This is a genomic window from Duganella phyllosphaerae (assembly GCF_001758785.1).
GTDB lineage: Bacteria > Pseudomonadota > Gammaproteobacteria > Burkholderiales > Burkholderiaceae_D > Rugamonas > Rugamonas phyllosphaerae.
In genome coordinates this window covers 1-113418 of the sequence record NZ_LROM01000147.1, presented here as the reverse complement: position 1 = coordinate 113418, position 113418 = coordinate 1, and the positions used below count along the sequence as shown (strand labels likewise).

The window sequence follows — 113418 nt, the reverse complement described above, 5'->3', positions numbered from 1 at the left end:
CGCCACGCCATCGCCATGCCGGCAACGGCCACCGGCGCACGCAAGCGCCGCGCCGGTCCCCAGGCGGTGTGCTCGAGTGCCAGTGCGTAATCGTCGGGCGCAACCGGCGCCAGCTGGACGCCACCGATTTCGCCCTCGGTGGTCATCAGCAAGGCCGCCGTGCGCGCCAGCGACAGCCGTGCCTGCGTGGCGCGCTGCTGCGTCACCCGCGTGATCAAGCCGCGCACCACGGCTGCCGCCATCAAATAGCCGGTGGCATGATCGAGCGCCTGCACCGGCAAGGGCACCGGCTTGCCGGCGCCGCTGGCCTGCATGCCGTGAGCGGCGATGCCGCAACTCATCTGCACCAGGCTGTCGAAGCCACGCCGACCGGTCCATGGTCCGCTCCAGCCGTAGGCGTCGAGGCACACATCGACCAGGCCGGGATTGGCTTGCCGGCGATAGTTTTCATCATAGCCAAGTCGTGCCAGTGCTTCGGGCCGGTAGCCATGCACCAGCACGTCCGCTTCGGCCAGCAGTTGCTCGAACACGGCGCGGTCGGGGGCGTGGTGCAGGTCAAGCCGGGCGCAGCGCTTGCCCGGAGTGACTTCGGGAATCACGCCCGGCTCGTTCCAGTCCGGCGCATCGATGCGCAGCACCTCGGCGCCGTAACCGGCCAGAAAGCGCGTGGCCACGGGACCGGCCAGCACCCGCGTCAAATCGAGCACTTTTACACCAGCCAGCGGCCGCGCTTCGGTGCCGGTCCTTGTACCTGTCCTCGTGCCGGCCCACGCGACCGCCCCGCCGCATGGCCGCGTGTCGAAGGCGATCAGCGGCTCGCTGGCGACCGCCAGTCCTTGTGGATGCGCGTGCCAGTCGCCGGCCGAGCGCATCTGCGCGGCGCAGCCGCGATTGGCCACCATCGCCGCTTCCAGCGCCGCCCCCTGCCACTGCGCCACCGCCTGTTCGACGGCCTGGCGGTCGGGCGTGCAGCCGAGCACGTCGAGTGCAGCGCGGCGGTGGTGCGGCGCGTTGGTGTGCAACCGTATCCAGCCGTCGAGACAGGCATAGTCGCCAGCCACCGCATCCCACAACGCCGGGCGCTCCCAGCCGACCGGCGCCAGCGACCAGCCGAACCACAGCGAGGCAAGGCGGCGGTCCACGCTGACCGGCGCCTCGCTTGCGCCCTGCAGCGCGGCCAGCTCGCGCATCGCCAATGCCGCTGCGCCGATCGAGGCGGCAGCCAGATCGGTCACCGCGTAGTACGATGGCAAGTTGGCGTGGCCGGTAAAGCTGACAGCATCGGTGTCCGGCGCCGGCAGTTCCAGCGCCGACCAGATGGTGGCCAGCAGGTGGTGGGAGAGCGCAGTCATGGGGTTCCTCTCAGCAGTGATCGTGCGCCGAGCTTAGAACTGCGCGCGCCAGCGGTCAATCTTGATTTGAATCGTCAACATGGGAAGAACGATGGCCTAAATACAAGACGTGCAGCATTGATGCAATTACGAGCGGTATGAAAACCAGACCCGGCGCCTCCGGTCGATGGCCTGGAATATCAAAAGGCGATGCGTGCAGAATGACCACCGTCGCGGCACTCCGGCGGATAAGACAGTATCAGCGCAGGAACTTGTTGACAGTCGCCATGGTCGCCAGGTCGGGGCTGACGAAGGTGAAGCCGATCTTGAACTGGTCGCCGCTGAAGATGCAGTAGTTGACCTTGCAGCGGCTGTTCACCAGTTGGCCCTTGCCGTCCATGAACAGCTCGAACGTGACCTGGCCCATGTGGCCAACCGCCAGCTTGTGGTCGTAGGTGAGCGAGACACCGGTGCCGCTGATATCGATGGTCCGACCTGGCTCTGGCGGCAGGCCATCCATTACCACGACTGCCTTGGCGCGCACGATTTTGCGTGCGGCGGAGCGTTGATCGACTAACAATTTCCTGTCCTTTTATTACGTAAAGAGCACTATTGCTCTACCAAACACGTAACAATACAGCTTTATTGGATTTCGCGCAGCTTGTTGAAGGCGTCGTCGATGCGATCCACCGCAATAATCGTCATCCCTTCGATCGGTTGCTTGGGCGCGTTGGCGCTCGGGATCATGGCGATCGAGAAACCGAGCTTGGCCGCTTCGCGCAGGCGCTCCTGGCCACGCGGGGCGGGACGGATTTCGCCGGCCAGCCCCACCTCGCCAAACACCACGAAGCCGCGCGGCAGCGGCTTGTTGCGCATCGACGAATTAATCGCCAGCAGCACGGCCAGGTCGGCCGCCGGTTCGGTGATTTTCACGCCGCCCACCGCGTTGATGAACACGTCCTGGTCGAACGCGGCAATGCCGGCATGGCGGTGCAACACCGCCAGCAGCATGGCCAGGCGATTCTGCTCGAGGCCCACCGACAGCCGCCGTGCGTTGGGCAAATGGCTGGCGTCGACCAGCGCCTGGATTTCCACCAGCAGCGGCCGCGTGCCTTCCTGCGTCACCATCACGCACGAGCCCGGCACCTGGTTATCGTGTTGCGACAAGAACAATGCCGACGGATTCGAAACGCCCTTCAGGCCTTTTTCGGTCATGGCAAATACGCCCAGCTCGTTCACCGCGCCGAAGCGATTCTTGATCGCCCGCACCAGGCGGAAGCTCGAGTGATTGTCACCCTCGAAATACAGCACGGTATCGACGATGTGTTCGAGCACGCGCGGTCCGGCCAGCGCACCTTCCTTGGTGACGTGGCCGACCAGGATGATGGTCACGCCGGTCTGCTTGGCAGCGCGCGTGAGCTGCGCCGCGCATTCGCGCACCTGCGCCACCGAGCCCGGCGCCGAGCTGAGCGCATCGGAATACACGGTCTGGATCGAGTCGATCACCGCCACTTCCGGCTTCAGGTCGGCCAGGGTGCCGAGGATTTTTTCCAGCTGGATCTCGGCCTGCAGTTTCAAATCGCGGGCGTCGATCATCAGGCGCTTGGCGCGCAGCGCGATCTGCGCGCCCGATTCCTCGCCGCTGACATACAGCACCCGCTTCATGTGAGACACATTGGCCAGCGCCTGCAACAGCAAGGTCGATTTGCCGATGCCGGGGTCGCCGCCGATCAGCACCACGCCGCCGCTGACCAGGCCACCGCCGAGCACGCGGTCGAATTCCTCGATGCCGGTACCGAAGCGCGGCACGTCGATGGCGTCGATATCGGCCAGCGACAGCACCGGCGCCGTCTGCGCCAGCGCCAGGTGTTGCGGCTGCGAATAGCGGTTGTTGCCGCCCTGCTCGACCACGCTCTCCACCATGGTGTTCCACTGCTGGCAGGCCGAACACTGGCCGGTCCACTTGTTGGCGACGTTGCCGCACTCGGTGCAAACGAAGTTGGTTTTTGCCTTGGCCACGGTTATCCCTCCACCACGGCCACGCGCTGCGCCAGCGCGCACATCAGCTCGTAGCCGATGGTGCCGGCGGCATTGGCCACCTCGTCGATCGGCAAGCCCTCGCCCCACAGGATCACCTGGCTGCCGACCCGGGCACCAGGAATGTCGGTGAGGTCCACCGTCAGCATGTCCATCGACACCCGGCCCACCAGGCGCGTGCGCACGCCATCGACCACCACCGGCGTGCCCAGCGGCGCGTGGCGCGGGTAGCCGTCGGCGTAACCGCAGGCCACCACGCCCACCCGCATCGGGCCGTCGGCCGTGAAGCGGCTGCCGTAGCCGACCGCGTCGCCGGCGGCGATGTCCTGCACGCCGATGATCTCGCTGCTCAGGGTCATGGCCGGCTTCAAGCCATAGTCGGCCGCCGGTTTGCCGCCCGGCGTGCCGCCGTACAGCATGATGCCGGGACGCACCCAGTCGTTGCGCAACACGCCGTCCAGCTCGCCCTGGCGCAACACGCCGGCCGAATTGGACAGGCTGCGCATGCCGGGCAAGCCAGCCGCGCCGGCCTCGAAGCGGCGAATCTGCTCGGCGATCGGCAACAACGCATGGCCGGCCTCGTCGGCGTTGGCAAAGTGGGTCATCAGGGTGATGTTGCCCACGCAAGCGAGGGCGACCAGTCGTGCGTGGGCGGCAGCGTAGGCCTCGGGCTTGAAGCCAAGCCGGTTCATGCCGGTATTCATCTTGAGGTGCAGGTCGAACTTGATGCCGCGCTCGCCCAGGTTGGCATCGGCCGCCTCCAGCCACTCGAGCTGCTCGGTGCAGTGGACCGCCGACTGCAGGCTGTAGCCGGCCATCGTATGCAGATCTTCAAAACCGAAGAAACCTTCCAATAAGATGATCGGCTTCTTCCAGCCCAGCTCGCGCAGGCGGATGGCGTTGTCGAGTTCGACCAGGGCCAGTCCGTCGGCGTCGGCAAAACCGCGCATGGCGCGTTCGAGTCCGTGGCCGTAGCCATTGGCCTTGAGCACGCCCCAGGCTTTGGCGCCGGGCGCACACGCCCGGACCACGGCCAGATTGTGCTGCATGGATGCGATGTGGATGGTTGCGATAAGCGGCCTGGGCATGGGGTTCTCTGCTCAATCTGTGAAGGCGGTATTCTACCAATTGTCCACACAATGCGGCCGCCGGCACACCGCTCAATTCTTGGGGTTACGAACAAAGCGTGGTATAAAGCAAGCCAATATAAGCTTTCAGGCAGTCCAGAATGAATCGTGGTTTTTATACCATCATGTCGGCGCAGTTCTTTTCTTCGCTGGCTGACAACGCATTGCTCTTCGTCGCGATTGACCTGTTGATCAACATGAATTCGCCCGGCTGGATCACGCCGCTGTTGAAGCTTTCATTCACCCTCTTTTACGTCCTGTTGGCGGCTTTTGTCGGCGCGTTCGCCGATTCGATGCCAAAAGGAAAAGTCATGTTCATCTCCAACCTGATCAAGGTTGGCGGATGCATGCTGATGTTTGCCCACGTTCATCCACTGGTTGCCTACGCCGTCGTCGGCTTTGGCGCGGCCGTGTATTCGCCGGCCAAGTACGGCATCCTGACCGAACTATTGCCAGCTGAAAAGCTCGTCGCTGCCAATGGCTGGGTCGAGGGTCTGACCGTGATGTCGATCATCTTCGGCACCGTGCTCGGCGGCGCACTGGTCGGCGACCGGCTGTCGTCGGTATTGCTTGGTTTCGATATGCCGTTTGTCGATACCGGCATCGAAACGCCGACCGAGGCGGCGCTGTGCGTGGTCGTGGTGATCTATGCGCTGGCGGCCATCTTCAATACCCGCATCCCGGACACCGGCTGCGTGTATGGCCACCAGCAACGCAACCCCATCAAGCTGATCAGCGAATTCGCGACCTGCTGCGGCCTGCTGTGGAAAGACAAGCTGGGTCAAATTTCGCTGGCGGTGACTACCCTGTTCTGGGGCGCCGCGCAAACCCTGCAATTCATCGTGCTCGAGTGGGCCAACCGCACGCTCAAGCTGTCGTACGAGCAGGCGACCAGCCTGGTGGGCGTGGTGGCGATCGGCGTGGCGGTGGGCGCAATCCTGTCGGCGCGCAGCATCACGCTGCGCAAATCGCTGACCGTGATACCGGTCGGTATTGCCATGGGCGTGATCGTGATGGGCATGACCCTGGTGAAATCGGTGGCGCTGGCCTATCCGCTGCTGGTGCTGGTCGGTTTGCTGGGCGGCTTCTTCCTGGTGCCGATGAACGCCCTGCTGCAACACCGCGGCCACGTGCTGATGAGCGCCGGCCATTCGATCGCGGTGCAGAATTTCAATGAAAACCTGTCGATCCTGACCATGCTGGCAGCTTACTCGCTGATGCTGCGCGGCCATATGAACCTGAACGTGATCATCATGATATTCGGCATGTTCCTGGCGGGTACGATGCTGATGATCCTGCGTCGGCATAAGGCCAACCAGCGCGAGTTCGATTCGGTGTCGCTGATTGGCCAAGCCAAGCACTGACATACAGGGCCCTCAGCTTCGCGAGATTGGGTCCCCGCCTTCGCACGGACGACGCGGCGCCAGCGTTACGGCAGTTTGCCGTCGCGGCGTTTTTGCGCGGCGCGGTCGCGCCAGTCGTCCGGGACGATAAAGCCGCGCCGCTGTTCGATCAGCCAGTCCCCTTCCTGCCGCAATACCGCCACCATCACCGGGGCCGACACTTGCGCCATCTGGCTTGCCAGTTCCGCTTGCAATGCTAGCCGGTCCATGCCGGCGTCTGCCGCAACTTTCAGCGGCGCCAGCCATTGCAGGCGCGGCATCACGCAGAACTGCTCATCCGGCAAACCGTCTACCTGCGCCAACGGCATCCAGAACCCCTGGCAATGCTCGCGCGAAATCCCCGGCGTGACGCCATGCGCCGCATCTGCCGGATAAAACAGCCAGCCCTTGACCAGCGCCTGCGCCCGGTCCACCGCCTGCGGCAACAGCGGCTGGGCAGCCGGGTGCTGCGCCAGCGCCAGTTGCTTGTCGAAAATCTTGCGCATCTTGGCGCCGAGAGTGTCGGCCAGGTTGGGGCCGATCAGGCCGTTGAAGTCGTCGCCGGCGGTAGCGGCATCGAGCAGGTAGAACTTGGTGGCGAATTCCAGGTGCACCAGCGCGGCGCCCTCGCGCAGCAGGAAGTCGAATTCGCCCACGGTATCGTTGCGGCTGGCGCGCACTTGCAGGCCGTGCGCCACCAGGGTGTGCTGGCTGGCGAAATAAAAGGCCAGCAACTTTTCAGCATACAGGCCCAGGCGCGAATAATGGCGTTCGCCGAGCGCGGCATCGAGCGGCGCCGGGTCCAGGTCAAGCGCGGCCAGCCAGTCGGCAATCTCAGGCGTTACCGGGCCGAGCGTGGCGATGCGGCCTTGCCAGTGCGGCGCGGCGGGATCGAGCAGGTCGGGCGCATCGAGCAACCACGCCAGCGCCCGCACCCTCGGATGGTGCAAGTGGCCCCAGCGCTGCGCGAACCGCGCCTGATAAGGATCGGCAAAGGCGGCGGCGCTGGTGCCTCTATCGCCCCCGGGCCAGGGAATGGCAACTGCGCTGGCAGAGTCGCCGTTCACGGCAGCGGGCCCGGCCGGAGCGCCAGCGCTGTCGCCAGGGTCAGCCAAGAGCGGTCCTGGCCAGGCACAGGTCGCCCCAGGCCTTGGCCTTGTCCTCGGGGCGCGCCAGCAAATCGTCCGGGTGGTAGGTGGCCACCACTGGCAGATTGGCGTCGCCGTAGCGCATGACCTTGCCGCGTGCCGCCGGGCCCATCATCAGGCCCTTGGCGGCGAACTGGCCGAAGGTCATGGCCATGGTGGCGCCGGTGAGCGCCAGTTCGCGGTCGAGGAAGGGCCGGCAGGCGGTCAGTTCGTCGGCGGTCGGATTGCGCTGGGCGCCATCATCGGCAGCCGGCCGGCATTTGACCAGGTGCGTGACATACACGTCGGCCTCCGGCTTGAGGGCGATGGCCTTGAACATATTGCCCAGCAACTGGCCGGCGTCGCCCGCCAGTGGGCTGATTTCGGTCTCGTCCAGCGCCGAGGGCGCGGCGGCGATCGCCAGCCAGGCTGCCTGCTCCGGGCCACGACCGTTGACGGCGTTGCGGCGGGTGGCAGCGAGCGGACAACGGGTGCAGTTCGATACCGCCGCCTGCAAGGCCGGCCAGTCCATCGTGGCGATGGCTGCGTCGGACACCGGCTGCACCGGGCGCGGACGCACGGGCGGTGGCGGCGTGGCCGCAGGCACGTCGTCGAACCAGGCGGTCGATTCGTCGTCGGAGGCGACCACTGGCGACGTGGCCGGATGCGGCGCCGGCAACGGTGGCCGGGACGAGGCCGGTTCAGGCGCCGGTGTCTGCATGGATGCTGGCGCCGATGCGGGGGCCGCAGGGTGAGCTGGTGCGTCTGTCGCTTGCGCCTGTTCGACTGCCTGTGACCAGGTGACTGGCGCAGGCGTGGCGGGCACCGGCCCAGCTGCCGGCGGCCGGACTGGTGCAGCCGGCATGGCAACCTCAGACGTGGCCATGCCCTCGGCCTGCGCTGCTGCGTCGGCAGCAGCATCGCCACGATCGCCGGGCTCGAACCCCGTGCCGGCAGCGCGCAATTTCCACAGCGCACCCACGCCCATTTCTTCCAGGAACACCGCATTGCGGGGCGAGATAGTCATACGTCGAACCGCATCACGATGGCGTCCTCGCGTAACTGGTTCGCTGCCGGGTAGTAACCCTTGCGGCGACCGATCTGTTTGAATCCGTAGCGTTCGTAAATGGCGAGCGCGCGCGTGTTGGACGGCCGTACTTCCAGCAGCACCGACGCCATGCCGAGCCCGCGCGCGCAGGCTACCGACTGGTTCAGCAACAGGTGGCCGAGCCCCTGGCCCTGCCGGTCCGCCGCCACCGCCACGTTGAGCAGGTGTACCTCATCGACCATCGGCATCACCAGGAAATAGCCGAGCAGCGCCCCGCCCTGGTCGCGCAGCACCCAGGCCTGGTAGCCGCTGTCGAGCGAATCGGCAAAATTGGCCATGCTCCACGGGTACGGATACACGCTCTGTTCGAGCGCCAGCACCTCGCCCAGGTCGGCGCGCTGCATCGGCTCGTAGCGCAGCCGCGCCAGGTCCCACGCCTGCTTCATGCGCCCCCCGCCGCTTTGGCAGCCTTGTCGGCCTTGTCGGCCTTTTCAGCATTGATGTCGCGCCGCTCGGCCTGGGTATAGGCAACCTTGTTACGCAGATACAGCGGCTGTGCTTCGGCCGCCGTCACCGTGCGGCCGGCGGCCAGCGCCAGGCTGGCCAGCTGGGCGATCTGTTCGGCATGGGGCATCACGTCAGCATAAACCTCGGCAACACCGGCAAACGCCTCGGCATACGCCGACAAGCCATTGCCGCAGAACACCGGCGCACCGTGCGCCTGCACCGCATCCGGCGCCGACAGCACAGCTGGCTGCACCAGCTGCGGTGCGCCCACGGCAGCACCATCGAAACGATATTGCGCCCAATACACCTCGCCCATGCGCGCATCGAGCACGGCCACCACGTCGGCAGCGCCATGGCGCTGGTGGCAGGCCAGGGCCATGGCGTCGAGCGTGACCACCGGCACCACCGGCAGGTTGGCGCCGAAGGCCAGGCCCTGGGCCACGCCGCAAGCCGTGCGCACGCCGGTAAACGAGCCGGGGCCGGCGCCGAAGGCAATCGCGCTGCAGTCCTTGAGGCTGATGCCGGCTTCGGCCAGCAATTCCTGGATCATCGGCAGGACCGACTGCGAATGGGTACGCACGCCCGAGGACGCGCGGCTGATCACGGTGTCGCCGCGCAACAGGGCGACCGAGGCCGCCTCGGACGAGGTTTCGATGGCGACAATGGTGGTGGGAGGGGTGGAAATTGTAGGCATCCCGCATTTTAACCCGGCATGCCGGCCGGCGCGACCCTGCGCCCGGATGTAAAATACGTCCTTTGCACCGCCGAGAACGCCGAGAACGTCGCCAACACCATGCACAGCATTACACTCAACTCCGACAACCGCGAACAGGTGGCGGCCGCGCTGGCCGGCGACTGCTGGATCGTCGCCTGCCTGTGCGCGGCCTGGTGCGGCACCTGCGACAGTTACCAGGCCAGTTTCGAGAGCGTGGCCGCGCGCCACCCGGACAAGCTGTTCCTGTGGATCGACATCGAAGACCACGCCGATATCGTCGGCGACCTCGACGTGGAAAACTTCCCCACCCTGCTGATCCAGCACCACGAGCTGGTGGCGTTCTTCGGCACCATGCTGCCCGACCCGGCGCTGGCGCACCGGCTGGTGCAGGCGCAAACCGAGATCTCAGACGCCGACATGACCGAGATGATCGTCAACAGCGAGGAACGCGCGCGCTGGCAGCGCGAATGCAACCTGCGCGCGCTGCTGCGCAACGCCCTGTCATGACGATAAGCTGAGCGGCAGGCTGCGCAAGCGCTTGCCCGTCAGCTTGAACACGGCGTTGGCCACGGCCGGCGCGATCGGCGGCACGGCCGGCTCGCCCATGCCCTCCGGGTGCGCGGCACTCGGCATGATGATGGTCTCCACTTCCGGCGCCTGGTTCAGCCGCGCCACCGGGTAGTCATGGAAGTTGGACTGCTCTACCTTGCCATCCTTGATGGTCACGGCGCCAAACAGCGCCGCCGACAGGCCGAATACCACGCCCGATTCAGCCTGCTGGGCGATGATGTTGGGATTGACCGCCAGTCCGCAGTCGATCGCGCACACCACCCGGTGCACGCGGATCTCCGTACCCGCCACCGACACCTGCGCCACCTGCGCCACGATGGTGCCGAACGACTGGTGCAGCGCCACGCCGTGCGCGCGGCCCGCCGGTGCAGCGCCGGCGCGCGCCACCGCCGCATCGAGCACCGCCAGGTGGCGCGGATGGTGCGCCAGCAGCGCGCGGCGGAACGCCACCTCGTCGCGGCCGGCAGCATGCGCCAGTTCGTCGATGAAGCTCTCCTTGAAAAACGCGTTATGCGAGTGGCCCACCGAGCGCCAGTAACCAAGCGGCACCGCGCTCTCCACGATCACGTGACGGATGCGCTGGTTGGGCAGTTCATACGGCATGTCGAACGCGCCTTCGGCCGTGGTCTTGTCCGGACCCGCCGCCGGCAGGCCGAGGTTACGCTTGAAAAACTGGTGGGAGACGGAACCGCTGGCCGACTTGCAGTCGTAACCGAGCACGTGGCCCGCGGCGTCGAGCGTGGCGGCAAAGCGCGCCAGCGCCGCCGGGCGATACACATCGTGGCCCATATCGTCCTCGCGCGACCAGATGGTTTGCACCGGCACGCCCTCCATGGCGCGGGCAATCGCCACCGCCTGCGCCACCATGTCCACGTCGAGCCGGCGACCGAAACCGCCGCCCAGCATGGTCACTTCCAGGGTCACGGCAGCGGGCGCAACGCCGGCCGCCTGCGCTGCCGCTTTTACCGCAAAGCCCGGCGACTGGGTGGGCGCCCACAGGTGCACCTTGCCGTCCCTGACATTGACCTGGGCAGTGCAGTTGATCGGTTCCATGGCCGCATGCGCCAGGTAAGGCGCGCGGTATTCGGCGCCGATGGCCCTGGCCACGCCGGCGCCCTTGCCTTCGACGCTGTCCATGTCGCCCACCTGGTGGTAGGCGTGGCCGTCCTCCTTATCCAGGGTGGCGGCGAAATGGTCGAATACCTGCTCGCTCGACAGCCCTGCGTTGGCGCCGTCGCGCCAGGTGATCACCAGCGCCAGCGCGGCCTGCCTGGCCTGCCACCAGCTGCGCGCCACCACGGCCACGCCGGCCCCGGCGCCGGCCAGGTGGCCCAGCGCACGGGAAAAATCGACCACCCGCAGCACACCCGGCATCTTCAACGCCACCGAGGTGTCGACCGTGGCCACCGCGCCGCCGATCACGGGCGCCATGCGCACCGCTGCGTACACCATGCCGGGCACACGCACGTCGATGCCGAACACCGCGCTGCCATCGACTTTCGAGGGCGTGTCGCGGCGCGGCTGGGCGCGGCCGATCAGTTTGAATTGCTGCGGCGTTTTCAGGCGCACCTCGCCCGGCTGGGACGTGACGGCGGCAGCGGCCAGCGCGCCGTAGGCCAGCTTGCGGCCATCACGATGCAGCACGTGGCCGTCTTCGGTGCGGCAATCTGCGGCGTCGGCCCGCCACTGGCCGGCGGCGGCCGCCACCAGCATGGCGCGCGCGGCGGCGCCGGCTTCGCGCATCGGCAGCCAGGCATCCTTGACGCTCGACGAGCCGCCGGTAATGCTGATGCCCAGCTCGCGCGCCACCTTGCCCACGATCCAGCGCGCACCGGCCTTGAGTGCGCCGTCGTCGTCGGGGTGGAACGGCAGGCCGTCCTGCAGCATGGCAATGTTGCCGAAGATGGCGTCCAGCGGCGCCTGCACCAGCCGCACCGACGCCAGCGGCACATCCATTTCCTCGGCAACGAGCATCGGCAGCGCGGTATGCACGCCCTGCCCCATTTCGCTGCGCGGCATGGCGATGGTGACGGCGCCGTCGGGCGCCACTGCCACCCAGCCGTTGAGCGCCAGCGCGCCACCGGTCAGCGGCAGTGACACTGAGCCATGCAGGCGCTGGCGCGCCGGCAGCACGCCCCAGCCCACCACCAGGGCGCCCATGGCGGCCACGCCGCCAAACAGGAAACGTCGTCGCGAAACTTTAGACATGCCAGCGCTCCAGCACTTCTTGCGGGCTCAGTGGCTTGCCGTACAAATAGCCCTGCGCCAGGCGGCAGCCGTGGCGCAGCAGGAAGGCGGCCTGCTCCTCGGTCTCCACGCCTTCGGCAATCACCGACAGATTCATGCTTTTGCCGAGCTGGATGATGGCGATCGCAATTGCCTCGTCGTTGGCGTCGGTGGAGATATCCTTGATGAACGAGCGGTCGATCTTGAGCGTTTGCACCGGCAGCTGCTTCAGGTACGCCAGCGACGAATAGCCGGTGCCGAAATCGTCGATCGCCAGCGCCACGCCGATCGCGTGCAGATCGTTGATGAAGACCATGGCGTCGCCGGTATTCATGATCACCGACTCGGTCACTTCCAGTTGCAGGCGCTGCGGCGCCAGTCCGGTGTCGGCCAGGGTGTCGGCCACCAGGGCGACGATGCCGCCGCGCTCGAACTGGCGCGCCGACAGGTTCACCGCCATCTTGGGCACGAGCAGGCCGGCCGCCTGCCAGCGGTTCATCTGCCGGCAAGCCTCTTGCAGCACCCATTCACCGAGCTGGTTGATGAAGCCCGTATCCTCGGCCAGCGGAATGAAGCGCACCGGCGGCACCAGGCCCAGTTCCGGGTGGTTCCAGCGCACCAGCGCTTCCACGCCGATCAGGCGGCCGGTATCGATTTCGACTTGCGGCTGGTAGGTCAGGAAGATCTCGTTCTTTTCGATCGAGCGGCGCAGGTAGGTTTCCAGGCGCAGGCGCTCGACGCCCTCGCCCGTCATCGACGGCATGTAAAAACTGTAGCCGTTGCGCCCGCGCGCCTTGGCCTGGTACATGGCCACGTCGGCATTGCGGATCAGCATATTGAGGTCGCCCGCATCGTCCGGGAACAGGCTGATGCCCACGCTGCACGTGACGAACAGTTCGTGGCCGGCCACCTGGAACGGCTGGTCGAACATCTGCACCAGCTTCTCGGCCACCTGCGCCGGACCGTAATGGTTGCCGACGTTTTCCAGCAGGACGATGAATTCGTCGCCGCCCAGGCGCGCCAGCGTGTCGCCCTCGCGCAGGCGGTCGAGCAGTGCGTGCGCCACCTGCTTGAGCAGTTCGTCGCCGATATGGTGGCCCAGCGTGTCGTTGACGTTCTTGAAGCGGTCCAGGTCGATGAACAGCAGCGCCAGTTGTTCGCCGTCGCGGGCGGCGCGCTGCAACGCGTGCTGCAGACGGTCGTTGAACAGCAGCCGGTTGGGCAGCGCGGTGAGCGGATCGTGGTGCGCCAGGTGGTCGAGCTTTTCCTGCGATTCCTTGGCCCGCGTGATGTCGCTGAACACGCCCACGTAATGCGTGGCGCGGCCACGGCTGTCGCGTACCGCGCTCACCGTCAGCCACTCGAGATAGATGTCGCCGCTCTTGCGGCGGTTCCACAGCTCGCCCTGCCAGAAGCCGGTGTCCATCTGTTCGCGCCACATCTCCTCGTAGAAGGCCTGCTCGTGGCGGCCGGAGCGCGTGAGCGTGTAGTCGTGGCCGATCGCGTCCTGCGCCGTGTAGCCGGTGATCTGGGTGAAGGCCGGGTTGACGGTGACGATGGTGCCTTGCGCATCGAGCACCACCACGCCGTCGGCAATATGCTCGATCACGGTGGCCGAGAGGCGCAGCTTTTCCTCGGCTTCCTTGCGCTCGGTGATGTCGGCGTACACCCAGATGCTGCCCTCGTTGGCGCGCTTGTGGTCGAGCGCATAGCCGCTCACCATGCACCAGAACGAGCTGCCGTCCTGGCGCAGGTAATGGCGCTCCTCGCTGAAGTAGTCGCCTTCGGACAGCGACGGATACTGGCGCGCGCCGGCCGCTTCGAAATCGAATGCAGTGGGGAACAGGATCGACGTCGAGGAACCCACCATCTCGCCCGGCGGGTAGCCGAACAGTTCTTCGCAGCGGCGGTTGACCGAGACAATGTGGCGGCGACGCACGAACATCACGCCGAACATCACGTTGTCGAGAATCGCGCTCTGCTCGGCCAGCAGGGCCTCGATGCGCATTTCATTGTGTTTGCGTTCGCTGATGTCGGCCATGATGCCGTCCACCCAGGTCTGGCCGAGATCCCGGCTACCCTGCGGCTGGCCGTTTTCCGCCAGCCAGCGCTCGGCGCCCAGGGCATCGACGATGCGGTATTCGACCTGGTACGGCTTGCCGCTGGCGATCGCCTCGGCCACCGTGCGGCGGTGGCGCTTGCGGTCGTCGGGCGCGATCAGGTTGGTCCAGGCGTCGGTGGCGCCGCGCATGAAATGGCTGGCCGGATAGCCGGAGATTTCCTCGATGGCGTCGGAGACGAAGTCGACCGGGCCGTCGGGCCGGTAGCGGAACACCGCGCCGGGCACCTGGGTGACGATGGAGCGGAAGCGCTCCTCGCGCTGGCCGATATCTTCGAACAGGTGCTTGATCGCCACCCGCATCTGCTCCAGTTGCAGCGCCAGCCGGCCCAGTTCGTCGCGGCCGCGCACGGTGAGCTGGGTATCGAAGTCGCCGCGCGACAGGCGGTCGGAAAAGCCGGTGAGCTTGCGCAGCGGCCGGATCAGGCGCGCGTTCAGAAACAGCACGATCAGCACCAGCGACACCATCAACTGGCCGGCGAGCACCAGCAAGTACGACCATTGTTTTTCGCGCAGGTCCTGCAGGCTGCGGGCGTCGTCCATTTCGACCGTGATGCGGCCGATGCGTTCGCCGCGAACGGTGATGTCGCGCTCGGCGCGGGTGATGGTGCCGGTGGGTTTGCGCGGCGAATCGACATGCATGAACTGGGCGTCGGCCTGGCCCATCACCTCCACCCGCACCACCGATTTGTCGCGCATGACCGATTCGACCAGCGAATGGGCCGATTCGGTGTTCATGTTCCACAGCGACTCCTGCATACCCAGCGCCAGGATGTCGGCATTGCGTTGCAGCGCTTCGTTAAGGGCGATGCGCGCCGATGCCTTTTCGTGCACGCCGATCAGCACATAGCTGCCGATGGCGGCCGGCACCACCAGGCCGCCGAACACGACTGCCAGCAGCGCGCCATAGATAGACGAACGCGGCAAGCCGCGCAGGGTACCGAGCCGGACCCGCATGCGATCGATGGCCTTACCCATGCACGGACGAGCACTGTAACGGTATCGCGTGACGCAGAAGGAAAAGAATGGGCATCGTCTTGGAGTGTGTCGGTGAGCGTTGCAGAATATTACCTTTCGGAATTATGCACGCAAACCAGCATCAAAAAACGGCCCGGCAAGCAAAAATCGTGACGACAGGCTAATATCGCGGCTCCCTGTCAACATACGGAAAGTCCCAATGACCACTTTTTCGATCTACTCCGCCTCCATTCCAGCATTCAAGCAGATTCTCAACAGCCTGCACACCATCCTGGGCAAGGCCGAAGCGCACATCGCCGACAAGAAGATCGACCCGAACGCACTGCTGCAGTACCGCTTGTTCCCGGACATGCTGCCGTTCACCCGCCAGGTGCAGATCGCCTGCGATTTCGCCAAGGGCGCAGCTGCCCGCCTCGGCGGCCTGGACGTGCCGTCGTATGACGACAAGGAAGTGACGTTTGCCGAACTGAAAGCGCGTATCGAGAAAACCCTGGCCTACATCGACAGCGTGCCGCAAGACGCCATCGAAGGCAGCGAAACCCGCGCGATCACCACCGGCAGCGGCGAAAAGACCAAGCACTTCACCGGCCAGACCTATTTGTTCCACTACGCCCTGCCGCACTTCTACTTCCACGCCACCACCGCGTACGACATCCTGCGCCATAACGGTGTCGAGGTGGGCAAGAAAGATTACATCGGTACTTATTGATAGTGATAGCGGTTTATTTGTTCCGGCGCGGGTAGCCCTGCGCCAGGATGCGTTGCCACACCAGTTCTTTCTGCTCGGCCGTCATCGAGACCCAGTGCGCCACCTCGACCACGGTGCGCCCGCACCCTCTGCACACGTCGTCGAAGGTGGTGGAACACACCGCTACGCACGGCGTGTCCGGGCGTTCGGGCAACTTGTCGCTGCCTGTGCTCATGCCTTGTCGGCCATCAGCTTGTCCCAGCCGTCGTGACCCAGGGCGCGGATGGTGTCCATGTTCTTCTCGAAAATCTCGGCCGCTTCCGGGAATGCTTCCACCGCGCGGTCGATGCTCTCTTCGCGCAGCAGGTGCAAGGTGGGGTACGGCGTGCGGTTGGTGTAGTTCTCGATATCGTTCTTGTCGGTGTCGGCGAACTGGTAGTCAGGGTGAAAGCTGGCCACCTGCAGGATGCCGTCGAGGTCCATGTCTTCCAGCGCAGCATCGGCCACGTCGAGGAACTCGTTGTAGTCTTCGAAGTCTTTCAGCACGTACGGATGGATGATCAGCGTGGTGTCGATTTTCTCCGGGTCGGCTTCGGCCAGGTGTTCCAGCTCTTCCATCAGCTTTTCCAGCAGCGCTTCCGGCGTGGTCGCCTCGCTCACCACGTAGCGAACCTGTTTTTTGACATGGACTGCCTTGGCAAAAGGGCACAGGTTCAGGCCGATGACGGCTTTCTCGAGCCAGTGGACGGTCTCGGCGACAACTACCTCGTGGTCGAGGACGGGGGCGGTGGTGCTCATGATGCGTTTCCTTGAATCAAACTATGCAAAGACGCGATTGTACGCACTCTTGGGCGCAGCCGATACTTCATGCATTTTGCCGCGATTACATCCTTATCTGCCGGCAACTATTCGATATCATCAAGTCATGCGATTGACATATTCCTTGACGTGCTCCGGCGAGCTTCGTACACTCCACCTTTATTTCATGGTCCGCTAGATGTTGGTTTAACAACAGCGATGGAAAACTATGCAAGCAAGCAACCGTAGTAAACATACAGCCAAGACAGCCGCCCTGGCCGCCCTCGTGGCCCTGCTGGCCCCTTTTGCCAGCCACGCTCTCGAACACGACCTCGACGACGCTCACGTCCTGACACCGATTTCCGCTGCCACGCTCAGCACCCTGCCTTCCCTGCAAAAAAATCCCGCCCTCGACGTCGCCGCCTCGCTCAAGGCCAGCAAACCGGCCCGGGCCGACGATGAATACCACGAAAAAGATCTCTGGGGCCGCATCCGCAGCGGCTACGCCATCCCCGACCTGAACAGCGAACTGGTCACCCGCAACACCACCTGGCTCAGCGCCCGCCCCGACCACATCGCCACGACCAGCGCACGCGCCTCGCTCTACCTGTTCTACGTGGTCAGCGAACTGGAAAAGCGCGGCATGCCGACCGAGCTGGCGCTGCTGCCGTTCATCGAATCGGGCTTCAATCCGCAAGCGCTGTCGCGCGCCAACGCTGCCGGCATGTGGCAATTCGTACCGGGCACCGGCCGCGATTTCAACCTCAAGCAGGACGCCTTCAAGGACGAGCGCCGCGGCGTGATGGAATCGACCGATGCCGCCCTGTCCTACCTGCAGCGCCTGTATGACATGTTTGGCGACTGGCAACTGGCGCTGGCCGCCTACAACTGGGGCGAGGGCTCGGTGCAGCGCGCCGTCGCCCGCAACCGCGCCGCCGGCAAGCCCACCGATTTCGAGAGCCTGTCGCCGCTGATGCCGACCGAAACGCGCGAGTACGTGCCCAAGCTGCAGGCGATGAAAAACATCATCGGCAACCCGGCCCAGTACCGCGTGAGCCTGCCGATCATCGACAACACGCCTTACTTCACGGCCGTGGACAAGACCAGCGATATCGACATGACGATTGCCGCCCAACTGGCCGAACTGTCAATCGACGAATTCAAGGCCCTGAATCCGCAGTTCAAGCGCCCGGTCATTACCGGCGACGAGCAGACCAAGATTTTGCTGCCCAAGGAAAACGCCGACAAGTTCCACCTGAACCTGGCGCAGTGGGGCAAGGACTTGTCCACCTGGACCGTGCACAAGATTACCAGCGCCAAAGAAAACATCAGCTCGCTGGCATCGCGCTTCCACACTACCCCGGACGTGATCCGCCAGGCCAACAATTTGCCGCAGCGCTCGCTGCTCAAGGCCGGCTCCACCATCCTGGTGCCGAAAATCTCCACCGGCACCTATAGCGACATCGCACCGGAAGTGGCCGATAACGCCACCGTCGCCTTCGAACCCGAGCGCACCGTCGGCAAGTCCGGTTACAAGCGCGCCGGCGCCAATGCCGGCAGCAAGTCCGGCCCCGTGTCGCTGGTCAAGGCGCGCGTGTCGCGCGATTCGATCAAGAGCAGGAACCGCAAAAAAAGTAACTGAGTATCTGTCGAGCGGCGGCGACTGCGCTGGCAGGCCGCGCCCGCACCGGGGCGTGGCCCGTGAAGAATTCTTGCAGTCGCGGCAGACACGCCCTACAATCTCGGACTTGCGTGTCCGGCAATAGCCAACCACACGGTACAAAACAACCCCCCACTGCCGTCGCCCTGCAGGCTCTGAGCCAGCACGGGGGCGCAGTCGCAATTGGAGTCATTATGGCGTTCCTGCAAGGCAAAAAAATCCTCATCACTGGTTTGCTGTCGAACCGTTCCATCGCTTACGGTATCGCCAAGGCTTGCCACCGCGAAGGCGCCGAACTGGCGTTCACCTACGTGGGTGAACGTTTTAAAGACCGCATCACCGAATTCGCTGCCGAATTCGACAGCAAGCTGGTGTTCGACTGCGACGTCGGCAGCGACGAGCAGATCGACGCCCTGTTTGCCGACCTGGGCAAAAGCTGGCAACACCTGGACGGCCTGGTCCACGCCATCGGTTTCGCCCCGCGCGAAGCGATCGCCGGCGAATTCCTCGACGGCCTGACCCGCGAAAACTTCCGCGTGGCCCACGATATCTCGGCCTACAGCTTCCCGGCCATGGCCAAGGCCGCCCTGCCGCTGCTCAAGGAGGGCTCGTCGCTGCTGACGCTGTCGTACCTGGGCGCCATCCGCGCCATTCCGTACTACAACACCATGGGCCTGGCCAAGGCCTCGCTGGAAGCGTCGGTACGCTACCTGGCGGAAAACCTGGGCAAGAAAGGCATCCGCGCCAACGGCATTTCGGCCGGTCCGATCAAGACCCTGGCCGCCTCGGGCATCAAGGACTTCGGCAAGCTGCTGGGCTTTGCCTCGTCGCACGCGCCGCTGCGCCGCAACGTCACCATCGACGAAGTGGGCAACACCGCCGCCTTCATGCTGTCCGACCTGGCCTCGGGCATCACCGGCGAAATCACCTACGTCGACGGCGGCTTCTCGCACGTGATGGGTTTGAACGCGGAAGATTACCTGTAAGCTTGGCGTAACACCCAGGTTTGCTCAGGCCGGGGGCGCTGTTCGCAGCGTCCCCGGCCTCGTTTACACTGGACACCTGTACAGACTGCCCCAACTACTGTATAGTCCTGTTTGTGCGCTGCAATGAGCGCGTCGCAATTCAAGCAGCGGCGCCGATTGTTCAGCCAAGATTTTTTTAGCAGCTACGCAGCCCTTGCGCATCATCCTGATGTCGCTAAAGCCCTCCCGCCTCTGGTGTCGCACCTGACACCGTCCCGGCGCAAAGCTTTTGTGCCGAAATTTCTTTCGATTTTGATTGAGTCATTTCGTTTTGGTAGGCGTTGCTATTTCGCGTTCCGTTTATGCGTGAACGCAGATTTTTACGAAAGAACAGCATGACATTTGAAGCACTTGGTCTCAACACGTCCATCATTAAAGCCCTGACCGATTCCGGCTACACCGCGCCAACGCCGGTACAGCAGCAGGCTATTCCTGCGGCCATCGCAGGCAAGGACTTGTTGGTCTCCTCGCAAACCGGTTCCGGCAAGACCGCAGCATTCATGCTGCCGTCGCTGCACCGTTTGTTCGCAGTCGAGCCAGCAGCTGCCGGCAAGACGCCCAACCAGGAAATGCAGGCTGCCCGCGCCCGTGGCGAGCGTCCACGTTTCAAGGCTGCCCAGCCAAAAATGCTGGTGCTCACGCCTACCCGCGAACTGGCACTGCAAGTAACCACCAACACCGACAAGTACAGCGTCAACCTGCGCCGCATCAAGGCCGTCTCGATCCTGGGCGGCATGCCTTACCCTAAGCAGATGCAACTGCTGGCCAAGAATCCTGAAATCCTGGTAGCCACCCCTGGCCGCCTGATCGACCACATGGAATCGGGCAAGATCGACTTCTCGCAACTGGAAATCCTGGTGCTGGACGAAGCCGACCGCATGCTGGACATGGGGTTCATCGACGACATCGAAAAGATCGTCGCCGCCACGCCATCGACGCGCCAGACCATGTTGTTCTCGGCCACCCTGGACGGCGTAGTGGGCAATATGGCCCGCCGCATCACCCGTGATCCGCAAGTCATCCAGATCATCAGCGCTGCCAACAAGCACGAAAACATCACCCAGACGGTGCACTTCGTCGACGACCTGTCGCACAAGAATCGCCTGCTGGACCACCTGCTGCGCGACGAGTCGCTCGACCAGGCCGTGGTGTTCACCGCCACCAAGCGGGACGCCGACACCATCGCCGACCGCCTGAACATCGCCGGTTTCTCGGCTGCCGCACTGCATGGCGACATGCACCAGGGCGCCCGTAACCGCACGCTCGACAGCCTGCGTCGCGGCCAGGTAAAAATCCTGATCGCCACCGACGTTGCCGCGCGCGGTATCGACGTGCCGACGATCACCCACGTGTTCAACTACGATCTGCCGAAGTTCCCGGAAGATTACGTCCACCGCATCGGCCGTACCGGCCGCGCCGGTCGTAACGGCCAGGCGATCTCGCTGGTCAACCATGCCGAAGGCATGAACGTCAAGCGCATCGAACGCTTCACCAAGCAGCTGATTCCGGTGAACGTGGTCGAGGGCTACGAGCCGAAGAAATCGGGCATGGCACCACGCTCGACCTCGCGTCCAGGCGGCTGGAAGCCGGGCGACAACCGTGGCGGCGCCAAGCCAGGTCAACGCAGCTTCAGCAGTCCTAACGCACCCCGCAAGGAAGGCTCGGGCGGCGGCTACAAGGGTAGCAACCCGCGCAGCACCGACGGCGCCCGTCGCAGCTACGGCGATCGTTAATCGCGATTGTGCCAGCTGACTAAGGATTAAAGAATGGCCACCGGAGCGATCCGGTGGCCATTTTTATTTGGGCGTGCAGTTCGGCTTTTGGGCTACCATGTCTGTCATGTCTGCCCCTCTACCGAAAGTGTCATCGTTGAGTGCCCGCCCGCTGTTTCAACTCGCCGCCGGCCTGTGGCTTACCCTGGTCGCCCTACCCTCTGCCATCGCCGCCCCCACTGCGCAAACGCTGATGGCGCAGGCGCGCGTGGCGGTCGGTGGCGAGGCCTGGCGCACCGTCACCACGCTGCAGACCCAGTTCGTGCGCAGCTACGGTGGCAATCCCGGCGACGACGACCACCAGGAAGCCGGCAGCAGCGATATCGATTTTGTCAGCGGTCGCTATGCGCAGCGCATTCCCTCGTCAGCGGTGGCGCGGCAGATGTCGCGCTCGGACGGCCGCGACTTCTGGCAGCAGCGCATGGGCCGGGTGGAAAAGCTCGATGCCGATGCGCCAAATCCCGAACAGTATCTGCGCCGCCAATCCTACGGCTGGTGGTTCGCGCGCGGCAATGGCAAGGCGCGCAAGCTCGAGCTTCGTGCGCCGCGCCGGCAGGCGGGTGTCGATTACGCCGTAGTGCGGGTCACGCCCCAGCGCGGCGCACCGTTCGATTTCTGGATCAATATCGCCAGCGGTCGCGTCGAGCGGCGCCAGGAAGTCGTCGACGGCAAACTGCTCACCGTCGACTACCGCGATTTCCGCAAGGTGGGCGCAGTGACCATGCCGTTCGAGGAACGCACGCGGGACGGGCGCGACGAGCGCGATGCAGACGTGCTGCGGGTGACCAGCATGGTGCTGGGCCGCCCCGCCGCGCAGCTCGATTTCACGCTGCCCACCGCTGCCGCCATCGAAGGCTTTGGCGTCGGCCGGCGTTCGGTGACGATCCCGTTCGAGCCGTGCCAGGCGCACATCTGCGTTTCGATGACGTTGAACGGCCAAGGACCGTTCCGCTTCATCCTCGACACCGGCGCGCGCAACGTCATCAGCAACAAGCTGCACCGCCGCCTGCGGTTGCCGGTGCAAGGCGTGGCCGTGTTGTCGGGCATGGGGCCGCAGAGCGAGCGCGGCATGCTCACCACCATCAAGGAAATCGGCCTGGCCGGTTTGACCCTGAGCCAGCAGGCGTTCTTCACCAGTCCCACGCTCGACAACCTGCCGATCGACGGCACCATCGGCTACGAATGGTTGTCGCTCACGCCCACCCGCATCGACTACGCGGCGCGCCAGATCACGTTTTACGATCCCAAGGATTTCGTCTATCGCGGCGCGGCCGCACCGATCGCCCTCACCTTCCACGACCGCACGCCGCAAGTGGCGGCAAAGCTGGACGGCCTGCCCGGCATGTTTACCATCGACACCGGCAGCGACTACTCGCTGACGATGAACCAGTCATTCGTGGAGCGCCACGGCCTGGTGGCAAAATACGGCGCCGGCGACGTGGTGCAGACCGCGCAAGGCATCGGCGGCAAGAGCCGGGTGCTGGCCACGCAGGGCAAGCTATTCGAAATTGGCGACGTGCGCATTGCCGACCCGACGCTGGAACTGTCCACCCATGCCAGCGGCCTGCTCAATGGTACGGGTGGCACCGGTGGCACGCCCATTGCCGGCAACATCAGCAACGGCATCCTGCGCCAGCTCGACATCGTATTCGACTACCAGGGTGGCAAGCTGTACCTCACCCCCAACCAGTCCAGCGCCACCAACTAGTACTCAACTCAGCTACCACTCTCGCCAGCCATGCCAACAACAATAAAATCGCCCGCCACCCCGGAATTCTCCCGCTACCAGAAAATCGTCGTCGCCCTGCTCGCCTTCCTGCAGTTTGCCGTGATCCTCGACTTCATGATCATGTCGCCGCTGGGCGCGGTGATCATGCCGGCGCTGGCCATTGGTCCGGCCCAGTTTGGCGTGGTGGTGTCGGCCTATGCGTTCAGCGCCGGTATTTCCGGCCTGCTCACGGCCGGATTTGCCGACCGCTACGACCGCAAGAAACTGCTGCTGTTCTTTTATACCGGGTTTATCCTCGGCACCGTGTGGTGCGGACTGGCGCAAAGTTACGAGGCGCTGGTGATTGCCCGTATCGTCACGGGGCTGTTCGGCGGCGTGATCGGATCGGTGGTGCTGGCGATTGCCACCGACCTGTTCGCGCCCGCCATGCGGGGCCGCGTGATGGGTCTGATCCAGACCGCGTTTGCGGCCAGCCAGGTGCTCGGCATTCCGATCAGTATTTATTTATCGAACCACTGGGACTGGCACGTGCCATTCCTGGCGCTGGCCGGGTTCGGCCTGGTCGGTGGATTGATCGTCGCGTGGCAGATGGCGCCGGTCAATGCCCACCTGGGCAAGCCGCAGGAACACAGCCCGTGGATGCACCTGTATCACACGGTGAAGGTGCCGCACCACCTGCTGGCGTTTGCCACCACGGCGTTGCTGACCATGGGCGGCTTCATGCTGATGCCGTTCAGCAGCGCCTACATCGTCAACAACCTCGGCATCGACATGCAGCATTTGCCCACCGTGTACCTGGTCACCGGCATCTGCACGATTTTTGCGGGACCGATGATCGGCAAGATCGCCGACAGGCGCGGCAAGTTGCCGGTGTTTTTGTTCGGCACCATCGTCTCGACGGTTACCGTGCTGATTTATACGCACCTGGGCCGGATCTCGCTGCCGGTGCTGATCGTGCTCAACGCCGTCATGTTCGTCGGCATCTTCTCGCGCATGATTCCGTTCCAGGCGCTGGCGGCATCGATCCCGCCGCCCACCCAGCGCGGCGCTTTCAACGCCATCAGCGCATCGCTGCAGCAATTGGCCGGCGGCGTGGCCTCGGTGGTGGCCGGCCACATCGTCAGCCAGGCCGCCGACGGCCGCCTCGAGCACTTCGACGTAATCGGCTACCTGATGGTGGCCACGTCGCTCGGCTCGCTGCTGCTGGTACGCAAGCTCAACCAGCGCGCTCATCCATAACTTCGGGGGTCAGTGCCGACATTCGGACATCGCGGAACTTTTTCATTGAAGCGTACTTCAATTCATAAGTTCAAAAATGTCCGAATGTCGGCACTGACCCCGAAGCTTAGTGGCGTTCCTTGACGATGCCCCGATACACCAGCCAGGTCGCCAACAGGCTGATGGCGCCGGCGCCGGCCATCCAGTAGCCGGGGGCGGCCTTGTCGCCGGTGCTTTCAATCAGCAGGGTCGAAACCAGTGGCGTCATGCCGCCAAACAGCGCGGTGGCCAGGCTGTAGGCCAGCGAGAAGCCGGTGGTCCGTACGCTGGCCGGGATGATTTCCGTCAGCGCAACAATGGTGGCGCCGTTGTAGCTGCCGTACAGGAACGACAGCCACAACTCCACCATCACCATGTTCTGGAAACTCGGATGGCCCACCAGCCATGACAGCACCGGATACGCAGTGGCCACCGTCAGCGCCGAGCACACCGCCATGATCGGCCAGCGGCCGATGCGGTCGGACAGCGCCCCCATCACCGGCAGCCAGATAAAGTTCGACAAGCCCACGCACAGCGTCACCAGCAAGCTTTCTTCGGTACTGAGCTTGAGCACGGTTTTGCCGAAGGTGGGCGTATAGACCGTGATCAGGTAGAACGCCACCGTCGTCAACACGATCAGCATGGTGCCGGCTACCACCAGCGGCCAGTTCAGGCTGATGGTCTTGAGCATCTGGCGGAAGGTCGGATGCGACTTGCGCGCCAGGTATTCCTCGGTTTCCTGCAGCGAACGGCGGATGTAGAACACCACCGGGATGATCGAGCAACCGATGAAGAACGGAATGCGCCAGCCCCAGTCGGCGATGAACGCCGGGCTCAAGGTTTCGTTGAGGAAGTAGCCCAGTCCGGCGGAGAAGATGATCGCGACCTGCTGGCTGGCCGACTGCCAGCTCACGTAATAGCCCTTGTTGCCGGGCGTGGCCATCTCGGACAGGTACACCGACACCCCGCCGAGCTCGACACCGGCGGAAAAGCCTTGCAGCAAGCGCCCGATCAGCACCAGGAGCGGCGCCATCAGTCCGATGGTTTCATAGCCCGGCACAAAGGCGATCAGCGCGGTACCCGAGGCCATGATGGCCAGGGTGAGCACCAGGCCCTTGCGGCGGCCGATACGGTCGATATAGCTGCCGAGAATGATCGCGCCCAGCGGACGCATGAAAAAGCCCGCGCCGAAGGTGGCGAAGGTCATCATCAGTGCTGCATATTCACTGCTGGCGGGGAAGAACGCCTTGGAAATATACGTGGCATAAAAGCCGAACAGGAAAAAATCGTACATTTCGATGAAGTTTCCGCTCGTCACTCGGATGACGGTCGCGATGCGCGACGGGGCGCGCACCGGTTTGGCGGTGGATTGAATAGCCATTGTTTTCTATTACCTGATACCTGTAACTTGTTAAAAAATCGTCTGCTGAAAGCTTTACCGGCGCCGCTTACTGCTTCGTTTTGGCTGCCGGCACCAGGCCGGTAGCTTCGATGGCGCCGGCATGTTCCGGCGACGACAGGAACTTCAACAAGGCGCGCCCGGCTTCCGGCTGTTTGGCATCGCGCACCAGCGCCGCCGAAAACTCGGTCATCTGCTGCACGTCCGCCGGCAGCAGGCCGACGATCTCGATGCCTTCGACGGGCATCAGTTCGCTACGCTGTTGGCAGCCGAAGTCGGCCTGGCCATGGGCGACAATTTCGCCGACCGGGGTAGCCGGAATTTTCGCGGCCTTGCCCTGCATCTGCTCGACAATGCCCAGCTTCTTCATCAGTTGCGTCTCGATGTAGACGCCGCTGGCGCTGTCCGAATACGCGACCTTGTTCGCCTTCAGGAAGGCATTGCGCAAGCCCTCGGTGGTGCTGATGTCGGGCTTGGGGGCGCCGCGCCGCACGGCGCAGGCGATCGGCGAGTCGGCCAGCACGACCTTGGTGCCAGCGGCCAGCTTGCCTTCGGCCATCAGCTTGTCGAGCGCATCGCCGACCATGATCACGACATCGATCGGCTCGCCACGCGCGAGGCGCGCGGGAATCGCCTTGGCCGTGGTGCCCATTGAGGGCCCCCACTCGGAGACCAGGTGGTCGCCGCTGGCGCGCTCGTAGTCGGCCGCCAGGTTTTTATAGGCCTGGGCGAAACCGCCCGAGCTGACCACGCGGATTTCGGCGGCATGCGCCGCGCCAGCGGCCAGCAGGGCCAGCGCGACCAGGGCTGGCAGCAAAGGGCGGGATTTGCGCAACAGTGCAGGTTGAAGCGACATCATGTTCTCCTGTAATTAAAATTTTTCCATCAGGCCGAGCGTCATGCCCAGGCCGCGACGGTCGTTGGGGCGGTTGCCGGTCACGCCGGCGGCATCCCCTTGCCACAAGGTGTAGTCCGATTCGAGGTAGACGGTGGTGCGCGGCGACAGCGACTTTTCCAGGTAGGCAAACGCCCGCTGGAAGCCGTCGTCCACGCGGCCGGTGGTGGTGCGCCGCACCTTGAAGTACGCGGTGGTGAGCAGCAGGTCGGGCCTCAGTTGACGGCTCACGCCGGCCGACAGCACGCGCTGGTGCACGGTCTGGCCGGCGCCGGTGTCGGCACGGTTGTAGCCGCCATTGGCCTTGAAGTGCCAGTCGCCGAGCTTGTAGGCGGCGCCCAGCGAGGCGGCGTCGAGCGCGAGATTGTCGCGGTTGCGCAAGCGCATCACCGCGCCGGACACGGCCACGTCCGCCTGCTGGTACGTCAGCCCCCCGCCCCAGGTGGACATGGGCGAGGTGGCGCCAGGCGTCTCGCCGAACGAATACGCAGCGCGCGCCACGACCGGCCCCAGGTTGGTGGTGACTTTCACCGTGTTGTCGAGCCGGTAAAAATTGTCGGCATAGCCGCTGGTGCCGTATTGCTGGCCGAACGAGTGGCGCCCGAATGCGGTATTGCTCATGCCGGTGATGTTGACGTTGGGATTGAAGGAGGCATAGCGGATGCCGAGCGGGTCCACCGTGGAGAGCGCGTCGGAAATCAGGTTGGCCTGGCGCCCCAGGTAAATCGAACCGAGCGGCGTTTTGAGGCCCACCCAGGCTTGGCGGTCGAACAGCTTGTCGGACTTTGCCGAGCTGCCCGTATCGAGATTGAGGCCGCCTTCCAGGCGGTACAGCGCCTGCCAGCCACCGCCCAGGCTTTCCTGCCCGCGCAAGCCCCAGCGGCTGGTCTTGTTGACGCCGCTGCTGACGGTGGGCAGCGCACCGCCGGCGGTCGGCGCATTGTTGGCGCCCAGGTTGTCGACGTAGCGGACGCCCAGATCGGCGATGCCGTAAATTTCATTGCCGTCCTGCGCCAGGCAGGTACCGCTGGCCGCCAGCAGCAGCACAAACATATGACGATGTCGCATCGTGTCTCCGTTTTTCGATGATGCCTTCTTGCCGAGGCTGATTGGTTTCGTATCATCGTAGAAATGGCATAATTTGATAATTGCAATTTTTCCCTGGATTCATGCATGTCACGCATCAATTACGATCTTCCCGACCTGCAGGCATTCGTCGCCGTGGCCGAGCGCAACAGCTTTCGCCAGGCCGCCAATGACCTGTTCATCTCGCAGCCGGCGCTGAGCCGCCGCATCGACAAGCTCGAAGAAGCGCTGGGAGTAAAACTGTTCGAGCGCACCACCCGCCGCGTGCAGCTGACCAACGTGGGCCAGGCATTCCTGGTCAATGTGCGTGACGCGCTCAACGGGCTGGAAGATGCCGTGCTGGGCGTGGCCGACCTGGCGGCGCACCGCACCGGCACGGTCACGCTGGCGTGCGTGCCGTCGGCCGTCTGGCATTTCCTGCCCGATGTCCTGAAACGGTACACCGCGCAATTTCCGAAGATCCGCGTGCGCGTGCATGACGAAAGCGCGCAGGACGTGCTCAACCTGGTGCTGACCGGCGAGGCCGATTTCGGCATCTGTTTTACCGGTGCGGAAAATCCCGAGATCAACTTCCAGCCGATCTACGTGGAAAGCTATGTGCTGGCAATGCGGCGCGACCACCCGCTGGCCGGGCGCAAGAAACTGAGCTGGAAAGACACGGTCGATGAGCGCTACATCTCGGTGGCCAAGTCGAGCGGCAACCGAAGCGTGCTCGACGCCGCGCTGGCCGGCGTGGAAAAGCACCCGTGGATCTCGTGCGAGATCAACCACGTCTCGGGCATCCTGGCGCTGGTGGAATCGGGGCTCGGGGTGGCGGCGGTGCCGGGGTTGTCGATCCTGGCGCAGCGGCAAGGTGCCGTGATCGGCGTGCCGCTGGTCAATCCGTCCGTGAAGCGGACACTGGGCCTGATCTGCAAGCATCAACATGCGATGGCGCCCGCATCGCGCACCCTGTTCGACATGCTGAGTGCAAATATCACCAAGAAGCGCAGGATTTGAAAGGTCGTTTAACGTGCGCTAGCGTACATTACTGCCTCATGATCAAGGATCGTCAAAGTTTCACTATTTTAAAATCACATATAAAAAAACCCAATAAAGTTTCCATATAGAATTATTACGATCTATAATTCCGGGCATCAACTAAAATCTCGAAAGGGAGTATTTGCATGAACCCCAGGAATATGGATGCAGCCTGCCTGCGCGCGTTGCGCCGCCGTGGCCACTCGGATGCGACGATCGTCGCCATGAGCCCCGAAGAAGCGTTTTGTGAATATTGCGCCTATCACGGCATCATGAATTTGCAGCCGAACACGCTGCAAATGCTGGACAAATTGCGCGAGTCGCCGCCGAAGCAGCAGTTAGCCAGCTAGGCAGTCGACCCGGCATAAAAAAACCACCTGCGGTCGCCCGGAGGTGGTGTTTTGGGTCGCTGCGTTGACATCACTGGTTACTTGTAAAACGCGGTCACCACGCCTTTGAGCTTGATCAGCATCGGGTTGCCGCGACGGTCGACTGCTTTGCCGGCCGGGACTTTGATCCAGCCTTCGCTGATGCAGTACTCGTCGACATCCGTGCGTTCTTTGCCGTTGAAGGTAATGCCAACATCGTGTTCGAACACGGCGGCAACGTGGTGCGGGCTGCGCGGGTCGATCGACAGGCGATCTGGCAGCGCAGGCTGTTGTGGGGTTTGGATAGGTTCGTTCATCCCATAATTATATCAGCTGGTTTTGACGATCAACTGCGCGGCGCGCCGCAATTTTGGGTACACCATCGGCACCGTCAGCATGGTGCTGGCGATGGCCATCAATAGCAGCGCCGTAAAGGTCTCGTTGGTGATCAGGCCCTTGTCGAGCAGGATGTTGGAAAAGATGATCATGATCAGCGCCTTGGTCTGCAACAGCCAGCCGATGATGGACGCCTCGCCCTGCCCCCACTTGAGGATTTTGCCGGCGATATGGGTGCCGATCAGCTTGCCCGACAGCGACGCCGCCAGCAGCACTGCCGCCGCCACGAACACGGCCGAGCCGCCTACCGCCCAGTTGGTGCGCAGGCCGGCACTGAGGAAATACACGGGCATGATGGTGATGAGCACGGTCTGGCGCATGAAATCGAGCCGTTGCTGGGCAAACCAGTGCGCGTCCATCACGGCGCCGGCCAGGAACGCCCCCACCATGTAGTGCAGCCCGGCCCAGTCCGCCGCAAACGATACCGCCACCAGCCAGATCAGCGCGACAAACCAGCGGTCGCGCTCTTCCAGCCTGGCCATCAGCAGGCGGAACAGCCAGGTGGCCACCATGAACACCACGATGAAACCCAGTTGGCGCGTGACGCGGTCCCAGTCCAGCATGATCACGGCCAGCACCGCCCAGATGGCGATATCGTCGAGGCTGGCGTAGCGCAGGATGCGCTGGCCGATGTTTTCGCGCAGGATCTCGAGCTTTTCCATCAGCAAAATCAGGATCGGCAGCGCGGTCACCGCGCACGCCATGCCCACGCCCAGCACGAACTGCCACGACTGCGCCTTCGGCCCGATCCAGCCGGCAAAACCCAGCATGCCGAAGGCGGCAATGCAGCCGAACACCAGCGGCGTGCCCAGCGCCAGGCTGGCGGTAATGGTGCTCTCGCGCCGGTGTTCCCAGGCCTTTTTCAGATCGAGCTCGATCCCGGCCAGCATCACGAAAATCATCACCGCCCACCAAGCGATGCCGTTCAACGACTGCACCACCTGCGGATTGAACACGAAGGTGTAGTACTCAGGATAGGCGCGGCCGAGGATGCCCGGCCCCAGGATCACACCGGTGATGATCTGCACGATCACCAGCGGGGCGTAATAGTCGGTGCCGCCCACGCGCCAGATCAGGTATGGCACAGCAAAGATCAACAGCATCGCGATCAGGAAAATTTCGGTGGTACCCATGTGCATGGTGCTGTCCCCGGGTTTTATCATTTATGAAAACGTTATCATAGCTTTGCCAGCATGAACAATGCACAAATAATTAGTTGCGCACTCAAACATTTATCAAGTAGTATTCAATCAAATTACCCAAGGTGCAAGCGATGGACAATCAATATCCGCCAGTGGCGCCCAGCCTGGAATTCACCCTGCGCCTGGCCCGCGCGCAAGCCACGCTGGTGCGCCGGCTCGACCAGGTGCTGGGTGGCTACCATGGCATCAGCTTTGGCGACTTCATGCTGCTGCACTACCTGAGCCGCGCGCCGGGCGGCCGCTTGCGCCGGGTGGACCTGGCCGAGCGCCAGGGCCTGACAGCTTCCGGCGTCACGCGCACCTTGCTGCCGCTGGAAAAAATCGGCCTGGTCGAACGCCAGCAAGACCCGCGCGACGCCCGCGTGGCCTACGCCGCCATCACCCCCACCGGGCGTGAGCTGCTGGAGAACGCAGTGGTCGTGGCCGAGCAGATCAGCCGTGACCTGCTGCGCAGCTGCCCACCGGCGCAACTGGGCGAGATGAGCGCGGCGCTGGGCCTGATCGCCGGCATGAACGCTTCCAACTCCTGACCAGAACGAGAGGATCGTCATGGAAACCAAATGGCTCGAAGACTTCATCTCGCTGGTGGAGACCAATAACTTCAGCCGCTCGGCGGCGCTGCGCCATGTCACGCAGCCGGCGTTTTCGCGCCGCATCCAGTCGCTGGAAAACTGGCTCGGCACCGACCTGGTGGACCGCACGTCGTATCCCACGCGCCTGACGCCTGCCGGCATCGTGTTCTACGAGCAGGCGCTCGAGATGCTGGCGCAAATCAACGGCGCGCGCGACATGCTCCGCTCCAAGCGCGCGGCCGCGCAGAACAGCATCGACCTGGCCGTGCCGCACACGCTCTCGCTCACTTTCGTGCCCAAGTGGCTCACCGCGCTGGAGACGGACTTTGCACCGATCAACAGCCGGCTGATGGCCGTCAACGTCCACGACGCCGTGCTGCAACTGGTCGAAGGCGGCTGCGACCTGCTGCTGTGCTACCACCATCCGCGCCAGCCGGTGCAGCTCGACCCGTCGCGCTACGACATGCTGGTGCTGGGCCGCGAGTCGCTGCGCGCCTACGCCCGCTGCGACAAGAATCGCGTGCCGGAATTCGTGCTGCCCGGCACCCGCAAGGCGCCGCTGCCCTTTCTCTCGTACACCAACAACGCCTACCTGGGCCGCATGGTGGAACTGATCCTCGGTGACGCCAAGCCGCCGCTGCACCTGGAACCGCACTACGAAACCGACATGGCCGAGGGGCTAAAGATGATGGCGCTGGAAGGGCGCGGCATCGCCTTCCTGCCCGAGTCTGCGGTCACGCGCGAACTCAAACAAAAGCAGCTGGCGCGGGCCGACAACCACAGCGCCGACTGGGAGATCGAAATGGACATCCGCCTGTACCGCGAAAAGCCCTCCACCCAGCGGCGCGGCAAGGCCATCGTGGGCCGCCTGTGGGATTTTCTCGAGCAGCGCCAGAACGACAAGGCACCGCGCCGGCGCGCGCCAGTTTCAGAAAGGTAGTAAAAATATCGTAACTATGCGTCTTTTGCATAACCGAATGCGCAGACGGCATTGGCCGCTCCTGCGGTGCAGTCCTATGATTCGACACACCGGAACAACGCCAAAAGCCTGGTTCCCACAACACGAATTCTCGACGAATCCACAGGAGCACACGCATGACCACCGCGCACCAGCAGCACGTACTGCCTTCCTACCTCAATCCCGACGACCTGGGTCCATGGGGCGTCTACCTGCAGCAGATCGACCGCGTGACGCCGCACCTCGGCTCGTTGTCGCGCTGGGTGGAAACCCTCAAGCGCCCCAAGCGCATCCTGACCGTGGACGTGCCGATCGAGCGTGACGACGGCACCATCTCGCACTACGAGGGTTACCGCGTGCAGCACAATATGTCGCGCGGTCCGGGCAAGGGCGGCGTGCGTTTTCACCAGGACGTGACGCTGTCGGAAGTGATGGCGCTGTCAGCGTGGATGACGGTGAAAAATGCGGCGGTCAACGTGCCCTACGGCGGCGCCAAGGGCGGTATCCGGGTCGATCCGAAAACCCTGTCGCGCAACGAGCTGCAGCGCCTGACGCGCCGCTACACCAGCGAAATCAGCCTGATCATCGGACCGAACAAGGATATCCCGGCGCCCGACGTCAACACCAACGAACAGGTGATGGCCTGGATGATGGACTCGTACGCCATGATCGAAGGTAATCTGTCCACCGGCGTGGTGACCGGCAAACCGATCTCGCTCGGTGGCTCGCTGGGCCGCCGCGAAGCGACCGGCCGTGGCGTGTTCGTGGTGGGCCGCGAAGCCGCCGCGCAGCGCGGCGTGGCCATCGAAGGCGCCCGCGTCGCCATCCAGGGTTTCGGTAACGTGGGCGGCGTGGCCGGCACCATGTTCTCCGATGCCGGCGCCAAGGTGATCGCAGTGCAGGACCACAACGGCACCGTCGTCCACCAGGGCGGCCTCGATATCGCCCAATTGCACAAGCACGTGGCGGAAGTGGGCAGCGTGGCCGGTTTCCCCGGCGCCGAAGCGTTCCTGGACCGCGATGCGTTCTGGGACATCGAGTCCGACATCCTGATTCCGGCCGCGCTGGAACAGCAAATCACGGCGGACAACGCACCGCGCATCCGCACCAAGATCATCCTGGAAGGCGCCAACGGCCCGACCACGCCGGAAGCGGACGACATCCTGACCGACAAGGACGTGCTGATCGTGCCGGATGTGCTCGCTAACGCCGGCGGCGTAACTGTGTCATACTTCGAATGGGTACAGGACTTCTCGAGCTTCTTCTGGAGCGAGGACGAAATCAACGCCCGCCTGACGCACATCATGCAAGACGCCTTCAAGTCTGTATGGGCCGTGTCGCAGGAGAAGAAGGTAACGCTGCGCACCGCGACCTTCATTCTCGCCTGCACCCGGGTGTTGCAGGCCCGCGAAGTTCGCGGTCTGTACCCTTGATGTAAAGAACAGCTTCACATTGCGCCTGCACCGGTTCACGCCCGTGCAGGCGTTTTTCGCTTTAAAAATAATAATTTATACATACACGATAAGGAAACCATGAGCACCATTGAACAGAAGGCACTGGCATACCACCGTGCCGGCCGCGCCGGCAAGATCGCCATCGAAGTGACCAAGAGCGTCGCCACCCAGGAAGACCTGGCGCTGGCTTACTCGCCGGGCGTGGCTGCACCGTGCATGGAAATCGCCCGCGAGCCGGCCAAGGCCTACGAGTACACCGCCAAGCGCAACCTGGTGGGCGTGATCACCAACGGTTCGGCGGTGCTGGGTCTCGGTAACATCGGCGCGCTGGCCGGCAAGCCGGTCATGGAAGGCAAAGTGGTCCTGTTCAAGAAGTTCGCCGGCATCGACGCCTTCGACATCGAAATCGACGAAAGCGATCCCGACAAGCTGGTCGAGATCATCGCCTCGCTGCACCCTACTTTCGGCGGCATCAACCTCGAAGACATCAAGGCGCCCGAGTGCTTCTACATCGAGCGCAAGCTGCGCGAACGCCTGCCGATCCCGGTCTTCCATGACGACCAGCATGGCACCGCCATCGTCGTTGGCGCCGGCATGCTCAACGCCATCGAGATGACCGGCCGCGATATCGCCACGGTGAAAATCGTGTGCTCGGGCGCTGGCGCCGCTGCCATGGCCTGCCTGGAACTGCTGGTGGACCTGGGCGCGCAAAAGCACAACATCTTCGTTTGCGACAGCAAGGGCGTGCTGTCCACCGTGCGTCCGCTCGACGGCGAAAAACTCGAATGGGCGCGCGAAACCTCGTTCACCACCCTGTCCGAAGTGATGGCTGGCGCCGACGTGTTCCTCGGTGTGTCCGGTCCTGGCGTGCTGTCGCAGGCCGACATCGTGGCCATGAATCCGCACCCGATCGTCTTCACGCTGGCCAATCCGGAACCGGAACTGCGCCCGGAACTGGTGCGCGAAGTGGCGCCGGACGCCATCATCGCCACCGGCCGCTCGGACTATCCGAACCAGATCAACAACGCGCTGTGCTTCCCCTACCTGTTCCGCGCGGCGCTCGATTGCGGCGCCTCGACCATCAACCAGGAAATGAAGCGCGCCTGCGTGGTGGCCCTGGCCGACATGGCCCGCTCGGACGCGCGCTTCGGCAAGGACTACGTGGTGCCAGGCCTCCTGGACCCGCGCCTGCTGCGCGGCGTCACGCCGAAAATCGCCACCGCAGCGTACCGCAGCGGCGTGGCCCGCAAAGAGCTGATCGAGTCGGAATACGCGGACGACCTGGTTGAACTGGGCGAATCGCTGATCTAAGCTGTCGTTATCGCACCTGCGCCGTGCCGCTCAGCGCGGCAAGGCGCAGGTGCGCAAACCGACGAACATGTCGTCACGCTCCGGCGTGTAAAAATTGCGAAAGCGCGGCGAGATAAACCGCGCGGGCGTGGCGAACGACGCGCCGCGCAGCACCTGGTGGCTGGAAAACCACGGCTGCGAATACTCGCGGTAGCGGTCCGGCTCGAAGCCCGGGTAAGGCTCGAACGGCGTCGCCGTCCACTCCCACAACTGGCCCCAGCGAAACGCCGGGTGGCCCGATACCGCAGCGAACTCCCATTCCGCCTCCGTCGGCAAACGCCGTCCCGCCCAGGCACAGTAGGCCAGTGCTTCGTGCAGGGTGATGTGCCGCACCGGCTCGGCGCCGTCGAGGTCCGCCAACTGTCCGAAGCGCACGGTGCGCCACTGGGCGCCATCGCGTTGCCAGTAGCGTGGCGCGCTGCGGTCCTGGCGCAGCAGCCAAGCGGCGCCTTCCTGGTTCCAGAACTGTCGGTTGTCATACCCGCCGTCATCGACGAACGAGGCGAATTGGGCGTTGGTTACCAGGGTGCTGTCGATGGCGAACGGCTTGATGTCGAACCGGTGCGGCTGGCGTTCGTTGTCGAACACGAAACCAGGCCCCGATGCCGGGGCACCCAGCTCGAATGCCGCGCCGGTGAAGCCGATCTCCGATGGCGCATAGCCCGGCTTTGGCTCAAAGTTCGTCGGCAGCAGGTCGTGCGGCGCGGCCAGCCCCAGCGTCTGCAAGGTGTAGTACAAGGCTTCGCCGTGCATGTCTTCGTGCGCCAGCGCCAGCCGGTACGGGTACAGCGCGGCATCGTCGTGCGGTTCGCGCGCGAGCTTGTCGAGCACCCGGTCGAGCACTTCGTGACAATAGGTCTTCAGCTGCGCGGCAGGCGGCAAGTCCAGTGTCCAGCGGCTGCGGTGCGGCACCAGCGCCGAATCGAACCAGTCGTCGCCGCGCGTGAGCAGGCAGTTGCCGTTGCCATCGGCCGGGTGGCTGGACGTGGCCTCGCGCAGGATGAACCATTCGGCGAACCAGGCGGTGTGGCCGATTTCCCACAGCGGCGGATTAATCGTGCGCAGGTACGGAACGCGCGCGGGCGCATCCATGCCGGCGGCGGCAAAGCAGTCGAACAGCCGCAGCGTATAATCGCGGGCCAGTCTCAACGACTGCGCGAGCTGCTGTGGCGTGGCGGTGCGAAACGAACAGGGGCTGGTATTCATGCGGCGATTGTAACGGGAAAATCTTTGATGCCACGACAGCATATCTGGATCGTCGGCCCCGCTGCGGCGGGCGCCAACAACGGCAACTGGCAAAGCGCCAGCCGCTGGGCCCGGTTTTTGCGCACGCGTTACCGGGTGACGCTGGCGCAGCAGTGGCCGGGCGCCAGCACCGAGGCGCCACCCGACCTGCTGATCGCGCTGCACGCGCGCCGCTCGGCGCCATCGCTCGATGCGTGGACGCGCGCCTTTCCCGACCGCCCTTCCCTGCTGCTATTGACCGGCACCGACCTGTATCGCGACATCGCGGTCGATGCCGACGCCCAGCGCTCGCTGATGCAGGCCACCGCGCTGGTGCTGCTGCAACCGGCCGGCCGCACGCTGCTGCCCGCAGCGCTGCGCGCCGGCGCCCACGTGATCTACCAGTCCGCGCCCGCGCTCAAGTCGCTGCCGGCCGCGTCGCGGCGCCACTTCGACATCGCCATGGTGGGCCACCTGCGCCATGAAAAAGATCCGCTCACCTTCATGCGCGCCGCAACGCTGGTGCAGGCACCGGCCGCGCGCCTGGTCCATATCGGTGGCGTGCTGGAACCGGAGCTGGCCGAGGCCGCGCAAGCGACCGCTGCGCAGCAGCCGCGCTACCGCTGGCTGGGCGCCATGGAACATGCGGCCACCCGCCAGCGTCTGAAACGCTGCCACGCAATGGCGCTCACTTCGCACATGGAGGGCGGCGCCAACGTCATCATCGAGGCGGTAACGGCCGCTGTGCCGGTGCTGGCAAGCGACATCAACGGCAACCGCGGCATGCTGGGCGACGACTACGCCGGCTATTTTCCGGCGGGCGACGCCGCCGCGCTGGCGCGGCTGATCGACCGCACCATCGAACAACCCCACTTCTACCAGCGGCTGCGCGACCAGTGCGCGGCGCGCGCGCCATTGTTTGCGCCAGCGGCCGAGCGGGCAGCATTGCTCGAGTTGGTGGATAATCTGCTGAACCCCCATCAAGGAACCAATCCATGAGCAACGACGCTATCAAACTGACCTCCTTTTCGCACGGCGGCGGCTGCGGCTGCAAGATCGCGCCCGGCGTGCTGTCCGAGATCCTCAAGAATTCCAGCGGCTTCCCGGTGCCGAAAGAGCTGCTGGTCGGGATCGAGACCGCCGACGATGCGGCCGTCTACCTGCTCAACGACGAGCAGGCGCTGATCGCCACCACCGATTTCTTCATGCCCATCGTCGACGACCCGTACGACTTCGGCCGCATCGCCGCCACCAACGCCATCTCCGACGTGTATGCAATGGGCGGCACGCCGATCATGGCGCTGGCGCTGGTCGGCATGCCGATCAATAAGCTGCCGGTGGAGACCATCGGCCAGATCATCAAGGGCGGCGAATCGATTTGCGCCGAAGCGGGCATTCCGATCGCCGGCGGCCACACCATCGATTCGGTGGAGCCGATCTACGGCCTGGTGGTGATGGGCCTGATCCACCCGTCGAAAATCAAGCGCAACGCCGATGCGCGCGCCGGCGATGTGCTCATCCTGGGCAAGCCGCTGGGCGTGGGGGTGCTGTCGGCCGCGCTCAAGAAAGACCAGCTCGATGCGGATGGCTATGCGGCCATGATCGCCAACACCACCAAGCTCAACAAGCCAGGCAAGGCGCTGTCCGACATGGCCGGCGTGCACGCGATGACCGACGTCACCGGCTTCGGCTTGCTGGGCCACCTGCTGGAGCTGGCGCGCGGCGCCAAGCTCGAGGCGCAGCTGGACATGGACGCAATTCCGCTGCTGCCGGGCGTGGAGCAACTGGCCGCCGACGGCTACTTCACCGGTGCGTCGGGCCGCAACTGGGAGGCCTACGGCAAGGACGTCGACCTGGCGCCGACGATTTCCGCCGCGCGCCACGCGCTGCTGACCGACCCGCAAACCTCGGGCGGCCTGCTGGTGTCGTGCGATGCGTCCAGCGTCGCTGACGTGCTGGCGCTGTTTGCGCGCGAAGGCTTTGGCGACGCGGCTGTTATTGGCCGCATGGCGGACGGCGTACCACGCGTGAAGGTGACCTAGGCCGTCAAACGCGGACCGGCGATGTCGCCGGAACCTCCTGCATCGACGGCCGGATCACGCGCGCAATCCAATTCAGCACCATCTCCACCCGCGGCGCCAGGTGGCGGCGCTGCGGCAGCAGCAGCGTCACCGGCACCGGCGGCAGACGCGACGCCGGCAGCACCTCCACCAACTGCCCGCTCTCGATCAGCCGGCGGTTGGTGGCCAGCGCCCCCTGCATGATGCCCAGGCCATGCAGGCACGCGGCCTGCATGAACGCCGAGTTATTCACCGCCAGCGCGCTGCGCATCGGCACCGCCTGCGGCACGCCATCGACCATGCAGTGCAGCGCGGCTTCTTCGTTGCGCAGGTTGTTGGCGTAGTACACCAGCCGGTGGCCGGCCAAGTCGGCCAGCGTGTGCGGCGTGCCGTATGCGGCCAGGTAGGCTGGACTGGCGAGGTTGCCCATAGCCAGCGAGCCCAGTGGCCGCGCCACCAGGTCGGAGTCGGGCAGCGCGCCTAGCCTGATCAACGCATCGAAGCCTTCGCGCACCATGTCCACCCGGCGGTCGTTGGTACTGATGCCCAGGTCGAGCTGGGGGTGGGCCGCCAGCAGTGCCAGCAGGTGCGGCATCAGCATCTCCTGGGCGAACAGGTTGGGCATGTCGATGCGCACCCGGCCCCGTATCTCGCCGCCGGCCAGCTGGAACATGCCCTGCAACTGCTCGGCGTCGGTCAGCAACTCCTTGCAGCGCACCAGGAATAATTCTCCCTCCGGCGTGAGCCGCACGCTGCGCGTAGTGCGTTGCAGCAGCCGTCCACCTACCTTGCTTTCCAGCGTCTGCACCACGGTGGAAACGCGGCCCTTGGCAATGCCCAGCTGTTCCGCGGCCCGGGTGAAACTGCCCAGTTCGGCCACGCGGCAAAAAATTCTCAGTTCGGACAAGTCCACAATTGTTCTTTCTCAGGAAACAGTCATTTCATTTTAAACCGGTTTATCAGCTCCCAGCAGAACGCTACAGTGATCGCCTCTTTCACTGTTCGAGGAACTGCCATGACCAGCACCGCATCCACCCAACTCCCATCACAACGCATTGCGCTGATTACCGGCGCCAACCGTGGCCTGGGCCGCAGCACGGCGCTGCACCTGGCGCGCCAGGGTGTTGACGTCATCATCACCTACCTGAATGGCGCCGCGCAGGCCGTCGACGTGGTGGCCGAACTACAATCGCTGGGTCGCCGCGCCGTGGCGCTCCAGCTAGACGTTGGCACATCCACAAGCTTCGCCGGTTTTGCCGTCCAGGTACGCGACGCGCTGGCCGCCAACTGGCAGCGCGAGCAGTTCGACTTCCTGGTCAACAACGCAGGCGGCGGCCTCAATGCCTCGCTCGCCGAGACCACCGAAGAGCAGTTCGACCTGATGATCAATACCCACCTGAAGGGCACATTCTTCCTCACACAAAAGCTGCTGCCGCTGATTGCCGATGGCGGCCGCATCCTGAACACGTCGTCTGGCCTGGCGCGCTTCACCTTCCCCGGCTACGCCGCCTATGCGTCGGCCAAGGGCGGCATCGACGTACTTACGCGCTACATGGCGCTGGAACTGGGCGCGCGCGGCATCAGCGTCAACGCCATCGCCCCCGGCCCGGTGGAAACCGACTTTGGGGGCGGCGCCGTGCGCGACGACAGCGCCCTGAACCAGCAACTGGCCTCGATGACCGCGCTGGGCCGCACCGCTCAACCGGAAGACATCGGCGCCACCGCCGCCTCGCTGCTGACCGATGGCAGCGGCTGGATCACCGGCCAGCGCATCGAAGCGTCCGGCGGCCTGCTGCTGTAATATCTGCTTTGGGAAAATCAAGGAGCAGGTATGTTAACGACCAGGTTGTTTCTGCATTATCTGGCGCAGCTGAAGAAGCTGCTGACGATGGCCGAGCAATTTGACCCCGGCGTGGGCAGCCGGCGCCTGCATCCCACCATGTTTCCGCTATTGCAGCAGGCGCGCACGGCGATTGGATTTACCTTGCGCAGCACCTGTCCGCTCGCCGGCCGTGAGATCGTCTCGTTCAGCACCGACCACGACAGTTTTGCCAGCGTGCACGCGCAGCTCGATGCCACCGCCGCTTACCTGGCGGCGATTCCCGATGCGGATTTTGTCACGCCAGTGCCGCTTGTCGCCACGACCGCCGGGTTTGCTGGCCTGGCGCTCGAGAGTGACGAGTATTTTCTGATGTACGCGGCGCCCAATTTCTTTTTCCATTATTCGATGGTGTATGCGATTGCGCGCCAGGCCGGGGTGCCGATGGGCAAAGCGGATTTCGATGGCTTTCACCACTACCCGTCCGGCTTCTCGTTCGAGTCCGCGTAACAAATCCTTGACAGCGGGGCTTGCAATCTCGTACATTTAGGTCATGACTTCGCATCTGCACCTATCCGCTTTCCTGCTGCCGTACGCTAGCGCCCTATCGCTAGCGGCGCGCCTGCTAGCACGCGCTTAATCAAGCGCTTCAGCTGTACCCGTGTCGGCCATAAGCCACACAGTCTCCCAAACCCAGGAAAGTTTGCACCGATGTTGACCCCGGCCACCCATGCTCCATCCCGCACCGGCGATTTTTTCGCTAAGCTACTGCTGAAGCTACCGATCGGTTGCCTGGCCTAGCGTTCCGTGGCCGCCCGGCAGCCGCCCGCCACACCGCGCCAGCCATCCGCCGGCACAGCACTTTCCAAACATTCGAGACCCAGGAGCACCCCATGATGTTGCAGAACCCAGCAGCGAAATATCGCGCCTTCCCCGCCATCCAGTTGTCGGATCGTCAATGGCCCAACAACGTGATCAGCAAGCCGCCGATCTGGATGAGCACCGACCTGCGCGACGGCAACCAGGCGCTGATCGAGCCGATGAGCATCGAGAAAAAGCTGCGCTTCTTCGACCTCCTGATCAAGGTGGGCCTCAAGGAAATCGAAGTGGGCTTCCCGTCCGCCTCGCAAACCGATTTCGATTTCGTGCGCCGCCTGGTGGAAGAAAAACGCATTCCCGACGACGTCACCATCATCGTGCTGACCCAGTCGCGTGACGAGCTGATTCGCCGCACCGTGGAATCGGCCGTGGGCGCCAAGCGCGCCATCATTCACCTGTACAACTCGGTGGCGCCGGTGTTCCGCAAGGTGGTGTTCGGCATGTCGCGTGAAGAAATCACCAACATCGCCACCACCGGCACCAGGCTGGTCAAGGAATTGATCAAGCAGCACCCGCAAACCGACTGGGGTTTCGAATACACGCCGGAATCGTTCTCCACCACCGAGCTCGATTTCTCCAAGCATATCTGCGACGCCGTCACCGCCATCTGGGAGCCGACGCCGCAAAACAAGATGATCATCAACCTGCCATCGACGGTCGAGTGCAGCACGCCCAATATCTACGCCGACCAGATCGAGTGGATGTCGCGCAAACTGGCCCGCCGTGATTCGCTGATCATCAGCGTGCACCCGCATAACGACCGCGGCACCGCCGTGGCTTCGGCCGAGCTGGCCGTGATGGCTGGCGCCGACCGCGTCGAAGGCTGTTTGTTCGGTAACGGCGAGCGCACCGGCAACGTCGACCTGGTCACCCTGGCGCTCAACCTGTACACGCAAGGCGTGCACCCGGGCCTCGATTTCTCCGACATCGACGAAGTGCGCAAGTGCGTGGAAGAATGCAACCAGTTGCCGGTGCACCCGCGCCACCCTTACGTGGGCGACCTGGTCTTCACGGCCTTCTCCGGCTCGCACCAGGATGCGATCAAAAAAGGCTTTGCGCAGCAGAAGGATGGCGCGCTGTGGGAAATTCCGTACTTGCCGATCGACCCGGCCGACCTGGGCCGCAGCTACGACGCCGTCATCCGCGTCAACAGCCAGTCGGGCAAGGGCGGCATGGCTTATTTGCTGGAACAGGACTACGGCCTGGTGTTGCCGCGCCGCCTGCAAATCGAATTCTCGCGCGCAGTGCAAGCCGTGGCGGACCAGACCGGCCTGGAAATCACTGCTGACGGCATTTACGAGATCTTCAGCCGCGAGTACTTCGAGCAGAACCAGCCGTACGCCTACCAGTCGCACAAGATGGTGGAAGACACCACCAGCGACGAGCCGGTGCAGATCGATATCGCCCTCGCCCACCGCGATGCCGCCGTGTCGCTCAAGGGCGCCGGCAACGGTCCGATCGACGCGTTTGTCGATGCGCTGGGCCTCGATATCAAGCTGATGGACTACCACGAGCACTCGATCGGCTCGGGCGCCAACGCCAAGGCGGCATGCTACGTGGAACTGCGCCTGGCCAACGGCCCGACCCTGTTCGGCGCGGCCACCGACAGCAATATCCTGACAGCCTCGTTCAAGGCGGTGCTGAGCGCGGTGAACCGCCAGCTCAATGCCATCGAGGCAGCGCAGGCCAAGGACGCCATCGCTGCCTGATCAGGCCGGTAATATTGTCTAGATCGTCTGGTCGAAGCCGGACGATGCCACCGACGAGAGCAGATCGCTCTCGTCTTTTTCATTGGTCAGCTTCTTGTCCATCAGAATATCGTCGTACGGCACGCCGTCGACGATCAGCGCGCAGTGCTCGCGGCCATACACTTTGAACCCCAGCGACTCGTACAGGTGGATCGCGGCGGCATTGCCGACCGTGACCGCCAGCGTGACCTTGGTCACGCCCTCCATGGTGGCAATACACTCCATGGCCTGGTTCATCAGCTGGCGTCCGACGCCGGTGCCGCGATACGCCATATCGACCTGCATGCCCCGGATGAAGGCCTTGTGGCGCAGCTTGATCTGCGCTTCGCGCCCCACTCCCACCATGCCCACCAGGCGGTCGCCATCGAAGGCGCCGAAACGGTTGCGGCCGGCTTCGGACGCAAAATACGCTTCCGTCACCGACAGCGGCGTATTGCATTCCTCTTCATAGCTGGAAGTAAAGGCGTTGGGGGTTTCTCGCAGGCCGGACAGGCGCAGCGACTGGAACGCTGCCGAGTCCGCAGGAGTTAAGCGTCGGATGTGAATAGGCATGGTAAGAAGTAAAGTAAATGATTGAAAGCGATTGAAAAGATGATTAAATTATCATTTACTTGATTAACAATAGCAAGCGAACGGGCGCGAAAGAGCGAGCGTTGCCCCGCTTTCGGTGAGAATACTCGTCAATTTGAGTGATAGTACGTAGCGCGTGCTCAGTGTCGGCGCGCCAGACGCAATCCCGTGAACTGCCAGCGGGCGCCGGCGGGGAAGAAATTGCGGTAGGTGGCACGCGTGTGGCCGTCAGGGGTGGCGCACGAAGAGCCGCGCAGCACGTACTGGTTCAACATGAACTTGCCGTTGTATTCGCCCAGCGCACCGGGTGCGACCTGGAAGCCAGGATACGGCGCGTAGCTGCTGCTGGTCCATTGCCAGCAGTGGCCGAACATCTGCTGCAAGTGCGTCGATGCAGAGGCGACTTCCCATTCAGCTTCGGTGGGCAGGCGTGCGCCGGCCCAGTGGGCGTAGGCATCGGCCTCGAACAGCGACAGGTGGGTGGCGGGACGGTCAAGGTCGAGCGGTTGCGCGCCGTGCAGCGTGAATTCGGTCCAGGCGCCCTGCTCGTCCTGGTGCCAGTAAAACGGCGCCTTGATGCCTTGCGTGCGTACCCAGTCCCAGCCTTCCGCCAGCCACAGCGCGGCATTGAAATAGCCGCCGGCGGCCACAAAGGCCAGGTACTCGCCGTTGGTGACCAGGCGCGAGGCCAGCTGGAACGGCGCCACGTACTGCTTGTGGCGTGGCAGTTCGTTGTCGAAGCAAAAGCCGTCGCCCGCGTGGCCGATCTCGGCCAGGCCACCTTCAAAATTTACCCATGCCACTGGCGCTGCCGCCGTTTCGACCGCACGCGGCGCGTCGAGGTACGCCGGCAGCAAGGCGCTTTGCGCCAGCAGGTGCTTGACGTCAGTGAGTATCAATTCCTGGTGCTGCTGTTCGTGCTGCAGGCCCAGCGTGATCAACATCTCGAGCACGGCGCGCTGCTCCGCTTCGAGTTCGGCCGCCAGCAGGCGCGCCATGCGCGCATCGACATCGGCGCGGTAGGCGCGCACCTGCGCCATCGCCGGCCGCGTGAGCAGGCCGCGCTGGGCGCGCGGATGCTTGTCCCCCACGCCGTTGTAGTACGAATTGAACAGCACCCGGAACGCCGGGTGGAATGGCGCAAAATCTGGCTCCATGCGCTCGAGGATGAAGGTCTCGAAGAACCAGGTAGTGTGCGCCATGTGCCACTTGACCGGGCTGGCGTCGGGCATCGATTGGGCGCCGCAGTCCTCGTCGGACAGCGGCGCGGCCAGCGCCAGCGTGTGGGCGCGCACCGCGCTGTAACGGGCGTCCAAAGGCATATCGGTCAGTTGCGGCGGGCGCATGTCCATCAGGACTCCTCAGTCGGGGATGACGCGGGCGTGGATCACGGCGAACCAGTTGTTCTCGTCGGTCCATACCCGGTTGGTGGCAAAGCCGGCTTGTTCGAGCAGGCTGACGAACGACTGCCGCGTGTATTTATAACTGTCTTCGGTGTGGATGCGCTCACCGCTGGCGAAGTGGCGCTCGTGGCCGGACCAGCGCACGGTGACGGCGCTGCGCGCCTCGAGGTGCATTTCGATGCGCTTGGCGTGCGGGTTGAAGAAAGCGTGGTGCTGCCAGTCGCGCACATTGAAGTCGGCGCCGACCAGGTGGTTCACGTGGCGCAGCATGTTCAAGTTGAAGGCGGCGGTGACGCCGATGGCATCGTCATAGGCCGCATCAAGCACCGCGCTGTCTTTCACCAGATCGACGCCGATCAGCAGGCCGCCGTCGTCGCCGGCATTGGCGCGCAGGCCGCGCAAGAAGGCGATGGCCTGTTCCGGCGAAAAATTACCGATCGACGAGCCGGGGTAGAAGAACAGGCGGCGTTTGGCGCGCACGCTGTCGGGCAGAGCAAAGCCGCCGGAAAAGTCGAGCCCCAGCGGCGTCATCTCGATGTGCGGGAAGCGCTGCTGCAGGCGCGTGACCGACTCGGTGAGGAAGTCGCGCGAGATATCGACCGGCACGTACTGCGCCGGTTGCAGCAGCGGGAACAGGCCGGCCGCCTTGGCGCAATTGCCCGCGCCCAGGTCGATCAGCGAGACGCCGGTGCCGATATCGTGCGCCATGGCCGCGCCATGGACGTCGAAAATCGCCGCCTCGGTACGGGTTGGATAGTATTCGGGCAGCTCGCAGATCGCTTCGAACAGCCGGGAACCGAGGCTGTCGTAAAGGAACTTGGGAGAAGTATGGGCCTCGTTGGCCAGCAGGCCGGCGGAAATTTCGGCGATCACGGCGGCGCTGCCATGCGCGCGCGCGGGAAGTTCCGTGCGGGTTGTATGCATATGTTGCTCTGCCTTTAGGGGTAATGCCGGTCTGCACGAGGCCCATGGGGCGAGAGCCGACTTTTTGTTATCATAGCCGAATCTGCATTCTTTCGCGGCACGCACAAAAACACTGTGCGGCGTTTCACCCAACTCACCCATAGGGCTTTCCACATGAAATTTTCTTCCTTGAGCACCATTAAATCGGTGCTGGCCGCCGGCTTGCTGGTTAGCGCCGCCTTTGCCCAAGCGCAATCGGCTAATGGCGTGTTCCGCGTGTCCGCGATTCCGGACGAATCCCCGACCGAACTGCAGCGCAAGTTCAAGCCGCTGGGCGACTACCTGGAAAAGAAAATCGGCATGAAGGTGGAATTCACCCCGGTGACCGACTACGCCGCCTCGGTCGAAGCGCTGATCAACAAGAAGGTGGACATGGTGTGGTTCGGCGGCTTCACCTTCGTGCAAGCGAAAGAACGCAGCAAGAACCAGGTGACGCCGCTGGTGCAGCGCGCCGAAGATGAAAAATTCCGCTCGGTGTTCATCACCACCCAGAAAGACATCAATAAACTCGAAGACCTGAAAGGCCATACGTTCACCTTCGGTTCGGAATCTTCCACGTCGGGCCACCTGATGCCACGCTCGTTCATGCTGGCCGCCAAGATCAATCCCGACACCGACTTGAAGCGCATCGCCTTCTCCGGCCAGCACGACTCCACCGTGGCAGCGGTTGCCGGCGGCAAGGTCGATGCGGGCGCCCTGAATATCTCGGTCTGGGAAAAACTGGTCGCCGAGAAAAAGGTCGACCCGGCCGTGGTGCGCGTGTTCTACACCACGCCTGGCTACTACGACTACAACTGGAGCGTGCGCACCGACATGAACGCGGACCTCAAGAAGAAGCTGACCGATGCCTTCCTGGCGCTCGATCCGAAGAACCCGCAGGACAAGGTGATCATGGACCTGCAACGCGCATCGAAGTTCATCCCGACCAGGGCTGAAAACTACACCGCCATCGAAGCTGCCGCGCAAAACGCCGGCCTGCTGAAGAAGTAATCCGCAGCCATCCACACAGTCCTGCATGCCGACCTACCATTTGCACCGCCTGACGGTGCGCCATCGCGGCGCCTCGTCAGGTGCGCCAACAGGCGCCCCCCTGCCCGCACTGCGCGATCTCTCGCTCACCATCGAACAGGGGGAGCAACTGGCATTGATCGGCCCCTCGGGCGCCGGCAAGACCACCTTGCTGGCCACCCTGGCGTGTGCGCAGCAGCCCTATGGGGGCACTTTTACCATCTTCGATCAAGACCCGTGGGCGCTCGGCAATGCTGCGCGCCACCGGCTGCGCGCGCGCCTGTTCCTGGCGCCGCAAACGCCGCCGCTGCCGCCGCGCCAGCGCGTGGTGACGGCGGTGCTGGCCGCGCACCTGCCGCAGTGGAGCATCTGGCGCGCACTGGCCTCGCTGTTCAAACCGGCCGATCCGCAAGCGGCGTGGCAGGCGCTGTCGCGCTTTAACCTCGGCGATAAACTTTACTCGCGCGTGGACCGCCTGTCGGGCGGCGAACGCCAGCGCTGCGGCCTGGCGCGCCTGCTGCTCGCACCGGCCGAAGCGCTGCTGGTGGACGAGCCGCTGTCCGCGCTCGACCCGGTGCTGTCCGAACTCACCCTCACGACGTTGCGCGAAGAAGCGGCCGCCCGCAACGCCACCCTGGTATGCAGCCTGCACCAGGTGGAGCTGGCGCTGGCGCATTTTCCGCGCATCGTCGCGCTGCGCGCCGGCCGCATCGTCTTCGATCTGCCGCGCGCGCAGGTCACGCCGCAGATGATCGCCGAGTTGTACCAGGGCGAATCCACCACGCCGGCACCGGCAGCGCCGTCGGAGCCGCAGACCATGCTGGTCAAACCCGGCGCCGGCGCCTGCCTGTGACCGCGACGGCCCGCCCCGTGTCGGCGCAGTTGCCCGCCCATCTGCACCGCGACCCGGCGTGGCGCGGCCGCGTCATGGCCTGCCTGCTGGCGCTTGCCATCCTGTGGCCAATGCTGGTCCTGAGCGAATTCAAGCCGTGGATACTGTGGGACTGGCAAAGCCTGGCCGCCACCGGCCGCTTCCTGTCCGACTTCCTGGTGCCCGCGCACAGCCCCGAGTTCCTGCAACTGCTGCTGCGCGAAACCTGGCAAACCGTGGCCATTGCCACCGCCGGCCTGGCGCTGGCGCTGGTGGTGGCCATTCCCGCTACCCTCATCATCACCGACCGCCTGTCGATCTCGGCGCTCGGCACCGGCCGCACGCGCCTGCCCGCGCGCCTGCTGCGCCAGGGCGTGCGCTGGCTGTTGATCTTGCTGCGCAGCGTGCCGGAACTGGTCTGGGCGCTGCTGTTCGTGCGCATCATCGGCTTCGGCCCCACGGCCGGGGTGCTGGCCATTGCCCTCACCTACTGCGGCATGCTGGGCAAGGTCTATGCCGAAATTCTCGAATCATCGGACACCCACAGCACCGACACCCTGCTGACCAACGGCAGCGGCAGGCTCGCTGCGCTGTTGTACGGCGCGCTGCCGGAATCGGCCTCCGAACTGATGTCGTACACCGTGTATCGCTGGGAATGCGCGATTCGGGGCTCGGTGGTAATGGGCTTCGTGGGCGCCGGCGGCCTGGGGCAGCGGATGGACGAATCGATGAAGATGATGGCCGGCGCCGAAGTGTCGTCGATGCTGCTGGTGTTCGTGCTGCTGGTCGCGCTGGCCGACCTGTTTTCCAGGATCTTGCGCAGGCGGCTCGGATGAAACAGCATTCCCACATGCCCAAGCCGCCGCCGCGCGACTGGACCATCATCGCGCTGATGGTGCTGCTGGTCGCCCTGGTGGTGGCCAGTTTCGCCTCGCTGCCGCTCAAGTGGCGCGACTTTTTCACGTTCGACGCCATCAACAGCGCCACCGAACTGCTGGCCGGCTTCGCCCCGCCCGAGACGTCGACCCCGTTCCTGGTCAAGACCGCGTGGGCCACGCTGGAAACCATGTCGATGTCGGCGCTCGGCACGCTGCTGGCGGTCATCGCCGGGCTGGCGCTGGGGCTGCCAGCGTCGGGCCGGCTGGGCCAGGGGCCGCGCGTGCTGGTGCGCGCCCTGCTCAACGTGCTGCGCTCGATTCCCGAGCTGGTGTGGGCCTCGATCCTCCTGATCGCCGCCGGCCTGGGGCCGTTCGGCGGCACGCTGGCGCTGGCCGCGCACACGGCCGGGGTGCTGGGCCGGCTGTTTGCCGATGCGCTGGAAAACGCCGCACCGGGGCCAGAGCAAACGCTGCGCACCAACGGCGCCACCGCCGCTGCGGCGTTTTTCTACGCCACGCTGCCGCAAACGCTGCCGCAAATGCTGTCGTACACGCTGTACCGCTGGGAGAACAATATCCGCGCCGCCGCCATCCTGGGCGTGGTGGGGGCCGGCGGCCTCGGACAAATGCTTAAATACCACCTGTCGCTGTTCCAGATGCAGCAGGCGGCCACCGTCATCATCGCCATGCTGGTGCTGGTCGCCGTGGTGGACGCCGCCAGTTACGCGCTGCGGCGCGCCCTCACACGATAGTCCACTCACCCCGTTAGGTTTTCATGTCCACGCCACTGCTCGAACTGCGCAACCTGTCCAAGTCCTACAACGGCCGCCCGGTGCTGGCCAACCTGTCGTGGACCTTCAGGGCGGGCGAATTCGTCGCCATCATGGGCGACTCGGGCGTGGGCAAGTCCACGCTACTGAACCTGGTCGCCGGCCTCGATACACCGGACGCCGCAGACGGTTCCTCCATCATCATCGACGGCGTGCCGATGGCGGGCCTGGACGACGACGCCGCCACCCGTTTGCGCCGCGCGCGCATGGGTTTCATCTTCCAAGCCTTTCACGTGCTACCGCACCTGACGCTGCTGCAAAACGTGGCGCTGCCGCTCTTGCTCAACGGCCTGCCGGTCGCGCGCGCGGCCGAGATGCTCGACGCCGTGGGACTGGGCGGACGCGGCAACGACTTCCCCCATCAACTGTCCGGCGGCGAGATGCAGCGCGTGGCGATTGCCCGCGCGCTGGTGCACCGCCCGGCCCTGGTGCTGGCCGACGAGCCCACCGGCAACCTCGACCCCGACACCGCCCAGGGCATCCTGGAATTGCTCCGCCGCGAGATCAAGGCGACCGGCGCTTGCGCCATCATGGTCACACATTCGCACATCGCCGCCGAAATGACAGACAAAATCCTACAACTATCGAAATGCGGCATACAGGAAACAACATTTGTCCAGCCATTTGAGCAATAAACAAGATAATTCAATTGTTAAACGCTGCAGTGTTAGTCACAAAGGAGTATGATTTGAACTAACTTGCACGGTTATCAAGAATGTTGAGTAGCGCTCCACATTCAAAGCAATAGTGTGAGCGCTAGCCTTGCTGGGAAGACGTCATTTCTTCACGTTTAAGCTAAGGAGGAGCGAAAAATGAACGTAAGGCAAAAAAAGATGGAACTGATCGAAGCGATGAATCGTGCTCGGGCGCTGGAACCTTCCAGTTTTGTTCCGAACAAGTTACTCGATACTTTGATCGAAAAGATGAACCTTAAAAACGATGCAGAGTTGTGCCGCGTTTTGGAAGTTCAGCCGCCGATCATCAGCAAAATTCGCCATCGCAAGCTGGCAGTGGGTGCCACGATTTTGCTGCGGATGCACGAGAAGTCAGATATCAGCATCCGTGAACTGAAAGATCTGTCGACCGCCTCAATGCACTGACCAGCTTAGCTGATCTTGCCATGCCAGGCGCCGGCATGCGGTAACCGGCGCCCCCAATGCGATCATGCTTCAGCCCAAACCCCGCTGACAGCTGCATTACCCTCCTCTCCCGCCACACCCCTCAGCAGTTCTGCCTCCCGGTAACATCCTGTTTCACTCTACACAAAACAAATATAGCGCTGCCTTCGAATTGGCATACTCTACTGTAATTATCGTTTCCGGGGGATGCCATGCAAGCCAAGCCACTTCAGCTTCGTACCTTGACGATCGCACTCTTCGCTGGCACGGCGACCCTGCTCGCTGGCTGCGCCAGCACCGGCAGCGGCGATGGCACAGCGGACAACGCGCCAGCCGCCATCGCACCAGCGCAACTGCCCGCCGCCGTCAACCGCGTGAGCTGGGGCGTCAACCAGGGCACCTGGCAGCAGGCGCAAACCCTGGGCTACGAAGCCTGGCTCGAACGCCAGCTGCACCCGGCCCCGGCGCCGCTGCCGGCCGCCGCCCAGGCCCAGATCGACAACCTGGCCATTTCCAAGACGCCGCTACCATTCCTGGTGGCCGACCTCGAACGGCAGCGCAAGGATGCCGACAAGATCGCCGACGACGAGGACAAGAAGACCGCGCAAAAGGCCTACCAGCAGGCCATGAACAACCTGGCGCGCGAGGCGGCCACCCGCTCGCTGCTGCGCGACCTGTATTCACCGAACCAGTTGCAGGAACAGATGACGTGGTTCTGGATGAACCATTTCAATGTCCACTCGGGCAAAAGCAACCTGCGCGTACTGGTGGGCGACTACGAGGAAACCGCGATCCGGCCGCACGCGCTGGGCAAGTTCCGCGACCTGCTGGGCGCCACCCTGCGCCACCCGGCCATGATCCGCTACCTCGACAACGAACAGAACGCCGCCAACCGCATCAACGAAAACTATGCGCGCGAGCTGATGGAGCTGCACACGCTGGGCGTGGACGGCGGCTACAGCCAGCGCGACGTGCAGGAACTGGCGCGCATCCTCACCGGCGTGGGCGTCAACCTGACCGACACCGCACCGAAGGTCAAAAAGGAATTGCAGTCGCAGTACGTACGCAGCGGCCTGTTCGAGTTCAATCCCAACCGCCACGACTACGGCGACAAGCAGTTCCTTGGCCAGCCGGTCAAGGGGCGCGGCCTGGCCGAGGTGGACGAGGCGCTCGACCGCCTGTGCCGCAGCCCGGCCACGGCACGCTTCATCAGCCGCAAGCTGGCCACGTATTTCGTTGCCGACGAACCGACGCCGGCGCTGGTGGCCCGCATGGCGGCGGTGTTCCAGTTATCCGATGGCGACATTGCGGCCGTGATGCGCAGCATGCTCACGTCGCCGGAATTCGCCCAGTCGCTGGGTAAAAAATTCAAGGACCCGGTGCACTACGTGGTCTCGGCCGTGCGCCTGACGTACGACGACAAGGTAGTGCTCAACACGGCGCCGATGCTGGGGTGGCTCAACCGCATGGCCCAGCCCCTGTACGGCCGCCAGACGCCGGACGGTTACGCGCTCACTCAGCCCGGCTGGGCCAGCCCGGGGCAGATGACCACCCGCTTCGAAATCGCCAAGGCCATCGGCTCGGGCAACGCCGGCCTGTTCAAGGCCGAGGGACCGCAGCCGCAGGAACGGGCCGCGTTCCCGCAACTGGCCAGCGCCTTCTTTTACCAGACCTTGCAGCCAACCCTGGCGCCGAAGACCCGCCAGACGCTGGAACAGGCCAACTCGCCGCAGGAGTGGAATACCTTGCTGCTGTCGTCACCGGAACTGATGCACCGCTAAGATAGAAGGAGACCATCATGGAACGTCGCACCCTGCTCAAATCCCTGGCTGCGCTGCCGATTGCAGCGAGCTCCGCCGCCGCCGGCAACCTGTGGGCCGCGCCGGCCAGCAAGACGCGCCTGCTGTTCGTGTTCATGCGCGGCGGCTACGATGCGGCCAGCCTGCTGGTGCCGGTCTCCAGCGACTATTACTACCAGGTGCGCCCCAATATCGCCATCCCCAAGCCGTCCGACGATCTCAAATCGGCGCTGGCCATCAATGCCGACTGGGGCTTGCACCCGGCCCTGCGCGACACCATCTACCCGCTATTTACCAGCGGCGAGGCGGCCTTCGTGCCGTTCGCCGGCACCGAGGACCTCTCGCGCAGCCACTTCGAAACCCAGGACAGCATCGAACTCGGACAACCGCTGCAAGGCACGCGCAACTTCCGCTCCGGCTTCCTGAACCGGCTGGCCACCACGCTCAACACCGACCGGGCCAGCGCGATCTCGTTTACCGACCAGCTGCCTTTGATCATGCAGGGCACGGCGCAGCTGCCCAACATGGCGCTGCGCTCGATCGCCAAGCCGCAGGTCGATGCGCGCCAGGCGCGCATGATCGCCGCCATGTACGACGGCAGCCCGCTGGCCGCGCAGGTGCGCGAAGGCTTCGTCGTGCGCGAAGACGTCATGAAACAGATGATCGGCGAAATGGATGCGGCCAACCGCAACGCCATTACCGCAAAAGGCTTCGAACTCGAGGCGCGCCGCATCGCCAAGCTGATGAAGGAGAAATACAATATCGGCTTCGTCGACGTGGGCGGCTGGGACACCCACGTCGGCCAGGGCAACGGCACCGGCTACCTGGCTGGCCGCCTCGACGAACTGGGACGCGGCCTGGCCGGCTTTGCCCAGGAGATGGGGCCGGAATGGAAAGACACGGTGGTGGTGGTGGTCAGCGAATTTGGCCGCACCTTCCGCGAGAACGGCAATCGCGGCACCGACCACGGTCACGGCTCGGTGTACTGGGTGCTGGGCGGCGGCGTGCGCGGCAACGCGGTGCGCGGCGAGCAGATCGCGCTGGAACAGAAAACCCTGTTCCAGAACCGCGACTACCCGGTACTGAACGAATACCGCGCCATGTTCGGCGGCCTGCTGGCGCGCATGTATGGTCTCAACAGCGGCCAGGTGGAAACCATATTCGGCACCAAGGGGCGCGATATCGGCCTGGTGTGAGGCGGGATCACGGCCTCAAGGTACTGAACCGAGTCGCAGGCGCAGGCGCGCCATGACGCGGGTGAACAATGCCGCATCGTCGGCCGCCCGCGCCAGCACCAGCGCGCCCTGGATGGTGCCGACGGTTTCCTCGGCCAGGGCAACGGCTTCGGTGGGGACATGCCCGCCGCGTTGCAGCGCGGCGGCCAGCGCAGCGATCCACTCCGCAAAGTAAGCGCGTATGGTCTGCGCGAACAAGTCACGTTCGTAACCGAGCGCGAACACGCCCAGCAGACACACGCTGCGCCCGGACCTGAAGTAAAGCTCCACGGCGTCGAGCATGCGCGCCACGCCTGCTGCGCTGTCGTCTGTCGCACGCAGGGGATTGAAAACCTCGCTGCGAAACCAGGCATCGATGTGCGCCATAACCGCCTGCGCCATCTCCTCTTTCCCGCCCGGGAAAAAGTTGTACATGCTGCCCTTGCCCAGTCCCGTGCCGGCGCCAATGCGCGCCAGGCTGGCGCCTTCGTAACCATGGGTGCGAAACACTTCTGCCAGCCGAGCGACGACCTCGTCGCGGCTGGCCATGGCGCGCGCCACCCTAGAAACCCAGTTCGGACAGGCCTGGATGGTCTTGCGGCCGGGGCGCGCTGGCGTCCCAATGGAACCTGCGGTCGGCGGCAGCAATGGGCGCTTCGTTGATGCTGGCCAGGCGCCGCTGCATCAGGCCATCGGCAGCAAACTCCAAGTTCTCGTTGCCGTAGGCGCGGTACCACTGACCGGAATCGTCATGGTATTCGTAGGCGAACCGCACGGCGATGCGGTTGCCTTCGAACGCCCATAATTCCTTGATCAGGCGGTAATCGAGTTCGCGCGTCCATTTGCGCTGGAGCAGCGCCACGATGTCGGCGCGGCCGGTGACGAATTCGGCGCGGTTACGCCAGTAGCAGTCGTGGGTATAGGCCAGCGATACTTGTTCGGCGTTGCGGGTATTCCAACCATCCTCGGCCAGGCGGACTTTGAGCGTGGCCGAGGCGTGGTCGAACGGCGGCAGCGGTGGGCGGGCCATAATTTTCCTTGTTTGTACCAATCGGTACAAACATTCTAGCACTATTTTCGGCGTTCCTTCGCGTCAGGTGTATTCGACGCAATCGTCCTTGCGGCAAAAGCTCACCAGCTTGATGCCGGCTGCCAGGGCGACATCGATGGCCAGGGTGCTGGGCGCCGAGATGGTGGCCAGCATGGGGATGTTCAGGCGCGCAGCCTTGCGCACCAGTTCATAGCTGGCGCGGCTCGACATGAACACGAAGCCCTGCGTCATGTCCACCCGCTCGAACGCCAGGTAGCCGATCAACTTGTCCATGGCGTTGTGGCGGCCCACGTCTTCGCACACGCGCAGCACATTGCCGCTGGCGTCGCACCAGGCAGCGGCGTGGACGCCGCCGGTGGCGCGCATCAGGTGCTGGTGCTCGCCCAGGGCGGCGGCGGCGCGGGCAATCGCCGGCGCCAGCGCGTCGGCATCGTGCAGCGGCGCGGCGTCGATGCGCGGCGGCGCCACGTCGATCAGCTCCAGGCTTTCCACGCCGCACACGCCGCAACCGCTGCGTCCCGCCATCGAGCGCCGCTGCTGCTTGAGCAGCATGAAGTCTTCCTGCGCGATGGTGAGCGCCACCTCCACGCTGCGCGCGTGCTCCTGCACTTCGATATCGAACACGTCGGACCGTTTGCCCACCAGGCCTTCGGTGAGCGCGAAGCCCATCGCGAACGCCTGCAGGTCGCGCGGCGTGACCATCATCACCGCGTGCGAAATGCCATTGAAGACAAGCGCCACCGGCAGTTCCTCGGCCACCTGGTCGGTGGTGGCGGTGGCGCCGGCGGACGTGGTGCCGCGATGGCGCAGCACCGGGCGTTGCTGGATGCCGCTGCGTTCTGTTTCCTGGTCGAGTTTCATTGCCGCCCCACTAAATCGTACGAGGCTCGATTGTAACCCGCACTGCTGACCGGAGTTACGCTGCCAGCGACTCGCCGGCCACGCCATAGTGGCGGGCATAGCGCGCATCGAGGTTCGCCAGCGGCATCATCAGAAACAGGTCGGCGCTTTCGAAGTCTGGATCCCAGGCCGGTTCGCCGCAAATCCACGCGCCCGAGCGCATATAGCCCTTGAGCAGCGCCGGCACTTGCGGCTTCTGCGCCGCTTCGAGCTTACCGAACGGGAATGGCAGGTGCGGCGTGACGCGGTATTCGAGGGGCGCGAGGTGCTTGCCGATCAGTTGCTGGTAGACGGCGACGGCATTGTGGCCGCCATCGGCCAGGCTGATGCTGGCGCAGCCGATCAGGTAGTCGCAGTTTTCGCGGCGCATGTAGTCGGCCAGGCCGGACCACAGCAACATGATCACGCTGCCGCCACGGTAGGCGGGATGGATGCAGGCGCGGCCCGCTTCCACCATGCGGCCGCGCAGGTGATTGAGGCGGCCGAGGTCGAACTCGCCTTCGGAATACAGGCGGCCCAGCTTGCGGGCGCGGGTGGCGCTCAGCAGGCGATAGGTACCAACGACTTTGAGGGTGTCGACATCGCGCACGATCAGGTGGTCGCAATAGGCGTCGAATTCGTCGCTGTCGAGGCCATCGGGGCTCTCGAGCGAGGACAGGCCCATGGTTTCGATGAAGACTTTGTAGCGCAGGCGCTGCACTTCGTGCAGCTCTTCCGGCGTACTGGCCATGCTCAGCACCAGCTTGCCGGAAGCGGGACGGACGTCCGAAGGCAGGTTCGCAGCTTGAATGATCGAGGTTTGCATGCTTCATCCTTTGTGTGGGTGACGAAGCAAGACTAACCATCGAATACTTCAAGGAAATGACAGCAAAGTGTCATTTCCGTGACATGCACCGATCTGTTGTATTCAGAACAGTATTTCTCAGGATTTCTTCGGGCGGCCGGTTTTCAGTTGCGGCAGGCTGGCCAGCACTTTTTTCAGGGTGGCCAGATCGATCTGGCTGATCAGCGCCACGCCGATGCGCAGCAACTCGCTTTTCTTGATCTCGATACCGGCTTTCAGGCAGGCTTTTTTCACCTGGCCAAGCACCGCGTATTCCTGCTCGGGCATGGTGAAGCTGTCGCGCACCAGTTTATCCTTGCGGGCCTTGTCGGCGCCGGCTGCTGCTGCCGGTGCCTTGGCGGCCGGCTTCGTGGTGGCCTTGGCAGCTGGTTTGGCGGCTTTACCAGCAGGCTTGGCGGCGGCTTTCGGTGTGGCTTTGGCAGCTGGCTTGGCAGCGGCTTTGGCGGCCGGCTTGGCGGCAGCTTTTGGCGCGGCCTTGGCGGCGACTGCTGGCTTGGCGGTAGCCTTGACTGCCGGCTTGGCGGCGGTTTTGGCAACCGCTGCGGCGGCTGGCTTGGCAGCGGCGGCTTTGGCGGCTGGCTTGGCGGCAGGTTTGGCAGCCACGGCCTTCACAACGGCAGGCTTGGCAGCTGCAGGTTTGGCGGCTGCCGCCGGCTTGGCCACAACGGCCTTGGCGACAGCCTGCCTGGCAACCGCAGGTTTGGCGGCCGCAGGTTTCACAGCAACAGGTTTTGCGGCGGCTGGTTTCGCTACAGCAGGCTTGGCAACCGGCGCGGCCTCGACTTTCGACTCGGCAGGCTTGGCCGGCGTGCTGTTTGCCGGGGCTTTGCCTGAAGGCGCTTTGTCGATTACTTGTTCATCAATAGTTTTATTCATACAGGCTCCAAAATTATCCAACGATATAAACAATATATATCATTTACAGGAATTTTGCTTGCGCATTCGCAAAAGTACCGGCTCGTCCGGCAATCATCCGGTGGTCCTGATCGTGAAATCGACGCCTACGTCGTCCCAGTGTTCCTGCTCTTTTTCGAGCCAGTACGACAGCGTAGGATGGTCGGCCACCCACTCGCGCGGGATGTCGAGTTCGATCCGGCTCTTCATGCGCAGCCTGACCAGGCTGAAGTCGATGTCGATACGCGAGTGCATGAACAGCACTGCCAGCCGGAACGCCACCACCGCCTTGGCGATATCGACTTCCTCGATCATCTCCGACACCTTGCGCAGGTTGCCCTTGTGCGCCACCACCAGGCGGCTCATGAGTTTTTGCTCGCGCGTGGTAAATCCTGGCAGATCGGCATTTTCGATCATGTAGCACGCATGCTTGTGGTAACCGGTGTGCGAGACCACCAGCCCCACCTCGTGCAGCAGCGCGCTCCAGTACAGGTGGCGCGTGTAGATCTCACACGACGGCCTGGTTTGGGCGTACAGCGCCAGCGCGTCGTCGGCCACGCGGTTGGCGCGGCGCTGGTCGACGTGGAATTTTTCCACGCAGGCCTGCACCGACTGCTCGCGGCGGTCACGCTTGGTCGAGCGCAGGTGCAGGTCCCACATCACGCCCATGCGCAGGCCGGCCTCGATCGGCTGCACCAGCGGGATGCCCAGCTCGCGCACCAGGCCGATCAAAATCGCCAGGCCGCCGATGATGGTGCTGGCGCGGTCGGGACGCAGGCCGGGCATGTCGATCTTGCTCACGTGGCCGAACTCGATGAAGCGCTGCTTGAGAGCCGTCAGCGTCTCGGCATTGACTTCCTTGCCGATGCCGTTCTTGACGATGATGTCGGCAATCGTGCGCGCGGTGCCGGACGAGCCGTAGCACTGCTTCCAGAACTGCGGCCGATACGGCGGCGCGGCATCCTCGAAATGGCTGCGTGCCGACAGGATGGCAGCCTCGAACGACGGCCCATCGATCCGGCCGCCGACAAAGAACGACAGGCTTTGCTTGACCGTGCCGACACTGAACGATTCAACCCGCTCGATTTCCTGGCCGCGCCCCAGTATCAGCTCGGTGGAGCCGCCGCCGATGTCGATCACCAGCCGCCGCTCGCCGGGCACCGCCACCGCGCTGGCCACGCCCATGTAGATCAGGCGCCCCTCTTCTTCGCCGGAGATGATCTCGATGGGATAGCCGATGGCCTGCTCGGCCTCGGGCAAAAAGGCGGCGGCATTGCGCGCCACCCGCATGGCCGACGTGGCCACCACGCGCACCGCGTCGAGCTTGTAATTGCCCAGCGCCTCGCGGAAGTTGCGCAGGCAGGCCAGCGCGGTCTGCATCGCGGCCGGGGTCAGGTTGCCCTTGTCGTCGAGGCCGGCGGCCAGGCGGATCGGTTCGCGCACGCTTTTGAGCACGCGGATCGCATCGCCATCGTGCTTGCCGATATGAAGCCGGAAGCTGTTGGAACCCAAGTCTACTGCTGCATACATAATAAGAACCCATGCCCGCCCGGCGCACGCCGGCGGAAAAATTTAACTAAACGATTTAGATGATTTTGAAAATGCTATCACGATATGCCGTCCTTGTGACGGCATGATGACAACGGCGCCTGCCGTGTGCAAGAATTGGCGCCGGCGCGCGGCGCCGGCGCCCTGACATCGAGGGACTCAGGCGTCGAGCACGGCGGCGCTGCCGGTGACCTGCGCCGCCACCTGGTTGCCGCCGGCGGCGCGCGCCTGGCGCAGCGCCTGGTCGGCGCGCTGGAACAGGCCCACCGTGGTGTCGTCGGCGCGCATGGTCGTCGCGCCCAGGCTGGCGGTGAGGTTGATGATGGCTTTCTCGGCCTTGACCGGTTGCGCGGCCAGCGCGGCGCGCACGCGCTCGGCCACCAGCAGAGCTTCCTCGACCGCAGTACGCGGCAGCAGGATGGCGAATTCGCCACCGCCCAGGTGGCCGAGGGTGTCGCTGTCGCGCAGCTGGCGCTTGCAGGCGTCCGCCATGGCGACCAGCACCTGGTCGCCGGCCAGGTGGCCGTAATGGTCGTTGACGCGCTTGAAATCGTCGAGATCGACGATCACCAGCGCAGTAGGCTGGCCGGGCCTGCGCGCCAGCGCCAGCCAGGGCGCCAGCGCCTGGTGGAAGCCGCGGCGGTTCAGCGCGGTCGTCAGCGGATCGATCACTTCCAGCCGCTCCAGCTCGCCCTGCAGGCGCTGGCGCACCAGCAGCAGGTAGCCGAAGCCGTTGCCCAGCATGACCAGGTACAGCGCCACCAGGCCGATGCCTTGCACCAGTTCCGGACTGACCCACGACCAGCCATTGGGGAGCAGCAGCACCAGCAGGCCGCGTGCCACCACTGCCAGCGCCAGCACCACCGTGCTCACCACCAGGTAGCGGCGCAGCAATGTGCCGGCCGTCCAGCCCCGGCCCAGCGCACCGGCGCCAGCGGCGACAAAGAAGCCGATCGCCAGCGAAGAAATCAGTTGCCGCTCGGACGGCGTGCGTTGCAGCAGCCAGGCGCCGACAAAGGCCGCCACCGCGAGCACCAGCACTGGCAACAGGTAGCGGCGCCAGATGCGCCGCCCGGCCTGCTCCCACAACGCCGCCGCATCGAATGCGAATCCGGCCAGCAGCAGGGTATTGGCAAGTGGGATGGTCAGGAAATCGGGCAGCGTACCGCGCAGGTACACCAGGCCCCACGCCAGCGCCTGCAACTGGCGCGCGCGCGCCCAGGTGGCGGTGCCCGGGCTGCCGACGCCGTTCAAGCTGTTCACCCTACGCGCACCAGCCGGTGCGCCGGCGGACTGCTCGAAAAAGAACAGCGCCACGCACAGGCTCAGGTTGCCCAGCGCCAGCGCCAGGACCAGCGTCTTGATATCCATGACCGCGCTGACGTCAGACCTCGTGTTCGACGCTGGTGGTGCCGTCGCCCATCTTGCTGGCCCAGCCTTTCGAGAACAGGTCTTTTTCGTCTTCGCTCGGAGTGTCGTGCCAGAACACGATCAGCGTGCCCTTGTGGTCGTGCATCTGGCTCACTTTTTCAATGAAACTCTGGTTGCCCGACAGGTCGGCCAGCGCTACCACGTAGCCGTACACGCGGGTCAGGCGCTCGATGCGGTCGGGTTCGGTCAGGCTGTTGGTGGCGGTCAGTGTGGGGTGATCTAAAAACATCGTGGCTCTCCGGTTTTACCTGTGATCCGCCCATGGCGGTGCCCCGCCAATTTACATAGAAATTTTCCTTCTGTAAATGAAAGTGACGGGCGCATGCTACTATAAATCGACATCCCGGATTTTCCAGACACTTGACACCACCCGATCCCCGCCCCCAGGTCCACACGCGTGGCAACCGCCGCCTGCTGGAATTTCGTCCGGGCATGGTGCAAAGCGAGATGAAGCTGTCGCACCCGGACCACCTGGTGCTGGCCTACTGCCGCGCCATGATGTGCTTTACGCTGTTCCAGCCGCAGCCCGCGCATATCGTGATGGTAGGCCTGGGCGGTGGCTCGCTGGCCAAGTTCTGCCATCGCTACCTGCCGCAGGCGCGCATCACGGTGCTGGAATTGCGCGCCGACGTGATCGCCCTGCGCGAACAATTCGCCATTCCCCCCGACGACGAGCGCCTGACCATCATCCACGCCGATGCCGCGCATTACCTGCGCCAGCTGCGCGGCAGCGCCGACGTGCTGCTGGTGGACGGCTTCGACGAACTCGGCTTGCCGGCGGCGCTGGGCACCGCCGCCTTCTACGCCGACTGCCGCCGCGCGCTGCGCCCGGGCGGCGTACTGGCGACCAACATCTTCAGTTACGACCCCGCTTACGGCACCATGTTGCGGCGCCTGCGGCACGCGTTCGGCGGCAGTATCTGTACCTTGCGCGGGGTGGCGGGCAACAACCGCATCTGGTTTGCGGTACAGGGCGCGCAGCCGTCGCCGGCGCTGGCGATGCAGCGCCGGCTGGCGCGGCGGCTATCGTTACCGTGGTTCAACCGGCTATGGGCCAGCTGGATCGTCTGGAAACTGCGCACGGCCCCACTCTAGAAGAGGGACAGGCGCTAGGTACTGGCCCGGTGGATGAGCTCGAAGCCGGTATCGATCACGCGCGGACGCTCCTGGTTGCCGCCGTCGAGCCGGTCCAGCAGCAGTTGCGCCGCCACCGTGCCGATGTTGCGGCCATCGACGTGGATGGTCGAGAGCGGCGGATACGTGTGCGCGGCAAAATTGAGGTCGCCAAAGCCGATCACCGCAAGCTGCCCCGGCACGTCCAGCCCCCGGCTGACGGCTTCGGTCAGCACGCCATGCGCCAGCGTGTCGGAACTGCACACCACCGCATCGAGATCGGGCGCTTGCGCCAGCAGTTGCACCAGGCCTTCGCGGCCCAGTTGCAAGGTGGTGGGCAGCGGCATCAGTTGCACGGCCGCCACCGCCACGCCGTGGCGCGCCAGTTCTGCCTGCAGCCCCTGGTTGCGGCGCGCGCCGCGCGGGTCGTTAACGGCCAGGATCGCGATGCGCCGGTAGCCGCGCTCGAGCAGGTGGCGCGCCGTGGCCTGACCCACTTCCTCGTGCGAAAAGCCCACCACCATATCGATCGGCGACGCTGCCATGTCCCACGCCTCCACCACCGGCACGCCCGACAGTTCCAGGCGCCGCCGCGTGTTGTCGGTATGCAGGGTGCCGGTGACGATAATGCCGTCCGGGCGACGGCTGAGAATGGTTTCGACCAGCACCTCCTCGCGCCACGGTTCGTAGCGCGACAAGCCCAGCAGCAACTGGTAGCCGGCTTGGGTGAGCGTGTCGGTGACCGCTTCCACCATCTCGGCAAAGATCGGCGTGGCAATGCTGGGGATCACCAGCGACACCAGCTTGCTGCGGTTGGACGCCAGCGCGCCGGCCATCATGTTTTTCACGTAACCGGTCTGCTGCACCGCCTGCTGCACCCGCGCCAGCGTATTGGGCCGCACCAGGTGCGGCTGGTTGAGCGCGCGCGACACGGTGATCGGCGACACGCCGGCTACCTTGGCGACATCGGCCAGCGTTGCGCCGCTGACACTGATTTCAGTGCCGCCGGCACGCAAGGTCCGCAGTTCGGACTGGTCATTTTTGATGGTCATGAGCGTGGATTGTACAGTAACACATCATTTTCTATCATTTTTGAAATAGTAAATCCGTGAAATTTAGCTTGATCTCTGCAAATGACATCGCTACCATTGAATGACAGCGCAATCATTTCCACGATCAACCAAGGAATACCATGGCCAACCAGACTACTTACGACACCCCTACGATTACCGCCATGCGCGTGGTTCCCGTCGCCGGACGCGACAGCATGCTGCTCAACCTCAGCGGCGCTCACGGCCCCTACTTCACCCGCAACATCGTCATCCTGACCGACAGCGCCGGCCACACCGGCGTCGGCGAAGTGCCGGGCGGCGAAGCGATCCGCCAGACCCTGGAAGATGCGAAAGAACTGGTCATCGGCCACAGCATCGGCAATTACAAGGCCATCCTCAATGCGGCCCGCACGGCGTTTTCCGGCCGCGATGCCGGCGGACGCGGCCTGCAAACATTCGACCTGCGCATTGCCATTCACGCCATCACCGCGCTCGAAGCGTCGCTGCTCGACCTGCTGGGCCAGCACCTGGGCGTACCGGTCGCTGCCCTGCTCGGCGACGGCCAGCAGCGCACCGAGGTGGAAATGCTCGGCTACCTGTTCTACATTGGCGACCGCAACGACACCGACCTGCCCTACGCGGCCGATCCCGACAATGAAGACGCGTGGCTGCGCCTGCGCCATCAAAAGGCGCTGACGCCGGGGGCCGTGGTGCGCCTGGCCGAGGCGGCGTACGATCGCTACGGCTTCCAGGACTTCAAACTGAAAGGCGGCGTGCTGCGCGGCGAGGATGAGATCGCCGCCGTCACCGCGCTGCACGAGCGCTTCCCCACCGCGCGCATCACGCTCGACCCCAACGGCGGCTGGCTCCTGAAAGACGCGATCCGCCTGTGCCGCGACCAGCACGACGTGCTGGCCTACGCCGAAGACCCGTGCGGCGCCGAGAACGGCTATAGCGGGCGCGAAGTGATGGCCGAATTTCGCCGCGCCACCGGCCTGCTCACCGCCACCAACATGGTCGCCACCGACTGGCGCGAGATGCAGCATGCGATCCAGCTGCAATCGGTCGACATTCCTTTGGCCGATCCGCACTTCTGGACCATGCAGGGGTCGGTGCGGGTGGCGCAGATGTGCCACGAATGGGGCCTGACCTGGGGGTCGCATTCGAACAACCACTTCGATATCTCGCTGGCCATGTTCACCCACGTGGCAGCGGCCGCACCGGGCAAGATCACCGCCATCGACACCCACTGGATCTGGCAGGACGGCCAGCACCTGACCCGCAACCCGTTCCAGATCGTCGGCGGCAAGGTGCAGGTGCCGACCACGCCAGGCCTGGGCGTGGAACTCGATCTCGACGCACTGGAGGCCGGCCACCAGCTGTACCTGAACATGGGCCTGGGCGCGCGCGATGACGGCGTCGCCATGCAGTATTTGATTCCGGGCTGGAAATTCGATAACAAAAAGCCCTGCCTGGTGCGCTAACAGCATTCCGGCCTGTCCATGGAAGTTTGAGGAGACTGCAACATGAGTACAGTATTACCAACCACCACCGCCGGCGGCGGCGCGCCATCGAGCGTGCTGGCCAGCGCGGTCAGCAAGATCAAGTGGCGCATCCTGCCGTTGTTTGTCGTGATGTTCATTGCCAATTACATCGACCGCGTCAACATCGGCTTTGTCCGTTCGCACCTGGAAGCGGACCTGGGCATCGGCGCGGCCGCGTTCGGCTTTGGCGCCGGCATTTTCTTCCTGGCCTACGCGCTGTTCGAGGTGCCGTCCAACATCCTGCAGCAGCGCTTCGGCGCCAAGGCGTGGCTCACCCGCATCATGGCGACCTGGGGCATCGTCGCCACCGGCATGGCGTTCGTGCAGGGCGAAACCTCGTTCTACGTGATGCGCTTTTTGCTGGGCGTGGCCGAGGCCGGTTTCTTCCCGGGCGTGGTGTATTACTTTACCCAGTGGCTGCCCAACGCCGAGCGCGGCAAGGCGATGGCGATCTTCCTCAGCGGCTCGGCGCTGGCGTCGGTGGTGTCCGGTCCGCTGTCGGGCGCGCTGCTGCAAATCGAGGGCGGCGGCCTGCATGGCTGGCAGTGGATGTTCATCATCGAAGGCGTGGCGTCGATATTGCTGTGCTTTGTGGTGTGGTTCTGCCTGGACTCGAAACCGAGCGACGCCAAGTGGCTCACCGACGCCGAGCGCCATGAACTGGAAACCGTGATCGCTGCCGAGCAGAAGGAACGGGAGAAGTCGAAACCCGGCCACGTCAGCATGTTCTCGCTGCTGCGCGACAGCCGGATTGCGCTGTTCTGCTTCATCTATTTCGCCATCCAGCTGACCATTTACGGCGCCACGTTCTGGCTGCCGAGCATCATCAAGAAGATGGGCCACTACACCGACTTCCAGATCGGCATGTTCAACTCGATTCCGTGGATTATCTCGATCGCGGCCATGTATATGTTCGCCTCGCTGGCGGCGCGCTTCAAGCGCCAGCAGATGTGGGTGGCGATTGCGCTGGTGATCGCGGCGACCGGCATGTTCATGTCCACCGTGGGCGGGCCGGTATTCGCGTTCGTGGCGATCTGCTTTGCCGGTATCGGCTTCAAGGCCGCTTCCGCGCTGTTCTGGCCAATCCCGCAAGCGTACCTTGACGCCCGCATCGCCGCTGCCGTGATCGCATTGATCAACTCGCTGGGCAACCTGGGCGGCTTCGTGGCGCCGGCCACCTTCGGCTACCTCGAGCAGAAGACCGGGTCGATCCAGGGCGGGCTGTACGGGCTCGCCGCAGCGTCGCTGGTGGCTGCTGCGCTGGTGTTCCTGACGCGGGGCCCGAAGAAATAAACCCGTCCGTATTCGACGGCAACGCCCTGCGCCAGCGCCTGAACCGCGAGCTCGGCTTTTCATTTAACTTCGGGGTCAGTGCCGACATTTAGACACGAGCCCAACAGCCATAAGGCTCAGTTCGTGTCCAAATGTCGGCACTGACCCCGAACTGGGGTTATTTTTTGCGTTCGCCGTGGACTGACTGGCGCGCGTGTTTGCGGCGCAGCGCTTGTTCCCAGCGTTGCTTCTGTTCTTCGGTCTCGAGCACCAGCTTGGGCACTGGCAGCGGCTTGCGGTGTTCGTCAACGGCCACCATGGTGAAGTAGCAGCTGTTGGCGTGGCGCACCAGGCGCTTCTGGATGTTTTCGGTGACGACCCGGATGCCCACTTCCATCGACGTGTTGCCGGTGTAGTTGATCGAGGCCAGGAAGGTCACCAGCTCGCCCACGTGGATCGGTTGCAAAAACATCACCTGGTCCACCGACAAGGTCACCGTGTAGCTGCCGCAGTAGCGGCTTGCGCAGGCGTAGGCCACGCTGTCGAGATATTTCAAAATGGTGCCGCCGTGGACGTTGCCGGAGAAATTGGCCATGTCGGGTGTCATCAGCACGGTCATGCTCAGCTCGTGAGCGACCCAGGCCATCGGTTTTTCCATGTGCAGCTCCCTCAATTTTTTTGGTTAGTGTCATGCTAGCCGCTAAGCTTGCTGTCGGCAAATAATTAACGACAATATTGCCAGATAACGTATGCTTTACGCTTCAATACAAGGAGTCCTTATGAAATGGAAAGTCCTGGCCGCCAGCGTCCTGCTCGGCTTGGCCGCCACCGCGCCAGCCAAGGCAGCCGACATGGTCAACGAGGTGCAGACCTTCACGCTGGCCAACGGCATGAAGTTCATCGTGCTCGAATCGCACACCATCCCCAACGCCAATATGTACACGTTCTGGAAAGTCGGCTCGCGCAACGAGGCGCCCGGCATCACGGGCCTGTCGCACTTCTTTGAGCACATGATGTTCAACGGCTCGAAGAACTTCGGCCCGAAAATGTTCGATCGCACCATGGAAGCCAAGGGCGGCTCCAACAACGCCTACACCAGCAACGACCTGACCGTGTACCAGGACTGGTTCCCGGCGTCGTCGCTGGAGACCATCTTCACGCTGGAAAGCGATCGCATCGCGCACCTGAACATCGATCCGAACATGGTTGCCAGCGAACGCGGCGTGGTGCTGTCCGAACGCAGCACCGGCCTGGAAAACTCCAACATGCGCGCCTTGCAGCAGGCGGTCAATGGCGTGGCGTTCTCGGCCCACCCGTATTCCTGGCCCGTGATCGGCCACGAGTCCGACATCAAGGCCTGGACCCAGCAAGACCTGGAACACTACTTCAAGACGTATTACGCACCGAACAACGCGGTGGCGGTGATCGTCGGCGACGTCAAGGCCGATGACGTGAAAAGACTGGCCACGCGCTACTTCGGCAAGATTCCAAAAGGCGCGCCGCCGCCGGCCGTGCGCACGGTGGAGCCGCCGCAAACCGGCGAGCGCCGCATTTTCGTGACCAAGGAATCGGCCACCTCGCCCAACCTGGCGATCGCTTACAAGATCCCGGCCGGCAACAGCCCCGATTACTACGCGCTGGAAGTGCTGCAAAGCGTGCTGGCCGACGGCAAGACCTCGCGCCTGTACAAGGCGCTGGTCGAGCAGCAACTGGCCACGCAAGTGTCGGCCAATGCCGCCGAAGGTTTCGATCCCGGCCTGCTGTACGTGGTTGCCGTGGCCGCCGCCAAGGTCGATCCGGCCACGCTGGAAAAAGCGCTGCTGGCCGAGCTCGACAAAGTGGTCAAGGATGGCGTCACCGCCGAGGAACTGGACAAGGTACGCAACCAGAAACTGGTCAACCTGTACCGCGAGCAGGAAACCATCAACGGCAAGGCCCAGCAGCTGGGCAACTACGAGATGTTCTTTGGCGACTACAAGAAAATGTTCGACGCCCCTGCCGCCTATGCCAAGCTCACGCCCGCCGATATCCAGGCCGTGGCCGCCAAATACCTGAAAAAATCGCAGCGCACCGTTGGCGTGCTCGCTGCGAAGGAGGACTGATCGATGAAAAAAACAATGATAGCCGTGGTAATGACGGGCGCGGTGCTGGGCGCGGCGGTTGCACCGGTGCTGGCCGCTGAATTTCGCCTGCCCGCGTTCGAGACCGTCAAGCTGCCCAACGGCCTGACGGTGTACCTGATGGAACGCCACGAAGTGCCGCTGATCTCGGTGCGCGCGGTGGTCAAGGCCGGCGCCGTCAACGACGCTGCCCAGCCGGGCCTGTCCAACCTCACCGGCGACGCCCTGCTGCTGGGCACCAGGGCCCGCAACAAGAAAGCCATCGACGAGGCGTTCGACTTCCGTGGCGCGCGCCTGGCCGGCGGCGCCGGCGCCGAGTCCAGCACGGTGCAAGCCAACTTTGCCCGCAAGGACGCTGCCGCCCTGCTGCCGCTGTTTGCCGAAATCGTCCAGCAACCGTCGTTCGACGACGCCGAACTGGCCAAGCTGCGCGAGCGCAAGGTCATCGGCTTGAAGCAGGCCAAGGAAGCACCGCGCAACGTGGTGGGCACCTATTACCGCGCCATGTTGTTCGGCAACGCGCCGTACGGCATTCCGGCCAGCGGCACGGTGGGCAGCGTCAGCGCGTTGAAACAGGCCGACGTGCAGCGCTATTACGGCCAGTTCTACCGTCCGGACAATGCCGCCATCGTGGTGGTGGGCGATTTCCAGAAGGACGAAATGCGGCGCCAGATCGAGTCGCTGTTCGGCGCCTGGAAGGCGACCGGCCCGGCGCCGCAGCAGCAGGACAACGGCAAGGTGCAAGCCGACAAGGCGCGCGTGTGGCTGGTGAACAAGCCCGACGCCATCGAGACCACGTTCCTGATCGGCGGCGCCGGCATCGCCCGCAACGATGCCGACTACGTGCCGCTGCAAGTGCTCAACACCATCCTCGGCGGCCGCTTCACGTCGTGGCTCAACGACGAGCTGCGCGTCAACTCGGGCCTGACCTATGGCGCCAGCAGCCAGTTCAGCGTGCTGTCGCAAACCGGCACCTTCGCCATTTCGAGCTTTACCGCGTCGGTCAAGACCGGCGACGCGCTGGCCCTGGCGCACAAGACCTACCAGCGCCTGTGGGACAAGGGGATCGACAAGGCCACGCTCGATTCGGCCAAAGCGTACGTCAAGGGCCAGTTCCCGCCGCGCTATGAAACCGGCGAACAGCTGGCCGGCCTGCTCGGCGACATGTACGCGTCCGACGTGGGCCGCGAACAGATCGACAACTTCACCCGCGACGTCGACAGCCTCACCCCTGAGCGCGCCAAGGCGCTGGTCAACAAGCACTTCCCGCGCAACAACTTGCAAACCGTGTTGATCGGCAAGGCGGCCGATATCCGCGACGTCGCCAAAAAATACGGCGACGTGACCGAGCTCGAAATCGGCACCGACGGCTTCCAGCCGGTCGCCAAATAGAGGTCGTCATGCCGGCTGTGCGCATCCTGGTCGATGATGTGTTAGTAGCGACAGTCGGCACGGCCGGCATGACGATGATCGATGTCCGGCTCGCAAGCCGGCGCACCTGGGGTCCTCGTGCCTGTCTCGACGTGGGTGGCGCCACGGTCGCGCCGACCACCATGCTCACCTTCGTCGCGCGCGAGCTGGCGCCGGGCCAGCGTGTGACCATCGCGCTGGTGGCCGATGGCGCGACCGCCCCCCCAGGTAAAACCTTTTCCGAATTATTCCCCGACGCCCCAAAGTCGGAGCCATTGCAGCGGCCCGACCCGGCATGGGCCAGGCAGCAATACGCCGCCCTGCCCGTCCACCACCAGCGCTATACCATCGATGTCGTCACCTCGCTTGGCACCACGGTCAGGGGCGCTACTGCCGACGGCATCGAAAGCCTGGCCTTGAGCGTGGACTGGCACGCCGACGACGGCGACCGGGCCGACATCAGGCTCTCCACCACGACGACTTGGCCCACGCTGGAAGATATCGGCGACAGCTATCTGTTACGGGAAAAAATGGCGCTCGGTGGCAGTGTGGTGCTCACTGTTGGCTAGCGTGCATTGTGCTTAAGCAGGTGGCGGGACCGCAAGCGCGGCAACCAGCGCCGCCACCGCGCCGGTCAAGCCGGTAACCTCGTCCAGCACCGCCCCGACCCGATCCCAAACGCCCCCCGCCCGGTTCTTCAACGCCACCTCCGCCGTCCGTGCCAGCGCTTCCAGGCGTTCGGCGCCGATGGTGCCGGCCAGTCCTTTCAGGGTGTGCAGCGGCGGCAGCGCGGCCTGCACGTCGTTCGCCGCGCGGGCGGCGTCGATTTGCGCGACCAGTCGCGCCGCCTCGCCGTCGAAGCCGCGCAACGCCATCAGGTAGATCGGTTTGAGGCCGCCCATGCGTTTGAGCGCGGCGTCGCTGTTAATGCCGGAACCGGGACCGGGCAAGCCATCGTCCTGCTCCAGCGACGATACCGGCAGCGCAGACACCAGCGGCAGCGCCGGCCCTTGTGCTTGCCCCCGCCCCACGTGACACAGGATCACATCAATCAGCTGCGCCAGGTCGAACGGCTTGCCTACGTGATCGGCCATGCCGGCGTTGAGGGCGGCGGTGCGGTCGGCGGCCATGGCGTTGGCGGTCATGGCCACGATCGGGGGCGCCGCCGGGCCCAGCTGGCGCAGGATCGCTTGCGTGGTTTCATAGCCGTCCATTTCCGGCATCTGGATGTCCATCAGGATCAGGTCCGGCAGCGGCGCCTGGCCGGAGAGCGCCTGCAGCGCCAGCAGGCCTGAACTGGCGACCTGCACGCGGGCGCCGTCGTTGCTGAGCAACTCGCTGGCCACTTGCTGGTTGGCCGGATTGTCGTCCACCAGCAGCAGCCGCAGGCCTGACAGGCGCGCGCCGGCAGGCATCGGCACTGCCGGCCGGTGCACGCGGTGCTCGAGGCGGGCGTCGGCCACGGCGTCGAACAGCATCGAGGCAGTCACGGGCTTGACCACGAAGCCGTCGAGCACCGGCGACAATTCCCGCTGGCGCTGGGCCAGCATTTCGCGGTCGTAGGCGGTGACCATCACGATCAGCGGCAGCTTGCCGCTGGCGCCCAGCTGGCGGATGCGGCAGCTGGTTTCCCAACCGTCGAGCTCGGGCATGCGCCAGTCGATGAACACCACGTCGTAGGCGCGGCTGACGGCGATCCGGGCGGCGATCATGGCCAGCGCCTGTTCGCCGCCCGCCGCCACGTCCACCCGCCAGCCGAACGAGGTCGCCATTTCGCCCAGCACCGCGCGCGCAGTGGGATTGTCGTCCACCACCAGGCACGACAAGTCAGCCAGCGCGTGCACCGATGCTGGCGCCACGCTGGCGCCGGCATCGAATTCCAGCGTGAAGTCGAACACGCTGCCCTTGCCGACCGTGCTCTGCACGCCCAGCTGGCCGCCCATCAGCGCCACCAGGCGCTGGCTGATCGCCAGGCCCAGGCCGGTGCCGCCGTAACGGCGCGCGGTCGAGGCCTCGGCCTGCGAAAAACCGTCGAAGATGTGCCGGCGCTGCTCGTCCGAGATGCCGATGCCGGTATCGCTGATGGCAAAGCACACCGCCAGCCGGTTGCCGCTGCGCGCCACCAGCCGCGCCGACACCACCACTTCGCCGCGCTCGGTGAACTTGATGGCGTTGCCGGCCAGGTTGAGCAGGATCTGCTGCAGGCGCAGGTCGTCGCCGACCGCCGCTGCCGGCAGCGCCGGGTCGATGCGGAACAGCACTTCCACCTGCTTGGCGCCCACGTTGGCCGACAGGATCACCGCCAGGTCGCGCCACAGTTTATCGAAGCGGAACGGATGCGGGTCGAGCGCCAGCTTGCCGGCTTCCACCTTGGAAAAGTCCAGGATGTCGTTGAGCAGGCCCAGCAACGCGCGGGCGGCCGAACCGGCCTTCGCCACGTAATCCTGCTGGCGCTCGTTCATGCCGGTCTGCTGCAGCAATTGCAGCATGCCCAGCACGGCGTTCATCGGCGAGCGGATCTCGTGGCTCATATTGGCCACGAACTCGGTCTTGGCCAGGCCGGCCTTGAGCGCTTCTTCCTTGGCCAGCAGCAGCGCCTCGTGGGCGGCGCGCGATTCGGTGCGGTCGGTGCTACTGCCTACCCAGCTGAGCACGTTGCCGTGGGCATCCTGCTGCGCCAGCGCATGGTGGTCGAACACGCGCCACACGCCGTCGTGGCGGCGCAGGCGGGCATCGCATCGAAATTCGCGTCCTTGCCGGGTGGCGCGTCGCCATTCGGCAGCGATGGTGTCCATGTCGTCCGGGTGTATCATCCGCGACCAGTTACCGTCGCCCATCATTTCCTGCGCCGGGATGCCGCTGAATTCCTGCCAGTGGTGGCTCATGAAGTCGAGGCGCAGGTCGGGGCGCGCGGTCCACACCATTTGCGGCAAGCCTTCGGTCAGCGAGCGCCAGCGCGACTCGGACGCGGTCAGCCGCACCAGCGACTGTTGCAGCGCATCTTCGGCCTCCACCAGCTGCTGCACCGACTGCGCCTGCTTGCGCAATCCCACCCGCAAACTCATCAGCAGCGCCACGGCCAGCACCAGCATCAGCGCCATGAAGATGCCGACGTTGCGAATCTCCTTGCCGTACCACGGCGCCAGGAAGTCCTTGCTGGCCAGGCCGACGATCACGTACACCGGGTAATTGCCCACCTGCTCCATGCTCAGCGTGCGTTCGAGCTGGTCGCGCGCGCTCATCACGGTAAATGTGCCGCGCCGGCGCTTGCCGTCGAGGATGGCCTGGGTGGGCGGGTTGACCCTGATGGCGCTGCCGATCTCCATGCCTGGCACCTGCGGATAGCGGTGCAGCACGCGCTTGTGCGCATCGAGCAGCACGATCGAGCCATGCGCGCCGATCTTGAGCGCGGCAAACGATTGGTCCAGGGTGGCGCTGTTGATGGTGACATAGGCGGTGCCGCCAAAGCTGCCATCGGCAAGCAGGAGCGGGTACGCGACCGGCAGCACCCATTGGCCGGTAATGCGCGATTGCACCGGCAAGCCGAAGGTCAGCTTGCGCTCGCCGCGCACGCGCTGGAAGAATTCGCGGATGCTGATGTCTTGCGGATGGGCGGCATCGACCTCGTCGCCGAAGATCACGCGGCCGCCGGCGTCGGCCCCGCGCACTGCCTGCGCCTGCGGTACGCGCTCCTTCAGGCTGCGCAAATAGTCGCTGAAGGCCTGGTCGGTGTAGGTGCCAGCCGTGTGCATGACCGCGAACTCGGTATTGGCGCGCCGCATCGCCAGGTCCACCTCGAGGAAATGCGCCTGTAAAAAGCCCTCGAGCGTGATGGCGAGGTTGCGCGAGGTTTCCTCCGCGGTGGCGTAGTAGCGCAGCCTGCTCTGGTTGAGCACATGGGCCAGGCCGACCGCGAGTATCAATAGCGCCACCGCCACGGCTGCAACCAGCACGCCGAACAGTTTCCTGAATTTTTGCAGGGTTTCGATTCTTTTCACGGGCGGCGCAATGGTGTGGAGGGCAATTCCAGGATACAACAAAGGATACAACAAAAAAAAACGCCCCAGCGGAGCGTTTTCGATGATCGTTGTTTGTTACAGGCCTTGCTGCTCGATATCGGCCAGCGATTCACGGCCCTTGTCGGAAATTTCGAAGCCGCCTTCGGCACGCGGGACGATGTGGGATTTTTTACCGAGGAACAGGGCCACGTCGGCGCCGATCGGGCTGGCGCCGTCGGCGGCAATCGCGCGCAGCGCCAGGATGCAGCGGCGCAGGAACAAGGTCTGCTCACCCTTGTCGGTGAGGGAGATACGGCCGTTGCGGGCAACGCTGAACAATTTCAGGCCTGCCAGGCGCTTGGTATTGCGGCCCACGCAAGCGCTGTAGCGCTCGGTCTTGACGCCAGCCTTGATTTCATCGAGCGCGTTGTATTCGTCTTGCGTTAATTTGTCGTTCTTCATTGCCATTTTTTCCATGAGAGACTGCTGCGGCCCCCATGGTACGCGCACCACGGCACCACCGCAAGGCGCATGGCCCTGCAGCGTCCGCAGGCATGGCGCTTACAGTGCGCGGATCAGCAGCCAGACCGCGCCGATGCTGGCAAACGCCGCTATGCACAGCAGTGCCTGTACGCGCTTGGTGCCCAGGGCAATGCTACGGCGGCCGAGGTAGATTTTGTTGTGCAGGGAATTGCCCATGATGCTCTCCGTTATGAAAAACGATGATCTGACTAAATTATAGAAACACTTCGATGACAGCAGTGTGACGCACTGTAGAAATATAAAATTTTGTAACTGGAGAGCAACAACCGTCATGCTTTCTGTGGTTTTCCCGCCCGTCCGGCGCGTGCGCCAGGCCTGGGATGGAAGTGCTACGCTGCCATGACCAATCAACGCACACCAACGGGAGACCCTATGAATCAAGCTGGCAAACCAGGCACTACCGGCCGCGATCCGGCGCAGGACGCCGAACACCTGACCGAGGAAGCCGACATCGGCAGCGGCGAACCTTCGCCCGGCAAGCAGGAGACCGACGAAGCCATCAAGAGCATTCCGCCGTTGCCGGAAGACGGCAAGGCGGCGCCCGCCAAACCTTAAACCTTCATCGGTGGCTGCTTGGGAGTAGGCTCTTCGATCGGCGGCTCCTCGGGCAGCGGCGTGTTGTCCGGCGGCGGCTCTTTTTCTGGCGGCGGTGGCGGCACGTCCGGGTCCGGGGTGATGTGGGCGCGCAACTCGGCTGGGGTATTGGTCATGGCTGGCATGGTGCTCTCCTCGTGAATACCGCCATTCTCGGCCATGCAGCCCCATTTCTTGGTGCGCCATCGCACGCCCGGCCATCCAAATCATTGCTTGTTACGTTCTTGCAATTTTGAAATGTATGCCCATTTGCGCTTCTGAACATACTCAGGAGTGACCGTGCTGTTTCCAAGACATCCCCAACCCGTGGGCGACAACCGGCCCGTCGCGGTCAAGATCATCAAGCAGGAACAGGGTCAGTCGGGCGCCGTGGACCGACATGTGCTGGTGGTGGACCAGCCGGCGCTCCCTGCTGCGCTCCAGCCCAAGATCACCCCTTAGACGCCCGTGGGCAGCGGTTACAATGGCGGCTCGATTAGCCGCCACCCTGGATTGCCGCCATGCTCAACACCCCGCTCAATGATGACGAATACGACCAACTCGACGACCTGCTGGCCGTGATCTCGCCGCAGGCGCTGGACGTGGCCGGACTCGAAGGCTTGCTGACGGCGCTGGTGATCGGCCCCGGCGACATTGCCCGCGAAGCGTGGCTGCCGCTGGTGTGGGGCGACACTGCGCCCGCCGACGCCAAGGCAGTCGAAGCCGCCACCGTGCTGGTGCTGCGCCACGAGCAATACATGCGTACCTGGATGCAAAAAGACCCGGCCAGTTTCGAGCCGATCTACGAATGCGGCGGCGCCTGGACGGCGCAAGCGTGGACCGCTGGCTTCGAGGCGGGCATGCAACTGGCCCCCGCCGGCTGGGACGCCCTGCGCGCCGCCGAACCGGCCTTGCTGGCGCCGTTCGCGCGCGCGGGCGACGACTGGGACGAGGCGGTGACGCCATCGGTGATCCGCATCCACTCCCACTTCCATCCGCCCGCGCCAGCCAAGGCCGCCAAGGTGGGACGCAACGATCCCTGCCCTTGCGGCAGCGGCAAGAAGTACAAGAAGTGCTGCGGCGAAGGCAAGTAAGCTACGTTAATGTTCCGGCACGCGGTTGACCAGCTCTTCCCCACGCTCGAAAGCGGTAATGCTCTCGATGGTGGTGCGCATGATCTGGCCGATCGCTTCCACCGTGAAAAAGGCCTGGTGGCCGGTGACGATAACGTTGGGGAACGACACCAGGCGCTGGATCACGTCGTCGCAGATGATGGTCGATGATAAATCCTGGAAGAACAGGTTCGCTTCCTGTTCATAGACGTCGATCGCCAGGCCGCCCAGCTGGCCCGTCTTGAGCGCCTGAATGGCGGCGTCGGTGTCGATCAGGCCGCCACGGCTGGTGTTGACCAGCACGCTACCGCGCTTGGCCCGCGCCAGCGACTGCGCATTGACGATATGGCGCGTGTCGTCGGTCAGCGGGCAATGCAGCGACACCACGTCGCTGCAAGCGAGCAGCTCATCCACTTCCACGTAACGCCCGCCCAGTGCCTCGAATGCCGCCGACGGGTAGCGGTCGTGACCCAGCACCGTGCAGCCGAAGCCGGCCATGATGCGGGCGAAAATGGTGCCGATCTTGCCGGTGCCGATCACACCCACGGTCTTGCCGTGCAAATCGAAACCCATCAGGCCGTCGAGGTCGAAATTGCCGTCGCGCGTGCGCGCGCTGGCGCGGGCGATCTTGCGGTTGACCGCCAGCAGCAGGCCCACCGCGAACTCGGCCACCGAATGCGGCGAATAATCGGTCACCCGCACCACCGCGATGCCGAGTCGCGCGGCCGCTTGCGTGTCGATCTGGTTGTAGCCGGTGGAACGGGTGGCCACCAGCCGCGAGCCTTGCGCGGCCAGCAGCGCCAGCACTTCGGCGTCCACCGTGTCGTTGACGAACACGCAGACGGCGCCGCAGCCTTCGGCCAGCGCAGCCGTGGCGGCGGTCAGGCGGTCTTCCAGGAAGCGCAGCGTGTGGCCGGCTTGCTCGTTGGCTTTCACCAGCAGTGACTTGTCGTAGCGCCGCGCGCTATATACCGCAACTTTCATGGTCTCTCCCGTCAATTGTGCTGTCTCGGGACCATGGTAGCCGGTGATGACAATAAAGTCATTGCCAGTGGCTAGGGCATATTGACCACTGCCCGCTCAGCGCGGCAAGACGCAGCGCGTGGCGTCACGGCTACCGAAGACGAACCGGCGCGCAGCTTGAACGCGCTGACCACCTGCGCCAGCTGCTGCGACTGGCTCTGCATGGCGGCAGCAGCGGCAGCCGATTGCTCGACCAGCGCGGCGTTCTGCTGGGTGACGTCGTCCATCTCCGTAACAGCCTGGTTGATCTGCTCGAGGCTGGCGTGCTGTTCGACGCTGGCGGCGGTGATCTCGGAGACGATGTCGGTCACGCGGCGCACGCTATCGACCAGCTCGGTCATGGTGTCGCCGGCCTGGTTCACCAGCGCGCTGCCGCTGGCCACGGTGCTCGACGAGACGTCGATCAGGCCCTTGATTTCCCTGGCGGCGGCAGCCGAGCGCTGCGCCAGGTTGCGCACTTCGGTGGCCACCACCGCGAAGCCCCGGCCCTGTTCACCGGCACGGGCCGCCTCGACGGCCGCGTTCAGCGCCAGGATGTTGGTCTGGAAGGCGATGCCGTCGATCACGCCGATGATGTCGCCGATCTTGTCCGACGACTGGTTGATCTGCTCCATGGTGGCCACCACCCGGGTAATGACGTCGCCGCCGCGATGGGCGATGAGCGAGGCTGATTCAGCCAGCTTGTGGGCCTGGCGCGCGTTGTCGGCGTTCTGCTTGACGGTGGACGTGAGTTCCTCCATCGACGAGGCGGTTTCTTCCAGCGAGCTGGCCTGCTGTTCGGTGCGGGCGGACAGGTCCATGCTGCCCGCCGCCACTTCGCTGGCGGACATGGCGATGTTGTCGGTACCGCTGCGCACCGTGCTCACGGTCTCGGCCAGGCCGTCGTTCATGCGCTTGAGCGCTTCGAGCAACTGGCCCATTTCGTCGCGGCTGTCGATTACGATCACGCTGGTCAGGTCGCCGGCGGCCACCGTGTTGGCCACCACCAGCGCGCGCGCGACCGGTCGGGTAATCGACACCGTCAGCACAAAAGCCAGCAGCGCACCGAGCGCCACGGCTGCCGCCGACAAGGCGATCATCAGGGTGCGGGTGGCTTGATAGGTGTGGTGGGCGTCCAGTCCGGCCTGTTTGGCGGCGTTGTTCTGCGCCTTGAGCTTGGCGTTGACCAGGTCCTTGAGGTCGTTCAATACCGGGCGCAGCTGCTCGGACAGGTAGGCGCGGCTTTGCTCGGGCGTGCCGGTCTCGATCAGCTTGATCAGCGCGATCTGGCCCTGGATGTAGCGGCCATTCGCCACCTCGATGCGCGCCAGACCGGCGCGGTCCTGCGGCAGCGACACGCCGGTCAGCCTGGCGATCACCTTGCGCGAGCCATCCATGTTGGTCTCGATGACCTGGCGCTGGGTGGCACGGTCGGTGTCCTTGTCGGTCAACATCATGTTGCGCAGGGCGATGGCGATATTGTTGACGTTGTCGATCAGGTCGTTCGACATCTCCAGTTCGGCGATATTGACCTCGACCAGGTCGGTCGTGTTCTGATTGATTTTGCCCAGCATGTGAACGCTGGTGCCCGAAATGAGCAACAGTAGCACGCCGAGCAGCGCTAGCGACAAGCTGAGCCGCTTGCCGATATTGAGATTCTTAAAAAATTGCACGGTATTCCCCGATAACGATATGGGCGCCATGCTATCCCCGATGAAACTATTTTTCCATAAAGAAACAGTATTGTGTTGTGGGTAATTTCTATTTTTGTTCGGCACCGCACAGGAAGCCGGATTTATGCTAAACATGAAACTGAGTTCATGCTAGTAAGTTGAGCACAGCCTGCTCAGGCACCTATATGCAGGGTCGTCGACAGGTGCGCGATCAGGGCCTGCACCTTGGGCGCATGCGCGCGGCTGCGCTGCCAGACTATGTGCAGCGGCAACCCTTGGGTGGTCAGCTGCGGCAACGTCGCCACCAGCCGCCCCTCGGCGATCTGGCGTGCCACCAGCCAGGTCGCCAGCTGCGCCACGCCCAGGCCGGCCTCGACCGCTCCCACCAGCGCCTCGGCATTGCCCAGTACTGCGCGCCCGTGCATCGGCTGGCGCATCACCGGCCCCTGCCCCTGGCGCAGCAGCCACGGCGAAGCGCTGCCGTCGGCGCGGCCATACAGCACTGCCGCGTGATCGAGCAATTCTGCGCTGGTGGTCGGCGTGCCGTGCGCGGCAAGGTAAGACGGCGCGGCGCAGAAGATCAGTTCCTCGTGGCCCAGCGCACGATGGTCGAGTGCTGCCGGCCAAGCATCCCCGGCAGCCCCTCCAATACGTACCGCCACGTCCACGCCCTCTTCCTCCAGGTCCACGAAGCGGTCTGTGAAGGAGACGTGCGGCATCACTTGCGGGTGCATGCCTGCAAACTGCAGCAGTGCCGGCCAGGCGCGCAGCCGGCCGAACGTGGCCGGCAAGTCCACCCGCAAGCGCCCGGACGGCACGGCGTCGTCGGCGGTCAGCACGCGCTCGGCCGCTTCCAGGTCTTCCAGCACCCGCACGCACACCTGGTGGTAGGCATGGCCGGCGTCGGTCAGGCGCAGGCGGCGCGTGCTGCGCTCGAACAGCCGGCTGCCCAGCCGTTCTTCGAGCCGGGCGATGGCCTTGCCCACTGCCGAGTTGGTCAGACTGAGGCGCTGGGCGGCGGCGGTAAAACTGCCGGCCTCTGCAACGGCAACAAAGGTGGCGATGCCTTTTAAGCGCTCGGTGGGGTGCACGGGAATATCTTTCTTGAATAGTATGGAATTCTTGTCCAACAGTGGAATATTTTTCTCTTATATCATATCCCCCTGTTTATCATAAGAACAAGCCATGACTAATTCTTCTTCCAAGGCCTCGATTGCCATCCTGGCGATTGCCGCCTTCATCATCGTCACGACAGAATTCTTGATCGTCGGCCTGCTGCCAGCGCTGGCGCGCGACCTGAAGATTCCGGTCGCCAGCGCCGGCCAGCTGGTCACGCTGTTTGCCGTGGTGGTGATGGTGGCCGGACCGTTCCTGACCGCCGCCCTCGCCCACATCGACCGCAAGCGCCTGTTCATCGCCATCCTGGCGCTGTTTGCCGGCGCCAATGCGCTGGCGGCCGTGGCGCCGAATATCTGGGTGCTGGGCGTAGCGCGGCTGCTGCCGGCGCTGGCGCTGCCGGTATTCTGGGGCACGGCCAGCGACACGGCCGCGCAGATCGCCGGTCCCGGCAACAGCGGCCGCGCAGTGTCCACCGTGTATCTCGGGATTTCGGCGGCGATGTTGTTCGGCATTCCACTCGGCACGCTGGCGGCGGACGCCATCGGCTGGCGCGGCGCGTTCGCCTTGCTGGCGGCGCTGTCGACCATCATTGCGGTGCTGATGTTGGTCAGTATGCCGGCCGTCAAATCGGCCGAAGCCGTGCCATTGCGCGCCCAGGCGGCCGTGCTCAAGCGCCCGTATTTCCTGGCCAACGTGGCGCTGTCGGTGCTGGTGTTTACCGCCATGTTTACCGGTTATACGTACCTGGCCGAGATGCTGGAAAAATCGGCCGGCATTGCGCCGGCGCTGGTGGGCTGGTGGCTGATGGGCTTTGGCGCCGTCGGGCTGGCCGGCAACTGGCTCGGCGGCCTGTGGGTGGACCGCAAGCCGCTGGCCACCACCGCCCTGTTTTGCGCGCTGCTGGCGCTGGGCATGGCGGCGACCACCGCGCTGGCCGGCCTGAGCCCGTGGTTTGCGCTCGCGCTCGGCGTGTGGGGTGTGGCCAACACGGCGCTGTACCCGATCTGCCAGATCCGCGTGATGAAGGCGGCCGAAGGCGCGCAGGCGCTCGCCGGCACCATCAATGTGTCGGCAGCCAATGGCGGCATTGCGGCAGGTGCTGCCATCGGCGGCTTGTGCATTGCCAACTGGGGCGTGGGCGCGGTGGGCTACGTGGCCGCTGCCTTGGCGCTGGCTGCGGCCTTGGTGTCGCCGCTGCTGGCATCGCTACTCGACCGCACCACCTCGGCCGCCTTGCGGCCCGCCAAAGGCGCCTGATCGATGTTCAGGCAGCCGATCTGGCTGGCCGGCGTACCACGCGCAAGGGGTTGACCGGGCGCGTTTTGCCGGATGGGACCATTGCACCGTCGTCGCTTTCCTGCACGCGGCTGCGATTGGCCGGCACGGCCGCCATCAATGCATCCATGCGCTCGGCCGTATCGTCCCAGGAACTGCGGCAGGCCACCGCCCGCATGTGCGCCGCCATGTCGGCCCGCTGGGCTGGCGTGAGCGCCAGCGCCGCCTGGCAGCAGGCGATGAACTCGCCGTGGTCGCGGCCGATGACGACGACGTCGCCGTAGGGCTGCACCACGTCGGTGATCGCCGTGCTTACCACAGGTAATTCGGCGGCCATGTATTCGAGCACCTTGGTGGGGCTGATGAAGCGCGTAGCTTCGTTGAGTGCGAATGGCAGCAGGCACACGTCCCAGCCGGCCAGGAAATGCGGCAAGGCCTGGTACGACTGCTGGCCCAGGTAGTGGATATTGGGGCGCTGCGGCAGCGCGGCCGGGTCGATCTTGACCACCGGTCCCACCAGTACGATGTGCCATTCGGGGTGGGCGTCGGCCATGGCGGCAATCAGCGCGGTGTCGAAGCGCTCGTCGATCACACCATAAAAGCCCAGGCGCGGCCCGGAAATTGCCGCTTGCAGCCGGTGGCTGTTGCCGCGCTCGAGGGCCTGCTCGAAGTGCGCAGTATCGACGCTGCTTGGCAAGCAATGGACGCTGGCGTGACGGTGACGCTTGGCTTCATACAGGCTGGGGCCGCCGGTAAAGACCAGGTCGGCCAGTGCCAGCAAGGCGCTCTCGCGTTGCAGCAGCTGGCGCGGCGGGTTCTTGAACGCCGACAATTCGTCCATGCAGTCGTACACCACCAGCGCCGGCTGCATGGTGGCCAGCAGTGGCAGCGCCATCGGCGTGTAGAACCACACGATCGGGTCCCCGCCGTCGGGCGCCAGCCGTTGCAGCAGGGTTTGCAGCACCGGGATCTGGTCGTCGTGGAACCCGGTTGCCTGCACCGGCGTGTGCGGCTGGCACACCGTGACATTGGGCGCCGGCTGGCTGGTGCGCAAGTGCGGCGGCCCGGCGTCGAACACCGGTTCCTCGACGAACAGGATGTTATGGTGCCGGGCCAGGCGGCTGAGCAGTTGCTGCGGGCGCTGATAGACGAAGTCCCAGCGCAGGTGACAAAAGACGACGATGGTTTGCATGGTTCTCTCCCCTGGTAGTTATGGTGTGCCTGTCTCGGCAAGGTTGCGGGTGGCGGCGCTGATCTGTTCGAGCGGGATTTTCGGCATGCGATTGGCGTCGAGCAGGCCGTTGGTTTCCTGGAACGTGTCGGAGAACTGGGTATAGCAAAAGCCGCTGAACATCGCGGTCTCGTTGACCACCTGCAGCAGCTTGCGGTACAGCGCATGAAATGCTTCGGCGCTGTCGCTGCGGGTATAGCCCCAGGTGGGATGGCGCTGCGCGCTGGCGTCGTAGGCGATGCCGCCGAACTCGGTGAGCACGATCGGCTGGCCGCGGTGTGGAAAACCGTCGAGCGTGAGAATACGGCCACCCGGCCGGCGGCGGTCGAACAGGGTGTTCGATTGCTGGTCGGCCGCGTACCGGTCGCGCAGCTTGTGCGGGTCGCCGTCGTAGTCGTGGATGCCGAGGATATCGGTGGCCGATGCCTCCCAGCCGTCGTTGCCGATTACCGGCCGGGTAGCGTCGAGCATGCGCGTGAGGTGGTACAAGGCTTCCACTGCATTGCGGTGGGCCTGCATGGCAGTGAGGTTGGGCACGCCCCACGATTCGTTGAACGGCACCCAGACGATCACGCACGGATGGCTGTAGTCGCGCTCGATCGCTTCGGTCCATTCGCGCACCAGGCGCGACATCGCCACCGGGCTGAAGGTGTAGGCCGACGGCATTTCCTCCCACACCAGCAAGCCCAGCCGGTCGGCCCAGTACAGGTAGCGCGGGTCTTCGATTTTCTGGTGCTTGCGCACGCCGTTGAAACCCATCGCCCGGGCCAGTTCCACGTCGTGGCGCAGCGCCTGGTCCGAGGGTGCGGTCATCAGGGTGTCGGGCCAGTAGCCCTGGTCCAGCACCAGGCGCAGCTGGTATGGCCGGCCATTGAGCATCAGGCGGTCGCGCGTGATCGAGACCGAACGCAGCGCGGTATACGAGCGCACGTGGTCGAGCACGATGTCGCCGCTGCGCAGCACCAGTTCGGCGTCGAGCAGGGTCGGATGCTCGGGACTCCACAGCAGCTCGTTGCGCGAATCGTCAACGCCGGGATCGGCCAGCGCAATCTTGCGCGAGGTCTCCTGCCCCACCAGGTGGTAGACGTCATCGGCCAGCAGTTTCTCGCCGTGCCACAGCCGCACCTCCACCGACAGGCCGCTGCGTTGCAGGCCGGCCGTAACCACCTCGCAACCGATCTCGAAGCCGTCGAAGATCGGCGTCCAGCGCAGCCGGTCGATATAGGTGTGGCCGACGTTTTCCAGCCACACGGTTTGCCAGATGCCGGTGGTGCGCGGATACCAGATCGAGTGCGGCGCCAGTTGCCAGTCCTGCTTGCCGCGCGGCTTGGCCAGGTCGGCCGGATCATCCTCGGCCCGCACCACCAGCACTTGCGGGCCGTCTGCCACCAGGGCGTCGGTGATATCTGCCGTAAATGGCGTGTGGCCGCCTTCGTGCTCGGCCACCAGCTGGTCGTTGACCCACACCCGGGCGGCGTAATCGACCGCGCCGAAGTGCAGCAGCACCCGTTGGCCCACGACGATATGGTCGAGCGTACGGCGGTACCACACGCACGGATGAAAGCCGGGGTCGCCGATGCCGCTGGCCGGCGCTTCGGGTGCGAACGGGACCACGATGTGGTGGGTCCATGCAATGGCATCGCGGGCGCAGCGGTGGCGGCGCTCGTCGTCGAAGGCGAACTCCCACGCGCCGTTGAGCGAAGTCCAGTCGTCACGCACCAGTTGCGGACGTGGATAGGCAAACAGGCTGGCGGCGGACGTTGGCGGACTCGTTGGCGGACTCGTTGGCGGACTCGTTGGCGGATTCATCTTGGTTCTCGAGGGAAATGATGGCAGGAAACAGGAAACCATGAAAAAAATGGTAGCAATGAACGCAAGTTCCCAGCGGCGTCAGCGACCCGGAGCTCAGTAGGACTGTGCCTACCGCGCGACGTGGGCCAGCGCACGGAACCGCTCCGCTCAATCTGCGATGCTGGGGGTTCTGTACTTTCCCTTACCGGTCCACCACTACAAGGAGTTAGCCATGAGTAGCACAGCCAAACCACGCGACGCCGTCGCCTTGCTCAAGCAGGATCATGACGAAGTGAAAGCGATGTTCAAGCAGTACGAGGAACTGGGTGACCGCGCGTTTGCCAGCAAGCAAAAGCTCGCAGAAAAGATTTGCCTGGAATTGACCAAGCACGCGATAGCGGAAGAGGAAATCTTTTACCCGGCCGTGCGCGAGGACGTCGACGATGCCGACGACCTGGTCGATGAAGCGACGGTGGAACACGCGTCCGCCAAGGACCTGATTGCGCAAATCCACGCCATGGATCCGCACGACGACCTGTACGACGCCAAGGTGAAAGTGCTGGGCGAATACATCGACCACCACGTCAAGGAAGAGGAAGAGGAAATGTTCCCGATGGCGAAGAAGGCCGGCATCGACCTGGTGGCCCTGGGCGAACAAATCCAGGCCCGCAAGGACGAGATCGACGAGATCCCGCCCGCCATGATCCCGCCGCTGTCGATGGAAGGCAGCCGCCCTTCGCTGTAACTGTTTCAGGCCGGCAGCTGGTGCGGGGCCTTGGTGGCCGCGCGCTGCGGCCGGTGCGCCTGCGCGCATAGCGCGACGCCACCGAGCAGCAACAGCAGCGCCGCGCCCTCGGCCATCGTGGGCCAGCGCTGCTCCCACATAAAACCGTACAGCACCGCAAACACGGTCTCGAACACGATCAACTGGCCCGTCATGGTCAACGGCAGCGTGCGGCTGGCAACGTTCCACAGGCCGTTGCCGATCACCGAGCACAGCACCGCCACACCAGTGACGATGCCGACAAACATCAGCCAGCCCGACGTACCATGTTCGACGCCCGGCCCGGCCAGCACGAACGCCGGCACTGCCAGCAGCAGCGCCAGCGCGCCGGTGACCAAACCGGTCAGCAAGCTCCATTCATGCGCGGACAGATGCTGCAACCGTCCCAGCCAGCGACTGTTGGCCACCACGTAAGTGGTCCACGACAGCAACGCGCCCAGCGCGCACAGCAGGCCCAGGGTCGATTGGCTGCCCGGTGCGGCCAGCGCTTCCCAGCTGATGCACAGCAATCCCGCCATGCTCAGCGTCAGCGAAGGCAGCAGGCGCCGCAGCGGCACCGCGTGGCGGTCGCGTGCGCCCACCACCGTCACGATCACCGGCAGCAGCCCGATCACCAGCGACGTCATGGCTACGCCGCCGGCCTGCACCGCCTTGGCCAGCAGCACGTAATAGACCAGGTTGCCGGTGAGCGCCAGCCATAGCAATCCGCGCCATTCGCGCAACGCCAGGCGGCCAAGCAGGCGGCGCCAGCCTGGTCCGATCAGCAGCGCCGCCACCAGCCCGTAGGCCAGGTAGCGGCCGGCCGACAGTTGCATCGGCGTGAAGCCAGGTGTGAGCTCGGGTGCCAGGAACACCAGTCCCCACAGGGCACAAGCGAGCACGCCGGCGGCTATACCGAGTCGATGATTGTTGAGTAGCATGGAGATCCTCCCGAAAGAGTTGATTCTCCGTGCTGGCGTGATGAAAAGCTTGGCGCTGGCTACTGCTTTGTTGACGCCAGCTCCTGGCGACTGCGACGATAGGCGGCGGGCGTGGTATCGAGATGCGTGCGCATGGCGCGGGTGAGCGCGCTCTGCTCGGAAAAGCCGCATGCCAGCGCCACCTCGGCAATCGGCCGGCTGCCTTCGGCCAGCAGCGTGCACGCCAGGTCCAGGCGCTGGCGCAGCAGCCACAGGTGCGGGCTGGACTCGAGCTCTTCGCGGAACAGCGCGTGCAGGCGGCTGGTGCTCAGGCGCGCCGTGGCCGCCATCGACTCCATCGTCCACGCCGCGCCGGGATTGGCCGCCACCTGCGCCAGCAAGGCCGACAGGCGTGAGCGCGCGCTCGGCACACCGAGCGCCAGGGTGTCGAGCAATAGCGGCGTCCAGCCGCGCAACATGGCCGGCTGCACGGCCTGCTGCCCGGCCATCAGGTACATGAATTCGATCAGCTTGCGCGCGGCGGGGCCGATCGCCGCGAACGGCCGCTCCAGCAGCAACTGGCGGCCCGGCTCTTCCAGTTCGGCCTGGTCGAAATCGAGGATGACGGAGCGGTTGTCGGTATCGCTGCGCTGGGCATGCCAGGCGCCGGCCACCACCACCGCGCCATGCAGCGGATCGAGCCTGGCCTGGCGACCCAGCACCTCGACCTCCACCACGCCAGCGACCGGCAACACCAGTTGCGCAAACGCGTGGCGATCGGCGCCCCAGCGCTGGCCGTAGCTGCGCAGATCGATATCGACAAAGGGAGGGACGAGCGCGGACATGGCAAACGGACAGGATGTGTAACGCCCGAGTCTAGCACGACGCTGCGTTCGTCGCAGCCGGTGACGGCCCGGGTGCGCTATCTTGCAGCACGTCGCATACGTCGGTGGTTGCGGTAGGGACGGCCCTACAATGGCCCGACTTCCACTCCTGGACGCAACATGAAACGCACACTGATCGGATTTGGCCTGGCTGGCATGTTGCTGTTCGCACTGGCCTGGTTGCTTTCGTTTGCCCAGCCGCAGTTGGTGGCGGCGGGACTGAACCAGGCGATCGCGCTGCAGGTTGAGCGCCAGATCGGCCAACACGCAGCCGCCCTGCCCCATCCTGAACAGGCGCAAAGAGCGGAGAGCGCAACTAAAGCGGCGGCGCGCGGCGCCTACGATGCGTGGCGCCGGATGGCGCCGCCTGCGGTGCAGGACAAGCTGGCCGCTAAAGTGGATACCGTGCGCGCCAACGTCACCGCCAAGCTGCTGCGCGAGTGGCGCATCTTTACCGCCTGCAATGCGCTGGCGTTTGCTGTGCTGGCGTTGACTGCCGCCCTGCGTGGCCGCAACGCCCTGCAATTGCTGCTGCCGGCCGTGACCCTGACGCTGGCGGTCGCCATCACGGCTGGCCTGTACCTGTTCAACCAGAACTGGCTGCACACAGTCGTATTCAACCAGTACACGAGCTGGGCGTATAGCGGCTACCTGCTGGCAACGGCGCTGTGGATGGCAGATATCCTGCTGAACCGGGCCCGGGTAACCACCCAGCTGGTGAGCGGTACGCTAGACACGGTGGGGGCGGTGATTTCGCCGTGAGCACACACTGATATGTTTGCGGACTGCAGGCAGCACTGCCACGTTAGCTGGCCATGGTATCTTGATGAGTTACCCTCATCGCGGAGCTTCCGATGCCTGCCCTCGACCCTCGAATCGATACCTACATCGCCAACTCGGCCGCGTTTGCCCAGCCCATTCTGCTCCACCTGCGCGCGGTGGTGCACCAGGCTTGTCCGGACGTGGCGGAAACCATCAAGTGGAGCAAGCCGTTCTTCCTGTACCAGGGCATGTTGTGCCACATGGCGGCGTTCAAGGCGCACTGCATATTCGGCTTCTGGAAGGGCGAAGAGTTGCTGGCGCCTGCCGATAACAAGGCTGGCGAGGCGATGGGTCATTTCGGGCGCCTGACCGCCGTGGCCGACTTGCCAGCGGTGGACGTGCTGGAAAGTTATATCTGGCAGGCGATGGCGCTCAATGCTCAGAAATAAACCGGCGAAAAAAAACCCGCCGAAGCGGGTTTTTTCACATCCTTGGCGGAGAGGGTGGGATTCGAACCCACGGATAGGTTGCCCCATCGCTTGATTTCGAGTCAAGTACATTCGACCACTCTGCCACCTCTCCTTTCCGCTGTTCCCAGCGGAGGCAGGATCATAGCAGGCCATCGTCAAAAACGGAAGAGCCAACCACACCTGCCGGTGCAAACTTTTTGCAAACTGTTTATCCTGATTTTGGCCGCAGAAAAGAAAAAACCCGCCGAAGCGGGTTCTCTCACATCTTTGGCGGAGAGGGTGGGATTCGAACCCACGGATGGGTTGCCCCATCGCTTGATTTCGAGTCAAGTACATTCGACCACTCTGCCACCTCTCCTTTTCTTGCCGCTGACACTGACGTGTCGCTGCGAGAAGGCAAGATTATAGCAGGCCTTCCGGAAAATGGAAGGCCTTTTTTTAGCCCACTGTCAGGCTGCTTTCAGGTGGGTCAGGCCGCCCATGTACGGACGCAGCACGGCCGGAATCTCGACGCTGCCATCGGCTTGCTGGTAGTTTTCCAGCACCGCCACCAAGGTGCGGCCCACGGCCAGGCCGGAGCCGTTGAGGGTGTGCACCATTTCCGGCTTGCCCTGGGCATTGCGGAAACGCGCCTGCATGCGACGTGCCTGGAACGCTTCGCAGTTCGACAGCGACGAAATTTCGCGGTAGGTGTTCTGCGCCGGCAGCCACACTTCCAGGTCGAAGGTCTTGGTGGCGCCAAAGCCCATGTCGCCGGTGCACAGCGACATTACGCGGTATGGCAGGCCCAGGCGTTGCAAGATGGTTTCGGCGTGGCCGACCATTTCGTCGAGCACCGCGTACGACGTGTCGGGATGGACCACCTGCACCATTTCCACCTTGTCGAACTGGTGCTGGCGGATCATGCCGCGAGTGTCGCGGCCGTAGCTGCCCGCTTCCGAGCGGAAGCATGGCGTGTGCGCGGTCATCTTCATCGGCAGCGCGTCGGCAGCGAGGATTTCGTCGCGGGCCAGGTTGGTCAGCGTGACTTCCGAGGTCGGGATCAGGTAGAAATTCTCGCCCTCGCCTTCGGCGCCGCCTTTTTTCACCGAGAACAGGTCGGCCTCGAACTTGGGCAGCTGGCCGGTGCCGCGCAGCGAATCAGCGTTGACCATGTACGGCGTGTAGCACTCGGTGTAGCCGTGCTCGTCGGTGTGGGTGTTGAGCATGAATTGCGCCAGCGCGCGGTGCAGGCGGGCAATGCCGCCCTTCATCACCGAGAAGCGCGAACCGGTCAGCTTGGTGGCGACGTCGAAGTCGAGGCCCAGCGGCGCGCCGACATCGACATGGTCTTTCACGGCGAACTCGAAGGTGCGTGGCGTGCCAACCTTGCGTACTTCCACGTTGCCCGACTCGTCGGTGCCTTGTGGTACGGACTCGTGCGGCAGATTCGGGATCGCCTGCATGAAGTCGCTGATCCTGGCCTGCACCGAAGACAGCGCGATTTCGTTGGCCTTGAGTTCATCGCCGAGGCCCGAGACTTCGGCCATCAGCGCGGTGGTGTCTTCGCCCTTGCCCTTCATCATGCCGATCAGCTTGGACTGCGAATTGCGCTTGCCCTGCAGTTCCTCGGTGCGCGTCTGGATCGCCTTGCGTTCCGACTCGAGCGCGTTGAACGCGTCCACATCGAGCAGGTACTTGCGGGTGGCCAGTCGCGCGGCGACGTTGGCGATGTCTTTACGGAGGAGTTGGATATCAATCATGGGAGCGCATTGCCGTTGTATCGAAAACGTCAATTGTACCAAGAGGAAGTCCGTTCCCAGCGAGTTTTACGCAGCCCGCCGGCTGCCCCTGCCGGGGCTTTCGTTACAGCGCGGCTTTTTCGGCGGCGCTCAAGCGTTTGGCGGCCACGACCACCACTGGCATCTTGGCGTGATGGACCACGATCTGGGTGACCGGGGCGCTCATCGCCAAGCGGGTGGCGTCGGCGTCGGCGGCGCTGGCCAGGCTGGTGGCGCCGGCGATGACGGCGGCAGCGAGGAAGATGCTTTCCATGTGTTTGGCGATGTTCATGATGCGCTCCTTGGGGTGGGTGGCTACAAGTTGTCCTGCGATGGATGTACTGTAGCTAAAGGGCGTATGGCTTGCGCGGCAGATGCGATGAAGCGCGGTAAACGGCGGCTGGAATGCAAAAAACCGGTGCCGATATAGCCGGACGCGGCGCTTTGGAGGGGACTTGCCGGAGGCGAGCCGCTGGCGAGCCGCTGGCGAGCTTGCAGGATTTCAACTACGCAACTAATCGTGCGCCATATCGTGAATGAAATGTGTACGATGAATCAACAACAAGCCTATCGGAGAATAACTTGAAAACACAATTCCTGAAAATGGGCGCCATGGGCGCATTGATGGCACTCGCTGCCGGTTGCTCGACCATGAGCGGTCCACCGGAAAACGAAGCGCCGCCACCGGTCAATCCGTCGTTCGCTGGCGAGATGGCCAAGTTCAACGCCCAGTTCCCTAACGACAAGGCGACCAAGTATGAAGAAGTGTCGCTCAACTATAACAACACCCACAAGCTCGACGATCGCGGCAATTGCCACGACATGTCCAAGTACCCGGTCACCATCATCCTGACCCTGGACAGCGCTGGTAAAGTCGTCAAGAGCACCACCGACGTGGACAACAAGAAGGCCGAATGCTTCCGCAAGGCCTATGCCGACGTGCAACTGCCGGCGCCACCGTTTGCTCCTTACACCAAGCCGATCCGCCTGCGCTGATCGTCTATATTTAATGCTTTAATTTTCAGGCCGCCCCGTTGTCATCCGGGGCGGCCTGCTCTTCAGTAACCACGACCTCCCCTTCCCCTTCTTCTTTCGGCGCCGCCTCGGCCACGCCATCGAGCCAGTCCAGCACCACCTGGTTGAACCGCTCCGGTTGACTCACCATCGGCCAATGCCCGGTATCGAACGCCACCACCTTGCACCCTTTTCTCGCCGCCAGCATCTCGGTCCACGGCCCGGAATGGAACATGAACGGCTTGCGGATGCCGTAGATGAACAACATCGGCACGCGCGGCTTGAACGGCACCAGCGCCCGGTACGAACCGATATTGCCGGCCGTGAGGATGTAATACGGATAGTTCATGCCAGAGTAAATGTGTGCGCGCGGCGACGGCACTTTCATGATGCTGGCCATGGCACGCGTGACGACATTGCCGATCACGCCGCCAATCGCCCAGCCCAGCGCCAGCACATTCTGGTACCCGTTGAGCATCATGCGCTGCCCCATCGAGCGCGAACGCAGCGTGGTTTCGGAATTGGCGTCGCCGATATCGACCCCGACGATGCGCGACACCAGGGCCCGGTTACGCATGTAAAACTCGTAGCCGAACACGCAGCCCCAGTCGTGCGCCATCAGGATCACCGGCTGTTTGCGGCTGACGCTGTTGACGATGTGCAGCAGGATGCGCATGGTCGCGTCCAGCGTGTACGAGCGGCGCTGTTTGGTGTTATCGAAGCCGGGCAAGGTAAAGCGCACGCAGCGGTAGCGATGCCTGAGCGCAGCCACCTGGGATTCCCACAGCCGATACGTATCGGGCCAGCCATGGACCATCACGATGGTCTCGGCGTGCTCATCTTCCTCGGGCCCATCGATGTAGATGTCGATGCCATCGACTACCAGCTGTTGCATGGGATTCCTCTAGCTAGGTGTCAGGTTTTTCCGGCGTCGGCATCGAGCTGGCGCAGGAATGCCAACTTCTCGGCAATCTTGCTCTCCAACCCACGCGGCACCGGCTGGTACCAGCCCGGCTCGCGCATATCGTCCGGAAAGTAAGTTTCGCCGGCGGCGTAGGCGTTCGGTTCGTCGTGGGCGTAGCGGTACTCGTGGCCGTAGCCGAGTTCTTTCATCAGCTTGGTCGGGGCGTTGCGCAGGTGCACCGGTACTTCGCGGCTCTTGTCGGTTTTGACGAACGCCCTGGCCTGGTTGTAGGCGTTGTAGCCGGCGTTGCTCTTGGCCGCGATGGCCAGGTAAATCACGGCCTGGCCCAGCGCCAGTTCGCCTTCCGGCGAGCCCAGGCGCTCGAACGTGGTGGCAGCGTCGTTGGCGATCTGCATGGCGCGCGGGTCGGCCAGGCCGATGTCTTCCCACGCCATGCGCACGATGCGGCGCGACAGGTAGCGCGCATCGGCGCCGCCATCGAGCATGCGGGTGAGCCAGTACAGCGCCGCGTCCGGGTTCGAGCCGCGCACCGACTTGTGCAGCGCCGAGATCTGGTCGTAGAAATTGTCGCCGCCCTTGTCGAACCGGCGCGCGTTGAGCGTCAGCGCGTTTTCGATAAAGGCAGGCGTAATCTTGTTGGTCTTGGCGGCGTTGGCGGCGGTGCTGGTTTGCTCGAGCAGGTTGAGCAGGCGGCGGCCGTCGCCGTCGGCATAGCCGATCAGGGTGTCAAGCGCGGCATCGTCGAACTCCAGGTGCGACAGCACCTTCGCCCGCGCCTTGTCCACCATCTCGCGCAGTTCGGTCTCGTCAAACGACTTGAGCACGTAGACTTGCGCGCGCGACAGCAGCGCCGAGTTCACTTCGAACGACGGGTTCTCGGTGGTGGCGCCGATCAGCGTGACCAGGCCCGATTCGGCGTACGGCAGCAGCGCGTCCTGTTGCGACTTGTTGAAGCGGTGGATCTCGTCCACGAACAGGATCGTGTGCTTGCCCAGCACCAGGTTCTGCTGGGCCTGTTCCATGGCGGCGCGGATATCCTTGACGCCCGAAAACACGGCCGACAGGGCGATGAATTCGCAGTCGAAGGCGTTGGCGGTCAGGCGCGCCAGCGTGGTCTTGCCGACGCCGGGCGGGCCCCACAAGATCATCGAATGCGGTTGGCCCGATTCGAAGGCGAGGCGCAGCGGCTTGCCGGGGCCCAGCAGGTGGCGCTGGCCGATGACTTCATCGAGCGTCTTGGGGCGCAGGGCTTCGGCCAGGGGTTGGCGCGGTTCGTTGGTGAAGAGGTCTGCCATGGTGTGGATTGGAGATTGCTGCAAAACTTTGGTCCGTCATTCCGCATCGGCGGACCGCCGCGAAAGCGGGAATCGATGCTGAGCGGATGACCACGCGGTCTATGGATTCCCGCCTGCGCGGGAATGACGGATTGAAGCGCGGAGGTAAATCAAGCGGTCCCGTTTTTAGCAAGCGAACTACTCAGTTTTTGAAAACGTCCGCGCCCTTGGGCATCACGAACTTGAAGCTGGTGGCGGTCAGCGCCGGGTTCTTCTCGATTTTCGACAGCGCCAATACCGACGTCTGCCCGAACGAATCTTTCAGCTCCATCGCCTCCGGCAAGCCGTTGCGCAGGCCGATGGTGATTTGCTCGAAGCTCGAATCCTTGGCTTTCGGTACAGCTTTGAGCCATTCGAGGCCGTCACGCGTACCCGCTTCCGACAGGGTAAAACTCTTTTCCAGGTCGTTGCTGCCGAACAGGATGGCTGCCGGCGACGAGCCGAGCGCGTCGCCGAGTTTCTTGGTCGTGACCTGGTTCAGGTCCTTGTCGAAGATGAACAGCTGCTCGCCGTCGGCCTGCAATACCTGTTCGTACGGCTTGGTGTACGTCCAGATGAACTTGCCCGGGCGGGCGAACAAAAAGGTGCCGCTCGACGGTGGCGTGGGCTTGGACTTGGCGCTGCCCTCGCTCTTCACCTGGCGCTGGGTGAACTCGCCCTTGGCAGCCTTGGTGGTGGCCACGAAGGACTTGAACTGCTCCAGCGCACTGGCGTGGACCGAGCCGGCCAGCAGCGCGCCGGCCATCGCCAGCAGGGCTGCGGGTTTGCTCAACTGCATCTTGAACTGCATCATATTGCTTTCCTTATTCTGCGCTGGCAGCGGGCACCAGGATGTCGCGGTTGCCGTTCGATTGCATGGCCGAAACCACGCCGCTATTTTCCATTTGTTCCAGCAAGCGCGCCGCGCGGTTGTAGCCGATGCGCAGGTGACGCTGCACCAGCGAAATCGACGCCCGGCGGTTCTTGAGCACCACCTGCACCGCCTGGTCGTACATCGGATCGGCTTCGCCGCCGGCATCGCCAGCTGCACCGCCTTCGGCGCCGCCCTCGCCTTCCAGCGTGCCGCCCTCGAGGATGCCTTCGATGTAGTTCGGCTCACCGGTGGTTTTCAGGTGCGCCACCACGCGGTGCACCTCTTCGTCGGAGACGAATGCGCCGTGCACGCGCACCGGCAAGCCGGTGCCCGGAGGCATGTACAACATGTCGCCCATGCCGAGCAGGGTTTCCGCGCCCATCTGGTCGAGAATGGTGCGCGAGTCGATCTTGGACGAGACCTGGAACGCGATCCGGGTCGGGATATTCGCCTTGATCAGGCCGGTAATCACGTCCACAGATGGGCGCTGGGTGGCCAGAATCAAGTGCAGGCCGGCCGCGCGCGCCTTTTGCGCGATGCGGGCGATCAGCTCTTCCACCTTCTTGCCGACCACCATCATCAGGTCGGCCAGCTCGTCGATGATGATGACGATGGTCGGCAGTTTTTCCAGCGGCTCCGGCGAATCGGGCGTCAGGCTGAATGGATTCGGGATGTGCTCTTCGCGCTTGGTCGCTTCCGCAATCTTGGCGTTGTAGCCAGCCAGGTTACGCACACCGAGCTTGGACATCAGCTTGTAGCGGCGCTCCATCTCGTTCACGGCCCAGTTGAGCGCGTGGCCGGCCTGGCGCATGTCGGTGACCACCGGCGCCAGCAGGTGAGGAATGCCTTCGTACACCGACATTTCGAGCATCTTCGGATCGATCAGGATCATGCGCACGTCGGCCGGGTCGGACTTGTACAGCAGCGACAAAATGGTGGCGTTGATACCAACCGATTTACCGGAGCCGGTGGTACCGGCGACCAGCAAGTGCGGCATCTTGGCCAGGTCGGCCACCACCGGCTTGCCGGCGATGTCCTTGCCCAGCGCCACGGTCAATGGCGACGGATTGTCGTTGTAGACCTTGGAGCCGACGATCTCGGACAGGCGCACGATCTGGCGCTTGGCGTTGGGCAGTTCCAGCGCCATGAAATTCTTGCCCGGAATGGTTTCCACCACGCGGATGGACGTGAGCGACAGCGAGCGCGCCAGGTCGCGCGCCAGGCCGACGATCTGGCTGCCTTTGACGCCGGTGGCCGGCTCGATTTCGTAGCGGGTGACCACCGGCCCCGGATAAGCGGCCACGACTTTGGCATCCACGCCGAAGTCCGACAGTTTTTTCTCGATCAGGCGGCTGGTAAATTCCAGCGTTTCGACCGAGACGGTTTCCTGCACCTCGGCCGCCTCGTCCAGCAGCGACAGGGTCGGCAGTTGCAGGTTGCCGTTGAGGTCCTGGAACAGGCTGGCCTGGCGCTCTTTTTCCACGCGCTCGGACTTGACCACGGTGACCACCTGCGGCTCGATCTTGACGATCGGTGTGGCCGCCGGGTGCTTTTCGACGTGCTTGGCGCGCTCGATGACGACGGTTTCCTCGCGCTTGACGGCAGCCACTTCGCCCTGGCGGCGGTCTTCGCGGTACTGGTAGCGCTGGATGAACCAGACGATGCCCGATTCGATGGCAAAACCGATACGCTCGGCCAGCGCCAGCCAGGAGACCTGGAAGAACAGGCTGAAACCCAGGCCGAACAGCAACAGCAGCAGCAAGGTAGCGCCGGTAAAACCGAACGCGACATGAGCCGAATGGCCGATCAGCTCGCCCAGCACGCCACCGGAGACGCGCGGCAATTCGGCGTGGCGCGTGAGCGAACCGAGGCGCAGGTATTCCAGCCCCACGCTGCCGATGAACAGCAGCACGAAACCGATGCCGCGTATCAGCGGCTCTTGCGCGTGCTCGGGCTCGGCCGGCTTGGTCATGACGAATTTTTGCGTGAGGCTGCGGTAGCCTTGCCACACGTAGCGCAGCACGCAGAACGCCCACCACCAGGCCGAGATGCCGAAGATATACAACAGCAGGTCGGACAGCCAGGCGCCGGCGCGGCCACCGAGGTTGGTGACCTTGGGCACCAGCGTTTCGTGCGACCAGCCGGGGTCGAGCTTGTTGTAGCTGGCCAGGATCAGCACGAAATACAGGCCGAGCACGGCCAGCGCCAGCCAGCGGGCTTCGGACAGCAGCTTGACCAGGCGATTGGGCAGCGGCTGGCGCTCGGTGGGCGTGCGTTTATAGCCGCCGCTGGACGCCGCGGTCGCGGCAGACGCGTTGCTGCCGGCGCCTGCGCCAGATTTGGAAGTGCGTTCCTGAACTTTTTTACTGCTCATAGGTATTAAGGTCTTGCAACGTTATCGCACAGGAAAGATTCAGAGACCGCTATTTTAAGGCATACGGACCACAACCGCCCCACGATTCATCCTGATCTTCTGCTTGCACTATAATCTTGTATTGCCTGCGTGAATGCAAGAGGCATCGCCCTTGCCTCCACCGCAGATGCCCCCAACTCCGAAGTACTCCAATCTACGAAGAAGCCCGCCATGACAACTGCCAAACACGCCCGCGTTCTGATCCTCGGCTCCGGCCCCGCCGGCTACAGCGCTGCCGTTTATGCCGCCCGCGCCAACCTGAACCCGATGCTGGTCACCGGCGTGGAACAAGGCGGTCAATTGATGACCACCACCGACGTCGAAAACTGGCCTGGCGATCCGATGGGTGTGCAAGGTCCGGACCTGATGCAGCGCCTGCTGCAGCACGCCGAGCGCTTCAAGACCGAGATCGTGTTCGACCACATCCACACGACCTTCCTGTCGGAAAAGCCGATCCGCCTGCTGGGCGACAGCCATGAATACACCTGCGACACCCTGATCATCGCCACCGGCGCCTCGGCCCAGTACCTGGGCCTGCCGACCGAGCAGGAATTCATGGGCCGTGGCGTATCGGCCTGCGCTACCTGCGACGGCTTCTTCTACCGCAACCAGGAAGTGGCCGTGATCGGCGGCGGCAACACCGCTGTCGAAGAAGCGCTGTACCTGTCGAACATCGCCACCAAGGTCACGCTGATCCACCGCCGTGACAAGTTCCGCGCCGAAGCCATCCTGATCGACCGCCTGAACGCCAAGGTTGCCGAAGGCAAGATCGAGATCAAGTACAACCACACCTTGCAGGAAGTGCTGGGCAATGAAGGCGGCGTGACCGGCCTGAAACTGCAGTCGACCGACGACGGCGCCGTCTCCGAGATCACCGTGCACGGCCTGTTCGTGGCGATCGGCCACAAGCCCAACACCGGCATCTTCGAAGGCCAGCTGGAAATGCACAACGGCTATATCAAGACCCGTTCGGGCACCGAAGGCATGGCCACCGCCACCACCGCCCCGGGCGTGTTTGCCGCCGGCGACGTGCAGGACCATATCTACCGCCAGGCGATTACCAGCGCCGGCACCGGCTGCATGGCCGCACTGGACGCCCAGCGCTACCTCGAAGCACAGGAGTAAGCATCTGATGAAAGACTTCTCGGAACTGAAATCGCTGAGCAAGCAGCTCAGGGAGCAGACCGAGGCGCGCGCCGCCGCCGAGGCGGAGCGCGTCAAGCGGGAAAAGACGCAGGTGGTGGAAGCGAACATCTTCCAGTCGGCGGTGGGCGGCGTCAAGCGCCTGCCCGAGTCGAATCGCCACGTGCCGCAACTGCCGAAAACGGCCAACGTCACCGTGCCCGTCAAGCGCAAGCTGACGCAGGCCGAGGACGACGCCGAAGTGCTGCGCGAGTCGCTGTCGGACCTGTTTGAAGTCGATCATTACCTCGAAGAAGACCCGGCGCTCAACTACGCTGCACCGGGCGTCGGTGCCGACGTGGTGAAAAAGCTGCGCAAGGGTCACTGGCCGGTGCAGGACGAGCTCGATTTACACGGCATGCGCCGTGACCAGGCCCGCGACGCCATCGGTGATTTCCTGCGCCGCTCGACCATGCGCAACCACCGTTGCGTGTGCGTGATCCACGGTCGCGGCTTCGGCTCGCGCGGCCAGGAGCCGGTCTTGAAATCGATGGTGCACAGCTGGCTGGTGCAAAAAGAGGAAGTGGTGGCGTTCTGCCAGGCGCGTTCATCCGAAGGTGGCGAAGGCGCCCTGATGGTGCTGCTGCGGGCCGCGCTGCGGCCGGAACGCCAATAAAAGCCGCGCCGGAGACCGCTGGCAGTCAAGCCGTAACGGAGGCCGTTGGCAGAATATCCGTCATACCCGCGAAGGCGGGTATCCAATTTGCGTGCGTTCTGCACGCTCCTGCTTGAGCCAGCGCTGTGCTACGGAATGGGATTCCCGCCTGCGCGGGAATGACGGCGCAAAGATCATCGGCATTTCAACCGCAGCGATATTTTTCAACCGCAGCGATATTTTCAACCGGGGTGGTATTTTTCCAGCCAGTGCGCATACGGCGCCGGCAACAACCACGTCGGCCGTTCCACCTGCAACTCCGCCGCCATCTGCGCCGCATAGTGCGGATTGGCCAGGAAAGCGCGGCCGATCATCACCAGGTCCATCTGCTGGTCGGCCACCACGCGGTTGGCCACCTGCGGCGCATCGATGCCCCACGACGACGCCACCGGCAAGCCCGCTTCGCGGCGTACCCGCTCGGCGATCGGCGCCAGGAATGGCGAGCCCCACGGGATCTTGCCGTTCGGGGTGGAAAAGCCCACGCTTACATTGAGCATATCGAGGCCGCCCGCGTGCATGGCGCGCGTGACGTCGATCGATTCGGCCAGCGTCTGCTCGTCGCGGCCGTCGTATTCGATCACGCCGAAACGGGCCGTCAGCGGCAGGTTCTCGGGCCACACCTTGCGCACGGCTGCCAGCGTTTCCAGCATGAAGCGGCTGCGGCCGGCGTAGTCGCCGCCGTAGGCGTCGTCGCGCTGGTTGGCGTCGACGTTGAAGAAGCTTTGCGCCAGGTAGCCGTGGGCGAAGTGCAGCTCCAGCCACTGGAAACCGGCATCCCGCGCCCGCTGGGCCGATGCAACGAAATCGGCTTTTACCCGTTCGATATCGTCCAGCGTCATGGCCTTGGGCACCTGCGGCAGGTTGGCGCCGAATGCCACGGCCGACGGCGCGATGGTTTGCCAGCTGCGCGGATCGTCCAGCGCGATATGGTCGTCGCCTTCCCAAGGCTTGTTGGCGCTGGCCTTGCGGCCGGCGTGGGCGATCTGGATGCCGGCCACGGCGCCGGCAGCCTTGATGCTGGCGGCAATGCGCGCCAGGCCCTCGGCCTGCTGGTCATTCCACAAGCCCAGGCAGCCGGGCGTGATGCGCCCTTCCGGCGAAACCGCCGTCGCTTCCACGATCACCAGGCCGGCGCCACCACGCGCCAGGGCCGGGTAATGGACCTGGTGCCAGTCGTTGGTGAGGCCGTCGGTGGCGCTGTACTGGCACATTGGCGGCACCGCGATACGGTTGCGCAAGGTGACGTCTTTGAGGCTAAAGGGAGTAAATAATGCGGTCATCGTTCAAACTTTAAAGTTGATCTGACCACGATCATGCCTTCAGCAATGAAATAAGTCCAATCGCCATTATTGATCGAGAACATCAGCCACAGCGATATCTTGGACATTGCCGCACATGTTAGCCGAGCAACTAAGTTACACGTCGCGCGGCCGTCATGTTAACCTGAGGCTCCTCACAATTTCAGCGCGCCGATGCCTTACATGCCCCACGTTCCGGTTCACGTCTCCCTGGTCACCGTCATCGAGATCGTGGCGATCCTGGTGGGCGCGTTTTCCGGTTTCGTGGAGGCGCGCCGCAAGCGCATGGACCTCGTTGGCGTGTTTACGGTGGCCTTCATCACCGCGTTCGGCGGCGGCACCTTGCGCGACATTTTGCTGGACCGGCGGCCGCTGTTCTGGGTCATGCACCAGGAATACGCGATCCTGATTTTCGTGCTGGCCCTGATCGCCGCACCGCTGATGCGCACGCTCAAGCAAATCCTGTCCGAACGCCTGATCGTCATTGCCGACGCCATCGGCCTGGGCCTGTTCGCGGTGGCGGGCGTGTCGCAGGCGCAGGCGGCCGGCATGCCGCTGTTCATCGCCTCGATGATGGGCGTGATCACCGGCATCTTCGGCGGCGTGCTGCGCGACATCGTCTGCAACGAAGTGCCGATGGTCTTCCGCGACGGCAAACCCTACGCCATCTGCGCGTTCTTCGGTTGCTGGCTGTACATCGGCCTGCAGTACACCGAGATCTCCGACGACGTCGCCCTGTGGGTAAGCGCCGCCTCGATCACCGTGATGCGCCTGGTGACGTGGAAATTCGACCTGCATTTACCGTCGGACAAATAATGAAATGCTGGCAATCAGCTCAATGATTTATTTGCAATTGTTGCATTCGCGGCGTTGACCGCTGCCGGACAACGCAAGACTATGTATGCAGCGTGCCGGCGCGCCCTATTCAATATCAATAATATATTTAGGGAGACACCATCATGGAAACCAACACCCTGCGCGTCCTGACCGGCGCAGCAGCGCTATCCCTGCTCGCCGGCTGCGGCGGCAGTGCCAGCGACAGCAGCACCACCACGCCGGCTGCACGAACCCTCGCCACCACCACCGTCGCGGGCGCCGATGCCACCACGGCCAATGCCGCGACCTTCGGCCTGACCCAGGACGCCAACTTCTATACCGTCGACACCGGCGCCGGGCTGGTGTTCAAGATCCGTCGCACCGACAATGGCGTGAGCACCCAGTCGGCCGGCGATATCGCCTCGATGATGTACAACGGCGTGCAATACCAGGACCAGTCGCGCGGCAGCCAGCTCAACTCGGGCTTCGACTACCTGTACAACAACGTCTCGGCCGTGGCGGTGACCGCCACCACCGTCGGCGCCGATACCGTCAAGATCACCGTGCAGGCGGGCGACCTCACCCATTACTACATGGCGCGCCGGGGCGACCCGAATATCTACATGGGCACCTACTTCACCAGCGAACCGAGCACGCTGGGCCTGGCGCGCTTCATCGTCCGGGTGCCGATCGCCGCGCTGCCCAACGGCCCGGTGCCGTCCGACCTGCGCGGCACCAACGGCGCCATCGAATCGGGCGACGTGTTCGGCCTGCCCAACGGCGAAACCCGCTCCAAGCATTACTCGAACAAGCGACTCAAGGACTGGCGCTACATCGGCGCCACCAGCGCCAGCGCCGGTTTGTGGATCGTCCGCGACAACCATGAAGGCGGCTCGGGCGGCCCCTTCTACCGCAGCCTGCTCAACCAGGGCACCGACACCAACCAGGAAATCACCTACATCATCAATTACGGCGAGGCGCAGACCGAGGCCTTCCGCCCCGGCATCCTCAACATCTATACGATGACCTTCACCAATGGCGCTGCGCCAGGCGCTGTCGATACCTCGTGGTTTGCCGGCATGGGCCTGCTCGGCTACGTGCCGGCTACCGGCCGCGGCGGCGTGGCCGGCGTGGGCATCGCCAACCGCGACGCCAACTACCCGTACACGGTCGGTTTTGCCAATGCCACGGCCCAGTACTACGCCGACGTCAACCCGTCCACCGGCTACTACAGCAGCGCCGGCATGCTGCCCGGCACCTACACCATGACGGTCTACAAGAACGAGCTGGCGGTCGATACCCGCAGCGTGACCGTCAACGCCGGCGCTGTCACCACGCTCAACACGGTGACCATCACGGGCGACCCGAGCAGCGTCGCGCCCAAGTGGCGCATCGGCAACTGGGACGGCACGCCAAACGAGTTCATCAACGGCACCAAGCTGACCACCATGCACCCGCAGGATGTGCGCATGGCCGCCTGGACCGTACCGGACTACGTGATCGGCACGTCCACCCCGGCCACCGGCTTCCCGGCCTACCAATGGAAGGAGGTGAACGGCAACCTGGTGATCCGCTTCAACCTGGCGCAAAGCGAGATCCGCGCTTACACCTTGCGGGCCGGCATCACGGTGGGCTTCGCCGGCGGCCGTCCCAAGATCGCGGTCAACAACTGGAGTTCGGCAATCCCGGCCGCGCCCACCCAGCCGAAAACGCGCACGCTCACGGTTGGCACATATCGCGGCAACAACACCATGCTGACCTTCAACATCCCGGCCAGCGCGCTGGTGGCAGGCCAGAACACGTTGACGCTGACCGCCGTCAGCGGCTCGAGCGGCGTCAAGTACCTGAGCCCCGGCTACGCCTGGGATGCGGTCGACCTGGTCGCGACACCGTAATAATCAAGGGGGATAGGTAAAACAGGAACGACAGCTGCGGGCTGCCGTCAAGCCGCTCCCGAACGGGAGCGGCGGGGTAACCGCTGAATTTATACTGCGTCCGGGCCGGTTTCGCCGGTACGGATGCGGATCACCTGCTCGACGTTTTGCACGAAGATCTTGCCGTCGCCGATCTTGCCGGTGCGGGCCGCCTTGATGATGGCGTCCACCACCTGCTCGGCCACGCCATCGTCCACCACCACTTCGACCTTGACCTTCGGCAGGAAGTCGACCACGTACTCGGCGCCACGATACAGTTCGGTGTGGCCCTTCTGGCGGCCAAAGCCCTTGACCTCGGTCACCGTCAGGCCGGTCACGTTCACTTCGGCCAGCGCTTCGCGCACTTCGTCCAGCTTGAACGGCTTGATTACTGCGGTAATCTGTTTCATGACTTCTCCTAATTTCGTATCAAAAATTCTTTGCCAGCAATAGCATTGGATCTATTGTAATCGACAACAGCGCACTTGCCAGCGGCGGTGATACCGCGAATCGCGAATTGTCAGTCATGCACCGGAATGGCGCGACATTCTTCCATCCAGACAACGCTTTGACCATCGCTGGGCGCGCGCCAGTCGCCGCGCGGCGACAGCGAACCGCCGCTGCCCACCTTCGGTCCGTTCGGCACGCAGCTGCGCTTGAACTGGCTGGTGCGGAAGAAGCGGTCGAGGAAGATGCCCAGGTTGTGCTTGATGGCAGCCAGGTCGTACTGGTTGCGCGCCACGTGGTCGCCGTCGGGCCAGCGGCCCAGTTCCTTGTCGCGCCAGGCGTTAAGCGCCAGGAACGCCACCTTGGACGGCGCAAAGCCGAAGCGCAGCACGTAGTACAAATTAAAATCTTGCAATTCGTACGGGCCGATGGTGCTCTCGGTGCGCTGCTCGGGCTGGTCGCCGGCAGTGCCGGGCACCAGCTCGGGGCTGATCTCGGTGCCGAGGATGTCGAGCAGCACCTGTGCATCGTTGCGGCCGATAACGCCGGACTCGGCCACCCAGCGCACCAGGTGCGAGATCAGGGTTTTCGGCACGCTGGCGTTGACGTTGTAATGCGACATGTGGTCGCCCACGCCGTACGTGCACCAGCCCAGCGCCAGTTCGCTCAGGTCGCCGGTACCGACCACGATGCCGCCGTGGTGATTAGCCAGGCGGAACAAATGGTTGGTACGCTCGCCGGCCTGCACGTTCTCGAACGTGATGTCGTACTGTGCCTGGCCCTCCGAGTACGGATGGCCCAGGTCCTTGAGCATCTGGATGCAGCTGGGGCGGATATCGATTTCCTGCGCCGAGCAGCCCACCAGCTGCATCAGCGCGTGCGCCTGCTTGAGGGTGCGGTCGCTGGTGGCAAAGCCCGGCATGGTGTAGGCCAGGATGTTGGTGCGTGGCAGGCCCAGCTTGTCCATCACGCGCGCGCACACCAGCAGCGCATGGGTGGAATCGAGTCCGCCAGAGACGCCGATGACGACCTTCTTGATGCCGCTGGAACTTAAGCGCTGGGCCAGCGCCTGCACCTGGATGTTGTAGACCTCGTCGCAGCGCTCGTCGCGGCGGCGCGCATCGGCCGGCACGTAAGGGAAACGCTCGACGCAGCGGCGCAGCGCCAGCGGTGCTTCGCGCGACAGTTCCAGTTCGAAAAACACGGTGCGGAACTTGTTCACTTCGGCGGCGTGACGCTGCACCGACTGGGCAAAGGTGTTCATGCGCATGCGCTCGCGCGACAGGCGCTCGAGGTCGATGTCGGCAAAGGTCAGTACCGGCGCATCGGTAAAGCGTTTCGACTCGGCCAGCAGTTCGCCGTTCTCGAAGATCACGCCCTGGCCGTCCCATGCCATATCGGTGGTCGATTCGCCGCCGCCGGCGGAGGTGTACAGGTAGGCGGCAATGCAGCGCGCCGACTGGTTGCCGACCAGCTGGTTGCGGTAGCCGGACTTGCCGATCACCGCGTTCGAGGCCGACAGGTTGACCAGCACGGTGGCGCCGGCCAGCGCCGCGAACGACGACGGCGGCACCGGCACCCACACGTCCTCGCAAATCTCGACATGGAATTTGAGCAGCGGCACGTCGGCCACTTCGAACAGCAGGCCGGTGCCGAACTGCACGCGCTCACCGAGCAGGTCCAGCTCGACCGCGACCGCGTAGTCGCCGCTGCTGAACTGGCGCGCTTCGTAGAACTCGCCGTAGTTGGGCAGGTAAGTCTTGGGCACCACGCCCTGGATCTGGCCGTTGGCCACCACCACCGCGCAGTTGTAGAGCTGGTGCTCGACGCGCAGCGGCACGCCAACCACCACCGCCATCTTCCACTGGAGCGAGGCGTTGACGATCTCGGCCAGGGCGTCGAGGCAGGCGTCGAGCAGCGCGCGCTGGTGGAACAGGTCGTCGCAGGTGTAGGCGGCCAGGCCCAGTTCGGGGAACGCCACCAGCGCCGCGCCCTGCTCGGCCGCCTGTTCGGCCAGCAAAATGGTCTGCTGCGCGTTATAGACCGGGTCGGCGATGCGGCACACCGGCGCGGCAATGGCCACGCGGGCGAAGTCATGGGTGTACAGATTGAGGAAATTCGAGCTCATTTGGATTCTTTCCGACAGTGGTGCACAGGCATGGACACCAATTATCGCATGCGCCCCGCCAACGCAAAGGCCGTGGATACGCTAGACTTGGCCCACTATCATGCGGCAGGAGGAAGTGTGTCAGAAGCAGAGTTTTCGATCATCGAGTCGCTGGAAGGCGTGGACGAGCAGCAATGGCAGGCGCTGGCCGGCGACAATCCCACGCTCGCATACCGCTTTCTCCACACCTTGCACACCACCCGCTGTGCCTGCCCGCAAACTGGCTGGACCCCGCGCTACCTGGTCATGTATCGCAATGGCGTGCTGCATGGCGCCATGCCGCTCTACCTCAAGCACCACAGCCGCGGCGAATACGTGTTCGACCACGCCTGGGCCGACGCCTTCCACCGCAATGGCATCGAGTATTATCCCAAGCTGCTGTCGGCCGTACCGTTCTCGCCGGTGACGGGCAGCCGCCTGTTGGCGCGCAGCACGGAAGATCGCGCCCTTCTCGCGCGCGCCGTGCTGCAAGTGGCGCGCCAGCTGGAGACCTCGTCGCTGCACATCCTGTTTCCCGACGAAGATGACCGGCAGGCGCTGGCGGCGGCCGGCTTCATGCTGCGCGAAGGCGTGCAGTTCCACTGGGAAAACCAGGGCTACGCCGATTTCGACGCCTTCCTGGCCGGCTTCAAGATGGATAAACGCAAGAAAATCCGCCAGGACCGGCGCCGGGTGTTTGATGCCGGCATCACCTTCCAGCACCTGGCCGGTGCCGCCATTACGCCCGAGGTGATGGCATTCTTTTACCAGTGCTACGTGTCCACCTACTTGGCGCATGGCAACAAGCCCTACCTGAACCTGGCCTTTTTCGAGCAGTTGCGCGCGCAGATGGCCGAGCACATCATGATCGTGCTGGCGCAGCGCGATGGCCAGCCGGTGGCCGTCGCGCTCAACCTGGTCGGCGGCGGCATCATGTACGGACGCTACTGGGGCACGACCGAATTTGTCTCCGGCCTGCACTTTGAAACTTGCTACGTGCAAGCTATCGAGTATTGCATTACCCATGGCATCGCCCGGTTCGAGGGCGGCGCCCAGGGGGTGCACAAGATGTCGCGCGGCCTGTCGCCCACGCCCACGTGGTCGGCACACTGGGTGGCGGACCCGCGATTTGCCGCAGCCATCGGCGACTTCCTGGCGCAGGAAACGGCGGCGATCGAGCAATATATCGACGAATTGGCCGAGCATGCACCCTTTAAATAAGGGCATCCCGTACGTAGATGTGTGAGAATTTCGTTAAAAGGGTAGAATGTTAGCGGTAGCAACACTCTGACCATGGATGAAACCAGATTGCTTCACAGCATTTTCAATCGCGCCTATACTCTATGCCCGTTGACGGTTTTGTCACAACACGTGACGCAAAACAATGAATTCAGATTTTATTAAACAACGGAACCGCTTCAAGGCCGCCACGATGAAACGACTCGGCGTCACTGAAGAGGCCTATACCAACGTAACCGACCAGCTGGCGCAGATCGCCCAGCCATTCACTGTGCGCAAGGGCGAGTTCCTGCAGCGCGCCGGTGCCGTTGCCACCCAGGTGCACTGGCTGGCCAGTGGCGTGGCGCGCAGCGGCTTCTTCAATCGCGACGGCGTGGAAGTGACCCTGCGCTTTTATCGCGAGGGCGAATCGGCCACCACCCTCACCGACCTGATCGCCGGCGAGAACGGCCAGCCGGCGGTGCAGTTCCTGGTCGCGGAAACCACCATCCACGGCTTTACGCTGGACTGGACCCAGGCCAGTGCGCTGCGCGCTCAAAGCGAGGTGATGCAGCATTATCACCTGCAGGCAGCCATGCACGGCATGCACAACCTGGCTATGCGCGCCTATGCAGCGGGCGAAACGTCGGCCCAGGAGCGCCTCGCCGCGTTCCGCGAAGAATATCCGGGACTCGAGTCGCGCATCTCGCAGCGCGCCATCGCCTCGTACCTCGGCATCACGCCGCAGTACATGTCGCGCCTGCGCCGCGAGGCGGAAGCCGAACTGGCTGGCGCAGCCATGGCCGGGACCGAGACGAAGGTAGAGGCTTACGCGCGCAACTGATCTGCTGCGTGCTAGCGCATCGCTGGTACGTGGCAATCGCGCCCAACCCATTTTGCAATCGATTGCACATCGATTGCGTACCGATTGGCGCCGCCCCTGAAACGTCCGCGCGAAAGAATTGGCCACAAAAAAGCCCGGCCGCACAATCACAGTGCGGCCGGGCTTTTCCATGTCACGCTGGCGTATCAGCCGGCAGCGTTTTCCTTGTTGTACGACGCCACGCCGTTCAGGATTTCCTGTTTGGCATCTTCAACGCCGTACCAGCCGTCGATCTTGACCCATTTGCCTTTTTCCAGGTCCTTGTAGTGCTCGAAGAAGTGCTGGATCTGGCGCAGGCGCAGTTCGTTCAGGTCTTCCGGCTTTTGCCAGTGGCTGTAGATCGACAGTACTTTATCGACCGGCACGGCCAGGACTTTGGCGTCTTCACCGGATTCGTCGGTCATTTTCAGCACGCCGATAGGACGGCAGCGCACGACCACGCCCGGGATCAGCGGGAACGGGGTGATCACCAGCACATCGACCGGATCGCCGTCGTCCGACAGAGTGTTCGGCACATAGCCATAGTTGCACGGGTAGTGCATGGCGGTGCCCATGAAACGGTCCACGAAGATCGCGCCCGAATCTTTATCGACTTCGTACTTGATCGGATCGGCGTTCATCGGGATTTCGATGATCACGTTGAAGTCGTTAGGCACATCGCGGCCCGAAGGCACTTTGTTCAAGCTCATGGGTTTTCCTTGTTGGGAGGGTGCTGACAATCGGACAATCGAAACAGCGTAAATTAACGGCGTAATTATAGCGAAGTACAGGCTGCTTGTGCGGCGCAGCACCGGTGCGCGGCCCCGATTGTTGGTGGTGGCGCCCACGCCGCAGGGATGATATGATGACTCAGATGAGAATGATTACCATTTAATTTTACCTGAGCGCCGTGCCTCCCCTCACCCTCCACGACCACAGCGCGGCCACCCTGTACAGCGACCACCACGGTTGGCTGCACGGCTGGCTGCGTCGAAAAATGGGTAATACCGGTGACGCCGCCGATCTCGCCCACGATACTTTTGTGCGAGTGCTCACCCGCAGCGGCCCGTTGCAGGCGCCGGCGCTGAGTGCCCCGCGCGCGTACCTGGGCACCATCGCCCGTGGCCTGATGGCCGATTTTTTCCGCCGCAAGGATGTCGAACGCGCCTATCTCGACGCGCTGGCCGCCCTGCCCGACGTCCACCAGCCATCGCCGGAAATGCGCGCCATCATGCTCGAAGCGCTGGTGGCCATCGACGCCATGCTCGACGGCTTGAAGCCGCAGGTACGGCAAGCGTTCCTGCTGTCGCAACTGGACGGCCTGACCTACGAACAGATCGCGGCGGAACTGGGCGTGACCAAGCGCACGGTCGGCAATCACATGTGCAAGGCCATCGAACACTGCTACCTGCTGGCGCCATGAACGCGCGACCGCCATCAACCGACGCGGCGCCGGCACCGCGCGACGCGGCCACCGTACGCAAGGAAGCGGTGGCGTGGTATGCGCGCCTGTGCTCGGGCAGCACCACCGAGGCCGACCGCGCCGCCTGGCGCCAGTGGCAGGCGGCGCACCCGGACCACCGGCGCGCCTGGCAGCGCATCGAAGCCATGCGCGCCACGCTGCTGCAAGTACCCGCCAATATCGCTGCGCCCGCACTGCGCCTGACCGCACAGGCGCGCAGCCGGCGCCAGGCGCTGCGCGGCATGGCGCTGCTGGCGTCCACCGGCACGCTCGGCTACGTGGCCTGGCGCGGCGCCGGTGAGCACGGTTTTGCGCGGCCGCTGCTGGCCGAGCACCGTACCGGCATCGGTCAGCAGCGCGAGGTGCAACTTGCCGACGGCTCGCTGATGGTGCTCGACACCGCCACCGCAATCGATGTGCGCTTTACGGCAACTGCGCGGGTGGTACAGCTGTGGGCGGGCGCCGTGCTGATCGAAACCGCGCACCAGCGCCAACTGCAGCGGCAGCAGGCGGTCGATTCGCGTCCGTTCATGGTGCAAACCGCACAAGGCAGCATCACCGCGCTGGGCACGCGCTTTACGGTGCGCCAGGTCGATGGTCCATTGGGCGGCCAGCCAGGTGGCTACACCGAGGTGGCGGTGCTCGAACACGCGGTGGCGATACGCACTGCCGACCGTCAAGCCGTACTGCTGCGCGCCGGGCAACAGGCACGCTTCACCAGTACCAGCGTCGAAGCGCCGCAGCCTGCGGCCGACTATGCCGGCCAGTGGCGCTCGGGCCATTTGCTGGTCAACGACCGCAGCCTGGCCGAAGTGCTGGAAGAGCTGTCGCGCTATCGCCATGGCCGGCTGGGTTGCGATCCGGCAGTCGCCAACTTGCGCATTTCCGGCGTGTTTCCGCTGACCGACACCGACCGTGCGCTGGTCCTGCTCATCCGTACCTTCCCGCTGCGCCAGCGCAGCATCACGCGGTACTGGGTCACGCTGGGACCGCGCTAAAATATTTTCACAAGAAATTTTCCGCTTTTTGCGTCTCATCCGGCCTACAGGACAGGAACTCCCTGATTGTCCAACTTAACAAGGCCCGCATGTTCACTCACCGTTTGACACCCCTGGCATTGGCGCTTGCCATGCCGCTCGCAATGCCGCTGGCTTTCGCCGCTGCGGCCGAAGCCACCCGCACCTACCAGATCCCCGCCGGACCGCTGGCCGCCGTGCTCAACCAGTTCGCGGCGGCCGCTGGCGCGGCGCTGTCGTTCGATCCGGCGCTCGCTGCCGATCGCACTTCGCCCGGCCTGCAAGGCCCGCACACGCCGGCCTCCGGCTTTGCCGCGCTGCTGGCCGGCAGCGGCCTGGAGGTGGTCAGCCTGGGCGACCGCGGTTTCAGCGTGCGCCGGGTCGCCGCGCCAGCCGCCGTCGCCCAGACTCTCGACACCATCAGCGTCTCGGCCCGGCCCGAGGCGGACAACGTCACCGAAAACAGCGGCGCTTACGGCATGCGCTCGATGAGCACCGCCACCCGCCTGGGGCTATCGGCACGCGAGACGCCGCAATCGGTGAGCGTGATCACGCGCCAGCAGATGGACGACCAGGCGCTGATCACCGTGCCCGACATCCTGGAAAAAACCGTGGGGGTGACCGTGGGCCGCAACGACAGCGAACGCGCCACCTTTTATGCGCGCGGCTACACCATCGAGAATTTCCAGTTCGACGGCGTGCCCAATACCCTCGACAGCTCCAACCAGTACACCACCGCCATCGGCGACAGCGCCATCTACGATCACGTGGAAGTGGTGCGCGGCGCCGCCGGCCTGCTGACCGGCGCCGGCAATCCGTCCGCCACCATCAACCTGGTGCGCAAGCGCCCTACCAGCGAGTTTGCCGGCTCCCTCAATGCCAGCGCCGGCTCGTGGCACCGCTATCGCGGCGTGGCCGATGTGTCGGGGCCGCTCAACGCCAGCGGCAGCGTGCGCGGGCGCGTGGTGCTGGCTGCGCAAAACGCCGACTCGTACATCGACTACTACCAGCGCGACACCCGCAACGCCTACGCCATCATCGAGGCCGACCTCGGTCCGCGCACCTTGCTGACGGTGGGCATCGATTACATGCGCTCGCGCGCAGACGGCGCTACCTTCGGCCATCTTCCGCTGTTCTACAGCGACGGTACGCAAACCGCTTTCCGCCGTTCGCTCAACCCGGCCGCGCGCTGGTCGTACTGGGACAACAACAGCACCAATACTTTCGCCGCGCTCAAGCACAGCTTCGCCAGCGGCTGGAAGCTGGACCTGGCGGCCAGCCACCTCAAGCAGTCGAAGGAAGTGGAATATGGCTCGGCCTACAACGGTGCGGTGGACCGGGTTACCGGCGCCGGCGTGCGGCTGCTGGCCGGCCTGCTGCCCACCCAGGCCGCCACCGACACCGCCAACCTGGCGTTGACCGGCCCGTTCACGCTGTTCGGCCGCCAGCATGAACTGATGCTGGGCGCCGGTTATTCGCGCGCAGTGAAAGATGCCCAGCTCTACACCAGCCCGGCCCTGATCCCGGTGCCCGACTATTTTGCCTGGGACGGCAACCTGGCAAAGCCGGCATCGTACCCCAAGCGCGCCGACCGCGAGACCACCATCACCGAAAAGGGCTTGTCGCTGGCTACCCGCCTGCGCCCGACCGACCAGTTGTCGGTGATCCTGGGCGCGCGCATGAGCTGGTACAAGCTGGTCGACTTCCAGGTCAATAACGCCGGCGTGCGCGCGGTGGCCGACAACCTCGACATCGGCGAAAAAGTGGTGCCCTACGCGGGCGTGGTGTACGACTTCCACCGCAACTGGTCGGTGTACGCCAGCTATACCGACATCTTCCGTCCGCAAACCTATTACAAGGACGCCAGCGACCGCTCGCTCGATCCGCTGACAGGCAAGAACGTCGAAGCAGGCGTCAAGGGCGAATTCTTCGACCAGCGCCTGAACGCCGGCATCGCCCTCTTTCGCACCGAGCAAAACAACTCGGCCCAATACGTGGGCATCAACGCCGCCACCGGCGGCGAGATCTACCGCCCGATCGAGGGCGTGACCAGCAAGGGCGTGGAACTGGAAGTGTCGGGCCAGGCGGCGCCAAGGTGGAATGTCGCGGGTGGCTACACCTTCCGCATGTCGCGCATCCCTTCGCAGCCCGATGTGATCTTAAGCGCGGTCAATACCAACCAGCCCAAGCATTTATTCAAACTGAGCACGGCGTACCAGCTGGCGGGGGCGCTGAACCAACTGACGGTGGGCGGTTCGCTGACGTGGCAGAGCGAGACCTATTACCAGGCGTCGGACGCCCGCCGCTGGCGCGCGACGCAGCCGTCGTACGCGGTGCTGGGGTTGCTGGCGCGGTACGACATCAACCGCCGCGTGAGCGTGACGCTGAACGTCAACAACGTGCTCGACAAGACGTATATGCCGGGGATGGGATCGTACGGGACCGGCGTGTATGGCGATCCGCGCAGCGTGGCGCTGACCGCCAATTACAGGTTTTAGAGAACGGTCGCCAGCGCGCACTGGCGGTAGTGGCTGGCCGCTTCCTCCGTCTGCTGCAGCGCTTCGTGCAGCTGCGCCAGCTTCAGGTGCGATTCGCGCACCATGCGCGGGTCGGCCGCGTCGGACAAGGCTTGCTCCAGGTGGCGCTGAGCCTTGCCCCACAGTTTCTGCTTCAGGCACAGCGAACCCAATGTGAGCGCCAGTTCGGCATCGGTCGGACGGGTTTGCATCCAGCGTTCGCAGTGGTTGATTTGCGTGAGCAAAGCAGCCGATCCGGCAGGCGCCGCCGCTTCGCGGTAGGTGCGAATGACGCGGTCGTCCCAGTCGGCATTGAGCGATTCTTCGGCCACCAGGCGCGCTTCGTCGTGCAGGCCGCGCGCGTTCAGCGCGGTAGCGGCGCGGCAGGCGATGTAGGGCTTGATGCGGTCGGCGTTGGGCACCGTGGACCATACCCGCAGCAGCGACTCGGCATCGTGCGATTTGTCGCTGAGCAGGTCTTCGTAGGCCAGCTCGCGCAAACGCGACGACAGCGCCGGATGCAGCGCGCGGTGCTTGTCGAGCGAACGCACCAGGCGCAGCACCTCGGGCCAGTTCTTGGCCTGCTGCTGGGCCTTGAGCGACCATTGCAGCGCGTGGATGTGACGGGTGCCGCTGGCATTGAGTTCGCGCACGGCGGCCAGCGCGGCTTCGGGCTGGTGGTCGTCCACCAGCAGTTCGGTCATGGTCATCAGGCGCGCGGTTTTCATGGCGTTGTCGTCCTGCAGGCGCGCGAGCCACTGGTCGCGACGGGCGGCCTGGCGCATGCGGTGCGCGGCGCGGGCGCCGATCAGCGCGGCCACGCCGGCATTTTCCGGCAGTTCCGAGGCGCGCAGGGCGGCTTTTTCGGCATGGCCGAAGCGGCCCTCGAACAGCGCCTTCAATGCTTCGCGCAGTCCCTTGTTGCCATCGCGCTCGCGTTTTTGCTGGCGGTAGGCGGCGACCTTGCGCGGCATCTTGACGGTGGCGCGCACCGCGCGGATCACCACGTACAGCAGCACGAACAGCAGCGCCAGCAGCACGCAGAAGAAATTGAGCGACAGGTCGATGCGGTGCGGCGGATAAAACAGCACCACGTTGCCGGGGTTGAAGCGGGCCGTCACGGCGATGCCGATGGCCGCAGCCATCAGGGCGACTATCCAGAGAAATATCCGCATGCTAGGGCTTGGCCTTGTAGTTGCGTACCGCGTTCAGGCTGTCGGACAAGGTGGGCATCTCGATGGCCAGGTTGCTGCTCTGGACCTGGCGCAGCAGCGCCTGCACGCTTTGGGTGGCGCGGGCGCGGGTGTCGTAATACTTGACCAGCGCCTCCTGGGCGGCAACCAGGTCGGCGCGGAACGCGGTCTCGTTGCGCGACAACAGTGCCATGCGGGCGTTGAGCAGGCGCAGCTTGAGGTTCTCGCGCATGAAGTAGGCCTGGCTTGGTGACACCATCAGCGCATCGGGATGCTCGACGCTGCGCACGCGGATCAGCTGGCGCACATCGGTCCACATTTCGCTGCTCCAGCCGGTCCAGGCGCCTTGCAGCGACTGCAGCCAAGGCGTCGATTCCGGTTCTGCTTCGGCGCCCGCCACCACCGCTACCGGCTTGCCGTTTTTATCGAGCACCGGCTTGCGCACCTTGCGCGGCGTTGGCGCCGGCAGCGTGGGCTTTTCGTCCGACAGCATGGGCAGCGTGTCGACCTGGGCGATCACATTGTCGAGACGCAGCGCCACGCCCACCGAATCGACATTGGGCAGGGCCTTGAGCTTTTCGGTGTCCTTGGCAATGGCGCGGCGGATGGTGATGAACTGCGGCTTGTCCGAGCGCGACAGGCTGCGGTCGGCGTTTTGCAGCGCGATCAGCGCACCCGGCACGTTGCCGGCCAGTTGCAGCTGCTGGCTGGCGGTGGACAGCACCTGTTCGATCTCGGTGAGCGCCCACTCGTCGCGGTTCTTGGACAAGTCCTGGTACAGCTGTTCGAGCGCCAGTTGCTGGCTTTGCGACTCCTGCTGGCGGCTTTCCAGCACATTCACCTTGGCCTGCAGTTCGCGGCTCGACTCCTGCACCTGGCGCGCCAGGTTGTTGGTCTCGCCGTTGATGGTGTCGCCCTTTTGCAGGCGTAGCGCCATTTCCTGGCGCAGTTTGCCGAGCTGCCGGTGCGACGACCAGGTTTGCCCGGCCAGCAGGACCGCCAGCACCACCACGCCGATCAGCAGCACCTTGGGCTGCTGCAGCGTGGCGAGCAAGGTGGGCTCGGAAGACGACAGGACCGGCTTGGACGGCGCGGCCGAAGTCTCGGGACCGGAAGCTCCGGAGACGGCGGGGTCGGGTAATGTAGGCAGTTCGTTCATAGGAGTGATTGTAGCGCGGCCAGCAACCGTTCGTCGCCTGATCCGGTGAGGGTGGTCCGGGAAAAGCCGAGATTATGCGCAGTCTCCGCGATCCGGGCATGCGGGACGATCAAATGCTGTTGTTGCATTGATACAACACACGGTATTTCCCCCGCTGGCGCACGCGCATCGAGTTCAGCCAGCAGGCCGTGCAGGCCGCGCAGCGCCTCCGAGCTGGTGATGATCCAGTCGTTGTCCTGCGCCAGCAGGCGCCGCAGCGTTGCTTCCAGCTCGGGGCTGAGCGACGGCGCCGCACGCCGGTAGGCCGGCACCACGTCCACCTGGGCGCCGGCCGCGCGCAGGCCGTCGGCCAGCAGTTCGCGGCCGCCGTCGCCACGAATGATCAGGGCGCGCTTGCCGTCGAGCGCGGCCAGGTCCAGTGCTTGCAGCAGGTGCTCGGAGTCGCTGCGGGCGGCGTCGAGCGGGCTGACGACGTGGGCGCCGGGCGACGCCACGCCGTGGGCGGCCAGCGCTACCCGGCTGCCCTCGCCCACCACGGCCCAGGTGACGCCGGACGGCACGGTTTTCAAGTGAACAAAAGCGGCGTCGATGGCGTTGGGCGAGACGAAGGCGACCAACGCGTAATAAGGTGCGGGCGCGGAAGGAGCGGACGCCGAAGCAGCGGACGAGGTCAGGCGCTCGAGCGCGGCCAGCAGTTCGGTGGGCTCCGCCAGCGGCGTGATCTCGAGCAGCGGCAGCACTTCCACCGCGTAGCCCAGCGC

General features: G+C 64.2%; 106 protein-coding genes and 2 tRNA genes (1 of these 108 only partly in view). 50 read left to right on the top strand and 58 right to left on the bottom strand.

Annotated features, from left to right (window positions below; genetic code table 11):
- The 4 genes from DUPY_RS24565 to alr all read right to left on the bottom strand — a co-directional run.
- On the bottom strand, positions 1-1352 hold the 5' portion of the coding sequence (locus DUPY_RS24565; protein ID WP_070251766.1) for a CoA transferase. 52 nt of this gene lie to the left of the window's left edge; the window shows 1352 of its 1404 coding nt (coding positions 1-1352); its start codon is at positions 1350-1352; its stop codon lies beyond the left edge, outside the window.
- Between the two features lie 238 nt (positions 1353-1590).
- A complete protein-coding gene (locus DUPY_RS24560) occupies positions 1591-1911 on the bottom strand; it encodes a PilZ domain-containing protein (RefSeq protein ID WP_071651700.1) in 321 nt (106 codons plus the stop codon).
- 62 nt (positions 1912-1973) lie between these two features.
- Complete coding sequence (radA, locus tag DUPY_RS24555; RefSeq protein ID WP_070251765.1) at positions 1974-3350, bottom strand: DNA repair protein RadA; 1377 nt, start codon at positions 3348-3350, stop codon at positions 1974-1976.
- A 2-nt stretch (positions 3351-3352) separates the two neighbouring features.
- Entirely contained in the window at positions 3353-4456 is a 1104-nt protein-coding gene (alr, locus tag DUPY_RS24550; protein WP_070251764.1) for an alanine racemase, read from the bottom strand.
- A gap of 140 nt (positions 4457-4596) precedes the next feature.
- Here alr and lplT point away from each other — a divergent pair, with 140 nt between their 5' ends.
- Positions 4597-5859 (top strand): lysophospholipid transporter LplT, encoded by a 1263-nt coding sequence (lplT, locus tag DUPY_RS24545; RefSeq protein ID WP_070251763.1) that lies wholly within the window; start codon positions 4597-4599, stop codon positions 5857-5859.
- 65 nt (positions 5860-5924) lie between these two features.
- Here lplT and DUPY_RS24540 read toward each other — a convergent pair whose 3' ends face one another.
- The 4 genes from DUPY_RS24540 to tsaB all read right to left on the bottom strand — a co-directional run bounded on the left by DUPY_RS24540 (position 5925) and on the right by tsaB (position 9253).
- A complete protein-coding gene (locus tag DUPY_RS24540; RefSeq protein ID WP_371851820.1) occupies positions 5925-6827 on the bottom strand; it encodes a DUF1853 family protein in 903 nt (300 codons plus the stop codon).
- 157 nt (positions 6828-6984) lie between these two features.
- The gene (locus tag DUPY_RS24535) at positions 6985-8031 is read right to left on the bottom strand and encodes a uracil-DNA glycosylase (protein WP_071651699.1); all 1047 of its coding nucleotides are present in this window, start codon (positions 8029-8031) and stop codon (positions 6985-6987) included.
- Entirely contained in the window at positions 8028-8498 is a 471-nt protein-coding gene (gene rimI, locus DUPY_RS24530) for a ribosomal protein S18-alanine N-acetyltransferase (protein WP_070251762.1), read from the bottom strand. The genes DUPY_RS24535 and rimI overlap by 4 nt, the downstream gene beginning before the upstream one ends.
- Positions 8495-9253: a tRNA (adenosine(37)-N6)-threonylcarbamoyltransferase complex dimerization subunit type 1 TsaB gene (tsaB, locus tag DUPY_RS24525; RefSeq protein ID WP_070251761.1), complete on the bottom strand. Its 759-nt coding sequence runs from the start codon at positions 9251-9253 to the stop codon at positions 8495-8497. Before tsaB ends, rimI begins: the two co-directional genes overlap by 4 nt.
- 99 nt (positions 9254-9352) lie before the next feature.
- On the opposite strand from tsaB, the gene DUPY_RS24520 reads away from it, so the two are divergent.
- The gene (locus DUPY_RS24520) at positions 9353-9781 is read left to right on the top strand and encodes a thioredoxin family protein (RefSeq protein WP_070251828.1); all 429 of its coding nucleotides are present in this window, start codon (positions 9353-9355) and stop codon (positions 9779-9781) included.
- On the opposite strand, the gene DUPY_RS24515 is transcribed toward DUPY_RS24520, so the two are convergent.
- Together DUPY_RS24515 and DUPY_RS24510 are read right to left on the bottom strand one after the other, a co-directional pair.
- Positions 9776-12052, bottom strand: a complete 2277-nt coding sequence (locus tag DUPY_RS24515) for a xanthine dehydrogenase family protein molybdopterin-binding subunit (RefSeq protein WP_070251760.1) — start codon at positions 12050-12052, stop codon at positions 9776-9778. The genes DUPY_RS24520 and DUPY_RS24515 overlap by 6 nt on opposite strands.
- A complete protein-coding gene (locus DUPY_RS24510; protein ID WP_070251759.1) occupies positions 12045-15167 on the bottom strand; it encodes an EAL domain-containing protein in 3123 nt (1040 codons plus the stop codon). The genes DUPY_RS24515 and DUPY_RS24510 overlap by 8 nt, the downstream gene beginning before the upstream one ends.
- Before the next feature lie 199 nt (positions 15168-15366).
- Here DUPY_RS24510 and DUPY_RS24505 point away from each other — a divergent pair, with 199 nt between their 5' ends.
- On the top strand, positions 15367-15876 hold the full coding sequence (locus tag DUPY_RS24505; protein WP_070251758.1) for a DUF1993 domain-containing protein: 510 nt from the start codon (positions 15367-15369) through the stop codon (positions 15874-15876).
- 13 nt (positions 15877-15889) lie between these two features.
- Here DUPY_RS24505 and DUPY_RS24500 read toward each other — a convergent pair whose 3' ends face one another.
- Positions 15890-16090, bottom strand: a complete 201-nt coding sequence (locus tag DUPY_RS24500) for a DUF1289 domain-containing protein (protein WP_070251757.1) — start codon at positions 16088-16090, stop codon at positions 15890-15892.
- Positions 16087-16653, bottom strand: coding sequence for a DUF1415 domain-containing protein (locus DUPY_RS24495; protein ID WP_070251756.1), 567 nt, complete (start codon positions 16651-16653; stop codon positions 16087-16089). The genes DUPY_RS24500 and DUPY_RS24495 overlap by 4 nt, the downstream gene beginning before the upstream one ends.
- Before the next feature lie 229 nt (positions 16654-16882).
- Between DUPY_RS24495 and DUPY_RS24490 the strand changes: the two genes are divergently transcribed.
- From DUPY_RS24490 to DUPY_RS24470, 5 genes are all read left to right on the top strand, one after another.
- Complete coding sequence (locus DUPY_RS24490; protein ID WP_070251755.1) at positions 16883-18295, top strand: transglycosylase SLT domain-containing protein; 1413 nt, start codon at positions 16883-16885, stop codon at positions 18293-18295.
- 212 nt (positions 18296-18507) lie between these two features.
- A complete protein-coding gene (gene fabI / locus DUPY_RS24485) occupies positions 18508-19299 on the top strand; it encodes an enoyl-ACP reductase FabI (RefSeq protein WP_070251754.1) in 792 nt (263 codons plus the stop codon).
- 374 nt (positions 19300-19673) lie between these two features.
- Entirely contained in the window at positions 19674-21071 is a 1398-nt protein-coding gene (locus DUPY_RS24480) for a DEAD/DEAH box helicase (RefSeq protein WP_070251753.1), read from the top strand.
- Between the two features lie 106 nt (positions 21072-21177).
- The gene (locus DUPY_RS24475) at positions 21178-22818 is read left to right on the top strand and encodes a retroviral-like aspartic protease family protein (protein WP_229255489.1); all 1641 of its coding nucleotides are present in this window, start codon (positions 21178-21180) and stop codon (positions 22816-22818) included.
- Positions 22819-22848: 30 nt separating this feature from the next.
- Positions 22849-24078, top strand: coding sequence for an MFS transporter (locus DUPY_RS24470; RefSeq protein ID WP_070251751.1), 1230 nt, complete (start codon positions 22849-22851; stop codon positions 24076-24078).
- A 106-nt stretch (positions 24079-24184) separates the two neighbouring features.
- Here DUPY_RS24470 and DUPY_RS24465 read toward each other — a convergent pair whose 3' ends face one another.
- The 3 genes from DUPY_RS24465 to DUPY_RS24455 all read right to left on the bottom strand — a co-directional run bounded on the left by DUPY_RS24465 (position 24185) and on the right by DUPY_RS24455 (position 27458).
- Positions 24185-25477, bottom strand: coding sequence for an MFS transporter (locus DUPY_RS24465; RefSeq protein WP_070251750.1), 1293 nt, complete (start codon positions 25475-25477; stop codon positions 24185-24187).
- A gap of 67 nt (positions 25478-25544) precedes the next feature.
- Positions 25545-26351, bottom strand: a complete 807-nt coding sequence (locus DUPY_RS24460; protein ID WP_208600098.1) for a substrate-binding domain-containing protein — start codon at positions 26349-26351, stop codon at positions 25545-25547.
- 15 nt (positions 26352-26366) lie between these two features.
- On the bottom strand, positions 26367-27458 hold the full coding sequence (locus DUPY_RS24455; RefSeq protein WP_070251749.1) for a porin: 1092 nt from the start codon (positions 27456-27458) through the stop codon (positions 26367-26369).
- Positions 27459-27563: 105 nt separating this feature from the next.
- Between DUPY_RS24455 and DUPY_RS24450 the strand changes: the two genes are divergently transcribed.
- Entirely contained in the window at positions 27564-28475 is a 912-nt protein-coding gene (locus DUPY_RS24450) for a LysR family transcriptional regulator (protein WP_070251748.1), read from the top strand.
- 167 nt (positions 28476-28642) lie between these two features.
- Entirely contained in the window at positions 28643-28846 is a 204-nt protein-coding gene (locus DUPY_RS24445) for a hypothetical protein (RefSeq protein ID WP_229255488.1), read from the top strand.
- Positions 28847-28923: 77 nt separating this feature from the next.
- On the opposite strand, the gene DUPY_RS24440 is transcribed toward DUPY_RS24445, so the two are convergent.
- Together DUPY_RS24440 and DUPY_RS24435 are read right to left on the bottom strand one after the other, a co-directional pair.
- On the bottom strand, positions 28924-29181 hold the full coding sequence (locus tag DUPY_RS24440; protein ID WP_070251746.1) for a DUF3297 family protein: 258 nt from the start codon (positions 29179-29181) through the stop codon (positions 28924-28926).
- Positions 29182-29193: 12 nt separating this feature from the next.
- Positions 29194-30399, bottom strand: a complete 1206-nt coding sequence (locus DUPY_RS24435; protein ID WP_070251745.1) for a cation:proton antiporter — start codon at positions 30397-30399, stop codon at positions 29194-29196.
- A gap of 134 nt (positions 30400-30533) precedes the next feature.
- Here DUPY_RS24435 and DUPY_RS24430 point away from each other — a divergent pair, with 134 nt between their 5' ends.
- From DUPY_RS24430 to DUPY_RS24415, 4 genes are all read left to right on the top strand, one after another.
- Complete coding sequence (locus DUPY_RS24430) at positions 30534-30992, top strand: MarR family winged helix-turn-helix transcriptional regulator (RefSeq protein ID WP_084640880.1); 459 nt, start codon at positions 30534-30536, stop codon at positions 30990-30992.
- A 19-nt stretch (positions 30993-31011) separates the two neighbouring features.
- Positions 31012-31974 (top strand): LysR substrate-binding domain-containing protein, encoded by a 963-nt coding sequence (locus DUPY_RS24425; RefSeq protein WP_070251744.1) that lies wholly within the window; start codon positions 31012-31014, stop codon positions 31972-31974.
- 155 nt (positions 31975-32129) lie between these two features.
- Positions 32130-33425: a Glu/Leu/Phe/Val family dehydrogenase gene (locus DUPY_RS24420; RefSeq protein WP_070251743.1), complete on the top strand. Its 1296-nt coding sequence runs from the start codon at positions 32130-32132 to the stop codon at positions 33423-33425.
- Positions 33426-33524: 99 nt separating this feature from the next.
- Positions 33525-34757: a malic enzyme-like NAD(P)-binding protein gene (locus tag DUPY_RS24415; RefSeq protein WP_070251742.1), complete on the top strand. Its 1233-nt coding sequence runs from the start codon at positions 33525-33527 to the stop codon at positions 34755-34757.
- Between the two features lie 30 nt (positions 34758-34787).
- On the opposite strand, the gene senA is transcribed toward DUPY_RS24415, so the two are convergent.
- A complete protein-coding gene (senA, locus tag DUPY_RS24410) occupies positions 34788-36002 on the bottom strand; it encodes a selenoneine synthase SenA (RefSeq protein ID WP_070251741.1) in 1215 nt (404 codons plus the stop codon).
- 27 nt (positions 36003-36029) lie between these two features.
- Between senA and senB the strand changes: the two genes are divergently transcribed.
- Positions 36030-37019 (top strand): selenoneine biosynthesis selenosugar synthase SenB, encoded by a 990-nt coding sequence (gene senB / locus DUPY_RS24405; RefSeq protein WP_070251740.1) that lies wholly within the window; start codon positions 36030-36032, stop codon positions 37017-37019.
- Positions 37016-38062: a selenide, water dikinase SelD gene (gene selD / locus DUPY_RS24400; RefSeq protein ID WP_070251739.1), complete on the top strand. Its 1047-nt coding sequence runs from the start codon at positions 37016-37018 to the stop codon at positions 38060-38062. The genes senB and selD overlap by 4 nt, the downstream gene beginning before the upstream one ends.
- Positions 38063-38066: 4 nt before the next feature.
- On the opposite strand, the gene DUPY_RS24395 is transcribed toward selD, so the two are convergent.
- Positions 38067-38993 carry a LysR substrate-binding domain-containing protein gene (locus tag DUPY_RS24395; RefSeq protein ID WP_070251738.1) on the bottom strand — a complete coding sequence of 309 codons (927 nt, stop codon included), beginning with the start codon at positions 38991-38993 and terminating at the stop codon, positions 38067-38069.
- A 102-nt stretch (positions 38994-39095) separates the two neighbouring features.
- On the opposite strand from DUPY_RS24395, the gene DUPY_RS24390 reads away from it, so the two are divergent.
- The 3 genes from DUPY_RS24390 to leuA all read left to right on the top strand — a co-directional run bounded on the left by DUPY_RS24390 (position 39096) and on the right by leuA (position 42487).
- On the top strand, positions 39096-39881 hold the full coding sequence (locus DUPY_RS24390; RefSeq protein ID WP_070251737.1) for an SDR family NAD(P)-dependent oxidoreductase: 786 nt from the start codon (positions 39096-39098) through the stop codon (positions 39879-39881).
- A 30-nt stretch (positions 39882-39911) separates the two neighbouring features.
- Entirely contained in the window at positions 39912-40409 is a 498-nt protein-coding gene (locus DUPY_RS24385; RefSeq protein ID WP_070251736.1) for a DUF1993 family protein, read from the top strand.
- A 383-nt stretch (positions 40410-40792) separates the two neighbouring features.
- The gene (leuA, locus tag DUPY_RS24380; RefSeq protein WP_070251735.1) at positions 40793-42487 is read left to right on the top strand and encodes a 2-isopropylmalate synthase; all 1695 of its coding nucleotides are present in this window, start codon (positions 40793-40795) and stop codon (positions 42485-42487) included.
- Positions 42488-42505: 18 nt separating this feature from the next.
- Here leuA and DUPY_RS24375 read toward each other — a convergent pair whose 3' ends face one another.
- From DUPY_RS24375 to egtD, 3 genes are all read right to left on the bottom strand, one after another.
- The gene (locus DUPY_RS24375; protein WP_071651698.1) at positions 42506-43078 is read right to left on the bottom strand and encodes a GNAT family N-acetyltransferase; all 573 of its coding nucleotides are present in this window, start codon (positions 43076-43078) and stop codon (positions 42506-42508) included.
- A gap of 158 nt (positions 43079-43236) precedes the next feature.
- Positions 43237-44448 (bottom strand): ergothioneine biosynthesis protein EgtB, encoded by a 1212-nt coding sequence (gene egtB, locus DUPY_RS24370; RefSeq protein ID WP_070251734.1) that lies wholly within the window; start codon positions 44446-44448, stop codon positions 43237-43239.
- Positions 44449-44457: 9 nt separating this feature from the next.
- A complete protein-coding gene (egtD, locus tag DUPY_RS24365; protein ID WP_070251733.1) occupies positions 44458-45423 on the bottom strand; it encodes an L-histidine N(alpha)-methyltransferase in 966 nt (321 codons plus the stop codon).
- Between the two features lie 153 nt (positions 45424-45576).
- Here egtD and DUPY_RS24360 point away from each other — a divergent pair, with 153 nt between their 5' ends.
- From DUPY_RS24360 to DUPY_RS24325, 8 genes are all read left to right on the top strand, one after another.
- The gene (locus DUPY_RS24360) at positions 45577-46452 is read left to right on the top strand and encodes a putative selenate ABC transporter substrate-binding protein (protein ID WP_070251732.1); all 876 of its coding nucleotides are present in this window, start codon (positions 45577-45579) and stop codon (positions 46450-46452) included.
- A gap of 25 nt (positions 46453-46477) precedes the next feature.
- Positions 46478-47323, top strand: a complete 846-nt coding sequence (locus DUPY_RS24355) for a phosphonate ABC transporter ATP-binding protein (protein WP_070251731.1) — start codon at positions 46478-46480, stop codon at positions 47321-47323.
- A gap of 74 nt (positions 47324-47397) precedes the next feature.
- Positions 47398-48177: a PhnE/PtxC family ABC transporter permease gene (locus DUPY_RS24350; RefSeq protein ID WP_070251824.1), complete on the top strand. Its 780-nt coding sequence runs from the start codon at positions 47398-47400 to the stop codon at positions 48175-48177.
- Complete coding sequence (gene phnE / locus DUPY_RS24345) at positions 48174-48971, top strand: phosphonate ABC transporter, permease protein PhnE (protein WP_070251730.1); 798 nt, start codon at positions 48174-48176, stop codon at positions 48969-48971. Before DUPY_RS24350 ends, phnE begins: the two co-directional genes overlap by 4 nt.
- A gap of 23 nt (positions 48972-48994) precedes the next feature.
- The gene (locus DUPY_RS24340) at positions 48995-49684 is read left to right on the top strand and encodes an ABC transporter ATP-binding protein (RefSeq protein ID WP_208600097.1); all 690 of its coding nucleotides are present in this window, start codon (positions 48995-48997) and stop codon (positions 49682-49684) included.
- A 177-nt stretch (positions 49685-49861) separates the two neighbouring features.
- Complete coding sequence (locus DUPY_RS24335) at positions 49862-50149, top strand: hypothetical protein (RefSeq protein ID WP_019922076.1); 288 nt, start codon at positions 49862-49864, stop codon at positions 50147-50149.
- Between the two features lie 230 nt (positions 50150-50379).
- Positions 50380-51948 carry a DUF1800 domain-containing protein gene (locus DUPY_RS24330; protein WP_070251729.1) on the top strand — a complete coding sequence of 523 codons (1569 nt, stop codon included), beginning with the start codon at positions 50380-50382 and terminating at the stop codon, positions 51946-51948.
- A gap of 17 nt (positions 51949-51965) precedes the next feature.
- A complete protein-coding gene (locus tag DUPY_RS24325) occupies positions 51966-53162 on the top strand; it encodes a DUF1501 domain-containing protein (protein ID WP_070251728.1) in 1197 nt (398 codons plus the stop codon).
- Between the two features lie 15 nt (positions 53163-53177).
- Here DUPY_RS24325 and DUPY_RS24320 read toward each other — a convergent pair whose 3' ends face one another.
- The 8 genes from DUPY_RS24320 to DUPY_RS24285 all read right to left on the bottom strand — a co-directional run bounded on the left by DUPY_RS24320 (position 53178) and on the right by DUPY_RS24285 (position 60077).
- Positions 53178-53729, bottom strand: coding sequence for a TetR/AcrR family transcriptional regulator (locus DUPY_RS24320; RefSeq protein ID WP_208600096.1), 552 nt, complete (start codon positions 53727-53729; stop codon positions 53178-53180).
- Positions 53730-53742: 13 nt separating this feature from the next.
- A complete protein-coding gene (locus DUPY_RS24315; RefSeq protein WP_070251726.1) occupies positions 53743-54210 on the bottom strand; it encodes a nuclear transport factor 2 family protein in 468 nt (155 codons plus the stop codon).
- A gap of 63 nt (positions 54211-54273) precedes the next feature.
- Positions 54274-55092 carry a formate dehydrogenase accessory sulfurtransferase FdhD gene (gene fdhD / locus DUPY_RS24310; RefSeq protein ID WP_070251725.1) on the bottom strand — a complete coding sequence of 273 codons (819 nt, stop codon included), beginning with the start codon at positions 55090-55092 and terminating at the stop codon, positions 54274-54276.
- A gap of 55 nt (positions 55093-55147) precedes the next feature.
- Positions 55148-55936: a GNAT family N-acetyltransferase gene (locus tag DUPY_RS24305; RefSeq protein WP_070251724.1), complete on the bottom strand. Its 789-nt coding sequence runs from the start codon at positions 55934-55936 to the stop codon at positions 55148-55150.
- Between the two features lie 117 nt (positions 55937-56053).
- Positions 56054-56851, bottom strand: a complete 798-nt coding sequence (locus tag DUPY_RS28515) for a hypothetical protein (protein WP_307188209.1) — start codon at positions 56849-56851, stop codon at positions 56054-56056.
- Positions 56852-56944: 93 nt separating this feature from the next.
- A complete protein-coding gene (locus tag DUPY_RS24295; protein WP_070251723.1) occupies positions 56945-58399 on the bottom strand; it encodes a Ppx/GppA phosphatase family protein in 1455 nt (484 codons plus the stop codon).
- A 177-nt stretch (positions 58400-58576) separates the two neighbouring features.
- Complete coding sequence (locus DUPY_RS24290; protein WP_070251722.1) at positions 58577-59788, bottom strand: GGDEF domain-containing protein; 1212 nt, start codon at positions 59786-59788, stop codon at positions 58577-58579.
- A 13-nt stretch (positions 59789-59801) separates the two neighbouring features.
- Positions 59802-60077 (bottom strand): hypothetical protein, encoded by a 276-nt coding sequence (locus DUPY_RS24285; RefSeq protein WP_070251721.1) that lies wholly within the window; start codon positions 60075-60077, stop codon positions 59802-59804.
- 131 nt (positions 60078-60208) lie between these two features.
- Here DUPY_RS24285 and DUPY_RS24280 point away from each other — a divergent pair, with 131 nt between their 5' ends.
- A complete protein-coding gene (locus tag DUPY_RS24280; protein ID WP_070251720.1) occupies positions 60209-60943 on the top strand; it encodes a fused MFS/spermidine synthase in 735 nt (244 codons plus the stop codon).
- A gap of 14 nt (positions 60944-60957) precedes the next feature.
- On the opposite strand, the gene DUPY_RS24275 is transcribed toward DUPY_RS24280, so the two are convergent.
- On the bottom strand, positions 60958-62013 hold the full coding sequence (locus DUPY_RS24275; RefSeq protein ID WP_070251719.1) for a LacI family DNA-binding transcriptional regulator: 1056 nt from the start codon (positions 62011-62013) through the stop codon (positions 60958-60960).
- A 140-nt stretch (positions 62014-62153) separates the two neighbouring features.
- Between DUPY_RS24275 and gudD the strand changes: the two genes are divergently transcribed.
- Together gudD and DUPY_RS24265 are read left to right on the top strand one after the other, a co-directional pair.
- Positions 62154-63497: a glucarate dehydratase gene (gudD, locus tag DUPY_RS24270; protein ID WP_070251718.1), complete on the top strand. Its 1344-nt coding sequence runs from the start codon at positions 62154-62156 to the stop codon at positions 63495-63497.
- Between the two features lie 42 nt (positions 63498-63539).
- Complete coding sequence (locus tag DUPY_RS24265) at positions 63540-64850, top strand: MFS transporter (protein WP_070251717.1); 1311 nt, start codon at positions 63540-63542, stop codon at positions 64848-64850.
- Positions 64851-65007: 157 nt separating this feature from the next.
- Here the strand turns inward: DUPY_RS24265 and DUPY_RS24260 are convergent, their stop codons facing one another.
- Positions 65008-65487: an acyl-CoA thioesterase gene (locus tag DUPY_RS24260; protein ID WP_070251716.1), complete on the bottom strand. Its 480-nt coding sequence runs from the start codon at positions 65485-65487 to the stop codon at positions 65008-65010.
- A gap of 121 nt (positions 65488-65608) precedes the next feature.
- Between DUPY_RS24260 and DUPY_RS24255 the strand changes: the two genes are divergently transcribed.
- Genes DUPY_RS24255 through DUPY_RS24245 form a run of 3 tightly spaced genes read left to right on the top strand, consistent with a single transcriptional unit; the run spans position 65609 to position 68928 of the window.
- Complete coding sequence (locus DUPY_RS24255; protein WP_070251715.1) at positions 65609-66931, top strand: M16 family metallopeptidase; 1323 nt, start codon at positions 65609-65611, stop codon at positions 66929-66931.
- Positions 66932-66934: 3 nt separating this feature from the next.
- Positions 66935-68341 (top strand): M16 family metallopeptidase, encoded by a 1407-nt coding sequence (locus DUPY_RS24250; protein ID WP_070251714.1) that lies wholly within the window; start codon positions 66935-66937, stop codon positions 68339-68341.
- Between the two features lie 8 nt (positions 68342-68349).
- The gene (locus DUPY_RS24245; RefSeq protein ID WP_070251713.1) at positions 68350-68928 is read left to right on the top strand and encodes a hypothetical protein; all 579 of its coding nucleotides are present in this window, start codon (positions 68350-68352) and stop codon (positions 68926-68928) included.
- Between the two features lie 12 nt (positions 68929-68940).
- On the opposite strand, the gene DUPY_RS24240 is transcribed toward DUPY_RS24245, so the two are convergent.
- The 3 genes from DUPY_RS24240 to DUPY_RS28510 all read right to left on the bottom strand — a co-directional run bounded on the left by DUPY_RS24240 (position 68941) and on the right by DUPY_RS28510 (position 73056).
- On the bottom strand, positions 68941-72357 hold the full coding sequence (locus DUPY_RS24240; protein WP_070251712.1) for a response regulator: 3417 nt from the start codon (positions 72355-72357) through the stop codon (positions 68941-68943).
- Between the two features lie 96 nt (positions 72358-72453).
- Positions 72454-72819, bottom strand: coding sequence for a hypothetical protein (locus tag DUPY_RS24235; protein ID WP_070251711.1), 366 nt, complete (start codon positions 72817-72819; stop codon positions 72454-72456).
- A 99-nt stretch (positions 72820-72918) separates the two neighbouring features.
- The gene (locus DUPY_RS28510; protein WP_167359110.1) at positions 72919-73056 is read right to left on the bottom strand and encodes a hypothetical protein; all 138 of its coding nucleotides are present in this window, start codon (positions 73054-73056) and stop codon (positions 72919-72921) included.
- Positions 73057-73272: 216 nt separating this feature from the next.
- On the opposite strand from DUPY_RS28510, the gene DUPY_RS24230 reads away from it, so the two are divergent.
- Positions 73273-73455 carry a hypothetical protein gene (locus DUPY_RS24230; protein ID WP_070251710.1) on the top strand — a complete coding sequence of 61 codons (183 nt, stop codon included), beginning with the start codon at positions 73273-73275 and terminating at the stop codon, positions 73453-73455.
- Here DUPY_RS24230 and DUPY_RS24225 read toward each other — a convergent pair.
- Complete coding sequence (locus tag DUPY_RS24225; protein ID WP_167359109.1) at positions 73452-73610, bottom strand: hypothetical protein; 159 nt, start codon at positions 73608-73610, stop codon at positions 73452-73454. The two genes, DUPY_RS24230 and DUPY_RS24225, sit on opposite strands and share 4 nt — an antisense overlap.
- A 163-nt stretch (positions 73611-73773) precedes the next feature.
- Here DUPY_RS24225 and DUPY_RS28505 point away from each other — a divergent pair, with 163 nt between their 5' ends.
- Together DUPY_RS28505 and DUPY_RS24220 are read left to right on the top strand one after the other, a co-directional pair.
- Positions 73774-73935 carry a hypothetical protein gene (locus DUPY_RS28505; RefSeq protein ID WP_167359107.1) on the top strand — a complete coding sequence of 54 codons (162 nt, stop codon included), beginning with the start codon at positions 73774-73776 and terminating at the stop codon, positions 73933-73935.
- A 59-nt stretch (positions 73936-73994) separates the two neighbouring features.
- Positions 73995-74567: a UPF0149 family protein gene (locus DUPY_RS24220; RefSeq protein WP_070251708.1), complete on the top strand. Its 573-nt coding sequence runs from the start codon at positions 73995-73997 to the stop codon at positions 74565-74567.
- A 6-nt stretch (positions 74568-74573) separates the two neighbouring features.
- Here the strand turns inward: DUPY_RS24220 and DUPY_RS24215 are convergent, their stop codons facing one another.
- The 3 genes from DUPY_RS24215 to DUPY_RS24205 form a co-directional block, all read right to left on the bottom strand.
- On the bottom strand, positions 74574-75569 hold the full coding sequence (locus DUPY_RS24215; protein ID WP_070251707.1) for a 2-hydroxyacid dehydrogenase: 996 nt from the start codon (positions 75567-75569) through the stop codon (positions 74574-74576).
- Between the two features lie 71 nt (positions 75570-75640).
- Complete coding sequence (locus DUPY_RS29125; protein ID WP_275531541.1) at positions 75641-77260, bottom strand: methyl-accepting chemotaxis protein; 1620 nt, start codon at positions 77258-77260, stop codon at positions 75641-75643.
- A 173-nt stretch (positions 77261-77433) separates the two neighbouring features.
- Positions 77434-78351 (bottom strand): LysR family transcriptional regulator, encoded by a 918-nt coding sequence (locus DUPY_RS24205; RefSeq protein ID WP_070251821.1) that lies wholly within the window; start codon positions 78349-78351, stop codon positions 77434-77436.
- A 94-nt stretch (positions 78352-78445) separates the two neighbouring features.
- Between DUPY_RS24205 and DUPY_RS24200 the strand changes: the two genes are divergently transcribed.
- A complete protein-coding gene (locus DUPY_RS24200; protein WP_070251705.1) occupies positions 78446-79636 on the top strand; it encodes an MFS transporter in 1191 nt (396 codons plus the stop codon).
- Between the two features lie 7 nt (positions 79637-79643).
- Here the strand turns inward: DUPY_RS24200 and DUPY_RS24195 are convergent, their stop codons facing one another.
- Both DUPY_RS24195 and DUPY_RS24190 read right to left on the bottom strand, forming a co-directional pair.
- The gene (locus DUPY_RS24195; protein ID WP_070251704.1) at positions 79644-80846 is read right to left on the bottom strand and encodes a glycosyltransferase; all 1203 of its coding nucleotides are present in this window, start codon (positions 80844-80846) and stop codon (positions 79644-79646) included.
- 18 nt (positions 80847-80864) lie between these two features.
- On the bottom strand, positions 80865-82694 hold the full coding sequence (locus DUPY_RS24190) for a glycoside hydrolase family 2 protein (protein ID WP_084640879.1): 1830 nt from the start codon (positions 82692-82694) through the stop codon (positions 80865-80867).
- 214 nt (positions 82695-82908) lie between these two features.
- Between DUPY_RS24190 and DUPY_RS24185 the strand changes: the two genes are divergently transcribed.
- The gene (locus tag DUPY_RS24185) at positions 82909-83421 is read left to right on the top strand and encodes a hemerythrin domain-containing protein (RefSeq protein WP_070251702.1); all 513 of its coding nucleotides are present in this window, start codon (positions 82909-82911) and stop codon (positions 83419-83421) included.
- Between the two features lie 5 nt (positions 83422-83426).
- Here DUPY_RS24185 and DUPY_RS24180 read toward each other — a convergent pair whose 3' ends face one another.
- Both DUPY_RS24180 and DUPY_RS24175 read right to left on the bottom strand, forming a co-directional pair.
- Entirely contained in the window at positions 83427-84380 is a 954-nt protein-coding gene (locus DUPY_RS24180; RefSeq protein ID WP_070251701.1) for a DMT family transporter, read from the bottom strand.
- 59 nt (positions 84381-84439) lie between these two features.
- Complete coding sequence (locus DUPY_RS24175) at positions 84440-85204, bottom strand: AraC family transcriptional regulator (protein ID WP_070251700.1); 765 nt, start codon at positions 85202-85204, stop codon at positions 84440-84442.
- Positions 85205-85363: 159 nt separating this feature from the next.
- On the opposite strand from DUPY_RS24175, the gene DUPY_RS24170 reads away from it, so the two are divergent.
- Positions 85364-86005, top strand: a complete 642-nt coding sequence (locus DUPY_RS24170) for a hypothetical protein (RefSeq protein ID WP_070251699.1) — start codon at positions 85364-85366, stop codon at positions 86003-86005.
- A gap of 92 nt (positions 86006-86097) precedes the next feature.
- Positions 86098-86454: a DUF1801 domain-containing protein gene (locus tag DUPY_RS24165; RefSeq protein ID WP_070251698.1), complete on the top strand. Its 357-nt coding sequence runs from the start codon at positions 86098-86100 to the stop codon at positions 86452-86454.
- 43 nt (positions 86455-86497) lie between these two features.
- Here the strand turns inward: DUPY_RS24165 and DUPY_RS24160 are convergent.
- The 4 genes from DUPY_RS24160 to DUPY_RS24145 form a co-directional block, all read right to left on the bottom strand.
- A tRNA-Ser gene (locus DUPY_RS24160) sits at positions 86498-86587 on the bottom strand.
- A 156-nt stretch (positions 86588-86743) separates the two neighbouring features.
- A tRNA-Ser gene (locus DUPY_RS24155) sits at positions 86744-86833 on the bottom strand.
- 91 nt (positions 86834-86924) lie between these two features.
- The gene (serS, locus tag DUPY_RS24150) at positions 86925-88217 is read right to left on the bottom strand and encodes a serine--tRNA ligase (protein ID WP_070251697.1); all 1293 of its coding nucleotides are present in this window, start codon (positions 88215-88217) and stop codon (positions 86925-86927) included.
- A gap of 103 nt (positions 88218-88320) precedes the next feature.
- A complete protein-coding gene (locus DUPY_RS24145) occupies positions 88321-88527 on the bottom strand; it encodes a hypothetical protein (protein WP_070251696.1) in 207 nt (68 codons plus the stop codon).
- Between the two features lie 290 nt (positions 88528-88817).
- On the opposite strand from DUPY_RS24145, the gene DUPY_RS24140 reads away from it, so the two are divergent.
- Positions 88818-89231: a hypothetical protein gene (locus DUPY_RS24140; protein WP_229255487.1), complete on the top strand. Its 414-nt coding sequence runs from the start codon at positions 88818-88820 to the stop codon at positions 89229-89231.
- Positions 89232-89256: 25 nt separating this feature from the next.
- On the opposite strand, the gene DUPY_RS24135 is transcribed toward DUPY_RS24140, so the two are convergent.
- The 4 genes from DUPY_RS24135 to DUPY_RS24120 all read right to left on the bottom strand — a co-directional run bounded on the left by DUPY_RS24135 (position 89257) and on the right by DUPY_RS24120 (position 94735).
- On the bottom strand, positions 89257-90144 hold the full coding sequence (locus tag DUPY_RS24135; protein WP_070251694.1) for an alpha/beta fold hydrolase: 888 nt from the start codon (positions 90142-90144) through the stop codon (positions 89257-89259).
- Positions 90145-90164: 20 nt separating this feature from the next.
- Positions 90165-91469 carry a replication-associated recombination protein A gene (locus tag DUPY_RS24130; RefSeq protein ID WP_070251693.1) on the bottom strand — a complete coding sequence of 435 codons (1305 nt, stop codon included), beginning with the start codon at positions 91467-91469 and terminating at the stop codon, positions 90165-90167.
- A 181-nt stretch (positions 91470-91650) separates the two neighbouring features.
- Positions 91651-92298, bottom strand: coding sequence for an outer membrane lipoprotein chaperone LolA (gene lolA / locus DUPY_RS24125; RefSeq protein ID WP_503826039.1), 648 nt, complete (start codon positions 92296-92298; stop codon positions 91651-91653).
- A gap of 13 nt (positions 92299-92311) precedes the next feature.
- Positions 92312-94735, bottom strand: coding sequence for a DNA translocase FtsK (locus DUPY_RS24120; RefSeq protein WP_167359108.1), 2424 nt, complete (start codon positions 94733-94735; stop codon positions 92312-92314).
- Positions 94736-94945: 210 nt separating this feature from the next.
- Between DUPY_RS24120 and trxB the strand changes: the two genes are divergently transcribed.
- Both trxB and DUPY_RS24110 read left to right on the top strand, forming a co-directional pair.
- The gene (gene trxB, locus DUPY_RS24115; protein WP_070251691.1) at positions 94946-95899 is read left to right on the top strand and encodes a thioredoxin-disulfide reductase; all 954 of its coding nucleotides are present in this window, start codon (positions 94946-94948) and stop codon (positions 95897-95899) included.
- Between the two features lie 7 nt (positions 95900-95906).
- Positions 95907-96572: a Smr/MutS family protein gene (locus DUPY_RS24110; protein ID WP_070251690.1), complete on the top strand. Its 666-nt coding sequence runs from the start codon at positions 95907-95909 to the stop codon at positions 96570-96572.
- A gap of 221 nt (positions 96573-96793) precedes the next feature.
- On the opposite strand, the gene DUPY_RS24105 is transcribed toward DUPY_RS24110, so the two are convergent.
- Positions 96794-97891 carry an NADH:flavin oxidoreductase/NADH oxidase gene (locus tag DUPY_RS24105; RefSeq protein ID WP_070251689.1) on the bottom strand — a complete coding sequence of 366 codons (1098 nt, stop codon included), beginning with the start codon at positions 97889-97891 and terminating at the stop codon, positions 96794-96796.
- A 201-nt stretch (positions 97892-98092) separates the two neighbouring features.
- Between DUPY_RS24105 and DUPY_RS24100 the strand changes: the two genes are divergently transcribed.
- Positions 98093-98725: a trimeric intracellular cation channel family protein gene (locus DUPY_RS24100; protein WP_070251819.1), complete on the top strand. Its 633-nt coding sequence runs from the start codon at positions 98093-98095 to the stop codon at positions 98723-98725.
- A 143-nt stretch (positions 98726-98868) separates the two neighbouring features.
- Positions 98869-100620 (top strand): rhamnogalacturonan lyase B N-terminal domain-containing protein, encoded by a 1752-nt coding sequence (locus DUPY_RS24095; RefSeq protein WP_070251688.1) that lies wholly within the window; start codon positions 98869-98871, stop codon positions 100618-100620.
- An 89-nt stretch (positions 100621-100709) separates the two neighbouring features.
- Here the strand turns inward: DUPY_RS24095 and DUPY_RS24090 are convergent, their stop codons facing one another.
- Together DUPY_RS24090 and DUPY_RS24085 are read right to left on the bottom strand one after the other, a co-directional pair.
- Positions 100710-101048, bottom strand: coding sequence for a P-II family nitrogen regulator (locus tag DUPY_RS24090; RefSeq protein WP_019922031.1), 339 nt, complete (start codon positions 101046-101048; stop codon positions 100710-100712).
- 110 nt (positions 101049-101158) lie between these two features.
- A complete protein-coding gene (locus DUPY_RS24085; RefSeq protein ID WP_070251687.1) occupies positions 101159-103213 on the bottom strand; it encodes an NAD(+) synthase in 2055 nt (684 codons plus the stop codon).
- Between the two features lie 117 nt (positions 103214-103330).
- Here DUPY_RS24085 and DUPY_RS24080 point away from each other — a divergent pair, with 117 nt between their 5' ends.
- Entirely contained in the window at positions 103331-104452 is a 1122-nt protein-coding gene (locus DUPY_RS24080) for a GNAT family N-acetyltransferase (protein WP_070251686.1), read from the top strand.
- Between the two features lie 211 nt (positions 104453-104663).
- Positions 104664-105293, top strand: coding sequence for a Crp/Fnr family transcriptional regulator (locus tag DUPY_RS24075; RefSeq protein ID WP_070251818.1), 630 nt, complete (start codon positions 104664-104666; stop codon positions 105291-105293).
- 185 nt (positions 105294-105478) lie between these two features.
- Here DUPY_RS24075 and ppa read toward each other — a convergent pair whose 3' ends face one another.
- A complete protein-coding gene (ppa, locus tag DUPY_RS24070; protein WP_019922024.1) occupies positions 105479-106021 on the bottom strand; it encodes an inorganic diphosphatase in 543 nt (180 codons plus the stop codon).
- A 200-nt stretch (positions 106022-106221) separates the two neighbouring features.
- On the opposite strand from ppa, the gene DUPY_RS24065 reads away from it, so the two are divergent.
- The 3 genes from DUPY_RS24065 to DUPY_RS24055 all read left to right on the top strand — a co-directional run bounded on the left by DUPY_RS24065 (position 106222) and on the right by DUPY_RS24055 (position 110287).
- Positions 106222-106734 carry a sigma-70 family RNA polymerase sigma factor gene (locus DUPY_RS24065; protein ID WP_070251685.1) on the top strand — a complete coding sequence of 171 codons (513 nt, stop codon included), beginning with the start codon at positions 106222-106224 and terminating at the stop codon, positions 106732-106734.
- Positions 106731-107771: a DUF4880 domain-containing protein gene (locus DUPY_RS24060; protein ID WP_070251684.1), complete on the top strand. Its 1041-nt coding sequence runs from the start codon at positions 106731-106733 to the stop codon at positions 107769-107771. The genes DUPY_RS24065 and DUPY_RS24060 overlap by 4 nt, the downstream gene beginning before the upstream one ends.
- A gap of 131 nt (positions 107772-107902) precedes the next feature.
- Positions 107903-110287, top strand: a complete 2385-nt coding sequence (locus DUPY_RS24055; protein ID WP_229255486.1) for a TonB-dependent siderophore receptor — start codon at positions 107903-107905, stop codon at positions 110285-110287.
- On the opposite strand, the gene DUPY_RS24050 is transcribed toward DUPY_RS24055, so the two are convergent.
- The 3 genes from DUPY_RS24050 to DUPY_RS24040 all read right to left on the bottom strand — a co-directional run.
- Positions 110284-111480 carry a heme biosynthesis protein HemY gene (locus DUPY_RS24050; protein WP_071651697.1) on the bottom strand — a complete coding sequence of 399 codons (1197 nt, stop codon included), beginning with the start codon at positions 111478-111480 and terminating at the stop codon, positions 110284-110286. The genes DUPY_RS24055 and DUPY_RS24050 overlap by 4 nt on opposite strands.
- 1 nt (position 111481) lies before the next feature.
- The gene (locus DUPY_RS24045) at positions 111482-112657 is read right to left on the bottom strand and encodes a uroporphyrinogen-III C-methyltransferase (RefSeq protein ID WP_070251681.1); all 1176 of its coding nucleotides are present in this window, start codon (positions 112655-112657) and stop codon (positions 111482-111484) included.
- On the bottom strand, positions 112654-113418 hold a 765-nt coding region (locus tag DUPY_RS24040), incomplete at its 5' end, for a uroporphyrinogen-III synthase (protein WP_070251680.1). The genes DUPY_RS24040 and DUPY_RS24045, both read right to left, overlap by 4 nt.

Excerpts from the sequence above, each read along its gene's own strand:
- alr (WP_070251764.1), bottom strand. The coding sequence starts at position 4,456 with ATGCCCAGGCCGCTTATCGCAACCATCCACATCGCATCCATGCAGCAC.
- lplT (WP_070251763.1), top strand. The coding sequence starts at position 4,597 with ATGAATCGTGGTTTTTATACCATCATGTCGGCGCAGTTCTTTTCTTCG.
- DUPY_RS24535 (WP_071651699.1), bottom strand. The coding sequence starts at position 8,031 with ATGACTATCTCGCCCCGCAATGCGGTGTTCCTGGAAGAAATGGGCGTG.
- rimI (WP_070251762.1), bottom strand. The coding sequence starts at position 8,498 with ATGAAGCAGGCGTGGGACCTGGCGCGGCTGCGCTACGAGCCGATGCAG.
- tsaB (WP_070251761.1), bottom strand. The coding sequence starts at position 9,253 with ATGCCTACAATTTCCACCCCTCCCACCACCATTGTCGCCATCGAAACC.
- DUPY_RS24520 (WP_070251828.1), top strand. The coding sequence starts at position 9,353 with ATGCACAGCATTACACTCAACTCCGACAACCGCGAACAGGTGGCGGCC.
- DUPY_RS24515 (WP_070251760.1), bottom strand. The coding sequence starts at position 12,052 with ATGTCTAAAGTTTCGCGACGACGTTTCCTGTTTGGCGGCGTGGCCGCC.
- DUPY_RS24510 (WP_070251759.1), bottom strand. The coding sequence starts at position 15,167 with ATGGGTAAGGCCATCGATCGCATGCGGGTCCGGCTCGGTACCCTGCGC.
- DUPY_RS24505 (WP_070251758.1), top strand. The coding sequence starts at position 15,367 with ATGACCACTTTTTCGATCTACTCCGCCTCCATTCCAGCATTCAAGCAG.
- DUPY_RS24500 (WP_070251757.1), bottom strand. The coding sequence starts at position 16,090 with ATGAGCACAGGCAGCGACAAGTTGCCCGAACGCCCGGACACGCCGTGC.
- DUPY_RS24495 (WP_070251756.1), bottom strand. The coding sequence starts at position 16,653 with ATGAGCACCACCGCCCCCGTCCTCGACCACGAGGTAGTTGTCGCCGAG.
- DUPY_RS24490 (WP_070251755.1), top strand. The coding sequence starts at position 16,883 with ATGCAAGCAAGCAACCGTAGTAAACATACAGCCAAGACAGCCGCCCTG.
- fabI (WP_070251754.1), top strand. The coding sequence starts at position 18,508 with ATGGCGTTCCTGCAAGGCAAAAAAATCCTCATCACTGGTTTGCTGTCG.
- DUPY_RS24480 (WP_070251753.1), top strand. The coding sequence starts at position 19,674 with ATGACATTTGAAGCACTTGGTCTCAACACGTCCATCATTAAAGCCCTG.
- DUPY_RS24475 (WP_229255489.1), top strand. The coding sequence starts at position 21,178 with ATGTCTGCCCCTCTACCGAAAGTGTCATCGTTGAGTGCCCGCCCGCTG.
- DUPY_RS24470 (WP_070251751.1), top strand. The coding sequence starts at position 22,849 with ATGCCAACAACAATAAAATCGCCCGCCACCCCGGAATTCTCCCGCTAC.
- DUPY_RS24465 (WP_070251750.1), bottom strand. The coding sequence starts at position 25,477 with ATGGCTATTCAATCCACCGCCAAACCGGTGCGCGCCCCGTCGCGCATC.
- DUPY_RS24460 (WP_208600098.1), bottom strand. The coding sequence starts at position 26,351 with ATGTCGCTTCAACCTGCACTGTTGCGCAAATCCCGCCCTTTGCTGCCA.
- DUPY_RS24455 (WP_070251749.1), bottom strand. The coding sequence starts at position 27,458 with ATGCGACATCGTCATATGTTTGTGCTGCTGCTGGCGGCCAGCGGTACC.
- DUPY_RS24450 (WP_070251748.1), top strand. The coding sequence starts at position 27,564 with ATGTCACGCATCAATTACGATCTTCCCGACCTGCAGGCATTCGTCGCC.
- DUPY_RS24445 (WP_229255488.1), top strand. The coding sequence starts at position 28,643 with ATGAACCCCAGGAATATGGATGCAGCCTGCCTGCGCGCGTTGCGCCGC.
- DUPY_RS24440 (WP_070251746.1), bottom strand. The coding sequence starts at position 29,181 with ATGAACGAACCTATCCAAACCCCACAACAGCCTGCGCTGCCAGATCGC.
- DUPY_RS24435 (WP_070251745.1), bottom strand. The coding sequence starts at position 30,399 with ATGCACATGGGTACCACCGAAATTTTCCTGATCGCGATGCTGTTGATC.
- DUPY_RS24430 (WP_084640880.1), top strand. The coding sequence starts at position 30,534 with ATGGACAATCAATATCCGCCAGTGGCGCCCAGCCTGGAATTCACCCTG.
- DUPY_RS24425 (WP_070251744.1), top strand. The coding sequence starts at position 31,012 with ATGGAAACCAAATGGCTCGAAGACTTCATCTCGCTGGTGGAGACCAAT.
- DUPY_RS24420 (WP_070251743.1), top strand. The coding sequence starts at position 32,130 with ATGACCACCGCGCACCAGCAGCACGTACTGCCTTCCTACCTCAATCCC.
- DUPY_RS24415 (WP_070251742.1), top strand. The coding sequence starts at position 33,525 with ATGAGCACCATTGAACAGAAGGCACTGGCATACCACCGTGCCGGCCGC.
- senA (WP_070251741.1), bottom strand. The coding sequence starts at position 36,002 with ATGAATACCAGCCCCTGTTCGTTTCGCACCGCCACGCCACAGCAGCTC.
- senB (WP_070251740.1), top strand. The coding sequence starts at position 36,030 with ATGCCACGACAGCATATCTGGATCGTCGGCCCCGCTGCGGCGGGCGCC.
- selD (WP_070251739.1), top strand. The coding sequence starts at position 37,016 with ATGAGCAACGACGCTATCAAACTGACCTCCTTTTCGCACGGCGGCGGC.
- DUPY_RS24390 (WP_070251737.1), top strand. The coding sequence starts at position 39,096 with ATGACCAGCACCGCATCCACCCAACTCCCATCACAACGCATTGCGCTG.
- DUPY_RS24385 (WP_070251736.1), top strand. The coding sequence starts at position 39,912 with ATGTTAACGACCAGGTTGTTTCTGCATTATCTGGCGCAGCTGAAGAAG.
- leuA (WP_070251735.1), top strand. The coding sequence starts at position 40,793 with ATGATGTTGCAGAACCCAGCAGCGAAATATCGCGCCTTCCCCGCCATC.
- DUPY_RS24375 (WP_071651698.1), bottom strand. The coding sequence starts at position 43,078 with ATGCCTATTCACATCCGACGCTTAACTCCTGCGGACTCGGCAGCGTTC.
- egtB (WP_070251734.1), bottom strand. The coding sequence starts at position 44,448 with ATGGACATGCGCCCGCCGCAACTGACCGATATGCCTTTGGACGCCCGT.
- egtD (WP_070251733.1), bottom strand. The coding sequence starts at position 45,423 with ATGCATACAACCCGCACGGAACTTCCCGCGCGCGCGCATGGCAGCGCC.
- DUPY_RS24360 (WP_070251732.1), top strand. The coding sequence starts at position 45,577 with ATGAAATTTTCTTCCTTGAGCACCATTAAATCGGTGCTGGCCGCCGGC.
- DUPY_RS24355 (WP_070251731.1), top strand. The coding sequence starts at position 46,478 with ATGCCGACCTACCATTTGCACCGCCTGACGGTGCGCCATCGCGGCGCC.
- DUPY_RS24350 (WP_070251824.1), top strand. The coding sequence starts at position 47,398 with ATGGCCTGCCTGCTGGCGCTTGCCATCCTGTGGCCAATGCTGGTCCTG.
- phnE (WP_070251730.1), top strand. The coding sequence starts at position 48,174 with ATGAAACAGCATTCCCACATGCCCAAGCCGCCGCCGCGCGACTGGACC.
- DUPY_RS24340 (WP_208600097.1), top strand. The coding sequence starts at position 48,995 with ATGTCCACGCCACTGCTCGAACTGCGCAACCTGTCCAAGTCCTACAAC.
- DUPY_RS24335 (WP_019922076.1), top strand. The coding sequence starts at position 49,862 with ATGAACGTAAGGCAAAAAAAGATGGAACTGATCGAAGCGATGAATCGT.
- DUPY_RS24330 (WP_070251729.1), top strand. The coding sequence starts at position 50,380 with ATGCAAGCCAAGCCACTTCAGCTTCGTACCTTGACGATCGCACTCTTC.
- DUPY_RS24325 (WP_070251728.1), top strand. The coding sequence starts at position 51,966 with ATGGAACGTCGCACCCTGCTCAAATCCCTGGCTGCGCTGCCGATTGCA.
- DUPY_RS24320 (WP_208600096.1), bottom strand. The coding sequence starts at position 53,729 with ATGGCCAGCCGCGACGAGGTCGTCGCTCGGCTGGCAGAAGTGTTTCGC.
- DUPY_RS24315 (WP_070251726.1), bottom strand. The coding sequence starts at position 54,210 with ATGGCCCGCCCACCGCTGCCGCCGTTCGACCACGCCTCGGCCACGCTC.
- fdhD (WP_070251725.1), bottom strand. The coding sequence starts at position 55,092 with ATGAAACTCGACCAGGAAACAGAACGCAGCGGCATCCAGCAACGCCCG.
- DUPY_RS24305 (WP_070251724.1), bottom strand. The coding sequence starts at position 55,936 with ATGCAAACCTCGATCATTCAAGCTGCGAACCTGCCTTCGGACGTCCGT.
- DUPY_RS28515 (WP_307188209.1), bottom strand. The coding sequence starts at position 56,851 with ATGAATAAAACTATTGATGAACAAGTAATCGACAAAGCGCCTTCAGGC.
- DUPY_RS24295 (WP_070251723.1), bottom strand. The coding sequence starts at position 58,399 with ATGTATGCAGCAGTAGACTTGGGTTCCAACAGCTTCCGGCTTCATATC.
- DUPY_RS24290 (WP_070251722.1), bottom strand. The coding sequence starts at position 59,788 with ATGGATATCAAGACGCTGGTCCTGGCGCTGGCGCTGGGCAACCTGAGC.
- DUPY_RS24285 (WP_070251721.1), bottom strand. The coding sequence starts at position 60,077 with ATGTTTTTAGATCACCCCACACTGACCGCCACCAACAGCCTGACCGAA.
- DUPY_RS24275 (WP_070251719.1), bottom strand. The coding sequence starts at position 62,013 with ATGACCATCAAAAATGACCAGTCCGAACTGCGGACCTTGCGTGCCGGC.
- gudD (WP_070251718.1), top strand. The coding sequence starts at position 62,154 with ATGGCCAACCAGACTACTTACGACACCCCTACGATTACCGCCATGCGC.
- DUPY_RS24265 (WP_070251717.1), top strand. The coding sequence starts at position 63,540 with ATGAGTACAGTATTACCAACCACCACCGCCGGCGGCGGCGCGCCATCG.
- DUPY_RS24260 (WP_070251716.1), bottom strand. The coding sequence starts at position 65,487 with ATGGAAAAACCGATGGCCTGGGTCGCTCACGAGCTGAGCATGACCGTG.
- DUPY_RS24255 (WP_070251715.1), top strand. The coding sequence starts at position 65,609 with ATGAAATGGAAAGTCCTGGCCGCCAGCGTCCTGCTCGGCTTGGCCGCC.
- DUPY_RS24250 (WP_070251714.1), top strand. The coding sequence starts at position 66,935 with ATGAAAAAAACAATGATAGCCGTGGTAATGACGGGCGCGGTGCTGGGC.
- DUPY_RS24245 (WP_070251713.1), top strand. The coding sequence starts at position 68,350 with ATGCCGGCTGTGCGCATCCTGGTCGATGATGTGTTAGTAGCGACAGTC.
- DUPY_RS24235 (WP_070251711.1), bottom strand. The coding sequence starts at position 72,819 with ATGAAGAACGACAAATTAACGCAAGACGAATACAACGCGCTCGATGAA.
- DUPY_RS28510 (WP_167359110.1), bottom strand. The coding sequence starts at position 73,056 with ATGGGCAATTCCCTGCACAACAAAATCTACCTCGGCCGCCGTAGCATT.
- DUPY_RS24230 (WP_070251710.1), top strand. The coding sequence starts at position 73,273 with ATGAATCAAGCTGGCAAACCAGGCACTACCGGCCGCGATCCGGCGCAG.
- DUPY_RS24225 (WP_167359109.1), bottom strand. The coding sequence starts at position 73,610 with ATGACCAATACCCCAGCCGAGTTGCGCGCCCACATCACCCCGGACCCG.
- DUPY_RS24220 (WP_070251708.1), top strand. The coding sequence starts at position 73,995 with ATGCTCAACACCCCGCTCAATGATGACGAATACGACCAACTCGACGAC.
- DUPY_RS24215 (WP_070251707.1), bottom strand. The coding sequence starts at position 75,569 with ATGAAAGTTGCGGTATATAGCGCGCGGCGCTACGACAAGTCACTGCTG.
- DUPY_RS24200 (WP_070251705.1), top strand. The coding sequence starts at position 78,446 with ATGACTAATTCTTCTTCCAAGGCCTCGATTGCCATCCTGGCGATTGCC.
- DUPY_RS24195 (WP_070251704.1), bottom strand. The coding sequence starts at position 80,846 with ATGCAAACCATCGTCGTCTTTTGTCACCTGCGCTGGGACTTCGTCTAT.
- DUPY_RS24190 (WP_084640879.1), bottom strand. The coding sequence starts at position 82,694 with ATGAATCCGCCAACGAGTCCGCCAACGAGTCCGCCAACGAGTCCGCCA.
- DUPY_RS24185 (WP_070251702.1), top strand. The coding sequence starts at position 82,909 with ATGAGTAGCACAGCCAAACCACGCGACGCCGTCGCCTTGCTCAAGCAG.
- DUPY_RS24180 (WP_070251701.1), bottom strand. The coding sequence starts at position 84,380 with ATGCTACTCAACAATCATCGACTCGGTATAGCCGCCGGCGTGCTCGCT.
- DUPY_RS24175 (WP_070251700.1), bottom strand. The coding sequence starts at position 85,204 with ATGTCCGCGCTCGTCCCTCCCTTTGTCGATATCGATCTGCGCAGCTAC.
- DUPY_RS24170 (WP_070251699.1), top strand. The coding sequence starts at position 85,364 with ATGAAACGCACACTGATCGGATTTGGCCTGGCTGGCATGTTGCTGTTC.
- DUPY_RS24165 (WP_070251698.1), top strand. The coding sequence starts at position 86,098 with ATGCCTGCCCTCGACCCTCGAATCGATACCTACATCGCCAACTCGGCC.
- serS (WP_070251697.1), bottom strand. The coding sequence starts at position 88,217 with ATGATTGATATCCAACTCCTCCGTAAAGACATCGCCAACGTCGCCGCG.
- DUPY_RS24145 (WP_070251696.1), bottom strand. The coding sequence starts at position 88,527 with ATGAACATCGCCAAACACATGGAAAGCATCTTCCTCGCTGCCGCCGTC.
- DUPY_RS24135 (WP_070251694.1), bottom strand. The coding sequence starts at position 90,144 with ATGCAACAGCTGGTAGTCGATGGCATCGACATCTACATCGATGGGCCC.
- DUPY_RS24130 (WP_070251693.1), bottom strand. The coding sequence starts at position 91,469 with ATGGCAGACCTCTTCACCAACGAACCGCGCCAACCCCTGGCCGAAGCC.
- lolA (WP_503826039.1), bottom strand. The coding sequence starts at position 92,298 with ATGCAGTTCAAGATGCAGTTGAGCAAACCCGCAGCCCTGCTGGCGATG.
- DUPY_RS24120 (WP_167359108.1), bottom strand. The coding sequence starts at position 94,735 with ATGAGCAGTAAAAAAGTTCAGGAACGCACTTCCAAATCTGGCGCAGGC.
- trxB (WP_070251691.1), top strand. The coding sequence starts at position 94,946 with ATGACAACTGCCAAACACGCCCGCGTTCTGATCCTCGGCTCCGGCCCC.
- DUPY_RS24110 (WP_070251690.1), top strand. The coding sequence starts at position 95,907 with ATGAAAGACTTCTCGGAACTGAAATCGCTGAGCAAGCAGCTCAGGGAG.
- DUPY_RS24105 (WP_070251689.1), bottom strand. The coding sequence starts at position 97,891 with ATGACCGCATTATTTACTCCCTTTAGCCTCAAAGACGTCACCTTGCGC.
- DUPY_RS24100 (WP_070251819.1), top strand. The coding sequence starts at position 98,093 with ATGCCCCACGTTCCGGTTCACGTCTCCCTGGTCACCGTCATCGAGATC.
- DUPY_RS24095 (WP_070251688.1), top strand. The coding sequence starts at position 98,869 with ATGGAAACCAACACCCTGCGCGTCCTGACCGGCGCAGCAGCGCTATCC.
- DUPY_RS24090 (WP_019922031.1), bottom strand. The coding sequence starts at position 101,048 with ATGAAACAGATTACCGCAGTAATCAAGCCGTTCAAGCTGGACGAAGTG.
- DUPY_RS24085 (WP_070251687.1), bottom strand. The coding sequence starts at position 103,213 with ATGAGCTCGAATTTCCTCAATCTGTACACCCATGACTTCGCCCGCGTG.
- DUPY_RS24075 (WP_070251818.1), top strand. The coding sequence starts at position 104,664 with ATGAAACGACTCGGCGTCACTGAAGAGGCCTATACCAACGTAACCGAC.
- ppa (WP_019922024.1), bottom strand. The coding sequence starts at position 106,021 with ATGAGCTTGAACAAAGTGCCTTCGGGCCGCGATGTGCCTAACGACTTC.
- DUPY_RS24060 (WP_070251684.1), top strand. The coding sequence starts at position 106,731 with ATGAACGCGCGACCGCCATCAACCGACGCGGCGCCGGCACCGCGCGAC.
- DUPY_RS24055 (WP_229255486.1), top strand. The coding sequence starts at position 107,903 with ATGCCGCTCGCAATGCCGCTGGCTTTCGCCGCTGCGGCCGAAGCCACC.
- DUPY_RS24050 (WP_071651697.1), bottom strand. The coding sequence starts at position 111,480 with ATGCGGATATTTCTCTGGATAGTCGCCCTGATGGCTGCGGCCATCGGC.
- DUPY_RS24045 (WP_070251681.1), bottom strand. The coding sequence starts at position 112,657 with ATGAACGAACTGCCTACATTACCCGACCCCGCCGTCTCCGGAGCTTCC.